This window comes from Rhizobium sp. RAF56, assembly GCF_052113965.1.
Taxonomy (GTDB): Bacteria; Pseudomonadota; Alphaproteobacteria; order Rhizobiales; family Rhizobiaceae; genus Rhizobium.
Map to the genome: position 1 here is coordinate 57,472 of NZ_JBFRDU010000003.1, position 111,339 is coordinate 168,810.

Annotated in this window: 112 protein-coding genes and 5 tRNA genes (1 of these 117 only partly in view); 51 read left to right on the plus strand and 66 right to left on the minus strand. The window is 61.1% G+C overall.

Annotated features, from left to right (window positions below):
* Window positions 1-209: 209 nt before the first annotated feature.
* On the plus strand, window positions 210-1,412 hold the full coding sequence (locus AB4048_RS03490) for a UbiH/UbiF family hydroxylase (RefSeq protein ID WP_442200535.1): 1,203 nt from the start codon (window positions 210-212) through the stop codon (window positions 1,410-1,412).
* Between the two features lie 16 nt (window positions 1,413-1,428).
* Here the strand turns inward: AB4048_RS03490 and AB4048_RS03495 are convergent, their stop codons facing one another.
* Window positions 1,429-2,181 carry a cytochrome c biogenesis CcdA family protein gene (locus AB4048_RS03495; RefSeq protein ID WP_442200536.1) on the minus strand — a complete coding sequence of 251 codons (753 nt, stop codon included), beginning with the start codon at window positions 2,179-2,181 and terminating at the stop codon, window positions 1,429-1,431.
* Between the two features lie 330 nt (window positions 2,182-2,511).
* On the opposite strand from AB4048_RS03495, the gene AB4048_RS03500 reads away from it, so the two are divergent.
* Window positions 2,512-2,587 (plus strand) — tRNA-Lys (locus tag AB4048_RS03500).
* A 180-nt stretch (window positions 2,588-2,767) separates the two neighbouring features.
* Here the strand turns inward: AB4048_RS03500 and AB4048_RS03505 are convergent.
* Both AB4048_RS03505 and AB4048_RS03510 read right to left on the minus strand, forming a co-directional pair.
* Complete coding sequence (locus AB4048_RS03505; protein WP_442200537.1) at window positions 2,768-3,106, minus strand: hypothetical protein; 339 nt, start codon at window positions 3,104-3,106, stop codon at window positions 2,768-2,770.
* Window positions 3,107-3,311: 205 nt separating this feature from the next.
* Complete coding sequence (locus tag AB4048_RS03510; protein ID WP_442200538.1) at window positions 3,312-3,500, minus strand: hypothetical protein; 189 nt, start codon at window positions 3,498-3,500, stop codon at window positions 3,312-3,314.
* A 227-nt stretch (window positions 3,501-3,727) separates the two neighbouring features.
* On the opposite strand from AB4048_RS03510, the gene AB4048_RS03515 reads away from it, so the two are divergent.
* Complete coding sequence (locus tag AB4048_RS03515; RefSeq protein ID WP_442200539.1) at window positions 3,728-4,057, plus strand: hypothetical protein; 330 nt, start codon at window positions 3,728-3,730, stop codon at window positions 4,055-4,057.
* Window positions 4,058-4,151: 94 nt separating this feature from the next.
* Complete coding sequence (locus tag AB4048_RS03520; RefSeq protein ID WP_442200540.1) at window positions 4,152-4,301, plus strand: entericidin; 150 nt, start codon at window positions 4,152-4,154, stop codon at window positions 4,299-4,301.
* A gap of 68 nt (window positions 4,302-4,369) precedes the next feature.
* Here the strand turns inward: AB4048_RS03520 and AB4048_RS03525 are convergent, their stop codons facing one another.
* Window positions 4,370-6,292 (minus strand): DEAD/DEAH box helicase, encoded by a 1,923-nt coding sequence (locus tag AB4048_RS03525; RefSeq protein ID WP_442200541.1) that lies wholly within the window; start codon window positions 6,290-6,292, stop codon window positions 4,370-4,372.
* A gap of 252 nt (window positions 6,293-6,544) precedes the next feature.
* On the opposite strand from AB4048_RS03525, the gene AB4048_RS03530 reads away from it, so the two are divergent.
* From AB4048_RS03530 to AB4048_RS03570, 9 genes are all read left to right on the plus strand, one after another.
* The gene (locus tag AB4048_RS03530; protein WP_442200542.1) at window positions 6,545-6,811 is read left to right on the plus strand and encodes a hypothetical protein; all 267 of its coding nucleotides are present in this window, start codon (window positions 6,545-6,547) and stop codon (window positions 6,809-6,811) included.
* Window positions 6,812-6,925: 114 nt separating this feature from the next.
* Window positions 6,926-7,126, plus strand: a complete 201-nt coding sequence (locus AB4048_RS03535; protein ID WP_442200543.1) for a hypothetical protein — start codon at window positions 6,926-6,928, stop codon at window positions 7,124-7,126.
* A 59-nt stretch (window positions 7,127-7,185) separates the two neighbouring features.
* Complete coding sequence (locus tag AB4048_RS03540) at window positions 7,186-7,440, plus strand: GlsB/YeaQ/YmgE family stress response membrane protein (protein ID WP_442200544.1); 255 nt, start codon at window positions 7,186-7,188, stop codon at window positions 7,438-7,440.
* Window positions 7,441-7,595: 155 nt separating this feature from the next.
* Window positions 7,596-7,802, plus strand: coding sequence for a hypothetical protein (locus AB4048_RS03545; RefSeq protein ID WP_442200545.1), 207 nt, complete (start codon window positions 7,596-7,598; stop codon window positions 7,800-7,802).
* A 7-nt stretch (window positions 7,803-7,809) separates the two neighbouring features.
* Complete coding sequence (locus AB4048_RS03550; protein WP_442200546.1) at window positions 7,810-8,226, plus strand: GFA family protein; 417 nt, start codon at window positions 7,810-7,812, stop codon at window positions 8,224-8,226.
* 149 nt (window positions 8,227-8,375) lie between these two features.
* The gene (locus tag AB4048_RS03555) at window positions 8,376-9,659 is read left to right on the plus strand and encodes an efflux RND transporter periplasmic adaptor subunit (protein ID WP_442200547.1); all 1,284 of its coding nucleotides are present in this window, start codon (window positions 8,376-8,378) and stop codon (window positions 9,657-9,659) included.
* Window positions 9,660-9,671: 12 nt separating this feature from the next.
* Window positions 9,672-10,388 carry an ABC transporter ATP-binding protein gene (locus AB4048_RS03560; RefSeq protein ID WP_442200700.1) on the plus strand — a complete coding sequence of 239 codons (717 nt, stop codon included), beginning with the start codon at window positions 9,672-9,674 and terminating at the stop codon, window positions 10,386-10,388.
* The gene (locus AB4048_RS03565; protein ID WP_442200548.1) at window positions 10,378-11,583 is read left to right on the plus strand and encodes an ABC transporter permease; all 1,206 of its coding nucleotides are present in this window, start codon (window positions 10,378-10,380) and stop codon (window positions 11,581-11,583) included. The genes AB4048_RS03560 and AB4048_RS03565 overlap by 11 nt, the downstream gene beginning before the upstream one ends.
* A gap of 141 nt (window positions 11,584-11,724) precedes the next feature.
* Window positions 11,725-12,336 (plus strand): GntR family transcriptional regulator, encoded by a 612-nt coding sequence (locus AB4048_RS03570; protein WP_442200549.1) that lies wholly within the window; start codon window positions 11,725-11,727, stop codon window positions 12,334-12,336.
* 51 nt (window positions 12,337-12,387) lie between these two features.
* On the opposite strand, the gene AB4048_RS03575 is transcribed toward AB4048_RS03570, so the two are convergent.
* From AB4048_RS03575 to cysG, 5 genes are all read right to left on the minus strand, one after another.
* A complete protein-coding gene (locus AB4048_RS03575) occupies window positions 12,388-13,200 on the minus strand; it encodes a ferredoxin--NADP reductase (protein WP_442200550.1) in 813 nt (270 codons plus the stop codon).
* Between the two features lie 208 nt (window positions 13,201-13,408).
* Window positions 13,409-13,921 carry a DUF934 domain-containing protein gene (locus AB4048_RS03580; RefSeq protein ID WP_442200551.1) on the minus strand — a complete coding sequence of 171 codons (513 nt, stop codon included), beginning with the start codon at window positions 13,919-13,921 and terminating at the stop codon, window positions 13,409-13,411.
* 11 nt (window positions 13,922-13,932) lie between these two features.
* On the minus strand, window positions 13,933-15,609 hold the full coding sequence (locus tag AB4048_RS03585; RefSeq protein ID WP_442200552.1) for a nitrite/sulfite reductase: 1,677 nt from the start codon (window positions 15,607-15,609) through the stop codon (window positions 13,933-13,935).
* A 7-nt stretch (window positions 15,610-15,616) separates the two neighbouring features.
* On the minus strand, window positions 15,617-15,931 hold the full coding sequence (locus AB4048_RS03590) for a DUF2849 domain-containing protein (protein WP_442200553.1): 315 nt from the start codon (window positions 15,929-15,931) through the stop codon (window positions 15,617-15,619).
* A 1-nt stretch (window position 15,932) separates the two neighbouring features.
* The gene (cysG, locus tag AB4048_RS03595) at window positions 15,933-17,369 is read right to left on the minus strand and encodes a siroheme synthase CysG (RefSeq protein ID WP_442200554.1); all 1,437 of its coding nucleotides are present in this window, start codon (window positions 17,367-17,369) and stop codon (window positions 15,933-15,935) included.
* Window positions 17,370-17,634: 265 nt separating this feature from the next.
* Between cysG and AB4048_RS03600 the strand changes: the two genes are divergently transcribed.
* Window positions 17,635-18,222 (plus strand): nucleoside deaminase, encoded by a 588-nt coding sequence (locus tag AB4048_RS03600; RefSeq protein ID WP_442200555.1) that lies wholly within the window; start codon window positions 17,635-17,637, stop codon window positions 18,220-18,222.
* Window positions 18,223-18,234: 12 nt separating this feature from the next.
* Window positions 18,235-19,068 (plus strand): nucleoside triphosphate pyrophosphohydrolase, encoded by an 834-nt coding sequence (mazG, locus tag AB4048_RS03605; protein WP_442200556.1) that lies wholly within the window; start codon window positions 18,235-18,237, stop codon window positions 19,066-19,068.
* A 9-nt stretch (window positions 19,069-19,077) separates the two neighbouring features.
* On the opposite strand, the gene hflX is transcribed toward mazG, so the two are convergent.
* The 8 genes from hflX to dusB all read right to left on the minus strand — a co-directional run bounded on the left by hflX (window position 19,078) and on the right by dusB (window position 29,299).
* Window positions 19,078-20,412, minus strand: a complete 1,335-nt coding sequence (gene hflX / locus AB4048_RS03610) for a GTPase HflX (RefSeq protein WP_442200557.1) — start codon at window positions 20,410-20,412, stop codon at window positions 19,078-19,080.
* 89 nt (window positions 20,413-20,501) lie between these two features.
* Window positions 20,502-20,744, minus strand: coding sequence for an RNA chaperone Hfq (gene hfq / locus AB4048_RS03615; protein WP_003539403.1), 243 nt, complete (start codon window positions 20,742-20,744; stop codon window positions 20,502-20,504).
* Between the two features lie 108 nt (window positions 20,745-20,852).
* Window positions 20,853-21,716 carry a D-amino-acid transaminase gene (locus AB4048_RS03620; protein WP_442200558.1) on the minus strand — a complete coding sequence of 288 codons (864 nt, stop codon included), beginning with the start codon at window positions 21,714-21,716 and terminating at the stop codon, window positions 20,853-20,855.
* 67 nt (window positions 21,717-21,783) lie between these two features.
* Window positions 21,784-23,148 (minus strand): nitrogen assimilation response regulator NtrX, encoded by a 1,365-nt coding sequence (ntrX, locus tag AB4048_RS03625; RefSeq protein ID WP_442200559.1) that lies wholly within the window; start codon window positions 23,146-23,148, stop codon window positions 21,784-21,786.
* Window positions 23,138-25,405, minus strand: coding sequence for an ATP-binding protein (locus tag AB4048_RS03630; RefSeq protein WP_442200560.1), 2,268 nt, complete (start codon window positions 25,403-25,405; stop codon window positions 23,138-23,140). Before AB4048_RS03630 ends, ntrX begins: the two co-directional genes overlap by 11 nt.
* 275 nt (window positions 25,406-25,680) lie before the next feature.
* Window positions 25,681-27,132, minus strand: a complete 1,452-nt coding sequence (gene ntrC / locus AB4048_RS03635; protein WP_442200561.1) for a nitrogen regulation protein NR(I) — start codon at window positions 27,130-27,132, stop codon at window positions 25,681-25,683.
* Window positions 27,129-28,283, minus strand: a complete 1,155-nt coding sequence (locus tag AB4048_RS03640) for a two-component system sensor histidine kinase NtrB (protein WP_442200562.1) — start codon at window positions 28,281-28,283, stop codon at window positions 27,129-27,131. The genes ntrC and AB4048_RS03640 overlap by 4 nt, the downstream gene beginning before the upstream one ends.
* Entirely contained in the window at window positions 28,280-29,299 is a 1,020-nt protein-coding gene (gene dusB, locus AB4048_RS03645; protein ID WP_442200701.1) for a tRNA dihydrouridine synthase DusB, read from the minus strand. Before dusB ends, AB4048_RS03640 begins: the two co-directional genes overlap by 4 nt.
* A gap of 149 nt (window positions 29,300-29,448) precedes the next feature.
* On the opposite strand from dusB, the gene AB4048_RS03650 reads away from it, so the two are divergent.
* On the plus strand, window positions 29,449-30,666 hold the full coding sequence (locus tag AB4048_RS03650) for a bifunctional 2-C-methyl-D-erythritol 4-phosphate cytidylyltransferase/2-C-methyl-D-erythritol 2,4-cyclodiphosphate synthase (protein WP_442200563.1): 1,218 nt from the start codon (window positions 29,449-29,451) through the stop codon (window positions 30,664-30,666).
* The gene (locus AB4048_RS03655) at window positions 30,663-31,163 is read left to right on the plus strand and encodes a CinA family protein (RefSeq protein ID WP_442200564.1); all 501 of its coding nucleotides are present in this window, start codon (window positions 30,663-30,665) and stop codon (window positions 31,161-31,163) included. Before AB4048_RS03650 ends, AB4048_RS03655 begins: the two co-directional genes overlap by 4 nt.
* Here AB4048_RS03655 and AB4048_RS03660 read toward each other — a convergent pair.
* The 15 genes from AB4048_RS03660 to AB4048_RS03730 form a co-directional block, all read right to left on the minus strand.
* Entirely contained in the window at window positions 31,154-31,600 is a 447-nt protein-coding gene (locus AB4048_RS03660; RefSeq protein ID WP_442200565.1) for a type II toxin-antitoxin system RatA family toxin, read from the minus strand. The genes AB4048_RS03655 and AB4048_RS03660 overlap by 10 nt on opposite strands.
* A 97-nt stretch (window positions 31,601-31,697) precedes the next feature.
* Window positions 31,698-31,979, minus strand: coding sequence for a type II toxin-antitoxin system RelE/ParE family toxin (locus AB4048_RS03665; protein WP_442200566.1), 282 nt, complete (start codon window positions 31,977-31,979; stop codon window positions 31,698-31,700).
* Between the two features lie 5 nt (window positions 31,980-31,984).
* On the minus strand, window positions 31,985-32,221 hold the full coding sequence (locus tag AB4048_RS03670) for a type II toxin-antitoxin system ParD family antitoxin (RefSeq protein WP_442200567.1): 237 nt from the start codon (window positions 32,219-32,221) through the stop codon (window positions 31,985-31,987).
* Window positions 32,222-32,291: 70 nt separating this feature from the next.
* A complete protein-coding gene (lipA, locus tag AB4048_RS03675; protein ID WP_442200568.1) occupies window positions 32,292-33,263 on the minus strand; it encodes a lipoyl synthase in 972 nt (323 codons plus the stop codon).
* A gap of 30 nt (window positions 33,264-33,293) precedes the next feature.
* On the minus strand, window positions 33,294-33,542 hold the full coding sequence (locus AB4048_RS03680) for a GlsB/YeaQ/YmgE family stress response membrane protein (RefSeq protein ID WP_442200569.1): 249 nt from the start codon (window positions 33,540-33,542) through the stop codon (window positions 33,294-33,296).
* 70 nt (window positions 33,543-33,612) lie between these two features.
* Complete coding sequence (locus tag AB4048_RS03685; protein WP_442200570.1) at window positions 33,613-33,867, minus strand: GlsB/YeaQ/YmgE family stress response membrane protein; 255 nt, start codon at window positions 33,865-33,867, stop codon at window positions 33,613-33,615.
* 55 nt (window positions 33,868-33,922) lie between these two features.
* Window positions 33,923-35,368: a dihydrolipoyl dehydrogenase gene (lpdA, locus tag AB4048_RS03690; protein WP_442200571.1), complete on the minus strand. Its 1,446-nt coding sequence runs from the start codon at window positions 35,366-35,368 to the stop codon at window positions 33,923-33,925.
* Window positions 35,369-35,427: 59 nt separating this feature from the next.
* Window positions 35,428-36,069: an SGNH/GDSL hydrolase family protein gene (locus tag AB4048_RS03695; RefSeq protein WP_442200572.1), complete on the minus strand. Its 642-nt coding sequence runs from the start codon at window positions 36,067-36,069 to the stop codon at window positions 35,428-35,430.
* A 19-nt stretch (window positions 36,070-36,088) separates the two neighbouring features.
* The gene (locus AB4048_RS03700; protein WP_442200573.1) at window positions 36,089-37,420 is read right to left on the minus strand and encodes a pyruvate dehydrogenase complex dihydrolipoamide acetyltransferase; all 1,332 of its coding nucleotides are present in this window, start codon (window positions 37,418-37,420) and stop codon (window positions 36,089-36,091) included.
* A gap of 14 nt (window positions 37,421-37,434) precedes the next feature.
* The gene (locus AB4048_RS03705; protein ID WP_442200574.1) at window positions 37,435-38,811 is read right to left on the minus strand and encodes a pyruvate dehydrogenase complex E1 component subunit beta; all 1,377 of its coding nucleotides are present in this window, start codon (window positions 38,809-38,811) and stop codon (window positions 37,435-37,437) included.
* 18 nt (window positions 38,812-38,829) lie between these two features.
* Entirely contained in the window at window positions 38,830-39,876 is a 1,047-nt protein-coding gene (pdhA, locus tag AB4048_RS03710; RefSeq protein ID WP_442200575.1) for a pyruvate dehydrogenase (acetyl-transferring) E1 component subunit alpha, read from the minus strand.
* Window positions 39,877-40,056: 180 nt separating this feature from the next.
* On the minus strand, window positions 40,057-40,368 hold the full coding sequence (locus AB4048_RS03715; protein WP_442200702.1) for an FtsB family cell division protein: 312 nt from the start codon (window positions 40,366-40,368) through the stop codon (window positions 40,057-40,059).
* Between the two features lie 146 nt (window positions 40,369-40,514).
* On the minus strand, window positions 40,515-41,789 hold the full coding sequence (gene eno / locus AB4048_RS03720) for a phosphopyruvate hydratase (protein WP_442200576.1): 1,275 nt from the start codon (window positions 41,787-41,789) through the stop codon (window positions 40,515-40,517).
* A gap of 147 nt (window positions 41,790-41,936) precedes the next feature.
* Window positions 41,937-42,782, minus strand: coding sequence for a 3-deoxy-8-phosphooctulonate synthase (gene kdsA / locus AB4048_RS03725; protein WP_442200577.1), 846 nt, complete (start codon window positions 42,780-42,782; stop codon window positions 41,937-41,939).
* Window positions 42,779-43,666 (minus strand): VOC family protein, encoded by an 888-nt coding sequence (locus tag AB4048_RS03730; protein WP_442200578.1) that lies wholly within the window; start codon window positions 43,664-43,666, stop codon window positions 42,779-42,781. Before AB4048_RS03730 ends, kdsA begins: the two co-directional genes overlap by 4 nt.
* Window positions 43,667-43,981: 315 nt before the next feature.
* On the opposite strand from AB4048_RS03730, the gene lexA reads away from it, so the two are divergent.
* The gene (lexA, locus tag AB4048_RS03735; RefSeq protein ID WP_442200579.1) at window positions 43,982-44,698 is read left to right on the plus strand and encodes a transcriptional repressor LexA; all 717 of its coding nucleotides are present in this window, start codon (window positions 43,982-43,984) and stop codon (window positions 44,696-44,698) included.
* Here the strand turns inward: lexA and AB4048_RS03740 are convergent.
* Window positions 44,692-47,118, minus strand: a complete 2,427-nt coding sequence (locus tag AB4048_RS03740) for a ComEC/Rec2 family competence protein (protein ID WP_442200580.1) — start codon at window positions 47,116-47,118, stop codon at window positions 44,692-44,694. The genes lexA and AB4048_RS03740 overlap by 7 nt on opposite strands.
* Window positions 47,119-47,411: 293 nt before the next feature.
* Here AB4048_RS03740 and gltA point away from each other — a divergent pair, with 293 nt between their 5' ends.
* On the plus strand, window positions 47,412-48,701 hold the full coding sequence (gene gltA / locus AB4048_RS03745) for a citrate synthase (protein ID WP_442200581.1): 1,290 nt from the start codon (window positions 47,412-47,414) through the stop codon (window positions 48,699-48,701).
* A 27-nt stretch (window positions 48,702-48,728) separates the two neighbouring features.
* Here the strand turns inward: gltA and lpxB are convergent, their stop codons facing one another.
* The 14 genes from lpxB to AB4048_RS03815 form a co-directional block, all read right to left on the minus strand.
* Complete coding sequence (gene lpxB / locus AB4048_RS03750; protein WP_442200582.1) at window positions 48,729-49,907, minus strand: lipid-A-disaccharide synthase; 1,179 nt, start codon at window positions 49,905-49,907, stop codon at window positions 48,729-48,731.
* Window positions 49,904-50,785 carry an LpxI family protein gene (locus AB4048_RS03755; RefSeq protein WP_442200583.1) on the minus strand — a complete coding sequence of 294 codons (882 nt, stop codon included), beginning with the start codon at window positions 50,783-50,785 and terminating at the stop codon, window positions 49,904-49,906. Before AB4048_RS03755 ends, lpxB begins: the two co-directional genes overlap by 4 nt.
* 2 nt (window positions 50,786-50,787) lie before the next feature.
* Entirely contained in the window at window positions 50,788-51,603 is an 816-nt protein-coding gene (gene lpxA, locus AB4048_RS03760) for an acyl-ACP--UDP-N-acetylglucosamine O-acyltransferase (protein WP_442200584.1), read from the minus strand.
* Window positions 51,604-51,606: 3 nt separating this feature from the next.
* Window positions 51,607-52,068 carry a 3-hydroxyacyl-ACP dehydratase FabZ gene (fabZ, locus tag AB4048_RS03765; RefSeq protein ID WP_442200585.1) on the minus strand — a complete coding sequence of 154 codons (462 nt, stop codon included), beginning with the start codon at window positions 52,066-52,068 and terminating at the stop codon, window positions 51,607-51,609.
* Window positions 52,061-53,128 (minus strand): UDP-3-O-(3-hydroxymyristoyl)glucosamine N-acyltransferase, encoded by a 1,068-nt coding sequence (gene lpxD, locus AB4048_RS03770; protein ID WP_442200586.1) that lies wholly within the window; start codon window positions 53,126-53,128, stop codon window positions 52,061-52,063. The genes fabZ and lpxD overlap by 8 nt, the downstream gene beginning before the upstream one ends.
* Window positions 53,129-53,179: 51 nt before the next feature.
* Window positions 53,180-55,522: an outer membrane protein assembly factor BamA gene (gene bamA / locus AB4048_RS03775; protein ID WP_442200587.1), complete on the minus strand. Its 2,343-nt coding sequence runs from the start codon at window positions 55,520-55,522 to the stop codon at window positions 53,180-53,182.
* A gap of 193 nt (window positions 55,523-55,715) precedes the next feature.
* Entirely contained in the window at window positions 55,716-56,846 is a 1,131-nt protein-coding gene (gene rseP, locus AB4048_RS03780; protein ID WP_442200588.1) for an RIP metalloprotease RseP, read from the minus strand.
* Window positions 56,847-56,868: 22 nt separating this feature from the next.
* Complete coding sequence (locus tag AB4048_RS03785) at window positions 56,869-57,702, minus strand: phosphatidate cytidylyltransferase (RefSeq protein ID WP_442200589.1); 834 nt, start codon at window positions 57,700-57,702, stop codon at window positions 56,869-56,871.
* Window positions 57,702-58,481 carry an isoprenyl transferase gene (locus AB4048_RS03790; RefSeq protein WP_442200703.1) on the minus strand — a complete coding sequence of 260 codons (780 nt, stop codon included), beginning with the start codon at window positions 58,479-58,481 and terminating at the stop codon, window positions 57,702-57,704. Before AB4048_RS03790 ends, AB4048_RS03785 begins: the two co-directional genes overlap by 1 nt.
* Window positions 58,482-58,500: 19 nt before the next feature.
* Window positions 58,501-59,061 (minus strand): ribosome recycling factor, encoded by a 561-nt coding sequence (frr, locus tag AB4048_RS03795; RefSeq protein WP_442200590.1) that lies wholly within the window; start codon window positions 59,059-59,061, stop codon window positions 58,501-58,503.
* Window positions 59,062-59,114: 53 nt separating this feature from the next.
* Entirely contained in the window at window positions 59,115-59,834 is a 720-nt protein-coding gene (pyrH, locus tag AB4048_RS03800) for a UMP kinase (RefSeq protein WP_442200591.1), read from the minus strand.
* 197 nt (window positions 59,835-60,031) lie between these two features.
* Complete coding sequence (gene tsf / locus AB4048_RS03805; protein ID WP_442200592.1) at window positions 60,032-60,958, minus strand: translation elongation factor Ts; 927 nt, start codon at window positions 60,956-60,958, stop codon at window positions 60,032-60,034.
* A gap of 241 nt (window positions 60,959-61,199) precedes the next feature.
* Window positions 61,200-61,964: a 30S ribosomal protein S2 gene (gene rpsB / locus AB4048_RS03810; protein WP_442200593.1), complete on the minus strand. Its 765-nt coding sequence runs from the start codon at window positions 61,962-61,964 to the stop codon at window positions 61,200-61,202.
* A gap of 188 nt (window positions 61,965-62,152) precedes the next feature.
* Window positions 62,153-62,980, minus strand: a complete 828-nt coding sequence (locus tag AB4048_RS03815; RefSeq protein ID WP_442200594.1) for a cell envelope integrity EipB family protein — start codon at window positions 62,978-62,980, stop codon at window positions 62,153-62,155.
* A 135-nt stretch (window positions 62,981-63,115) separates the two neighbouring features.
* On the opposite strand from AB4048_RS03815, the gene AB4048_RS03820 reads away from it, so the two are divergent.
* Genes AB4048_RS03820 through AB4048_RS03835 form a run of 4 tightly spaced genes read left to right on the plus strand, consistent with a single transcriptional unit; the run spans window position 63,116 to window position 65,953 of the window.
* The gene (locus tag AB4048_RS03820; protein WP_442200595.1) at window positions 63,116-63,586 is read left to right on the plus strand and encodes a RidA family protein; all 471 of its coding nucleotides are present in this window, start codon (window positions 63,116-63,118) and stop codon (window positions 63,584-63,586) included.
* Entirely contained in the window at window positions 63,583-64,314 is a 732-nt protein-coding gene (locus tag AB4048_RS03825) for a glycerophosphodiester phosphodiesterase (protein ID WP_442200596.1), read from the plus strand. The genes AB4048_RS03820 and AB4048_RS03825 overlap by 4 nt, the downstream gene beginning before the upstream one ends.
* Window positions 64,311-65,498 carry a GNAT family N-acetyltransferase gene (locus AB4048_RS03830; protein ID WP_442200597.1) on the plus strand — a complete coding sequence of 396 codons (1,188 nt, stop codon included), beginning with the start codon at window positions 64,311-64,313 and terminating at the stop codon, window positions 65,496-65,498. The genes AB4048_RS03825 and AB4048_RS03830 overlap by 4 nt, the downstream gene beginning before the upstream one ends.
* A gap of 29 nt (window positions 65,499-65,527) precedes the next feature.
* Window positions 65,528-65,953, plus strand: coding sequence for an HIT family protein (locus AB4048_RS03835; RefSeq protein WP_442200598.1), 426 nt, complete (start codon window positions 65,528-65,530; stop codon window positions 65,951-65,953).
* A gap of 118 nt (window positions 65,954-66,071) precedes the next feature.
* Here AB4048_RS03835 and clpA read toward each other — a convergent pair whose 3' ends face one another.
* The 5 genes from clpA to cysE all read right to left on the minus strand — a co-directional run bounded on the left by clpA (window position 66,072) and on the right by cysE (window position 70,985).
* Window positions 66,072-68,564 carry an ATP-dependent Clp protease ATP-binding subunit ClpA gene (gene clpA / locus AB4048_RS03840; RefSeq protein ID WP_442200599.1) on the minus strand — a complete coding sequence of 831 codons (2,493 nt, stop codon included), beginning with the start codon at window positions 68,562-68,564 and terminating at the stop codon, window positions 66,072-66,074.
* Window positions 68,565-68,574: 10 nt separating this feature from the next.
* Window positions 68,575-68,928, minus strand: coding sequence for an ATP-dependent Clp protease adapter ClpS (gene clpS, locus AB4048_RS03845; RefSeq protein ID WP_442200600.1), 354 nt, complete (start codon window positions 68,926-68,928; stop codon window positions 68,575-68,577).
* 271 nt (window positions 68,929-69,199) lie between these two features.
* The gene (locus AB4048_RS03850; protein WP_442200601.1) at window positions 69,200-69,559 is read right to left on the minus strand and encodes a phasin family protein; all 360 of its coding nucleotides are present in this window, start codon (window positions 69,557-69,559) and stop codon (window positions 69,200-69,202) included.
* A gap of 279 nt (window positions 69,560-69,838) precedes the next feature.
* Window positions 69,839-70,042, minus strand: a complete 204-nt coding sequence (locus AB4048_RS03855) for a DUF3126 family protein (protein WP_442200602.1) — start codon at window positions 70,040-70,042, stop codon at window positions 69,839-69,841.
* Between the two features lie 109 nt (window positions 70,043-70,151).
* Complete coding sequence (cysE, locus tag AB4048_RS03860) at window positions 70,152-70,985, minus strand: serine O-acetyltransferase (RefSeq protein WP_442200603.1); 834 nt, start codon at window positions 70,983-70,985, stop codon at window positions 70,152-70,154.
* A gap of 75 nt (window positions 70,986-71,060) precedes the next feature.
* Here cysE and AB4048_RS03865 point away from each other — a divergent pair, with 75 nt between their 5' ends.
* On the plus strand, window positions 71,061-71,213 hold the full coding sequence (locus AB4048_RS03865) for a hypothetical protein (protein WP_442200604.1): 153 nt from the start codon (window positions 71,061-71,063) through the stop codon (window positions 71,211-71,213).
* Window positions 71,173-71,868 carry an enoyl-CoA hydratase-related protein gene (locus AB4048_RS03870; RefSeq protein WP_442200605.1) on the plus strand — a complete coding sequence of 232 codons (696 nt, stop codon included), beginning with the start codon at window positions 71,173-71,175 and terminating at the stop codon, window positions 71,866-71,868. The genes AB4048_RS03865 and AB4048_RS03870 overlap by 41 nt, the downstream gene beginning before the upstream one ends.
* Window positions 71,869-71,898: 30 nt before the next feature.
* Here the strand turns inward: AB4048_RS03870 and AB4048_RS03875 are convergent, their stop codons facing one another.
* Window positions 71,899-72,684 (minus strand): alpha/beta fold hydrolase, encoded by a 786-nt coding sequence (locus AB4048_RS03875; protein ID WP_442200606.1) that lies wholly within the window; start codon window positions 72,682-72,684, stop codon window positions 71,899-71,901.
* Window positions 72,685-72,844: 160 nt separating this feature from the next.
* Between AB4048_RS03875 and AB4048_RS03880 the strand changes: the two genes are divergently transcribed.
* Together AB4048_RS03880 and AB4048_RS03885 are read left to right on the plus strand one after the other, a co-directional pair.
* Window positions 72,845-73,090, plus strand: coding sequence for a zinc-finger domain-containing protein (locus AB4048_RS03880; protein WP_442200607.1), 246 nt, complete (start codon window positions 72,845-72,847; stop codon window positions 73,088-73,090).
* Window positions 73,091-73,117: 27 nt separating this feature from the next.
* Entirely contained in the window at window positions 73,118-74,281 is a 1,164-nt protein-coding gene (locus AB4048_RS03885; protein WP_442200608.1) for an FAD-dependent monooxygenase, read from the plus strand.
* 13 nt (window positions 74,282-74,294) lie between these two features.
* Here the strand turns inward: AB4048_RS03885 and AB4048_RS03890 are convergent, their stop codons facing one another.
* Window positions 74,295-75,485 (minus strand): cystathionine beta-lyase, encoded by a 1,191-nt coding sequence (locus AB4048_RS03890; RefSeq protein WP_442200609.1) that lies wholly within the window; start codon window positions 75,483-75,485, stop codon window positions 74,295-74,297.
* Between the two features lie 347 nt (window positions 75,486-75,832).
* Between AB4048_RS03890 and AB4048_RS03895 the strand changes: the two genes are divergently transcribed.
* From AB4048_RS03895 to AB4048_RS03920, 6 genes are all read left to right on the plus strand, one after another.
* Window positions 75,833-76,861: an amino acid ABC transporter substrate-binding protein gene (locus tag AB4048_RS03895; protein WP_442200610.1), complete on the plus strand. Its 1,029-nt coding sequence runs from the start codon at window positions 75,833-75,835 to the stop codon at window positions 76,859-76,861.
* A 97-nt stretch (window positions 76,862-76,958) separates the two neighbouring features.
* Window positions 76,959-78,152: an amino acid ABC transporter permease gene (locus tag AB4048_RS03900; protein ID WP_442200611.1), complete on the plus strand. Its 1,194-nt coding sequence runs from the start codon at window positions 76,959-76,961 to the stop codon at window positions 78,150-78,152.
* Between the two features lies 1 nt (window position 78,153).
* Complete coding sequence (locus AB4048_RS03905) at window positions 78,154-79,308, plus strand: amino acid ABC transporter permease (protein WP_442200612.1); 1,155 nt, start codon at window positions 78,154-78,156, stop codon at window positions 79,306-79,308.
* A 19-nt stretch (window positions 79,309-79,327) separates the two neighbouring features.
* Window positions 79,328-80,101, plus strand: a complete 774-nt coding sequence (locus AB4048_RS03910) for an amino acid ABC transporter ATP-binding protein (RefSeq protein WP_442200613.1) — start codon at window positions 79,328-79,330, stop codon at window positions 80,099-80,101.
* A gap of 153 nt (window positions 80,102-80,254) precedes the next feature.
* Entirely contained in the window at window positions 80,255-80,665 is a 411-nt protein-coding gene (locus tag AB4048_RS03915; RefSeq protein WP_442200614.1) for a YeeE/YedE family protein, read from the plus strand.
* Window positions 80,662-81,096: a DUF6691 family protein gene (locus AB4048_RS03920; protein ID WP_442200615.1), complete on the plus strand. Its 435-nt coding sequence runs from the start codon at window positions 80,662-80,664 to the stop codon at window positions 81,094-81,096. The genes AB4048_RS03915 and AB4048_RS03920 overlap by 4 nt, the downstream gene beginning before the upstream one ends.
* A 25-nt stretch (window positions 81,097-81,121) precedes the next feature.
* Here AB4048_RS03920 and AB4048_RS03925 read toward each other — a convergent pair whose 3' ends face one another.
* Window positions 81,122-81,565, minus strand: a complete 444-nt coding sequence (locus AB4048_RS03925; protein WP_442200616.1) for an NUDIX hydrolase — start codon at window positions 81,563-81,565, stop codon at window positions 81,122-81,124.
* Window positions 81,566-81,727: 162 nt separating this feature from the next.
* Here AB4048_RS03925 and AB4048_RS03930 point away from each other — a divergent pair, with 162 nt between their 5' ends.
* The 4 genes from AB4048_RS03930 to AB4048_RS03945 all read left to right on the plus strand — a co-directional run bounded on the left by AB4048_RS03930 (window position 81,728) and on the right by AB4048_RS03945 (window position 87,524).
* Window positions 81,728-83,176, plus strand: coding sequence for a CYTH and CHAD domain-containing protein (locus AB4048_RS03930; RefSeq protein WP_442200617.1), 1,449 nt, complete (start codon window positions 81,728-81,730; stop codon window positions 83,174-83,176).
* A 227-nt stretch (window positions 83,177-83,403) separates the two neighbouring features.
* Complete coding sequence (locus AB4048_RS03935) at window positions 83,404-84,705, plus strand: epoxide hydrolase family protein (RefSeq protein WP_442200618.1); 1,302 nt, start codon at window positions 83,404-83,406, stop codon at window positions 84,703-84,705.
* A gap of 119 nt (window positions 84,706-84,824) precedes the next feature.
* Entirely contained in the window at window positions 84,825-85,880 is a 1,056-nt protein-coding gene (locus AB4048_RS03940) for an alpha/beta fold hydrolase (RefSeq protein ID WP_442200619.1), read from the plus strand.
* Between the two features lie 285 nt (window positions 85,881-86,165).
* The gene (locus AB4048_RS03945) at window positions 86,166-87,524 is read left to right on the plus strand and encodes an epoxide hydrolase family protein (protein ID WP_442200620.1); all 1,359 of its coding nucleotides are present in this window, start codon (window positions 86,166-86,168) and stop codon (window positions 87,522-87,524) included.
* A 30-nt stretch (window positions 87,525-87,554) separates the two neighbouring features.
* On the opposite strand, the gene AB4048_RS03950 is transcribed toward AB4048_RS03945, so the two are convergent.
* Window positions 87,555-88,532 carry a L,D-transpeptidase family protein gene (locus AB4048_RS03950; protein ID WP_442200621.1) on the minus strand — a complete coding sequence of 326 codons (978 nt, stop codon included), beginning with the start codon at window positions 88,530-88,532 and terminating at the stop codon, window positions 87,555-87,557.
* 162 nt (window positions 88,533-88,694) lie between these two features.
* Here AB4048_RS03950 and AB4048_RS03955 point away from each other — a divergent pair, with 162 nt between their 5' ends.
* A complete protein-coding gene (locus AB4048_RS03955) occupies window positions 88,695-89,864 on the plus strand; it encodes an adenylate/guanylate cyclase domain-containing protein (RefSeq protein WP_442200622.1) in 1,170 nt (389 codons plus the stop codon).
* 29 nt (window positions 89,865-89,893) lie between these two features.
* On the opposite strand, the gene AB4048_RS03960 is transcribed toward AB4048_RS03955, so the two are convergent.
* The 3 genes from AB4048_RS03960 to AB4048_RS03970 form a co-directional block, all read right to left on the minus strand.
* A complete protein-coding gene (locus AB4048_RS03960; protein ID WP_442200623.1) occupies window positions 89,894-91,114 on the minus strand; it encodes an adenylate/guanylate cyclase domain-containing protein in 1,221 nt (406 codons plus the stop codon).
* Window positions 91,115-91,141: 27 nt separating this feature from the next.
* Window positions 91,142-92,752, minus strand: a complete 1,611-nt coding sequence (locus AB4048_RS03965) for an MDR family MFS transporter (protein ID WP_442200624.1) — start codon at window positions 92,750-92,752, stop codon at window positions 91,142-91,144.
* Window positions 92,753-92,827: 75 nt separating this feature from the next.
* Entirely contained in the window at window positions 92,828-94,048 is a 1,221-nt protein-coding gene (locus AB4048_RS03970) for an HlyD family secretion protein (protein WP_442200625.1), read from the minus strand.
* 137 nt (window positions 94,049-94,185) lie between these two features.
* Here AB4048_RS03970 and AB4048_RS03975 point away from each other — a divergent pair, with 137 nt between their 5' ends.
* The 4 genes from AB4048_RS03975 (at window position 94,186) to AB4048_RS03990 (ending at window position 95,980) form a co-directional block, all read left to right on the plus strand.
* Window positions 94,186-95,088, plus strand: coding sequence for a LysR family transcriptional regulator (locus tag AB4048_RS03975; protein ID WP_442200626.1), 903 nt, complete (start codon window positions 94,186-94,188; stop codon window positions 95,086-95,088).
* Between the two features lie 114 nt (window positions 95,089-95,202).
* Window positions 95,203-95,279 (plus strand) — tRNA-Pro (locus AB4048_RS03980).
* A 271-nt stretch (window positions 95,280-95,550) separates the two neighbouring features.
* Window positions 95,551-95,856, plus strand: a complete 306-nt coding sequence (locus tag AB4048_RS03985; RefSeq protein ID WP_442200627.1) for an ETC complex I subunit — start codon at window positions 95,551-95,553, stop codon at window positions 95,854-95,856.
* A gap of 47 nt (window positions 95,857-95,903) precedes the next feature.
* Window positions 95,904-95,980 (plus strand) — tRNA-Arg (locus AB4048_RS03990).
* Between the two features lie 74 nt (window positions 95,981-96,054).
* Here AB4048_RS03990 and AB4048_RS03995 read toward each other — a convergent pair.
* Both AB4048_RS03995 and AB4048_RS04000 read right to left on the minus strand, forming a co-directional pair.
* Window positions 96,055-96,549, minus strand: a complete 495-nt coding sequence (locus AB4048_RS03995; protein WP_442200628.1) for a DUF192 domain-containing protein — start codon at window positions 96,547-96,549, stop codon at window positions 96,055-96,057.
* Entirely contained in the window at window positions 96,549-97,127 is a 579-nt protein-coding gene (locus tag AB4048_RS04000; protein ID WP_442200629.1) for a cold-shock protein, read from the minus strand. Before AB4048_RS04000 ends, AB4048_RS03995 begins: the two co-directional genes overlap by 1 nt.
* 185 nt (window positions 97,128-97,312) lie before the next feature.
* On the opposite strand from AB4048_RS04000, the gene AB4048_RS04005 reads away from it, so the two are divergent.
* From AB4048_RS04005 to AB4048_RS04020, 4 genes are all read left to right on the plus strand, one after another.
* A complete protein-coding gene (locus AB4048_RS04005; protein WP_442200630.1) occupies window positions 97,313-97,753 on the plus strand; it encodes a VOC family protein in 441 nt (146 codons plus the stop codon).
* Between the two features lie 205 nt (window positions 97,754-97,958).
* Window positions 97,959-99,155: a YcbK family protein gene (locus tag AB4048_RS04010; protein WP_442200631.1), complete on the plus strand. Its 1,197-nt coding sequence runs from the start codon at window positions 97,959-97,961 to the stop codon at window positions 99,153-99,155.
* Window positions 99,156-99,387: 232 nt separating this feature from the next.
* A tRNA-Glu gene (locus tag AB4048_RS04015) sits at window positions 99,388-99,462 on the plus strand.
* Between the two features lie 248 nt (window positions 99,463-99,710).
* Window positions 99,711-99,785: transfer RNA gene (locus AB4048_RS04020), tRNA-Glu, on the plus strand.
* A 189-nt stretch (window positions 99,786-99,974) separates the two neighbouring features.
* Here AB4048_RS04020 and recJ read toward each other — a convergent pair.
* From recJ to AB4048_RS04045, 5 genes are all read right to left on the minus strand, one after another.
* Window positions 99,975-101,777: a single-stranded-DNA-specific exonuclease RecJ gene (recJ, locus tag AB4048_RS04025; protein WP_442200704.1), complete on the minus strand. Its 1,803-nt coding sequence runs from the start codon at window positions 101,775-101,777 to the stop codon at window positions 99,975-99,977.
* 59 nt (window positions 101,778-101,836) lie between these two features.
* On the minus strand, window positions 101,837-102,655 hold the full coding sequence (locus AB4048_RS04030; RefSeq protein WP_442200632.1) for an alpha/beta fold hydrolase: 819 nt from the start codon (window positions 102,653-102,655) through the stop codon (window positions 101,837-101,839).
* 48 nt (window positions 102,656-102,703) lie between these two features.
* The gene (locus tag AB4048_RS04035) at window positions 102,704-104,029 is read right to left on the minus strand and encodes a homoserine dehydrogenase (RefSeq protein ID WP_442200633.1); all 1,326 of its coding nucleotides are present in this window, start codon (window positions 104,027-104,029) and stop codon (window positions 102,704-102,706) included.
* 54 nt (window positions 104,030-104,083) lie between these two features.
* Entirely contained in the window at window positions 104,084-105,301 is a 1,218-nt protein-coding gene (locus tag AB4048_RS04040; RefSeq protein ID WP_442200634.1) for an LL-diaminopimelate aminotransferase, read from the minus strand.
* Between the two features lie 222 nt (window positions 105,302-105,523).
* Complete coding sequence (locus AB4048_RS04045; RefSeq protein ID WP_442200635.1) at window positions 105,524-105,928, minus strand: hypothetical protein; 405 nt, start codon at window positions 105,926-105,928, stop codon at window positions 105,524-105,526.
* Window positions 105,929-106,031: 103 nt separating this feature from the next.
* On the opposite strand from AB4048_RS04045, the gene AB4048_RS04050 reads away from it, so the two are divergent.
* The 5 genes from AB4048_RS04050 to sthA form a co-directional block, all read left to right on the plus strand.
* Complete coding sequence (locus tag AB4048_RS04050; protein WP_442200705.1) at window positions 106,032-107,921, plus strand: PHA/PHB synthase family protein; 1,890 nt, start codon at window positions 106,032-106,034, stop codon at window positions 107,919-107,921.
* Between the two features lie 17 nt (window positions 107,922-107,938).
* Window positions 107,939-108,682, plus strand: coding sequence for a DNA/RNA nuclease SfsA (gene sfsA, locus AB4048_RS04055; protein WP_442200636.1), 744 nt, complete (start codon window positions 107,939-107,941; stop codon window positions 108,680-108,682).
* Window positions 108,683-108,692: 10 nt separating this feature from the next.
* Complete coding sequence (gene map, locus AB4048_RS04060) at window positions 108,693-109,523, plus strand: type I methionyl aminopeptidase (RefSeq protein ID WP_442200637.1); 831 nt, start codon at window positions 108,693-108,695, stop codon at window positions 109,521-109,523.
* Between the two features lie 9 nt (window positions 109,524-109,532).
* Window positions 109,533-110,366, plus strand: a complete 834-nt coding sequence (gene radC, locus AB4048_RS04065; protein WP_442200638.1) for a RadC family protein — start codon at window positions 109,533-109,535, stop codon at window positions 110,364-110,366.
* A gap of 183 nt (window positions 110,367-110,549) precedes the next feature.
* A protein-coding gene (gene sthA / locus AB4048_RS04070) for a Si-specific NAD(P)(+) transhydrogenase (protein ID WP_442200639.1) crosses the window boundary here: on the plus strand, window positions 110,550-111,339 show its 5' portion. It continues 617 nt past the right edge of the window; only the first 790 of its 1,407 coding nucleotides appear in the window; its start codon is at window positions 110,550-110,552; the stop codon falls past the right edge of the window.

Sequence of the window (111,339 nt, forward strand, 5' to 3'; positions counted from 1 at the left end):
CCCCGCACCGCCCGCTTCTGTCAGCCCGCCCCGGCAGGCAGCCTTGTTTCAATATGCATCCTTTGGCGGACGCTACCAGAGCAAAAACTGCGCCGGCGACGGCAGGGTAGCGACTCTTTGCGTCATTTTCATCCGTTACCTTTTTTCGTTTATGGATTTCAACAGGGTAAGTCGGTAGTTTCGATGATGACCGCAAGCAGGGTGAAGAGATGACACAGGTAGAAGTGGCCGTTATCGGCGGCGGGCTGGCAGGAATGATCGCGGCCGTGGCGTTTGCGCGCGGCGGGCGCAAGGTCGCGCTCGTGGCACCGCCCCATGCCGCGAGCGACCGCCGCACCACCGCCCTGATGGAGCAGTCCATCCGCTTCCTTGAGCGCCTGGCGCTCTGGGAAAAAATCGCGCCCTCCGCAGCCCCGCTCGCCACCATGCAGATCATCGACGGGACGAAGCGCCTGCTGCGCGCGCCGACTGTCGCCTTCCGCTCGGCGGAAATCGGGCTCAACGCCTTCGGTTACAACATGCCGAACCAGTCGTTGCTCGACGTTCTTGCCGAGGCGGTCGCGTCTGAAGGCAACCTCACGCGGTACGCAGCGAATGCGTCGACCGTCTCGATCGGCAAGACGGGCGTGACGATCGCGCTCGACAATGGCGAGGCCATCGAGGCGGATTTCGTCGTCGGCGCCGATGGCAGGCGCTCCACCGTGCGTGAGGCAGCCGGGATCGGTGTTCGCACCTGGTCCTACCCGCAATCCGCCATGGTGCTCAACTTTTCCCATAGCTTGCCGCATCAGAACGTCTCGACGGAATTCCACACAGAGAGCGGCCCGTTCACCCAGGTTCCGCTGCCGAACAACCGCTCCAGTCTCGTCTGGGTACAACAGCCCGGGGACGCGGAGGCGAATGCCGCAAAGACCCTTGAAGATCTGGGGCGCGCCGTCGAGGAGCGCATGCAATCGATGCTCGGGACAGTCACGGTCGAGGACAGCGTGCAAGTCTGGCCGCTCTCCGGCATGACCGCCAGCCGCTTCGGTAAAGGGCGCGTGTGCCTGATCGGCGAGGCCGCGCACGTTTTTCCGCCAATTGGCGCGCAAGGCCTCAATCTCAGCCTTCGCGACATCATGGCGCTGACCGACATCCTGTGCGGAGGCGGCGACCAGCCGATCGGCGCATCCGCCGGAGACCGCTTCGACCGCCGCCGGCGGACCGACATCTTGAGCCGCACGGCGAGCGTCGATCTTCTCAATCGTTCGCTGCTGTCGGATTTCCTTCCGGTCCAGGTCCTTCGCGCCGCCGGCCTGCACCTGCTCTCATCGATCCCCCCGCTTCGCAACATTGCCATGCGCGAAGGCATAGAGCCGGGCGGCAGTTTGCGCGCCTTGCCGGCGATGCTGCGCGAGAAGCTGCGCCGATAGACGCGAAACGGAAATCTTATCCGATTTGCGTAAGCACCGGAAACGTCTGCTGAAACCAGATGGATGCGGTGCTGACGAAGCCGAACATGAAGGCAAGTCCCGTCAGAACGAGAAAGGCACCCATTGCCTTTTCGACGACGCCGAGATGGCGGCGGAACCGGACGAGGAAATTCATGAAAGCGCCGGAAAAGCCGGCGGCGATCCAGAACGGAACCGCAAGCCCGAGCGAATAGACGGCGAGCAGCCCGGCCCCGGCCCCGACAGTGTCGCGCGCCGCGGCAACCGCGAGAATGGCGCCAAGAACCGGCCCGATGCAGGGCGTCCAACCGAAGGCGAAGGCAAGCCCCATGACATAGGCGCCTGTCAGCGTCGCGGGTTTGCCACCTCCCTGGAATCTTGCCTCGCGAGAGAGAAAACCGATCCGCAGAACACCCAGAAAATTGAGCCCCATGACAATGATGATCAGCCCACCCACCTTCGCGAGGAAGTCGAGATGCTGGCGCAGGAGCAGGCCGATCGAGGAGGCACCGGCGCCCAGTGCGACAAAGACAGTGGCGAAGCCGAGGGTGAAGAAGAGCGCCGAGAGCAGCACGCCGCCGCGCACGTCCGCTCGTGCGGCAGCCGTCGCACCGCCGCCGCGAAACTGCTCGACCGATATTCCGGCCATGTAGCAGAGATACGGGGGCACCAGGGGCAGAACGCAAGGGGAAAGAAACGACAGGGCTCCGGCCAGCAGAGCGCTCAGAAGCGAGATATCGGCAATCGACAACGAAGCACTCCGGCCAGAGCTCATCCTGAAAAGCACAAAGCTTTTTTCAGGTAGACGCGCGTTTATTCAAAGACGAGAGCGGCGAGGCAAGGACCCAGATTGCCGCTCCAAGGCAACTCTGATGCTTGGTAGCCTTGGGAAGGCGAGATTGCCAATCACCTTTTCGCGGGAAGGCCGGAAATTGAAAACTTGGTCATATATCGACGATTTTTTGGTTGACCGCGATAAAGTGTCTGCCTATGTTCCGCGCACTTCCGGCCGGGGTGCCCACACCGCGGACGAGGGAGTGCGTAGCTAAGCCGGTAGATCAACTGGCTATGGAAACGGTGTGAGAGGCTAGCTCAGCTGGTAGAGCAGCGCACTTTTAATGCGCGGGTCGTGGGTTCGAGTCCCACGCCTCTCACCACTTCCACCAAGCTAGGTGCAGGGTTCAAATCCCTGCTGACCAATGACCTCAATAGATTGAAGAATTTTCCTCAGAAACAGCGTTAGCTAAGATTCTGAAATTGACACGCGCGCCCGCGAGTGCAGCCGCATGTCGGAAGCAGGGCGGCCTTGAGACCGCCCCTCTCATAGCGCGAATCGACTAGCTGCAGACGCGAATGCTCTCGACGTGGTAGCCGCCGTCGTAGCTGTTCGGAACAGTACGATCCTCGAACCAGCAGCGCGGCGGCGGTGGAGGCGGCGGATCGATATAGCGGGGACCGCTGTTGTTTGCGAGTGCGCCACCCAGCAAGCCGCCGATCACGCCAGCAGCCAGGCCGCCCGCGATCACCGCGCCGGTGTCATTGTGATGGTGATGATGTCGTTGTGGCGGAGGCGGCCCTCGCCTGTTCCATTCCTGCGCCGTCGCACCGCTTGCAGTCGCCAACACACTGCTCGCTGCCATGGCAGCCGCAATCGTGGTGAGAAAAACTTTTTTCATCAGGTCACCATTTGATTCGGAACCCAGCCCGTTGATGCGAAAGGTCGCATCAAGATGCTTAACGCCCCATGAATGAATTGGGGGCCTTTGAGCAAATAGCTATGACGAGATTGAGGCGGGCCAGGAGGCGGCCGAGTGCGCATTTCGGCGCTGAAAGCGGGATAGGACGTGAAAATCGGGCTAGCAAACCGTTACGATGAGCGCTTCAACGCGTCCTGCAACGCCGCTCCAAATTGGCGACCAATTCCTGTTTCGTCGCGAAAGATCCAAACAGGGCAAGCAGTTGCTTTTCAGTCTTTTCGTCCAGGTCGTTCTCGCGAACGAACTCCCGAACGCTCCAGATCTCGCGGAGCTTCCCCTGCGCGATCTCACCGATCTGAATATGTGAACTCATAACCGGAACCTCCCGACGCTCGAACGCGCGGATAGTGGGAAAGTTCCATTGTGCGCCCATTTGCTTGATGGATCACTCAGAGATTTGATCAAATTACCTCAATCGGGAATTTGCGATTATCGGCATCGCTAAGTTGACCGCTGGGGTTGCGTCACAAAGGTGACAGCTAGCTGGGAAATAATGGACCTTGCCCAATGGCAAATGCCCATGATCGACAAGAGGGACCCATGAGAACCATTCTTGTAGTTGCCGCCGCGTGTGGCTTGTTCGCCACCAGCGCTCTCGCTGTATCCCGCCACTCGTCGCAATCCATGACATGTGCCGCCGTCCACGACATGGTTGCCCGGGAAGGTAGCGTCGTTTTCTACTTCCCATCCTCCAAGAAGCCCGACCTGATGCTCTACAATCGCTTTGTATCAAGTATGACGCCCTGTATGGGGCAGTCGTCGATGACGAGCGGCACGGTGCCAACCCTCGACGACCCAAAATGCAAGCTTAAAACCTGCGCTGCAAGCAGCGGCAAAGGCAGCGTAAAGGGCGGCAGTAAGGACAAGTAACGCTGCGTCCCGCTAGCCTCGCAGCATGCCTTGGCTGCACTATCTTGCCGTGAACGCAGTACGCTGCGTCCACATTCGAAATTGCGGGGTTTCAATGAGCAAGACTGTTGCCACTTTCCTCCTTGCCCTTCTGTCCCTGACCTCCTGCGCCAACACGTTCAAAGGCATGACACAAGACGCCAAGGATACTGGAATGGCGCTGGATCAGAGCGGGCGCAAGGTGTTGAAGGCATCCTCTAACTGATAGAGGGACGCCGCGAGGGCCGTTCGTGCCGCGCGTCCGATGACGCGGAGGCACCATCAGCTATTTCTTCATTCAGGCCGCTTCTTTGTGAACTTGCCTTTTGCCTTCGCGGCACCTGGCTTGGCACCTGCCGGCTTTGCGAACTTTGGCTTGCCGTCCTTCTTCTTCCAAGGGGCGGAATCGGGCTTTTCGGAAAATTCGCTCCGAGCGCCGGCACCATCCGGGGCTCCCTTCCAGAGTTTTTTCTTCGGCTTTTCCGCGCGGCTGTCGTCACCGGCATTTTCGAAGCGGGACGGTGCCGCATGCGGAGGGCGAGGAGCGTTGCCGGCGCGCTCGTAGGCTCTTTCGAGGTTTGGCGCTCCGTCCAGGCGGCGGATCCGGATGCCGCGTTCCAACGCCTTGCTGGGGCCGATCTTGTCGGCAAAGGATTGCGCCGCATCGAGCGCGATCTCCACGAAGGTCTCTTCCGGCTGCATCTTGATGGCGCCGATCTCGTTCTTGGTAATGCCGCCGGCGCGGCACAGCATGGGGATCAGCCAGCGCGGTTCTGCATTCTGCTTGCGTCCGACCGAAAGCGTAAACCATGCGCTGTCGCCAAAGCTTTCGCGTCTGGGCGCGGATGGCTCGCGCGGCCCCGCGGCATTGTCCCTTCTGTTCGCTTTCGAATTGTCCGAGAGCGTGATCTCGACCAGATCCTCTGGTGCGGAGTGTCCGGCGCGATAGAGCCTGACGAAGGCGGCAGCCAATTTCTCGGCGCCGTGCCGCTCGATCAGTTGACGCACGAGGGACTGCTCTTCGTCCCTCAGCGTTTCGTCGAATGCGGGATCGGCAAGCACGCGCTCGTCGTCGCGGCGCATGACGTCCTCCACCGACGGTGGCTTGGCCCAGGTCGCCGTGATGCGCGCGTTTTCGAGGAGCCGCTCGGCGCGGCGGCGGGCGCTGAGAGGAACGACAAGTGCACTGATGCCCTTGTTCCCTGCCCGGCCCGTACGTCCGCTACGATGCAGCAGCGTATCCGGGTTGGTCGGCAAATCGGCATGAATGACGAGTTCGAGGCCAGGAAGGTCGATGCCGCGCGCGGCGACATCCGTGGCGATGCACACGCGGGCACGACCGTCGCGCATGGCCTGCAGCGCGTGCGTGCGCTCGCTCTGGCTCAGTTCGCCCGACAGCGCCACGACGGAAAAGTTTCGATTGCTCAGGCGGGCAGTCAGGTGGTTGACGGCTGCTCGCGTCGAGCAGAAGACGATGGCATTTCTGGCTTCGTAAAAACGCAATACGTTGATGATCGCATTCTCGCGGTCGGCGGGCGCGACGGCCAGCGCGCGATATTCGATGTCCACATGCTGCTTGGCCTCGGAAGCGGTCGCAATCCTTATAGCGTCGCGCTGGTAATCCTTGGCAAGATTGGCGATCGCTTTCGGAACCGTCGCGGAAAACATCAGCGTCCGGCGTTCCGCGGGCGCTGCTTCGAGAATGAACTCAAGATCCTCGCGGAAGCCGAGATCGAGCATTTCGTCGGCCTCGTCGAGTACCACGGCCTTGAGCGCGGTCATATCGAGGGCGCCGCGCCGGATATGGTCGCAGATGCGGCCGGGCGTGCCGACGACGATATGCGTGCCGCGCTCAAGCGCGCGCCGTTCGTTGCGGATATCCATGCCGCCGACGCAGCCGGCGATGATGGCGCCGGTCTTTTCGTAAAGCCATTCGAGTTCGCGCTTGACCTGCAGTGCCAGTTCTCGCGTCGGCGCGATCGCCAACGCAAGCGGCGCGCCGGCACGGACGAAGCGATCCTCGCCACCAAGCAGCGTCGGCGCAAGCGCCAGGCCGAAGGCAACTGTCTTGCCCGAGCCGGTCTGCGCGGAAACGAGCGCGTCAGCCTCCGCAAGGGCGGGGTCCAGCATTGCCTTCTGGACGGGGGTGAGTTCAGTGTAGCCGCGCTCGTTCAACGCCTGCGCGATCGCCGGAACGACGCCGATTAAATTGGTCATCTTTTTAAACTTTCGGATGTGCTCTGGGGCAGCCGTCTTACGCTTGTCGATCCAACGGCTGGCATCGCGGGCCGAAACTTCGCCGGCCATAACAAGTGGGCTGCTCCTACACCGTGCCGGGGGAATTGTACAGCGACAGATTGCGACTGCCGTCCTGAGACCTAATTTCGCGGGCGGCGGTAGCGCCGCGGGCTTGGAAACATCGCGGCAGCGCTAGATCTACCTTGCCACCGCAAGCACCGGAGAAGCGCCATGAAGACCTTTCGCCGTTTTGACGCGACCTTGACTGGCAATCCCTATGTGCTGGTCAGCATCTACCACAGCAGTCACGGCCCGAGGGCAGCTATCTCGAAGAGCGAGGATTTGGCCGACGGAGGCTATTCTTGGCCAGACCCCGGTTGCGACGCTAAAGCGGCTCTCGACTGGGCGGCAAACTATGCCGGAATTAACGCCATCGATGTCTATGTACAGATAAACGGCGTCGAATGGGATCCAAACTGGGGCAATTTGACGGACTGATCTTGTTTTTTCTTCCCATCGATACAATTTCAGAAGTCTACGCGGCAAGATTGCCCCCCGGGTAATCGTCTGTTTTCAGATCATATTCTTGACTGGGCAGATCAAGGAGGATGGATGAAGCAGAACGCCGAGTTCGACAAGTGGTGCAAGGCCCAGGAGCTGTTTCTCCGTCACCACCTGCACTGTTTGGAACAGGGGCGCGTGCGCGTTCATGCCGTCGAAGACAACCGTTTCATCGACACGACAGACGAGATCCTGGATGGTTTCAGGAAACAGCTCGCGTGGTTGCGAACCTGTACCCGCGTGGAAAGATGATGCGCATCGCCGCGCACGGTGAGTAAGTCCAAAGCCAGTCGAGAACAGGGAGGAAGACCATGCAGGACGCGCAGATCGGTTGGTTCGCAGCCATCATTGTCGGTGGATTGGCAGGGTGGCTCGCCGAAAAGGTCATGCACAGCAACATGGGCGTGCTGATGAACATATTGCTCGGGATCGTTGGCGCGATGGTTGCAAACATCCTGTTGTCCGCACTCAACATTAGCCTCGGAACCGGCTGGACAGCCTATCTCATCGCCGGCTTCATCGGCGCCTGCATCCTGATTTTTCTCGGGCGGCTCGTCCGGCGCTAGTATTCCAGTCCTGGGATCACCCCAAACCCGCAGAGATCTCAACAACTGTAACCCAATTGGAACCATCGCCCCTCCCCGCGCGTTAAACTGGTGAGACTGCGCAAGACATGCATTTGCAGACATTGCGCGACTGAAACTCTGACCAGGAGGGTGAGATGACTGGAATTTCCTACCAGACACCGAGCCGCAAAGTGTTGCGTGGCCGTCCGTACAGTATGGCTGAATTTGCAAGGAAATACAGGCTTGACGACGCCGAAGCGCAGCGGCTTTTCGAGAAGTTCGGCCCCTCCGCGACCGAACTGGACCTGCTGATGGCAGCCAAGCGCCGCCCGCCAGTGCTGCCTGCCAGCATAGCCTACTGAAAATCCGATGACCTTTCCGGCAGGTTCTTCACGCCACCGCGTGGGCGGTTGCCTTTGCGGTGGCGTGCGCTACAGGCTTGAAGGCCAACCCTTGCGCGTTGGACTTTGTCATTGCGCCGACTGCCGTAAATCCAGCGGTTCTTCGTTCGTCACTTTCGCCGTCTGGCCGCGTGACAGCTTTGATTTCACGGGCGAGATTACGACCTTTGCCGGGCGAAGTTTCTGCCCGCGCTGCGGATCGCGGCTTTTCTGTCTGCGCGAAGACGAGGCGGAAATCCGAGTGGGAACGCTCGATGACGCGCCGGCGAACCTCATCCCTGCCGACGAACTCTGGATCAAACGTCGCGAGCCTTGGCTCGTGCCAGTAACTGGCACTGCCCAATTTGCCGGCGACCGCTTCACTTCCCCATCGGAAAAGCAATAACTTACCAAGATTTCACTACGCTTGCGGCACATTCTATGTCATCGCAAGGTCGTCTGGATCGGCGTGCTTCGAACGAACTCTGTTCCGCATCCACTGGCGCCGCCCGTGAAGCCACCCACATATGATTATGAGAATGTCCGAGGGAACCGATGAACGTATCGGAAGAAGACAAAGTTACCGCCGCCCGCAGCGATCTCGCCGCCATCCTGGCAGCGTCGGGTAACGAACGGAAAAAGAGCCGGCGCCGCGGCCGCCTTGCCGTGGTTGCCTTAGTTCTGCTTGCCCTCGGCGCTGGAGCCTATTTCTATGCCGGCCGCGAACGCGCCGGTTATGACTACACGACGGCGCCGATCAAGCGTGGCGACATGACGGTGCTCGTCACCGCGACCGGCGCGATCCAGCCGACGGAACAGGTCGATATATCGAGTGAGCTCTCCGGCACGGTGCGCGACGTCAACGTCGACTACAACAGTCCCGTGAAAGCCGGCGACGTGCTCGCCGTTCTCGACACCAACAATCTCGAGGCGAACGTCAAGAGCTCCCAGGCCAAGCTGAATTCCGCCAAGGCCAATGTGGTGAAAGCGATCGCGCAGATGCAACAGGCGCAGGTCGCGCTCGACCGCTTGCGCAACCTCGTGAAGAGCAACGTCTCCACCCAGCAGAGCCTCGACGACGCGCAATACACCTACGACTCGGCAGCCGCCACGAAGCAGATCAACGAGGCGGACGTGCTGGCGGCCGAGGCCGACCTTCGCCTGGCGCAAGTCAACCTTGCAAAGGCAAAGATCGTCTCACCGATCGAGGGCATGGTACTAACGCGTTCGGTCAATCCTGGAGCGACGGTCGCGGCCTCGCTTTCGGCGCCGATCCTATTCACCATCGCTGGTGATCTTCGCAAGATGGAATTGAGGGTCGATGTCGATGAGGCGGACGTCGGCCGCATCACCATCGGTCAGAAGGCGAATTTCACGGTCGAAGCCTATCCCGACCAGAAGTTTCCGGCCGAAATCAAGCAAATCCGCTACGCGTCCGACACCACAAACAACGTGGTGACCTATAAGGCCGTGTTGTCGGTCGACAATCCGGAGATGCTTTTGCGCCCCGGCATGACGGCCACGGCCGATGTCGTCACGCAGTCGCTCAAGGATGCCGTCCTCATTCCGAACGCGGCACTTCGCTACGTTCCGCCCGTGGCCAGCGACCGCAGCCCCAATCTGATGAGCCTCTTCCGGCCGCCGCGCATCCGCAGCGGCGGCAACCAGCAACCGGCGCTTACCGGCAACAATCGTCGTGTCTGGGTGATGCGCGAAGGTCAGCCGAGCGCCGTCACCATCCAGGTCGGTGCGTCGGACGGCCAGTTTACCCAGGTTCTGTCGAACAACATTTCCGACAAGGACGTGGTCGTGACGGACTCCATGGAACGCAAGCGGTGAACCGACATGGAGATGACGAGAACGCCGATTGTCGAATTCCGCAACGTGTCGAAGGTGTATGGCTCCGGCGAGGCCGAGATCCGTGCCCTTGATGGTGTCGATTTCTCGATCCGGGAGCATGAATTCGTCGCTATCATGGGACCGTCCGGTTCGGGTAAATCGACGGCGATGAACATTCTGGGCTGTCTCGATGTTCCGACCGCCGGCGACTACGTTTTTCAGGGTCTGATGACGACCGGCTTCGAGCGCGAGCAGTTGACCCTTCTCAGGCGTCATATGCTGGGCTTCGTGTTCCAGGGCTTCAATCTGCTTGCGCGCACCTCCGCAGTCGAGAATGTTGAACTGCCTTTGATCTATCGCGGCATGGCAGCCGGCGAACGCCGCCGCCGCGCCCGCGAGGCGCTTGCCGTCGTCGGCCTTTCGGGGCGTGAGCATCACAAGCCGCAGGAGTTGTCCGGGGGCCAGCAACAGCGCGTTGCCATCGCGCGCGCGATCGTGACAAACCCTGCCCTTCTGCTCGCCGACGAGCCGACCGGCAACCTCGACACACGCACCAGCGTCGAGATCATGGATCTCGTCACGCGGCTGAACCGCGAACAGGGCATCACGGTCGTCATGGTGACGCATGAGCCCGATATCGCTGCCTATGCCCGGCGCCTGCTGCATTTCACCGACGGCAAGCTTGAGGTGGAAAAGGATCACGGGAGGCGTCAGGCCGATGTTTCTTGAGACACTCAAGCTCGCTCTTCGCGCCATCCGCCGCAATGTGCTGCGCTCTTTCCTGACGGTGCTCGGCATCGTCATCGGCGTCGCCGCCGTCATCGCCATGGTCACCATCGGCAACGGCACCGCAGCGCAGGTTTCCGCCGAAATGTCGCGGCTCGGCACGAACATGCTGTTTGCCAGACCCGGCACGTTCGGGCCCGGCCGGGCAAGTTCCGACGCCAAGCGCTTCACGATCCGCGACGTCGAGGCGATCCGCGAGCAGGTAAACGGCCTGCGCGCCGTCGCACCGCTCAGCCAATCGACCGCCACCGCGATCTTTCAGGGCCAGAACCACCAGACGACGGCAATGGGAACGACCAACGACTATCTGATCGCGCAGGACTGGGCCATTCAGAGCGGCCGCGAATTCCTCCCCGCCGAGGAGGGCGGCAGCCAAGCCAAATGCATGCTCGGCCAGACGGTCAGCCGCGAACTCTTCGGCTCGGCCGATCCTACCGGCCAGCAGATACGCGTCGGAACGCTATCCTGCAGCGTCGTCGCGCTACTGAAGGCGCGCGGCCAATCGGGCATGGGCAATGACCAGGACGACGTGGTCATCCTGCCGCTCAAGGTCTACCAGCGGCGCATCGGCGGCACGACAAACATTTCGCTGATCGCCATTTCGGCCCGCGACGGCGTCTCGACCGCCAAGGTGCAGGCGGACGTTCAAAGACTGATGCGCGAGCGCCGCAACATCATTCCCGGCCGTCCGGACGACTTCTCGGTCAACGATATGACGCAGATCGCCGATGCCATGACCGGCACCGCGACGCTGCTGACCGGCCTCCTCGGCTCCGTTGCCGCGGTGAGCCTGCTCGTCGGCGGCATCGGCATCATGAACATCATGCTCGTGTCGGTGACTGAACGAACGCGCGAGATCGGCATCCGGTTGGCGATCGGGGCGCTGGAAAAGCAGGTGCTGATGCAGTTTCTCGTGGAGGCCGTATCGCTGTCCGTCTTTGGCGGCATCGCAGGCATCCTGCTCGGCTTGCTGCTTGCCTACGGCACGGTCAGCTTCCTCGGCGTGCCTTTCGTCACCAGCCCGACGATGATCGCCGTGGCCTTCTTCTTCTCGGCGGCGATCGGCATGATCTTCGGCTATTTCCCGGCGAGGCGCGCAGCGCAGCTCAATCCCATCGAGGCGCTACGGCACGAATGATGCGGTCGGAGGCGCAGGCCTCTGGGAGATCGCTCGACCCTTTAGGCTCCGCTCCTAGGCGACCTGATATTTCGCAATGCCTTGCCAGCCGTCGGATGGCATGCAAAAATGTGATATATCAGTTTTCTGGACCGACCGGACATGCAGAGCTCGCAGAGTCACCTCGCCTATCTTGCCCTGGAACATCTGATCGTCACGCTGGCCCTCAAGCCCGGCGCACTCGTGACCGAAAAGCAGTTGATCGATCTCGCCGGCCATGGCCGGACGCCGGTTCGCGAGGCAATCCAGAAGCTGGCCTGGCAGGGCTTGATCGTGGTAAGGCCGCGCGTCGGCTTGCGAATCGCGGATATCCGTCCGCAGGATCACGCCAACGTCATGCAGGTCCGCCGCGAGCTGGAGCCTATCGCGGCAGCGCTGGTGGCAAGCCATGCCAACGTAAGCCAACGACAGCAGCTTCTCGGCTGCGCCCAGCAAATGTCGGACTGTGCCGCGAGCGGCGACCTCGCTCTCTTCTTTGCCGCGGACAAGGCCTTCGACGAAATCCTGGAGGAGGCGTGCCCGAACAGTTTCATTACCGCAGCGCTCACCCCCGTACAGACCCATTCCCGTCGGCTATGGTCCTCGGCGGTCAAGCCCAAGAGCATGCAGCGTTCGATCGCGCTGCATGTGGACGTCATGCGGGCTATCCACAGCGGCGATCCCGACAAGGCACGGCAGGCGATGGGCGCGCTGATCGACTATCTCGCCGCATAAAAAAGGCGGCATCATCGCTGAGGCCGCCCTTCACTGTTCAACCAGAAGTAATTAGCCGACGAAGGCCCGTTCGATGACGAATTCGGCAGGCTTGCTGTTGGCACCCTCGTTCAGGCCGGCCTTTTCAAGCAGATCCTTGGTGTCCTTCAGCATTCCCGATGAACCGCAAATCATGCCACGGTCGATCACCGGATCGATCGGCGGAACGCCGAGATCGGCAAACAGCTTGCCGTCGGCGATGAGATCCGTGATGCGGCCCTGGAAGGCGTAGTCTTCGCGCGTTACCGTCGCATAGTGCTTGAGCTTGTCGCCGACGATCTCGCTCAAAAGCTCGTCATTGCGGATTTCCTCGACAAGATCGAAGCCGTATTTCAGCTCCGCGACGTCGCGGCAGGTATGAGTGAGGATGACCTCCTCATACTTCTCATAGGTCTCCGGATCGCGGATGAGGCTGGCGAAAGGCGCGATACCCGTGCCCGTCGAAAACATGTAGAGGCGCTTGCCGGGGATGAGTGCGTCGAGCACCAGCGTGCCCGTCGGCTTCTTGCGCATCAGCACCTGATCGCCCGGCTGGATCGCTTGAAGATGCGATGTCAGCGGACCATCCGGCACCTTGATCGAGAAGAATTCGAGTTCTTCCGCCCAGGCAGGGCTTGCGATCGAATAGGCCCGGAATACCGGCTTGCCTTCGACCATCAGGCCGATCATCGCGAACTCGCCGGAACGGAAACGGAAACCCTGCGGCCGGGTCATCGTAAAGCGGAACAGCCGGTCTGTATAATGCGTCACGCTCAATACCGTTTCGGCAAAGACGCCGGCGGGAATGGCTGATGCAAATTCTTCTGTCTTGGCGGGGGCGTTCATGCGCTATCGGATCCCGTGCTTCGTCTTAATATAGTGCTGCCAGCCAAATATTCTATATTGGATCTTTTTAAAAGGCATTCCATTCCATGCCGCACCTCGCTTGGGAAATATGTCCGCAGCGATCAAGTTTCAAGGCGACGTGGCCCCCCGACGCAAGGCGGTCGGTCCCGCGGCGATCGCCTTTTGCGACCGCCGCGGCTGGGAGGAATCAGGCAGTCTTGAGCGGCAACCGCCGCCAGCTGTAGCCAGGACCGGCTTCCGCGCTTCGGGCAGTCGGCTGGTAGTAGTGAGGGATACCGGGCAGCCGGCCTTCCGCAAGTCGCTTGAGCGCCGTCTCGTTGGTCACGGAGAAACTGTCGATGCCACAGCGCAGCATCAGCGGTATCTGGTCGATCAGCACGTCGCCGACGGCGCGGAGCTCACCCTTGTAGCCCAGGCGCTCGCGAAGCAGCGAAGCGTGGCTGAAGGCGCGCCCATCGCTGAAGGCAGGGAAGGCGACGGCAACGATATCGAGACGGTCGAGGTAAGGCTCGAGCTTGCTGACGTCGTCCGCAGGCTTGATGAGCACACCGAGGCCGATTTCGTTCGTCTCTTCCGCCTTCGCGATCAGCGTCGCGAGATCAAGGAGCGGTTTTTCCCCTTCGCCCGCCGTCACCTCGTCGGTCTCGATGACCCACGCATCGTTTTCGACAAAGCCGGTTTCTTTCCAGATCTTGGTCATGATCGCCTCCCTCACGCCGCTTCCGCTGAAGGCGACGCGCCGTAGAGCGCCTCCTTGAACGGCTGCGGGCCGACACGGCGGTAGGCGACAAGGAAGGTTTCGGAGGCTTCGAGACGCAGCCCGAGATAGGTGTCCACGATCGTCTCGATTGCGTCGGTCACTTTCTCCGGTTCGAAGCCGCGGCCGATGATTTCGCCGATTGACGTGTTCTCGTCGCCGGAACCGCCAAGCGTGATCTGATAGAGCTCCGCACCCTTCTTCTCCACACCGAGCAGGCCGATGTGGCCGACATGGTGATGGCCGCAGGCGTTGATGCAGCCGGAAATCTTGATCTTGAGCTCGCCGATTTCCGCCTGGCGCTCGGCAGAGCCGAAGCGCATGGAAATCTCCTGGGCAAGCGGGATCGAGCGCGCATTGGCAAGCGCGCAATAGTCCAGCCCGGGACAGGCGATGATGTCGGTGATAAGGCCGGCATTGGCGGTTTCGAGCCCGATGGCGACGAGGCCGCGATAGACGGCTTCGAGATCGGCAAGCGCAACATGTGGCAGGATGAGGTTCTGCTCGTGGCTGACGCGGATTTCGTCGAAGGCATATTCTTCGGCGATGTCGGCGACGGCATCCATCTGCACATCGCTCGCATCTCCAGGGATGCCGCCGATCGGTTTCAGCGAGATGGTCACCATGCCATAGTCGGGATGCTTGTGCGGCTGCACGTTCTGCTGCACCCAGCGCGCAAAATCGGGATCGGCCTTCTTCCAGCGCGCCAGGCTTTCCCAGCCCTCGGGCCGGTCGGCAAGCGCCGGCGGCTCGAAATAGGCGGCGATCGCCTTGACGTCGGCTTCCGGTAGCTTCAGCTCGGTATCCTTGAGCTTTTCGAATTCAACCTCGACTTGACGCGCCAATTCCTCCGCGCCGGTTTCGTGCACGAGAATCTTGATTCGCGCCTTGTATTTGTTGTCGCGGCGGCCATGCAGGTTATAAACACGCATGATTGCCGTCGTGTACGACAAAAGGTCCTGCTCCGGCAGAAAGTCGCGGATCAGCTTGGCTACCAGCGGCGTACGCCCCTGCCCGCCGCCGACATAGACCGCAAACCCGATCTCGCCCTTGTCGTTCTTCTTCAGATGCAGCCCGATGTCGTGCACCTGGATCGCGGCGCGATCGCGCTCGGCGCCGGTGACGGCGATCTTGAACTTGCGCGGCAGGAAGGAAAACTCCGGATGGACAGACGACCACTGCCTGAGGATTTCCGCGTAGGGCCGCGGGTCGGCCACCTCATCGGCGGCCGCACCGGCAAAATGGTCGGCCGTGACATTGCGGATGCAGTTGCCCGACGTCTGGATGGCATGCATCTCCACCGAGGCAAGGTCGGCCAGCGCATCGGGCATCTCGGAAAGCTTCGGCCAGTTGAACTGGAGGTTCTGCCGCGTCGTGAAATGGCCATAACCGCGGTCGTAGGTGCGCGCGACATGGGCAAGCATGCGCATCTGGCGCGAGGACAGCGTGCCATAGGGGATGGCGATGCGCAGCATATAGGCATGGAGCTGCAGATAGACGCCGTTCATCAGGCGCAGCGGCTTGAATGCATCCTCGGAGAGCTCGCCCGAAAGGCGCCGCCCGACCTGGTCGCGAAACTGCGCGACGCGTTCGGCGACAAAGGCGTGATCAAATTCGTCGTAGCGATACATGGCTTCCTCAGACTGCGATAAATTCCGGATCGGCCGCGCGGTAGTTCGCGGCATATTCCATGGTCGGGCCTTCGGCACGGATGCGCTCGCGCAAGCGCAGCGGCCAGATGACGCCGTTCGTCTCTTTCACTTCGACGACGTTGACGTCAACAACCTTGTTGTCGGCGTAGGACTGCTTGCCGATCTGTTCGAGCGCATCGACCGCTTCCGCATGGCGCGCGACGATCGCCTCCTGAAGCGATGTCGTCCATTGACCGGCCGCGTTCAGCCAGACGGCGACACCGTCGGTCAGCCTGTTGGCGGTCAGAACCTTGTCTACCATGTCAGCTCCTAGCAAATTCTTGAACCACGGACACATGGCGCATCAGCGGCTCGGAATGTTCGAAATTGGCGCCGGCGACGGCATCGCCGATGATGACCATCACCGGGCCGCTGAGCTCCTCGCGGTGCTCCAGATCCGGCAGATCCTTGAGCGTGCCATGCAGCAGGCGACGGTCGCCGCGGCTGGCGTTCTCGACGACGGCGACCGTCGTCTCGGCGGGAATACCTGCGGCCATCAGGCGCTGCGCGACCGAAGCGGCAACGGTGCGGCCCATGTATACGGCGATCGTCGCACCGGAAACGGCAAGGCTTGCCCAGTCGGGAAGGACGTCGCCCGCAAGATCATGACCTGTGGTGAAGACCAGCGAAGAGGCAACGCCGCGCAGCGTCAGCGGCAACTCGAAATCGGCGGCGGCGGCAAATGCTGATGTGATGCCCGGCACGATCTCGTAGCCGATGCCGGCGGCGCGCAGCGCTGCCATCTCCTCGCCCGCGCGACCATAGACCAGCGGATCGCCGGACTTCAGCCGCACGACGCGCTTTCCCTCGCGCCCGAGATGCACCAGGAGCTCGTTGATCTCTTCCTGGGATTTCGAATGGCATCCCTTGCGCTTGCCGACCGACAGCCGCTCCGCGTCGCGGCGGCCCATGTCGACAATCGCCTGTGGCACCAGCGCGTCATAGACGATGACGTCAGCCTCCATCATCACGCGCTGCGCCCGCAACGTCAGGAGATCCTCAGCGCCTGGCCCAGCGCCGACGAGCCATACGCGGCCTTCAACGCGCTCCGTGGATGCAAGGAGGCCATTGGCGGCACGCCGAGCCTGCGGCAGATTGCCGTTGGCAACGGCGTCGGCAACAGGGCCGGAGAAGAAGCGGCGCCAGAAAACACGCCGCGCGGCACCGCGCTGGACGAGCTCCTCGGCAGCTTTGCGATAGCCGATCGCCAACTCGGCGAGCTTGCCGAGCGACGGCGAAAGCAGCTGGTCGATCTGCGCCCGGATCATCTGTGCAAGCACCGGTCCGGCGCCTTCCGTGCCGATGGCGACCGCCACTGGAGCGCGATTGACGAGCGCGGGCGTGAAGAAATCGCAATATTCGGGTTGATCCACCGCGTTGGCCGGAATTTTCGCCGCGCGTGCGGCCGCGACTATCGAGCGATCAGCCGCCGCATCGCCCGTTGCCGCAAACACCAGTATCGCGCCATCGACCTGTCCCGGAGAGAAGGGTCCACGAACGAGCGATATACGGTTGGCGATCAGAAAGGCGTGGTAGTCCGCTTCTGGAGCTTCGGCCAAAGCGACAATGCGGATCTGCGTATTCAGGAGCAGCCGCACCTTGGCAAAAGCTTCATCGCCGTTCCCGAAGACAGCCGCCATCCTTCCTTCGACGCGAAAGAAGGCGGGAAACACTGAAAGCTGATCAGTCCTTTGAGGCATTGCAAGTCCATTTCACACTGCGCTGAATATCGCCGTTCGTTAGCCTCGATTGAAGAAACAGAAATGCGAAGGCTCTAGCCGACGCGTATTCTTTTGCTCGACATGCCGCGTCTTTGAGCAAAAGTCACCGAACAGGCAGCAAGGCGGCCGGTCTTCGCCGCCGATTCCCGTTGGATGTGATAAACGGTGCCTTTCAGTCATTTGCGCGTTTCGTCCTTGCCGCGTTGCGGTTAAGGTTCGCTGCAAATCCACGGAGAATTCAGAGTTGTCCGCCAAAACCATCGCCAATCGGCTTCTCAATGTCATCGAAGACGATATCCTGCCTATGACGCGACAGGGCGTCGCCGCCGGAAACAAAGTCTTCGGTGCCGCAATCCTGCGCAAGTCCGATCTCTCGCTCGTCGTCGCCGAGACGAACAACGAGCTCGAAAATCCGCTCTGGCATGGAGAAGTCCATACGCTCAAGCGTTTCTATGAGCTTGGCGAAAAGCCCGCGACCAAGGATCTCGTCTTCCTGTCGACGCATGAGCCTTGCACCATGTGCATGTCGGCGATCACCTGGGCAGGCTTCGACAATTTCTACTATTTCTTCAGCCATGAGGATTCCCGCGATAGCTTTGCGATCCCGCACGACCTGAAAATCCTGAAGGAGGTCTTCGGGCTGGAGCCGGGCGGATACCGCAAGAGCAATGCCTTCTGGAACAGCTTTGCCATCGCCGATCTGGTCCTGTCCGAAGACGAGCCGTTGAGAGCCGACCTCAAGGCGCAGACCACACGCATCAAGGCCGCCTACGCCTCGCTTTCCGAGAGCTACCAGGCGTCCAAGAGCGATAACGACATTCCGCTGAACTGAGACGAGATATCGATGCAAGCATCGCAAGAGATTTCCCGCCTGATCGAGATCATGGCGGCGTTGCGCAACCCTAAAACCGGCTGCCCCTGGGATATCGTACAGACCTTCGAGACCATCAAGCCCTATACGATCGAGGAGGCCTACGAGGTTTCCGACGCGATTGAGCGCGGGGACATGGACGATCTCTGCGACGAACTGGGAGACCTGTTGCTGCAGGTCGTCTTTCACGCCCGCATGGCTGAGGAAGCAGGCGAATTCTCTTTCGGGGACGTGGTGCAAGCCATCACCGCCAAGATGATCCGCCGTCATCCTCATGTCTTCGCCCGATCCGGGGCCGACACGCCCGAGGCCGTCAAGGTTCAGTGGGACGAGATCAAGCAGGCCGAAAAGCGCGAGCGCTCAGAGCGTCGCGCCCGCCGGGGGATAGCCGAAGACTTCAAGACCGGCTTCCTCGGATCCGTGCAGCGCAGCTTTCCGGCGCTGACGGAGGCCTTGAAGCTGCAGGAACGCGCCGCCAAAGTCGGCTTCGACTGGTCGGCGCCCGAACCGATCCTGGACAAGATCGAGGAGGAAATCGGCGAATTGCGCGTGGCACTCCGAAACGGCGATCAGGAGAAGGTCAGCGACGAACTCGGCGACCTCATTTTCGCAGTTGCCAATATCGGCCGGCACGTGAAGACGGATCCTGAGCAGGCATTACGTGGAACCAACACGAAATTCCGGCGCCGTTTCCGTCACATAGAGGATGTTCTTGAAACGGAAGGCGAGACGCTGGAAGGTGCTACATTGGAGCGTATGGAGGAAATCTGGCAGGCGGCCAAGGCGATAGAACGGCAGCTCGGCTGAGCTTGCCGCCTATTCCCACTCTTCCTTGGCGGCTTTCGGTCCGTTGCCCATGCGCCGTTCCAATTCGGTCGCTTCCGTTTCGGTCAGCCGAACATCCAGGGTGACGGTACCGTCTTCATTGTCCGCGCGTTTGTCGACAATGGCGTGGTTATAGATCCACGGCAGCAGCGCGAGATTGTCGACGGGGAGCGTGATCGTCGTCTCCGTCATCACGCCGGAAAGCCTGCGGCTGATCTCCTGCATCAGGAGATCGACGCCCTCGCCGCTGACAGCGGAAACAGCCACGACGTTCTCGGCTGGCGCGGCCTTCTGCACCATGGCGTCATGCGCCTCGGGTTCCAGGCGGTCGATCTTGTTCCAGACCTCGATGATGCGCTCCACCCCTTCCGCCTCGCCGATGCCGAGATCGCGCAGAATGCGCATGACGTCGGAGCTTTGCACCTGATTGTCCTCATCCGCCATGTCGCGCACATGCAGGATGAGATCGGCCTCCAGCACCTCTTCGAGCGTGGCGCGGAAGGCGGCGACCAGATGGGTCGGCAGATCGGAGATGAAGCCGACGGTGTCCGAGAGGATCACGGTTCTGCCATGCGGCAGCTTCATACGCCGGAGCGTCGGGTCGAGCGTGGCGAAGAGCATGTCTTCCGCCAGCACACCCGCGCCGGTGATGCGATTGAACAGCGTCGATTTTCCGGCATTGGTGTAGCCGACCAGCGCCACGATCGGATGCGGCACCTTCCGGCGTTTGGCCCGGTGAAGCTGGCGCGTGCGCACCACCTGCTCAAGTTCGCGCTCCAGGCGGATGATACGATCCTGCAGCATGCGACGGTCGGCTTCGATCTGGGTTTCACCCGGACCGCCCATGAAGCCCGCGCCACCGCGCTGGCGTTCAAGGTGGGTCCAGCTGCGAACCAGCCGGCCCTTCTGATAGTTCAGATGTGCCAATTCGACCTGCAGCGTCCCTTCCTTGGTGGAGGCGCGGCGGCCGAAGATTTCGAGAATGAGGCCTGTCCGGTCGATGACCTTGGCGTTCCATTCCTTCTCCAGATTGCGCTGTTGCACCGGCGTCAGGGGATGGTCGACGATAATGAGGCCGGCATTGAATTCATCGAGCAGCGCCCGGATCTCTTCGATTTTGCCGGTGCCGAGAAGCGTCGCCGGCCGCGGATCGTTGATCGGCACGATCGCGCCGTGGACGACGTCAAGGTCGATTGCCTGCGCCAGGCCCTTCGCCTCCTCAAGGCGGCTTTCGGGCAGGCGCGTGGTGGTGATTGCACCGTCCAGTTGTGCGGACTTGGCGGCGCGCGCCTGCTTGAGCACAGGCACGACGACGACCGCGCGCATATCATCCCGGTGCTTGGCAGCTTCCGGAATGGTGGAATCGTTCTTTGTATCGCGTGTCGAGATAACGGTTGACCCTAGCTAGCCGCGTCTCAGGACGCGGCTTCTTCACTTTCGAACATCTGCATCGGCTGTCCCGGCATGATCGTCGAGATCGCGTGCTTGTATACCAGTTGCGAATGGCCGTCGCGACGAAGCAGGACGCAGAAATTGTCGAAGGAAGTTACAACTCCGGTGAGTTTTACACCATTAATAAGAAAAATTGTCAGGGAAATCTTTTGCTTGCGAACAGTATTAAGAAATAAGTCCTGCAAGTTCTGAGAACGTTCCGCCATCGCGCCGCTTCTTTCTTTCTTGCCGGCGCTCGGGCCGGTGGAATATCAACTTAAGACTCTTGTCCCGGAACAGGACATCCCCGTCGTCCGCTCCTGAAAAGCTTGGTATCAAATCGCAGTCTTTTCCGCAATGTCGAAAAAGGCTTCTCGGATTTTCTGCGAGACGCTTCCGGGATGACCGTTCGCAATCGGCTTTCCGTCGACGGAAATCACGGGAAAACAAATACTTGTTGCCGCGGTGATGAAGACCTCGCGTGCAGCCATCATTTCCTCCACGGAGAAAAATCGTTCCGCTATGCGAATATCCAGGCGCGCTGCGACGTCCATCAACGTCGTTCGCGTGATGCCGCGCAGAATGCCGTGTTCGGCGGGCCGCGTCACCAACGTCCCCTGGGCATCGACCATCCAGACGTTGGTCGCGGCGCCCTCCTTCACAATGCCGTTCTCATCGACGAAGATCGCCTCCTGGGCTCCGGCTTCCTTTGCCTGCTGGCGCGCCAACGCGTTGGGAAGCAGGCCGACGGACTTTATGTCCACTCGATCCCAGCGGTTGTCTTTAAGCGTTATCGCCTTGATACCCTGAGCGTTCTTGCGGGCAATGACGGTGCGATCCGTACTCTTTGCCGTCACCACGATCGAGGCCGGCGTATCCGCCGCCGGGAACACATGGTCCCGACGCGCGACGCCACGTGTAACCTGCAGGTAGAACAATCCGTTCTTCACACGATTGCGGCGCAGCGTCTCGCGGAGCACTAAAATCAATGCCGCGCGGCTCATCGGCCAGGTAATCCGCAACTCGGTAAGCGAGCGGTTCAAGCGATCGAGATGCCGCGAAAGATCGACGATCAGCCCATGGCGGACCTCGCAAACCTCGTAGACTCCGTCCGCGAACTGGTAGCCACGGTCCTCGACATGCACCATGGCTTGGGCGTGCGGCACGTATCGGCCATTGACATAGGCAATTCTTGGCATCGAGAACCTGTCTGGAAAAGCTTCAGGAAGGGTTTTCGCGCAGACAGGGCCGCGCGAAAACAATCGTTCAGACGCCGAGGGACTTCAGCTTGCGATGCAGCGCCGAGCGCTCCATGCCGACGAATTCGGCCGTGCGCGATATATTGCCGCCGAAGCGGTTGATCTGAGCGATCAAATAGTCGCGCTCGAACATTTCGCGAGCTTCGCGCAGCGGCAGCGTCATGATGTGGTAGTCATTGTGGGCGGAGACCTTGGGCAGCATGTCGCCGAGATCGTTGGGCAGCATCTCGGCGCTGATCGGCGTTTCGGGCCCGTCCGTGCGGGTCAGGATCATCAGACGCTCGATGTTGTTGCGAAGCTGGCGGATGTTGCCTGGCCAGTCATGCGCCTGCAGCACCGCCATGGCGTCGTCTCCGATCCGGCGTGGACGAATGCCGGCCTGCTCGGAAATTTGACGCATGAGTTGATCGACAAGGAACGGGATGTCCTCACGGCGCTCGGCGAGGGCCGGTACGCGCACCGGCACCACGGCCAGACGATGGTAGAGGTCTTCCCGGAACACACCTTCGGCAATGCGGCTCTCAAGATTGTAGGCGGTCGAGGATATGATGCGGACATCCACCTTCACGCGCTTCGATCCGCCGACGCGTTCGAACTGCTGATCGACCAGCACGCGCAGGATCTTGTTCTGCGTCTCGCGGGGCATCTCTCCCACCTCGTCGAGATAGAGAATGCCGCGATGCGCCTCTTCGAGCGCGCCGATCTTGCGCGCCTGGCCGGGCGTTCCTTCCGTACCGAAAAGAGCCACTTCCATCCGGTCCGGCGTGATGTTCGCCGCATTGAGCGCCACGAACGGTCCACCGGCACGCGACGACTTCTTGTGCATCATCCGCGCCACCAGCTCCTTGCCGGAGCCTGAAGGGCCGAAGATCATCACGCGGCTGTTGGTCGGCGAAACCTTGTCGATGGTCTGGCGCAGCTGGGACACGGCGACAGACGTGCCGATCAGTTCCGAGCTGTCGCCGGCGCGCTTCTTGAGTTCGGAAACCTCGCGCTTGAGCTTCGAATTTTCGAGCGCGCGCTCGGCGATCAGGATAAGGCGGTCCGCCTTGAACGGCTTTTCGATGAAGTCGAAGGCGCCGCGCTTGATGGCCGAGACCGCGGTCTCGACGTTGCCGTGCCCCGAAATCATAACGACCGGCAGGTCGGGATGGCGCGCCTTGATCTCGTCCAGCAATGCCAGGCCGTCGAGCTTGCTTCCTTGCATCCAGATGTCGAGGAACACGAGACGCGGTACACGGTCGGAAATGGCGGCAAGCGCGCTATCGCTATCAAAGGCGATGCGCGTTTCGTGGCCCTCGTCCGACAGGATCCCCGAGACGATCTCGCGAATGTCTTCCTCGTCGTCCACAACGAGAATATCAGATGCCATAAGCTGTTTCCTTGTCCGTCTGGGTCTGGGCTGCCAGTTCGCGCCGCGGCAGGTGCACACGAATCATGGCGCCCCTTCCAAGGTCAAAATCCGCGGGAGCATCATGTAGTTCCAGCTGCCCGCCATGGTCTTCGATGATCTTCTTGACGATCGCCAGGCCAAGGCCGGTGCCCTTCTCGCGCATCGTCGTATAGGGTTCGAGAATGCTGTAGCGGTTCTCGACCGGAAGACCGCGGCCGTTGTCGATCACATCCACCGTGAAGCGATCGCGATCCTCGTCGAGCGCTGCGCGGACCAGGATGCGCGGCTCGGTCGGCGCTTGGCCGCTTGGAACGCCTTCGATGGCCTCGACCGCATTCTTGATGAGATTTCCGAACGCCTGCCCGAGCATGCGTGCGTCGAACATGCCTTCCAGCCTGATATCACCCAGTTCGCGCAGGAACTTGACGTGATTGTTGCCCATCTCGCGCAGAAAGATCGCATCGCGCAGGATGTCGCGGAGGTCGGCGGGCTCCTTGGTCGGCTTCGGCATCCGCGCGAAGGACGAGAACTCGTCCACCATGCGGCCGATGTCGCCGACCTGGCGAATGATGGTATCCGTGCACTGGTCGAAAACAGCGCGGTCGTTCTCATCGATCTGCTTGCCGTAGCGGCGGCGGATGCGCTCGGCGGAGAGCTGAATCGGCGTCAGCGGGTTTTTGATTTCGTGGGCGATGCGGCGGGCGACGTCGGCCCAGGCGGTCGAGCGCTGCGCGATCATGAGGTCCGTGATGTCATCAAGGGTGATGACATAGGAATCCCTCGCCTCGCGCGCCTCCTCGCGGGTAACCTGGACGCTCAACGTCCTTACCGTGCCACCGCGAACGAGTTCGATCTGCTTGCGGAAATCGTGCCGGTGGCGGCTCGCGGCCTCGGTCACCACCTGGTCCACCTCCGGCGCGAGTTCGGCAAGGCTCTTGCCGACGAGCTTGTCGCTGGGCAGCGTGAGCAGCATCTCGGCGGAGGTGTTGACGATTGTGATGCGCCGGTCGTGTTCGACGCCGATAACGGCGGCCGTCACACCCGACAGCACCGCCTCGATGAAACGCCGGCGATCGTCGACCTCGTCCTTGGCTTCAAGGATTTCATCGCGCTGCGTGCGGATTTCCGAAATCATCTTGTTGAAGGTGCGCGACAGGCTGCCAACGTCGCCATCGGCGGCGCGCACCGGCACCAGCACGTTCATATTGCCGGAAGCCACATTATCGGCGGCGCTGATCAGCAGCCGGATCGGCCGCACGATGCGGTCGGCGACGGCGATCGCCGTCCAGATCGCCGCGAGCAGCACAATCAGCGCAAAGCCGATATAGAGCACCGCAAAGGCGATCTGGAGCGACATACGCCCCTCCTCCATCGCCTTGTATTCATTTGTATTTTCCTCGACCATCCGCATGGCGTTCATGACGCGCGGGTCAACGGCGCGAACGGTATAGAGGAAAGAGCCAGGAAGTTCATCCAGCTTGATGATGGCACCGACGAGGTTCGTCACCCCGGGAGGAATGAGCGTCGGCTGGCCGCCCGCCGATGCCTCGAGGGCATCCTTAGGGATCGCCGGCAGCGGCCGTTCGGTCTTGATGTCGGCCTGGACAATGGCCGTACCGTCGCGATGCACCAGGAATGCGCCGAGCAGGCCTCGCCCCTTGGCCTGACGCGTCATGAGATCGGCGAACCCCGTGCGGTCAAGGTTATAGAGCACGCGATTGCGCTCGAGGTCGTTGGCCATGGAGATGGTCTGGCCCTGCAGATAGCTCGCATTCTCCATGAGGTAGGCTTGCGCCACGTTCTTCGAGGAACTGATGATCTGCTGCGTGCGCAGGGCGAACCAGCGGTCGAGACCGACATTCAGCGTCAGACTGGCGAAGATCGCCACGAGGATAGCCGGCGTGATCGCAACGATCGAGAATAGCACGACGATGCGGATATGCAGGCGTGCTGCCGCGCGACCGCGGCTGCGAGCCTTCAAAAGGCGCGCCACCTCCCGCGCGATCAGCGCGATCATCCCGAGAACGAAGAATGAGTTGATCACCACCGAGGCGACGACGACAGGGGAAGTCGGCGCGATCGGCGTCAGGCCGAGCAGAACGAGAAGCGTGAGCACCGCGCAAAGCAACGCCCCACCCGCCAGCACAAGGCCGGGAAGAGCAAAGGAAGCACGCCGGTCCATGACCTGCGCCGCCACCTCAGTGCTTACCGCTGACGACACGTCGTCCTCGTCCATTCCGTTCGTCTCCGGGCTGCGGTTTCCCGGCAGCCTTGACTAAATCAACGCGGGCATCGGCGCCGCAAGGGATGCGAAACCGGCCGCCCGTCGAACGAGGCATGCCAACTTCACCCAAACATTTGCGAAATCATGCGAAAGCCGCCGCGATCGCTGCCAAACTGCTCAGTATTCCCGCCCATGAAAGCACCGCTGAATGCGGCGGATTCGTGAACCGGATGCGTGACCTTTAAGCAACGCATTGTGGCGAAAATGCAACGCCTCTTGCCGCATTGTCAAGCGGTGCGGGTACTGCGATAGACCGATACCCCCAACTCCCGGATCTTCTTGCGCAACGTGTTGCGATTGAGGCCGAGCAGATCGGCGGCCTTGATCTGATTGCCGCGCGTTGCAGTCAGGGCGGCGAGGATCAGGGGGTACTCCATCTCGGTGAGAATCCGGTCGTAAAGCCCGGGCGGCGGCAGGCCGTCGCCGAAGCTTGCGAAATAGACGCGCATATTCTCCTCGACCGCCTGCGCGATCGTCATAGCGCCATTGGAAACCTGACCTTTTTCGATCGGGCTGTCGGGTACATCCGAGCGAAGTTCAGCCTCGATGATCTCACGGGTGATCACGTCCTGCGGATAGAGGGCCAGGAGCCGGCGGATGAGGTTCTCCAATTCACGGACGTTGCCCGGCCAGGGATAGGCCTTCATCAAATCAAGCGCTTCCTGATCGAATCGCTTGGTGCCCAGTCCTTCCTTCTCCGCCTGCTGGATAAAATGCCGCACCAGGTCGGGAATATCCTCGGCGCGGTCGCGCAGCGGCGGCAGCCGCAGCGGCACCACGTTCAAGCGGTAATAGAGGTCTTCGCGGAAAAGACCCTGGTTGATCGCCTGTTTCAGATCCTTGTTCGTCGCAGCGACGATGCGCACATCGGTCCGGATCGGCGTGCGGCCGCCGACGGTTGTGTATTCGCCCTGCTGCAAGACGCGCAGGAGCCGCGTCTGTGCGTCCATCGGCATGTCGCCGATCTCGTCGAGAAAGAGCGTCCCGCCTTCCGCCTGTTCGAAGCGGCCGGTCGAACGCGTCTGCGCGCCGGTGAAGGCGCCCTTTTCGTGGCCGAAGAGTTCAGATTCGATAAGGTCGCGCGGGATTGCCGCCATGTTGATGGCGACGAAGGGGCCATTTCGGCGCTTGCCGTAGTCGTGCAGCGCGCGGGCAACGAGTTCCTTGCCGGTCCCGGACTCACCAGTGATCATCAGCGTCAGATCGGTCTGCATCAGGCGCGCCAGTACGCGGTAGATTTCCTGCATCGCCGATGAGCGACCGACCAGTGGCATGCCGTCCTGCATGTCGTCGTCGAGCCTTACGGGCTTTCGCTTGGGCTCGGCGAGCGCACGGCCGATGATGGCGATCAGTTCGGTCAGATCGAATGGTTTTGGAAGGTAGTCGTAGGCGCCCCGTTCCGACGCCTTGATCGCCGTCATGAAGGTGTTCTGCGCGCTCATCACCAGTACCGGCAAGTCGGGACGCGCCTTCTTGATGCGCGGCAAGAGGTCAAAAGCATTCTCATCCGGCATGACGACGTCAGTCACGACCAGATCCCCCTCGCCGGCGGAAACCCAGCGCCAGAGCGTGGCTGCATTGGATGTGATACGTACATCATAGCCCGCGCGGCTCAGCGCCTGGTTGAGGACGGTGCGAATTGCCGCATCGTCGTCGGCGACAAGAATGGTAGCTGTCATCGGCTGTTTCCTGTGGAAGTCTCGGATGGAGCGGCGTCGAACGAGATGTCCTTGGAAGCGGGCATCAGGACGCGGAAGATGGTGCGGTGACCTTGGCTGTCGCATTCAATGATGCCGCCGTGATCGCCGATGATCTTGGCGACAAGCGCGAGGCCAAGTCCGGACCCGTTGGTCTTGGTCGTGATGAACGGGTCGAATAGATGCGGCAGCAGGTCCGAGGGAACGCCGGGTCCGTTGTCGATGACGCAGAATTCCAGCGGCAGAGATACCTTTTCCCGCGTGCCGGCCACCGAGAGCCGGATGCCTGGACGATAGGCCGTCGTCAGCTGGATCTCGCCGTCCGGATGCTGCGCCAGCGCTTCGGCAGCGTTCTTGACGAGATTGAGAAAGATCTGCACCAGCTGATCGCGGTTGGCGAACACGGCCGGCAGCGACGGATCGTATAGCTCGCTGAACTTGATGTTGCGGGCAAAGCCGGCCTTTGCCACAGCCTTCACGTGGTCAAGGACCGAATGGATGTTGACCGGCATGCGGTCGATGGGGCGCTCGTCCGAAAACACCTCCATGCGATCGACGAGGGAGACGATCCGGTCGGTTTCGTCGCAGATCAGCCGCGTCAACGCCCGGTCCTCGTCGCCGGCGGACTGTTCCAGCAGCTGCGCCGCACCGCGAATGCCGGAGAGCGGGTTCTTGATTTCGTGCGCCAGCATCGAGGCGAGGCCGGTAACGGAGCGCGCCGCGGCCCTGTGCGTCAGCTGCCTGTCGATCTTATCCGCCATGGAACGCTCCTGGAAGACCACGACAACGGCTCCCATCTCGTTCGGAACCGGCGCCACATAGATGTCAACCAGCTTCTCCTGTCCGAGGCGCGGCGAACTCAGATCGACGCGATATTCGTTGACCGGTCCGCGCCGCTCGCGCACCTGCTCGATCAGCGCCAGAAGCGGGCTGCCGAAGGGAATGAAGCTCGAAATGTTGTGTCGGGCGAGATGCGAGGCGCTCGCGCCGAAGAAGGCTTCCGCCTCCCAGTTGGCAAACGCGATCAGTCCGGCCGCATCGACCATGACCACGGGGTTCTGGATGGCGTTGAGCACGGCCATGGCAACCGCGTTGCCGTTGTCAGGGGAAAGCGATCCATTGTCGGCCGTCATGCGGCCTCCCTTTCAGGCGCGACGCCCTCTGCCGCAAAACTGAGGGCGGAATGAAAGCGCGCGGCGACCTCGTGGCTGTCCTTCGAGGTCATGATCGCCGACTTTTCCTCAGCCGGGGTCCGAGGCGCGTGACGATCGAGATACCAGGCGAGGTGCTTGCGCGCGTGGCGGATGGCGACAGCGTTGCCGTAAAACTCCAGCATCATGCGATAATGCTCGAGCGCGATTTCCGGGATCTCGGCCGCACTCGGGGCGCGATGCCCCGCCAGCACGCCGGCGTGCCATGGGCGGCCTTGGCAGCCTCGCCCGATCATCACCGCGTCGGCTCCGGACCGGCGTGCAATCTCCAACGCGTCGGCGGCCGTATCGACATCACCGTTGGCGACGAGCGGAATGGAAAGGACGTCGCGCACGGCGCCGATAGCATCCCAATCCGCCTTTCCTTCATAGAACTGCATCCGCGTGCGGCCATGGATGGTGACGAGCTGGATTCCCGCCTCCTCCGCCCGCCTTGCGATATAAGGCGCGTTGATGGAGTGTTCGTCCCAGCCGAGCCGCATCTTCAACGTCACGGGCACATCGACGGCCCTGACCGTTGCCTCGATCAGCGTCAGCGCATGATCGGGATCGCGCATCAGAGCGGAACCTGAATAGCCGCCGATCACCTTCTTGGCCGGGCAACCCATGTTGATGTCGATGATATCGGCTCCGTTGTCAGCGGCGATCTTGGCCGCTTCCGCCATCCAATGCGCTTCCCGACCCGCAAGTTGCACCATGTGCGGCTTCAGCCCGGCACATTTAAGCCTCGCCCAGGATTCGGACGTGTCCTGAACCAGTTCGCGGCTCGCCACCATCTCGGTCACGACAAGGCCGGCGCCGTAGCGCAAGGCAAGCTGGCGGAACGGCAGGTCCGTGACCCCCGACATGGGCGCGAGCACGACACGGTTCCTGACGGAGACGGGGCCGATCGAAAACGGCGCGGCAAGATTGAGTACGGACAAATGATTATCTTTCAGGCATGAAACGTGTTTGCATGATTTTTAGCCACTCACCATAGACTTGCCAAGAGGTTTCCGGCACGTCCGCGATTTTTTGGGCTGCGTATGGAAAATACTCTTCCAAGGCGCTAGACCGCTGTCATCAATGTGGCTGCTCCCTGGGGTTTATGACGCAAATGCATCCAACGCAACCGATGCGCGCCGGAATCGTGATCGTCGCAGCCGGACGCGGCGAACGTGCCGGGGCGCCCGAAGAGGGCCCGAAGCAATACCGCCCCATCGGCGGCAGGCCGGTTATTGCCCATACACTTGAAAAATTTGTGACATGGCCCGGTTCCGCGCGAATCGTTGTAGTGATCCACCGCGACGACGAGGCGCTGTTCAACGACGCGGTTGCTAACCTGCGAGAGCGATCGCGGATCCAGACGACGCTTGGCGGCGCGACGCGACAGGAATCGGTGCTTGCCGGCCTTCGGCACCTCACCGACAGCGACATCAGCCACGTCTACATCCACGACGCCGTGCGTCCCTTCTTCGACCACGACCTGCTCGATCGCGCCGCGGCAGCTCTTGCCGCTGGAGCACCGGCCGTGCTGCCGGCGATCCCCGTCGCCGATACCTTGAAGCGAGCAAGCGAGACCGGGATTGTCACCGAGACCGTGCCGCGCGCCGGGCTCTATGCCGCGCAGACACCGCAGTGCTTCCGCTTTGCCGATATTCTTCAAGCTCACGAACGGGCCGCGCGCGAGCGTCGAACCGATTTCACCGACGATGCAGCCATAGCCGAATGGACCGGCCTGCCGGTAACCTTGGTGGCGGGCACTCCAGATAACGTCAAACTCACGGTCAAACGGGATATCGCCATGGCAGACGAAAAACTGAGTGCAGCACTTCTGCCGGATGTGCGCACGGGCAATGGCTACGACGTTCACCAACTCGAACCGGGCGATGGGGTGACGCTTTGCGGCGTCTTTATTGCGCACGATCAAAAGCTCAAGGGCCACTCCGACGCGGACGTCGCGCTCCACGCGCTGACCGACGCGCTGCTCGCAACCTGCGGCGCCGGCGATATCGGCGACCACTTCCCGCCCTCCGATCCGCAGTGGAAGGGCGCGCCTTCCCGCATTTTCATCGAGCACGCCGCAAAGATCGTCAGGGAACGGGGCGGCACGATCATGAACGCCGACGTCTCGCTGATCGCCGAAGCCCCAAGGGTCGGGCCACACCGCGATGCGATGCGGGCAAAGCTGTCGGAATATTTGGCGATCAGCATCGACCGCTGTTCGGTGAAGGCGACGACCAACGAAACGATCGGCTTCGTCGGCCGCCGGGAGGGGATCGCGGCGATCGCCACCGCCACGGTCGTCTACAGGAGCGCGCGGTGACGCATTTTCCGGATGATATTCTCGATCTCGCCCGCCGCATCGTCACTGACTTTGCGCAGCGTGGCCTCAGGGTAGCGACGGCGGAATCCTGCACAGGCGGCTTGATCGCCGGCGCGCTGACGGAGATCTCCGGCTCTTCAGCCGTCGTCGACCGTGGCTTCGTGACGTACAGCAACATGGCCAAGATGGAGATGCTTGGCGTTCACGATCGAACGCTTGCCGATTTCGGCGCGGTGTCGAAGGAAACGGCGCTGCAAATGGCTGACGGCGCCCTCTACCGCTCGAACGCCGATCTCTCGGTCGCCGTCACCGGCGTTGCCGGTCCGGGTGGAGGATCGGCGGCAAAGCCCGTGGGGCTCGTGCATCTGGCGGCGAAATCGCTGAGCGGTCGTCTGGTCCATCGGGAGATGCGCTACGGGGACATCGGCCGGGAAGGCGTGCGGCTGGCGACTGTCAGGACCGCGCTCGACATGCTGATCGAGGTCGCTCAGACGTAAATCCGATCGGCGCGTGTCTCGAAAGCTTCGGAAAACATGCGGAAGGCGCGATCGAACATCGAGCCCATCAGCGCCCCGAGGATACGGCTCTTGAACTCGTAGTCGATGAAGAAGTGTATATTCGAGCCGCCGTCCGGTTTCTCCTCGAAACGCCAGCGATTGTCGAGGTACTTGAAGGGACCGTCGATGTATTTCACCTCGATCACATGCTCGGCCTTGTTGAGCAGTACCTGTGTCGTAAAGGTTTCCTTGATCGCCTTGTAGCCAACCGTCATGTCGGCAACCAGCAGGACCTTGCCGTCACGCTCCTTGCGGCTGCGTACGGTCAACGCTTCGCAGAGCGGCAGGAATTGTGGATATTGCTCCACGTCCGCGACAAGGTCGAACATCTGGTCGGCGGAATGCGGAACGGAATGGTGGGTCTCGAACTTCGGCATGATCGGCAGTTAAGCGGGCGCGCCAAGAAGATCAAGAAGGCGACGCACCTGACCACGGGATTTTCGCTGGAAAATCTGCACGCACGGTATCCGGCATTCATTGCCAATTTTCACGATGATGACGAATGCGTATGATCAGAACGCCGCCTTCGTCGTGTTGATTGTAGACGATTAAATGGGAGCCGCAGGGATGCATCCTCACGGGCGGTTCGATTTCTCCGCGTTCTCTCGCAAGCTTCGGATTATCGCTCAGCAACTCGAAAACGCTCTGCAGGTAAGCGTGATATCGATCCGCTTGCTCCTTGCCGAATATCCTGCGCCCTTCCCGATAAATCGATCTGACGTCTTCTGCGGCCTGGCGCGTCAGCCGATAAACCACACGGACTATTCCGCAGCGCTTTGCATGGAGCGCAGGATATCGTCCATCGTTTCCTCGCCGACGCCGCTTCCTAGACCTTCGTCGACGAGCTTTTGCATATGAGCGATTTTGGCTTCCCGCTCCTGATCTCGGCGGATCAAGTCGCGCACATACTCCCCGGCGTCCGGGTAGCGGCCCGACTGCGTCTGGCGCTCGATCCAAGTTCGCATCGGGTCAGGCATTGGAACTGTGAGCGTCGCCATCGTGGCCTCCTTCCGAGGCAATATCACACGGTGTCACCGCTGGTGTCAAAACCCCACAATATGCTCTCGGCTACTCCGCCGCCGCCAGCAGCTTCTTCTCCCTCGCCGCCCTCAGGCGGGCGAAGTCGTCGCCGGCGTGGTGCGAAGAGCGGGTCAGCGGGCTGGAGGCGACCATCAGGAAGCCCTTGGTATAAGCAACCGTTTCGTAGGACTTGAACTCCTCGGGCGTGACGAACTTCTCCACCTTGTGGTGTTTGCGTGTCGGCTGCAGATATTGGCCGATGGTCAGGAAGTCGACGTCGGCGGTTCTCAGGTCGTCCATGAGTTGGAGCACTTCGTTGCGCTCCTCGCCGAGGCCCACCATGATCCCCGACTTGGTGAACATCGTCGGATCCAGTTCCTTGACACGCTGCAGCAGGCGGATCGAGTGGAAATAGCGTGCGCCGGGGCGAACCGTCAGGTAGTTGCCGGGGACGGTTTCCATGTTGTGATTGAAGACGTCGGGCTTGGCGGCGACGACGCGTTCGAGCGCGCCCGGCTTCTTCAGGAAGTCGGGCGTCAGGATTTCGATCGTGGTCGCCGGCGACGACGCGCGGATGGCCCAGATCACCTTTTCGAAATGTTCGGCGCCGCCGTCGGCGAGATCGTCACGATCGACCGACGTGATGACGACGTGCGAGAGGCCCATTTCCTTGACGGCCTTGGCTACATTCTCGGGCTCGGCCATGTCCAGCGCGTTCGGCTTGCCGGTCGCGACGTTGCAGAAAGCGCAGGCGCGCGTGCAGATCTCGCCCATGATCATGAACGTGGCGTGCTTCTTGTCCCAGCACTCGCCGATGTTCGGGCAGCCAGCTTCCTCGCAGACGGTGACGAGCTTGTGCTCCTTCACGATCGAGCGCGTCTCGAGATAGCCCTTCGAGGTTGGCGCCTTGACGCGGATCCACTCCGGCTTGCGCATGACTTCGGTATCCGGGCGATGCGCCTTTTCCGGATGCCGAACTCGCTTGGCTTCGGGATTGATCGTGTCGAGAATCGTGACCATGAACGTCTTACTTTCCGCCGCTCCTGCGGCTCATCGCCGGACAAGGCGCGCGACGAATATCAGAAGGCACGCGCCGAGAAAACCCGTAATGAAATAGCCGAACCGGCCACCGGCCAGCTCGACATGAAACTGTGCGAGGATTGCCGTCGTGACCACCGATCCGACGATACCGAGCACGATATTGAGAAGAACGCCGAAGCGCGCATCCATCAGCTTTCCGGCAAGCCAGCCCGCCAAGCCGCCGATGATGATCGCGGCGATCCAACCTACGCCTTCCATACTTGCCTCGCCCCGTATGTTGCCAATTGAAGCGCATCTTACCCGACAACCGCTTGGCGCCGTTGATGCGCTAAGCTATCGCCCTTGCAATCAGCACGACGACGATCGCTCCAACCGTCGCGTGGATGATCTGCACCACAAGCGCATTCTCGATGCCCAGCGATATTCCGAGCGCGTGAAAGAGAAACCCTCCTACGAATGCGCCGATTACGCCGCTCAGCAGGCAGCTGATCAATCCGCCCCCGCCGACCAGCATACTTGCGAGGAACCCCGCGACCAGACCGATCAGCAGAAAGACGAGCAGCGTCTGCGTATCCATAGACATGATGATTTCCTTTCGTTTTTTCCACCCCCGAGATAGAGGGCGGCGAAGGAAACTATCAAGCGTTCAGCACCCGGCCGTAGGCGTCGAGCACCGCTTCCTTCATCGTTTCGGATACCGTCGGATGCGGGAAGATGGTGTGCATCAGTTCTTCTTCCGTCGTCTCCAGGTTCATCGCGACGACGAAGCCCTGGATGAGTTCGGTGACTTCCGCGCCGACCATGTGCGCGCCGAGCAGCTCGCCAGTCTTCTTGTCGAAAATGACCTTGCAGAGGCCCTGATCCTCGCCAAGCGCGATCGCCTTGCCGTTGGCGGCGAAGGAGAAGCGACCGACGCGGATGTCGCGGCCCAGTTCCTTTGCCTTGGCTTCGGTAAGCCCGACGGACGCGACCTGCGGATTGCAATAGGTGCAGCCCGGAACCTTGCCCTTATCTGTTGCATGGACGTTCGGCAGGCCGGCGATCTTCTCGATGCAGACGACGCCCTCATGCTCGGCCTTGTGGGCGAGCATCGGCGGGCCGGCGACGTCGCCGATCGCGTAGATGCCGGCGACGTTGGTCTTGCCGTAGCCGTCGATCACCACGCACCCGCGGTCCGTCTTCACGCCGACCGCTTCAAGGCCGAGATTTTCGATGTTGCCCTGCACGCCGACGGCCGAAATCATGCGATCAGCCGTGATCTGCTGGACCTTGCCGTCCGCGGTTTCGACATGGGCGGTAACGCTGTCGGCAGCCTTCTCGACCTTCGTCACCTTGGCACTCGTGAATATCTTCAGGCCGCGCTTTTCGAGCTGCTTGCGCGCGATCGCCGTCACCTCGGCGTCCTCGACCGGCATGATCGTGGGCATGACCTCGACGACGGTGACGTCGACGCCCATCGAGCGGTAGAAGCTCGCGAACTCGATCCCGATCGCGCCCGATCCCATGACGATCAGAGACTTCGGAAAAACGTCCGGCTTCAGCGCTTCGAAATAGGTCCAGATCAGCTTGCCGTCCGGCTCGATGCCCGGCAGTGCGCGAGGACGGGCGCCCGTCGCGATGATGATGTGCTTGGCGTTGTAGGTGCCCTCGCCCTTGACGTTCTTCGGCACCGGATGCTGCGGCTCGACCACCGGCTTCGAAGACTTGCCGACGACGATTTCACCCGGCTTGGTGATCTTCGCCTCGCCCCAGATCACGTCGATCTTGTTCTTTTTCATGAGGAAGCCGACGCCGCCGTTGAGGCGGGCCGAGACGCCGCGCGAGCGGGCGACGACCGCTTTCACGTCAGCCGTCATCTTGCCGTCCAGCACGAGACCGTAATCCTTGGCATGGTTGGCATGGTCGAGAATTTCAGCCGAGCGCAGCAGTGCCTTCGTCGGGATGCAGCCCCAGTTCAGGCAGATGCCGCCCAGGTGCTCGCGCTCGACGATCGCCGTCTTCAGCCCCAACTGGCCGGCGCGAACCGCCGCGACATAGCCGCCGGGTCCCGAACCGATGATGATGACGTCGTAATTCTCAGCCATTTTGTTTCCTACCCCTCATTCGGCGGCCCGCCGCAGGCTTGAGGCCGCCTCTTTGGTGTTCAAAGTCCGAGCATCATGCGCACGATCGACTCAACTCCGCGTCCGAGCGCCCGGGTGTTTGCCGCGTCGAGATGAATGCCATCGAGCGGCGTGGTGACAGCGACCGAACCGCCGTCGAAGAAGCCGCAGTTGAGCTCGTCTGCAAGGTCGCGGTAGAGCGTCGCAAGCTTGGCCGATTCCCCAATACCGTCCGGAAAGGATGCCGCAAACGGCGCGTTCGCGGTTTCGGTTATGACCGGCGGCGCAACGATCAGGATATCGGGCGGATCGTAGTCGAACGGCCATGCGTGGTTGCGCACCAGGCGTACCAGCCGGGCGATACCCTGACAGGCCGCGAAAGCGGACCCGGCGACGACCGATTTCATGTCGTTCGTGCCGAGCAGGATGATGATGAGGTCGAGCGGCGCATGCGTCTGCAGGATCGTCGGCAGAACCCGCGCGCCGTTTCGGTCGCAGTCGGCGAGATGGTCGTCGAATGCGGTCGTGCGGCCGTTCAGCCCTTCGGCGATAACCCGAGCCTGACTGCCGAGCGCCTTTTGCAGAACGCTCGACCAGCGGTCCTCATAGGCATGCCGGCCGATGGTTTCGGCATCATAGCCCCAGGTCAAGGAATCGCCGTAGCACAGAACGGTCTTGGTCATATCCATGTCCGTTCAGGGCTCAGACGAGCATGCCCATCGGGTTTTCGATATAGCCCCTGAAGGCGCCCAGGAGTTCCGCGCCGAGCGCGCCGTCCACGCAACGGTGGTCGGTGGAAAGCGTGACGCTCATCATGTTGGCGATGACCATCTGGCCGTTCTTGACGATGACGCGCTGCTCGCCAGCGCCGACCGCAAGGATCGTCGCATGGGGAGGATTGACCACGGCGGCGAAGTTCTTGACGCCCATCATGCCCATGTTGGACACGGCCGTCGTGCCGCCCTGATATTCCTCCGGCTTCAGCTTGCGTTCCTTGGCCCGCTTGCCGAGATCCTTCATCTCGTTGGAGATGGCCGACAGCGTCTTCGTCTCCGCGCTTCGGATGATCGGCGTGATCAGCCCGCCCGGAATGGAGACGGCAACGCCCACATCCGCATGCTTGTGCTTGACCATGTTCACGTCGGTCCAGGAAACGTTGGCATCCGGCACGTCGCGAAGCGCGAGCGCCAGCGCCTTGATCACCATGTCGTTGACCGAAAGCTTGTAGGCCGGAGCGCCGTCCTTCGACTTCGGCGCGGCGTCGTTGAGCTGGGTGCGCAGCGCCAGCAGCGCGTCCAGCTGGCAGTCGAGCGACACATAGAAGTGCGGGATGGTCTGCTTGGATTCCTGCAGGCGCTTGGCAATCGTCTTGCGCATGCCGTCATGCGGCACGAGCTCGTAGGAACCGGGTTCGAAGAGCTTCAGCACGGCCTCCTCGGACATGCCCTTCGGAGCGCTTGGTGCGGCTGCCGCAGCAGGCGCAGCACTCGGCGCGGCAGCCGGAGCAGCCTTTGCTCCGCCGCCGGCAGCAGCCGCCTCGACATCGCTCTTTACGACGCGGCCGTGGGGGCCGGAGCCAGCGATGGCCGAAAGGTCGATGCCGGCATCCTTCGCAAGACGGCGGGCGAGCGGCGACGAGAATACGCGGTTGCCACCCTGCGACGCGGCAGCAGGGGCGACCGCGGGAGCCGGAGCCGCTGCAGGTGCCTCGGCCTTCGGTGCCGGAGCCGGGTCGGCCTTGGCGACGGGTGCGGCGCCATTGCCACCCTTGGCGGCAGCAGACACGTCTTCACCTTCGGCAGCAAGAACGGCGATCAAGGCATTGACCTTGACACCTTCCGTGCCAGCGGGAACGACGATCTTGGCAACCGTGCCCTCATCGACGGCTTCGACTTCCATCGTCGCCTTGTCGGTCTCGATCTCGGCGATCACGTCGCCCGACTTGACCTGATCACCCTCTTTTACCAGCCACTTGGCCAGGTTGCCTTCTTCCATGGTCGGGGAGAGAGCGGGCATTGTGATGTTGATGGGCATCGTGCGGCGCTCCCTTATTTGTAGCAGACGGCTTTGACCGCCTCGACGACTTCACCGACGTTCGGAAGCGCGAGCTTCTCGAGGTTGGCGGCGTAGGGCATCGGAACGTCCTTGCCGGCGATCGTCAGGATCGGCGCGTCGAGATAGTCGAAGGCCTGCTGCATGACGCGGGTGGCGATTTCGGTGCCGACGGATGACTGCGGATAGCCCTCTTCCACGGTGACGAGACGCCCGGTTTTCTTGACGGATTCGATGACGGCCGGAAGGTCCATCGGGCGGATCGTACGAAGGTCGATCAGTTCGACGTCGATGCCCAGCTTTTCGAGCTCAGCCACCGCCTTCACGGCATAGGTCATGCCAATGCCGAAGGAAACAACGGTTACGTCCTTGCCTTGGCGATGGATGCGAGCCTTGCCTATCGGCAGCACGAAGTTATCGAGCTTCGGCACGTCGAAATGCTGGCCGTAGAGGATTTCGTTCTCGAGGAAGATCACCGGGTTCGGATCGCGGATCGCGGCCTTAAGCAGGCCCTTGGCGTCGGCCGCCGTGTAGGGCATGACCACCTTTAGGCCCGGGATCTGGCTGTACCAGGCGGCGTAGTCCTGGCTGTGCTGGGCGGCGACGCGCGCGGCGGCGCCGTTGGGCCCACGGAAAACGATCGGCGCGCCCATCTGGCCACCCGACATGTAGAGCGTCTTGGCAGCGGAGTTGATGATCTGGTCGATCGCCTGCATCGCGAAGTTGAAGGTCATGAACTCGACGATCGGCTTCAGACCCGCCATCGCGGCGCCGACGCCGACGCCGGCAAAGCCATGCTCGGTGATCGGCGTATCGACCACGCGGCGGGGGCCGAATTCCTGCAGCAACCCTTGCGTGACCTTATAGGCGCCCTGGTACTCGGCGACTTCTTCGCCCATGACGAAGACGCTTTCGTCGGCGCGCATTTCTTCGGCCATTGCGTCGCGGAGCGCTTCGCGGACCGTCGTTGACACCATTTCGGTGCCGGCGGGGATCGCCGGATCGGCCGCGACATTGGCCTTCGGTTCGGCCGGAACGGAAGCTGCGGCGGGTGCCGATGGCGCTGGCGCTTCGGCCACCGGAGCAGCGGTCGGTGCCGGTGCGGCAGCGGAAATATCGGAGGCGGATTCGCCGTCCTGCAGGAGAACCGCGATCTTCGCGTTCACCTTGACACCTTCGGTGCCGGCGGGAACCAGGAGTTTACCGATGACGCCTTCGTCGACGGCTTCGACTTCCATCGTCGCCTTGTCGGTTTCGATCTCGGCAATCACGTCGCCGGAGGTGACTTTGTCACCTTCCTTCTTGAGCCATTTGGAAAGCGTGCCTTCTTCCATCGTCGGAGAGAGGGCGGGCATGAGAATATCGATGGGCATGGGTGGTCCCTCCCCGATTTAAAGCAGAATGTCGGTGTAGAGTTCGGATACATCCGGCTCCGGATCGGATTGCGCGAAATCCGCGCTGTCGGCGACGATATCGCGGACGTCCTTGTCCATTGCCTTCAGATCGTCCTCCGTCGCCCAGCCCTTTTCCAGGAGCCGCTGGCGAACCTGCTCGATCGGGTCCGACTCTGAGCGCATCTTCTGCACTTCGTCCTTGGAGCGGTATTTAGCCGGGTCCGACATGGAGTGACCGCGATAGCGATAGGTCAGCATCTCCAGGATGATCGGGCCGTTGCCGCCGCGGCAATGCGCGACCGCCTCGTCAGCGGCCGCCTTCACGGCGCGAACGTCCATGCCGTCCACCTGGATGCCGCGAATGCCGAAGGAGGCGCCGCGCTGCGAGAAGTCGGCCTGCGCGGTGGCGCGGGCGGTCGACGTTCCCATGGCGTAGCGGTTGTTCTCAATGACGTAGATCGCAGGCAGCTTCCAGAGCTGCGCCATATTGAAGCTTTCGGAGACCTGGCCCTGGTTGGCGGCGCCGTCACCGAAATAGGAAACGCTGACGTTGTCGTTGCCGCGATACCTGTTGGCAAAGGCAAGCCCAGTGCCAAGAGACACCTGCGCACCCACGATGCCGTGACCGCCGTAGAAGTTCTTTTCCTTGGAGAACATGTGCATGGAGCCGCCCTTCCCCTTGGAATAGCCACCCCGGCGCCCGGTGAGTTCAGCCATGACGCCGCGCGACGACATGCCGGTCGCCAGCATGTGGCCGTGATCGCGGTAACCGGTGATGACCTGATCGCCATCCTTCAACGCCATCTGCATGCCGACGACGACGGCTTCCTGGCCGATATAGAGATGACAGAACCCGCCAATGAAGCCCATGCCATAAAGCTGGCCGGCCTTCTCTTCAAAGCGTCGGATCAGCAGCATGTCGCGGTATGCCTTCAGTTCGGCATCGCGATCGAACTCGGCGATCGCCCCTTGGACGAACCCCTTGTTGTCGGCTGATTTGGACGTTTTACGGCTGGAAACGGACGCAGTTTTTCGCGGCGCCATTCAACCCTCCCCCTATGATTAGCATCGTTCAGTCTGGACGAGTACCATAGGCAAGAAAATACGCCACAGCAATGCCAGAATTGCATGCCTCGTATTCTACATATCTATTTGATAAATAAACAAAAAATGCGATTAACTAGATTTAAGTTAATCGCACCTGCGGCCCGATTTGCGCCGTTTTCAGTTATTGAAGATAACGATTTCGTCAGCCTTCGAATAGTTCAGCTGATAGCGCGCCTTTTCGTCCAGCATGTCCTTGTCGAGCGAGCCGTCACTTAGTAGTGACACGGCCTTTTCGAGATGTTCGCGCTTGGCGACGAGCACAGCCAATTCGTCGGTGCGCACGAGGCGCTGGCGCTCGAAAATCTCCGTCGCACGCAGACCGTAGTCGCCGTGGATGCAATGATAGCCGAAATAGGAAACAAAGGCGATCGCGATCGCCGGAAGAACGAAACGGCCGAGCCTTCTCTTCTTATGATACTTTGTCCACATGCTCGCCTGCTTGTAACGCCACATCTTCCAGAGGCGACATTAGCCACGAGAGATTAACCGTCCGTTGACTCTAGCGGGCGCGCAAACAAAAACCGCGCCCGGAGGCGCGGTTCAGGGGTCTACAAGATCCGGAAATCTCTTATTTATCAGCCGCGAAGAATGGAGCGGCCGGCATACTGTGCCTGCGGACCAAGCGCTTCCTCGATGCGGATGAGCTGGTTGTACTTGGCAAGACGATCGGAGCGCGACAGCGAACCGGTCTTGATCTGACCGCAGTTGGTGGCGACCGCAAGGTCGGCAATCGTTGCATCTTCCGTTTCGCCCGAGCGGTGCGACATGACGGCGGTGTAGCCTGCCTTGTGGGCGGTTTCGACGGCGTCCAGCGTTTCCGTCAGCGAGCCGATCTGATTGACCTTGACGAGGATCGAGTTGGCGACGCCCATGCGGATGCCGTCGCGCAGACGCGCGGAGTTGGTGACGAACAGATCGTCACCAACCAGCTGCGTCTTCTTGCCGATCAGGTCGGTCAGCGTCTTCCAGCCATCCCAATCGTCTTCCGCCATGCCGTCTTCGATCGAGATGATCGGATACTTCGCGGCGAGCTCCGCGAGATATTCCGCCATGGCACCCGGTTCAAGCGTGCGGCCTTCGCCTTCAAGCACGTACTTGCCGTCCTTGAAGAATTCCGTCGAGGCGCAGTCGAGGCCGAGGAACATGTCTTCGCCGGGCTTGTAGCCGGCCTTTTCGACCGCCTTCATGATGAAGTCGAGTGCTGCCGGGGCGCTTGAAAGGCCGGGCGCAAAACCGCCTTCGTCGCCGACATTCGTGTTGTGGCCCTGCGCCGACAATTCCTTCTTCAGAACGTGGAACACTTCCGAGCCCATGCGCACCGCATCGCGCAGCGTCTCGGCGCCGACCGGCAGGATCATGAATTCCTGGAAGTCGATCGGATTGTCGGCATGGGCGCCGCCATTGATGATGTTCATCATCGGCACCGGAAGCAGGCGGGCATGCGCGCCGCCGACATAACGGTAGAGCGGCAGGTTGGCGCTCTGGGCGGCCGCCTTTGCAACGGCGAGCGATACGCCGAGAATGGCGTTGGCGCCGATCCGCGACTTGTTCGGCGTGCCGTCGAGCTCGATCATGATGTTGTCGATCTGGATCTGGTTTTCAGCATCCATGCCGCCGATGGCATCGAAGATTTCGGTGTCGATGGCCTCGACCGCCTTTTCGACGCCCTTGCCATGGTAACGGCTGCCGCCATCTCGCAGTTCGACTGCTTCATGGGCGCCGGTCGAGGCGCCCGACGGCACGGCCGCGCGGCCCATGCTGCCGTCTTCCAGATAGACGTCGACCTCGACGGTCGGATTGCCACGGCTGTCGAGAATCTCGCGGGCGATGATGTCGGTGATGGCGGTCATGATAGCTTCCTGCTCGCTGGTGGTTAAATCGATTGAAATCTGTCTAGAGCGGCCCAGCGGAATTTTCAATGCCGCGTTGCCGTGACGAAAAGCGTTCCTGCCGCCTAAACGAGTTTCGTGTCAGACGTTTGAACGCAATTCCAGTTTTCAGCCCTTGGCGATGGCATCGAAGGCCAGCAGCTTTTCCAGAAGCCGCGGCATATCCTTCAGATGCACCATGTTCGGCCCGTCGGAGGGCGCGTGATCCGGATCTTCGTGCGTTTCGATGAACACGCCGGCAACGCCGACAGCAACGGCTGCGCGCGCCAGCGTCTCCACGAATTCGCGCTGCCCGCCGGTCGAACCGCCCTGGCCTCCCGGCTGCTGCACGGAATGGGTGGCATCGAAGATTACCGGAGCAACCATTGCCGCCATGATCGGCAGCGATCGCATGTCGGACACCAGGGTATTGTATCCAAACGACGCGCCACGCTCGCAAAGCAGAATGTTCGGATTGCCGCTTGCATTGAGCTTTTCGAGGACATTCTTCATGTCCCACGGGGCGAGAAACTGGCCCTTCTTGACGTTGATCACGCGACCGGTCTTGGCGGCGGCAACCAACAAATCGGTCTGGCGGGACAAAAACGCGGGTATCTGCAGCACGTCCACGGTCTTGGCGACGACGGCGCATTGCTCTTCGGTGTGGATATCGCTCAAGACCGGAAAGCCGAACTCCTTTTTCAGATCGGCGAAGATTTCCATGGCACTATCGAGCCCGATACCGCGCTTGCCCGATAGCGATGTGCGGTTCGCCTTGTCGTAAGACGCCTTGTAGACCAGACCGATCCCCAGCTTGCCGCAGAGTTCGCTAAGCGCACCTGCCATCATGAAGGAGTGATCCCGGCTCTCCATCTGGCAGGGACCTGCAATCAGCGAAAGCTTGCCGCTGTTCGAAAACAGAACGCGAGAAGCGCCCTCGCCTGCGACGACTTCGGAATTTGTCGGATGGCTCATTGTGTCTCCTCGAAAGCAAACAGAGCGCCCTGGCCGAGCGCTGCCTTGATGACGATGCGATTGCCCGCGCGCGTGTGGGTCACGCCGTTAGCAGTCAAATGCGCCGCTGTCACGGAAAGATCGCGGACGCGAAAGAGAATCGCCCTTGCGCGCAAACCCGGGTCCGTCTGGGCGATCCTGAGATCATAGAAGGCTTCGAGCGCTTGCGGCGTCATGACGGCCAGGCGAACGTTTGCCGTCTGAACCGACAGCCCGAATGAATGTTCTTGAACCTTGGCGCCGCCGCAGGCCTGCGAGAGGAAGCCGGCAAAGGCTTTAGGATCCCGAGTGGAAAGCGTTACCTCGGCCATGCCGGTGGTGCCGTTGGCATGCCGCTCCAGCGCACTGCGGTCCGACGGAAGAGGATTGGTCCGCTCGCAGCAAAAAGCAAGGAAATCAGGCGCGCGCAGGTCCGCGGCAAAGGCTAAGCGAAAGCCCGCCACCGATTGCGTCTCGTCGGGCATGCGCACTGGCCGCGAAAACTCGAGCAGCCGGCCGGCCGAAATCGCATTTGCACGAAATCGCTTGTCGTCGGCCGCTGCGTCGGCCGTACCGAACGCAATGGCGGAGAAGCCCTCTTCCCCTTGCCGGAACCGAAAAGCCAGGTCGCGCGCCGTAAAAACGTTACCTTCGGCAGCGCTCGCCACGGTTCGCTCGTGATCGGCAACGCCGAGCGGCTCAAGATAAGTCTGGTCGGCGAGGAATACGCAGGCGTTTTCCGTTCCGAAGGGATGAAGCGCGTCGGCTGCGACCGTAAAGCCAAGCTTACCCAGCCTCTCGCGCGCCGAGGCAATGCTCATTGTCGGCAACACCAGATGGTCAAGCGGATGTGGCGACGAGCTCATGCCCTGCTCCCTCAATCGTCTTCCTCAAGCCTTCACGTGTGGTAGCGTTTGCGCCTTTCCGCGACCCGTTTCAAGCCCAAAGGCTGCGGTGGCAACACCGATACTCCGAATCGGATTGATGACTTGCCCGCCAAGATTTCTGACCGCGTGTGCCAAGAGACCGCGAGAAACGCCCGCAGGCGGCACCAATCGAGCATGCGAAGGTGAAATTCATCATCAGCGCGACCATCTTCACGAAAATTTAAGCACTTGCGGAACACATATGGAACATATAGTGTCCGTTCTGGATTTGTTTCACGATTGGGGCCTCATACAATGTTGACTCGCAAGCAGCAGGAACTGCTACTTTTCATTCACGAGCGAATGAAGGAATCCGGCATACCTCCCTCTTTCGATGAAATGAAAGACGCCCTCGACCTGGCGTCTAAGTCCGGTATCCATCGGCTCATTACCGCGCTCGAGGAGCGCGGTTTCATTAGGCGGCTTCCGAACCGGGCCCGAGCGCTCGAAGTCATCAAGCTGCCTGAGGCCTACAGCCCCAGCATGCAGCCGCGGCGCGGGTTTTCGCCGAGCGTCATCGAGGGAAGCCTCGGAAAGCCGCAGCCGGTAGCGCCCGCCGCGACAAAAACCGCCGACAACGGCAACAATTCGGTTTCCGTTCCGGTGATGGGACGGATCGCAGCCGGCGTGCCGATCTCGGCCATACAGAACAACACCCATGATATCGCCATACCCGCCGACATGTTGGGCTCCGGTGAACATTACGCGCTGGAGGTCAAAGGCGATTCGATGATCGAGGCCGGGATCTTCGATGGCGACACGGTGATCATTCGCAATGGCTCCACCGCCAATCCCGGCGATATCGTCGTGGCTCTCGTGGACGACGAAGAGGCTACGTTGAAGCGCTTCCGACGCAAGGGTGCCTCAATTGCACTCGAGGCCGCCAATCCGGCTTATGAGACCCGCATCTTTGGGCCGGACCGCGTGAAAGTTCAGGGCAAGCTGGTAGGGCTCATTCGCCGTTATCACTGAGCGGTGAAATCGGGGTCCGTCTTGAACGTTCCCGAACGCCAGTCATAGGCTCGGTGGATGTTCCAGGCTCTCGCGATTCCATCGAATGCTGTCGTGGCGATGGGGTTTCCCGAGCCGACATCGATTTCCACCGATCCCGAGCGTCTTAGGCTCGTGGCGCTGAAAATCCGGGCGCCGGTGCGGCAACGGTCCAGTTTCAATCTCGCCGGGGTGACGACGATATCGGCGGTATCACAGGCAGGACCGAGATAGGCGGCTTGGTTGATGGTGATCAATATCTGTGCATTCGACAGCAGTGCGGCGCACCACTCCCGTCCGTTGCAGGCAAACCCGCCATCTGGGACCACATCCAGCGCCCGCTCCATTTCCTGACGGACGATTTGCCGTTGCGCGGCATCCAGCGCGACCCGACCCTGGCGCTTGCTGGCACGCGGAAGAGCAAACATGTCCCCGAGCATGCGTGGTGGCTGCCACGCATCGATTGCCAGCGCACGCTGCCACTGCTCGAAAATGAAATCCGGCGGCCGTTCCCGATTGGGCGCCAGGCGGCCATCTCGCCAGAGCGCAACCAGGTCGCCGTCCTCCGCGATCATCACATCGGGAGGCGGCCGGCCGGGTATTGCAGCGGATAGTGTGACGACGGCAACGATGAGCAGCACTCCAATGTGCCGGAGGCGCGTCCGCAGAAGCCCCATCAGGAGGATGCCGGCAACGACGGCGGGGAACAGCCAGGGCGGCAGCCGGGCGAACGGCACGTTCCCGCCCCAGGCTGCGACGGTCTTCGCGATCGCAATCACCGCATCGAGGCCCAAGCCGGTGATCTTCCAAGGTACGGCATCCAAGCCAAAGGGCATCAATAGCATCGCCAGCATGCCGACCGGCATGACGATGACGGAGACGATCGGCATCGCCGCCAGATTGGCAACAAGGCCGTATGTCGCCAGCCGGTGAAAATGCTCGATGGAGAAGATCGCCGTGGAGGCCCCGCCGATGAGCGAGGTCATCGCAATTCCGGCAAAGAAGCGCCCGGCCGCTTTGATCGGCCAAGGGGTTGGCAACGGAATGATCGTGCGCTCGCGACTGGCCCGCCTTGTCCAAAGCCTGTAGCCGGAGACGAGGGCGAGCGTCGCGGCAAAGGACATTTGAAAGCTCGCCCCGAGCACCTCCGACGGCGATAGCGCCAGGATGACGATTGCTGACAGCGCAACGTTTCGCAGACTGACGGATGGCCGGTCGAGCAGGACCGCCACCAGCATGATCGCCATCATCACAAAGGCGCGCTCGGCCGAAACGCCGAATCCGGAAATGAGATAGTAGGCGGTCACCGTCATAAGTGCGCCAACGGCCGCGAACTTCTTGATCGGACGCGCCTGCGCCACTCCCGCGAAGAGACTGAGCGCGTGGCGCAAGCCGACGTAGAAAATGCCGGCCGAGAGCGCCATGTTCAGCCCCGATATGGCGATGATATGCGCTAGCCCGGAGACCCGCAGCGCATCGATCGTCTCCGGCGAGATGGCGCGCCGCTCGTCGTTGACCAGCGAGGCGGCAAACGCGCCGGTGTCGCCCGGCAGGATGGCGCGGATGCGATCTCCGATCCGTTCGCGCAGGGTCGTCAGTTTCCGTTCGAGGCTTGCGACAAGCGTCGCGTCCTCCATGTCTCCGTCTGGAGACATCCTCTGTGGCAATCCGTAGAAGAAGCCATTTGCGCCGATGCCGTCGAAATAGGCGTCGAAGGCAAAGTCGTGGAGATTGGGCAAAGCAGGGCCGGCAGGTGGAATGAGGCGCGCCCTGCCCCGTACGATATCTCCGGGAACGAAGGGTTCCTGCTTTCCCCGCGCAAGGACCGCGACGCGCGACGGCGAACGTCTCAGCGCCGGCGCCTCCGTCGCCGTGACGGCAACGAGATAGCGCCAACGGCCGCGATCGTCGATCTCGCGGCGCTCGACACGCCCGGTGATCGTGGTCGTGACCGGAACGTCCAGCATGAAAGTTCCCGTTCGCCAGGTTTGCCATTGGGCAAGGAGCATGCCGACAAGCACCAGCATCGCGGCGAACAAAAGGTGGCGCGAAACGGCGCTGGCTTGCCTTTTCACGGCAAGGCTCGCGGCTGAGATCACAACTCCCATGACGATCGCGGCGGTCGGAGGATCGTTGCCGGACTTGAACCAGATGATCGCGCCGCAGCCCATATAGACTGGCGCGAAAAGCAAGGCGCGCCCATGCGCGGCTTCTTCCTGCAATAGCAGGGCAAGTGCTTCGGAAAACGCCGCTCGCGCCAGACGAGCCCTACTTGCCAGCGGCACACGGTCCTGCGTGCGGACCCCGCGTTCCAAGGGAACGGTCAGCGCTGACCCGCCTGTCCTCGGCGGCGGCAGGTTGAAGCTCGTTACCTGCCTGTCTCGCGCTTCGGTGTCGGGCATAGCCGCTGTCAGTCGATGTTCAAGATCCCTAGAAACTTGCAACTATTGATCGAAATTTTCAACAAAAATCGATTGGGTCACCGGTTCGATAAAAGCCTTTCCCAACCGCCGCGACGCTGCTTGTCCATCCTCTCGGAAGAGCAGATATTGCAGTGCCCAAAAGTTGATGACGCGATGCACAAATAGGCGCCACGGTAACTTGGCATTAGCTTCGTGATCATATAGCAATCGGTGGACGCTTAACCATTTGGCGCTTTTTGTGGCGCCAACCCGCCAAATCTTGGAGGATCAGCATGACGGAACAAAGCGCGAAACTACTGTGGGGCGACACGTCGGTGGACTTGCCTGTGAAGGCCGGCACCATCGGCCCCAGTGTCATTGATATTGGCGCCCTTTATAAGCACACCTCTTCTTTCACTTACGATCCTGGCTTTACGTCGACAGCTGCCTGCGAATCCAAGATCACCTACATCGACGGCGACGAGGGCATTCTGCTGCATCGCGGCTATCCCATCGAACAGCTGGCCGAGCATGGCGACTTCCTGGAGGTCTGCTATCTCCTCCTTTATGGAGATCTCCCGACCGCCGCGCAGAAGAAGGACTTCGACCATCGCGTCACGCACCACACTATGGTGCATGAACAAATGTCGCGCTTCTTCACCGGCTTCCGCCGCGATGCGCATCCGATGGCCGTCATGTGCGGCTGCGTCGGCGCGCTTTCGGCCTTCTACCACGACTCCACCGATATCACCGATCCGCATCAGCGCATGGTTGCCAGCCTGAGAATGATCGCGAAGATGCCGACGCTGGCGGCGATGGCCTACAAGTACCATATCGGCCAGCCTTTCGTTTATCCGCGCAACAATCTCGACTACGCGTCCAACTTCTTGCACATGTGTTTCGCGGTGCCTTGCGAGGACTATGTGGTCAATCCGGTTCTGGCGCGCGCGATGGACCGTATCTTCATCCTGCACGCCGATCACGAACAGAACGCCTCTACGTCGACGGTCCGTCTCGCCGGTTCCTCCGGTGCCAACCCGTTTGCCTGCATCGCAGCCGGCATTGCCTGCCTTTGGGGCCCGGCTCATGGCGGCGCCAACGAAGCGGCGCTGAACATGCTCACCGAAATCGGCTCGGTCGACCGAATTCCGGAATACATCGCCCGCGCCAAGGACAAGAACGACCCGTTCCGCCTGATGGGCTTCGGTCATCGCGTCTACAAGAACTACGATCCGCGCGCCAAGATCATGCAGCGCACCACGCATGAGGTGCTCGGCGAGCTTGGCATCAAGGACGATCCGCTGCTCGACGTTGCCATGGAACTTGAGCGTATCGCGTTGACGGACGAGTATTTCATCGAGAAGAAGCTTTATCCGAACATCGACTTCTACTCCGGCATCACGCTGAAGGCGCTCGGCTTCCCCACCACCATGTTCACCGTGCTGTTCGCTCTTGCCCGCACCGTCGGCTGGATCGCGCAGTGGGCGGAAATGATCGAGGACCCGCATCAGCGCATCGGCCGTCCGCGCCAGCTCTACACCGGCGAGCCGAAGCGCGAGTACTTGCCCGTATCGAAGCGCTAAACCGCTCTGAGACAACAAAAAACCCGGTCAGAAACGACCGGGTTTTTTTCTTGCCAGCAGGTCCAGCAGGATGGCCGCCGCGTGTTCGCCCGGCGGCGTTTTCGTCTGCATCCGCTCCCACACCAGGTCGAAGCCATCAAGCATCGCCTTGCGCTGCAGGCTATCCTGCGAGAGGCGTTCGAGCCAGCGGGCAAGCACGCCGGGGCGCACCATCTCGTTGATCTGCTCCGGGACGACGATATAGTCCGCGATCAGGTTGGGAAGCGCGGCCGTCCAAGCTTTAATCCGCTTGTGGATGAGCTTGACAATCCAGTCGGTGCTGTATGTCGAAATGACCGGAACGCCGGCAAGCGCAAGCTCCAGCAGCACGGTGCCCGAGGCGGCAACCGCCGCGTCGCCCTCGGCAAAAGCCGCCCATTTGGCTTCCTGACCCACCACGATTTCCGGCCTGATGGTCCAATGCGCCGTCAGGCTCCGTACCAGTTCTGCCCGGTGCGGAACGGTCGGCAACAAATAGCGGACGCGATTGTCGCGCCGGGTCAGCTCTTCGACCGTTTTCTCGAACGCCGGAAGCAGCCGATTGATCTCCGCCCCCCGAGAACCCGGCAACAGCAAGATGGTACGTTCGCCGCCCGCCGGATCAAAACCGCGGCGCGACCGCTCGAGACGGGTTGCGATTACATTCTTGTCCGTCGCCAAGCGGTGGCCGACATAGGTCGTTGGCGGACCGCCGAGGCGCGCCATGAAATCCGGCTCGAACGGCAGCACGGCAAGCACATGGTCGACATAGCCGAGCATTTGCTGCGCGCGATATTCCTTCCAGGCCCACACACTCGGACAGACGTAGTTCACGATCGGAAGATCGGGCATTGCGGCGCGAACGCGCTTGGCGACGCGATGGGTGAAATCCGGGCTGTCGATGATGACAAGCGCGTCTGGCCGGGCAGCGACGATTGCAGTCGCCGTCTGGCGAATGCGGGAGAGAAGCTTCGGAAGCTTCACGATGACCTGGGTGAACCCCATGATCGAAAGCTCTGAAAAATCGAACAGCGAGCGCAGCCCCTGCGCCTCTAGCGCTTCGCCCCCGACGCCGACGAGTTCGACGTCAGTAGCGGTGCGCTCCCTCAAGGCGGCGACGAGATCAGCGCCCAGCAGGTCACCGGAAACTTCGCCAGCTATGATCGCGAGCTTGAGAGTAGCGCTCACATATACCCTTTCGCGCTGAGACCGCGGTCAATGCCACACAGGAATATGCCCTCCCGGTCCGCAGCCGCGATCAGGGCTTCCCGGTCAAGAAGGAGCGCCCTGCCCGCCTCGACCGCCACGCCGGCCAATCCGGCCTTCTTCGCGTTGAGGATCGTGGAGACCCCAACCGACGGCAGGTCGGCGCGGATATCCTGTTGCGGCTTGCACATTTTCACGAGAACGCCACGGCGGCGCGGTGAAATGCGCCCTTCTGCCCGGAGGCTCGCCACGCGTTCGATCATGCGATCCGTTCCCTCGACGCCTTCGAGCGCCACGATGCGCCCGCCGACGCTGACCGCGCCCTGACCGACATCGAGGAGGCCGAGTGCATCGGCGGCTTTCACGGCCTGGCGGATATCGTTCAAGTCCTCTTCGGACGGCCCATGCTTACCGAGCGCTCCGGTGGTCGCAAGAAGATCCGGAGCGATCTCGTGCGCGCCGATGACGCGGCGGCCTTTGCGTTCCAAAAGGCCGATGACCATCTGCAGCACGGCATTGTCGCCCCCCGACAGAAGAGTGCGGACGATGCCCGGCACTTTCGCGAACGAGCGCCAGGTTGCGCGGATCTCGCGCCACTCCGGCCGCTTGGCCACGCTGCCGGACATTACGATGCGGTGGACGTCATATTTCTCGAAAAGTGCCTCGAAGCCGGCAAAATCGCCGACGCCCAGGACCACATGGTCGAAGTCGCTCCAGTCGCGATCCGCCTCGTTTTTTAGGGCAACGATGACGGGATTTTCTCCGGCGCGGCGCGCGGCGGCCGCCACGTGAGCCGGCAGAAAACCGCTACCGGCGATGATTGCCAATCTTCCCTTGCCGTCTTCGGCGCTCGCGCCCACCGTCACGCCTTGTTGCGGTTCGGCGAGGAGATCGCACGCTCGCTGTCGACGGTGATGAAATCAATGATTTCCATCGCTTGCTTGCAGTCCACGTATTCGTCGCGGATCGCCGCGGCATTGGTGCGGATCGAGCCTTCGCCCTCAAAGATCGACTTAAAGGCGCGACGAACCGTATGGATCACCGCACGTTCGATCCCGGCACGGGTCATGCCGACAACGTTGAGACCACCGAGAATACCCGGATTGCCGTTCAACATGCCATAAGGGATCACGTCGTAGTTGACGGCGGAAAGGCCGCCGATGAACGCGTGCCGACCTACACGAGCGAATTGGTGCACGGCGCAGCCGCCGCCGAGAATGGCGCGATCCTCGATCGTAACATGGCCGGCGAGCATCACGTTGTTCGACATGATGACGTTGTTGCCGACGCGGCAATCATGCGCGACGTGCGAATTGGCCAGAAAGAGATTGTTGTCACCGACGATGGTCTTGCCGCCGAAATCGGCCGTACCGGTGTTCATCGTGACGCCCTCACGGATCGTGCAGTTCTCACCGACACTTAAAGTCGTTTCTTCACCACCGTGATGAATGCTCTGCGGGTCGCCGCCGACTACGGCCATCGGAAATATGCGGGTGCCCTTGCCGATCGTGGTGAGCCCGCTCACCACGACGTTCGACAACAGCTGGACGTTCTCGTGAAGCACGACCTTCGGCCCGACATAACAGAACGGACCGACGACCACGCCCTCCCCGATCACCGCGCCGTCCTCGACGACCGCAAGCGGATGGATACGAGCGCTTTGTGCTATTCCAGTCATTATTCAGTCCTTGTGTACGATCATCGCACCGATATCGGCCTCGGCAACCAGTGTGCCGCTGACTTTCGCATCGCAATGGAACTTCCAGATGTTGCCTCGCTGCTTATGCTTGACGACATGGAACTCGACCACATCGCCTGGCACGACGGGCTTGCGGAAGCGCGCATTGTCGATCGTCATGAAATAAACGAGGTTCCCGACCTCGCCCTGTTTGCGCGCGCAGATGGCGCCTGCGGTCTGGGCCATCGCTTCGATCAAGAGAACGCCGGGCATGATCGGGGCGCCGGGAAAGTGTCCATTGAACTGCGGTTCGTTCACCGTAACATTCTTGACGCCGATTGCCGAGTTGTCGCCGTCGATCTCGATGATCTTGTCGACAAGAAGAAACGGGTAGCGATGCGGCAACAGCTTCATGATCTCGATGATGTCAGCTGATCCGAGCGAGGCCTTCGTTTCCTCAGTCATCCTTGGTTACCTCGCCTTTTTTCTTGCGGCCTTCGGTCTTAGCCATGGTCTCTGCCAGTTCTCTCAAGAAATCCTTGATCGGGCGCGATGGGACGCCGCCATAGCGCTGTCCCGCTGGAATGTCGTTGATCGTGCCGCTGCCCGCCGAGAGCTGGACGCCGTCACCAATGTTAATGTGGCCCGCGACGCCTGCTTGTCCACCGATCTGGACGCCATTTCCAATCTTCGCACTGCCGGCAATGCCGACCTGGCTGACGATGGCGCTATGCCGACCGATGTGAACGTTGTGGCCGATCTGGACCTGGTTATCGATCTTGGTGCCTTCGCCGATCACGGTGTCGTCCATGGTACCGCGATCGATCGTCGTGTTCGCACCAATCTCGACATTGTCCTGGATGATGACGCGGCCGATCTGCACGATCTTCAGCATGCCGCGCTGGCCTGGGGCGTAACCAAAACCGTCCTGCCCGATGCGCGCGCCGTTATGGACGATGACGCCGTTGCCGACGAGGGCGCAGAGCACGCTGGCACCGGCGGAGATCGTGCAGTCGCGTCCGATCTTGACGTTCGCGCCGATCACAGCGCCCGCGCAAATGCGCGTTCCCTCGCCGATCTCGGCATTCGCACCAACCACGGCCATCGGCTCGACGACGACGTCGTGTTCCAATTTGGCACTCGGATCGACGAAGGCAGCCGGCGAGATAGCGCTTGCGCCCGATGTCACGGTGGCCGGCCGCATGGCGTCCGGATGCAGCAGCGCGCCGGCCGTCGCGAAGGCGGCATGCGGCTTGTAGGAGATGATTACAGGGATGTGCGCCGGGATGATCGACTGCATCGACGCATCGCAGATGATGGCGGTCGCATGGCAGGTTGCCAGCTCATCGCGGTTCTTGCGGGAGAGAATGTAGCAAACGTCGCCCTCGCCGGCACGATAGACCGGCGAAACGGATTTCACGATCTTGTCCGCGAACGCATTATCAGCCAACTCCGCCCCAAGATGAGCTGCCAGCCTAGCCAGGCTGACACCCTCATGGGGCGGAAAAAAGCAATTAGGTTCCATCAACAACAGCTCCAGAACGGGATATGAGCCTGCAGCTCTGGACTGGCGATATCAGAACTGGTTTGCGATGCCAAACCGGAAATTCTGAGTCTTGTCGAAGTCTTCCTTCACGACAGGCACCGCATAGTCGACGCGGATGACGCCGAACGGCGAGGACCAGATGATACCGGCACCCAGAGAAGCACGCAGCGAGGCGCCGTCGCCTTCGATCTGATCACCAAACGTATCGGCCTTGTTGCCGTAAAGCGTGCCAGCGTCAGCGAACACGGCGCCGCGCAGACCAATGTCCTGCGGGATGCCCGGAAGCGGCATGCTCGCTTCAGCCGAAGCGGTGAAATAGGTCGTTCCACCCATCGGATCGCCGAAGTTCGTCGTGCGCGGGCCGATGCCGGCATTCTCGAAGCCACGGATTTCGCGGCCACCGATCGTGAACTGGTCGAAGACGTTGAGCTTGTCGCCGCTGGTCGGCAGAACGTAGCCGGCGCCAACCGTCAGCGAGCCGATGATGTCCTGCTCGTCGGAAATCATGTGGAAGTAACGAGCCTTGGCACTGATCTTGTAGAAGTCGGAGTCGCCACCAAGCCCCGCGAATTCGTGCGTCAGCTTGGCGAGCATACCTTCGCGCGGCAGGTTCTGGTCGTCGAGCGTGTTGTAGGTAAAGGTCTGCGAGATCGACGACTGGGTCCACGGACCGTTCTCGATCAAGTTGAGATAAGGCGCAGACAGATTGTTCTGCCAGTCGCCCGTACCGCTATAGTCGAGACGCTTGTAGTTGTAGCGCAGCGTGGTGGCCAGATCTTCGGTGATCGGCGCCGTGACGCGTAGCGAACCGCCCTGTTCGCTATAGTCATAGAAGTCGTCCGAGGCCGTCTGGTTCTTGAAGATGTCGAAGCCAGCCGCCAGCCGGTAACCCAGGAAGTAGGGCTCGGTGAACGAGATGTTGTAGCTGCGGCTGCCTTCCGTACCGGCGCCTGCCGCAACGCGAATATATTGGCCGCGACCCAGGAAGTTCTTCTCCTCGATCGAGGCTTCCAGGATGATGCCGCCGTTGTTGCCGACCGCATAGCCGGCGCCGATGCCGAACGAACCGGTCGGCTGATCTTCGACGTTGACGACAACGACCACGCGGTCCGGAGCGCTGCCCGGCGCGGTGCCAATGTTCACCGACGAGAAGTAGCCGAGCGCGTCGAGGCGGCGCTTGGCGCGGGTGATCATTTCCTGGTTGAAAGCGTCGCCTTCGTTGATGTCGAATTCACGACGGATGACATAGTCGCGGGTGCGGGTGTTGCCGCGGATCTCGATGCGCTCGACATAGGCGCGCTCACCCTGGTCGACCAGATATTCGATACCGATCGTGTGGGTTGCGAAGTCGCGGTTGCCGCGCGGCGTGACGCGAGCGAACGGATAACCAGCAGCAGCGATGCGCTTGGAAATGTCTTCGATCGACTTCTGGATGTCGCGGGCGCTGTAGGTGTCACCCTTCTTGGTAACCACGAGGCCCTTCAGTTCGTCGGCGTTGATGCCGTCGACCGTCGAGACGACGCTGACATCGCCATACGTATAGCGCTGACCTTCTTCGACATTGAAGTTCAGCGTGTATTCGTTGGTCTGCTCGTTGAGCGTGGCATCCGACGAAACGACGCGGAAGTCCGCATAGCCGTGGTTGTAGTAGAACTGACGGAGCGCATCCTCGTCGGCATGCTGCTTGTCGGGGCTGTAAACGTCCTTGCGCGTCAGGAACGACAGGAAGTTGGACTTCTTGGTGCTGATGACCGCAGCAAGGCGGCCGTCGCTATAGGCCTGATTGCCGGTGAAGTTGACCGCCTCGATCTTCGTGCGCTCACCTTCATTGATGACGAAAGCAAGGTTTACGCGGCCCGGGGCGACCGGCGCGGTCTGCGTCGTCACCTGGACGTCGCTGCGGCCAATGGCGGCGTAGGCTTCCTTGATGGAGGTTATGTCCCCCTGGATCTGCGCTTCGTTATAGGGACCCGCGGCATGCGTCTGAACGAGCCCCGCCAGCTTGTCGTCCTTGATCTTGCGGTTGCCGTTGAAGACAACGGCATTGATCAGCTGATTCTCGCTGACCGTGACGACGAGCGTGCTGCCGGAAACGCTGATGTGAACATCGCTGAAATAGCCGGTCGCATAGAGCTGCTTCACCGACTGATCGATGTCTGCGGGAGAGAAGCTCTTGCCTGGCGTAATGGTGATGTTGTCGCGAACGGCTTCGGACCCGGCGCGTCCCGCGCCACGGACATCCACCTTCTGAATGACGGCCGCTTCTGCCGCAGTGGCAGACACCAGCGTGGTAACGCCCGCACCGGAAGCAACAACACTTGCAGACAGCGCCACCGCCGATACCGCGTTCAAAAACCTTGAACCAGCCTTCATTTTCAATTCTTACCTTTTTCAATCGTCCCGATATCGAGCAGAGCCGATTCCGACCGTGTGTCGTTTTACCCGCTTTTGACATACAAGCAAGGGAGCAAGTTAATTTCTGTTTACTTCATTTCCAACCGTGGCCCATTGGCCACTACAGCCTTGAAACATCGTAAATAAAAGGTAATTTTCCCTCTTCTTAAAATCACCCGATCAGAGCGCTGATGTCGTTCCAGGTGGCGAAAACCATGAGCGAAAGTACCATCGCAAGACCTATCCTGAAGGCTATGTCCTGCGCCGCCGCACCCAACGGTTTTCCCCTCACCGCTTCAATGGCATAGAACATCAGATGCCCTCCATCAAGTACAGGAACCGGCATAAGATTGAGCAATCCAATGGAGACGGAAAGAACCGCGGCGAGCTGCAATACGGCGGCTAGACCCAGAGACGCCATCTGGCCAGAGGCTTGCGCGACGCGGATCGGCCCGCCCAGCTGATCCGGCTTCATATAACCGCCGAACAGGTTTCCGATATACTGGAAGGTACCGACGACGATGCTGCCGGTCTGGCGCGTTCCTTCGACAACCGCCTGCAACGGCGTATAGGTCTGCTGACGAAAGTGTCCGACGTCCTGGTTGGTTACGATGCCGATGATGCCCACTTCCATCTTGTTGCCGAACTGGTCGGTCATGTCGGTGCGTTGTGGCACCATCGGGAAATCCAGGCTCTGTCCGTTGCGCTCGACGGTGACGATGATGTGCCGGCCGGGGCGAATACTGACATAGCGGCGAACGTCGTCGAACGTCGTCACCTTGCTGCCGTCGATGGCGAGGAGCAGATCGCCGGGCTTGATGCCGGCATCCGCCGCGGCGCTGTCGGCCTTCACCTCGGCTACGACGGGATCGGCGACCGATCTTCCGTAGATGGAAAAGAGGACGGCAAAGATTGCGATTGCGAGCAGGAAATTGGCGATCGGGCCAGCGGCCACCGTCGCGGCGCGTTTCCATAGCTTGGCGCCTGCGAAGGAGCGCGCGCGATCTTCGGGCGACATCGCCGAGAGCTGCTGGTTGTCCGTCTTGCTGGAAGCATCCTCGTCGCCGAAGAACCGCACATAGCCGCCAAGCGGAATTGCCGACAACTTCCAGCGCGTGCCGTGTCTATCGGTAAAGCCCGCAATCTCCGGCCCGAATCCGACCGAAAACGCCAAGATTCGAATGCCGGAGAGCCGGCCTACCAGGTAGTGGCCCATCTCATGCACGAAGACGAGCAGCGACAACACCAGTACGAAGGGCACGATGTAGTGCGTCAGAAAACCAAAAATGCCCACAATGCCCATGATTCGATCCTGCCCTTTTTACTCAGACACCGAGCAGCACGCCGCCCAGGGAGGCCGTCTCGCCATCCGATGCCAGCGAAAACACGATAGCCAGCAAAAAGGCTGCGAAACAAGCGAAAACTAGGCCATCGACCCGATCCATCACGCCGCCGTGACCGGGAATCAGGTGGCTGGAATCCTTCACGCCGAAGCGACGCTTGATGAATGATTCGAAGAGATCGCCGATCTGGCTGCAGACCGACAGGAAGAGCGCGACGGCGGCAACGCGAAGTCCGGCGCCCGGAAAAAAACTCCAAACGATCGCGGTTCCCGCGATCACGCCCGCCAATCCTCCGCCGATCGCGCCGGACCACGTCTTGCCGGGTGAGATGCGCGGCGCAAGCTTCGGACCACCGATCGCGCGCCCAACGAAGTAAGCCAGGATATCCGTCGCCCAGACCGTCGCAAAGACGAACAGCATCGTGACAAGACCGAGAAGATCGTCGTCGCGGATCTCGGAAAGCGCGATGGCCGTCAGCCCCGCGTATAAAACGCCGCCGGGCAGCCACCAGCTTTTTCCGCGAAACGCAGAAAGCAACAGCGTTGCGAGTACGAAAACTCCCATCGCGCCGACGGCATAGGGCGATTCCTGCGAAAGCGTCGCACCGCTGATCACGAATATGCCGAGCCAGCCAAGCGCGTTGCCGGACGGATCGTTCGCCTGCAGACGGGTCATCGTCGACCACTCGTAGTAGACGAGCAGCGCGATCAGCGTCGCGAGAAGCCGAAACGCGAAGCCGCCATACCAGGTCGCGGCAAGCACGACGACGGCAAGCACGATGCCGGAAATGATGCGCAGCCGAAGTTCCCTGCTCATCAGGAGCCCACGGCGGCGATGGGCTTGGCGGAGAGGCCGCCGAAGCGGCGGTCGCGCTCGGCGTACTTCTTCAACGCGGAGAAGAACAGATCGCGGCTGAAGTCCGGCCAGTAGTCAGGCACAAACATGAATTCCGAATAGGCCGCCTGCCACAGCAGGAAGTTCGATAGCCGCTCCTCGCCGCTGGTGCGGATGATGAGATCGGGATCAGGAATGCCCGCCGTATCAAGCCGCTGACCGATCAGCGAGGCGCTGATCTGATCGGCCTTGAGCCGCCCCTCCTCGACATCCTTGGCAAGGCTGATGGCAGCGCGCGCGATTTCGTCGCGGGAGCCATAGTTGAAGGCGATGACGAGCGTCAGCGCCGTATTGTTTTTCGTGGTTTCTTCCGCCTCAAGGAGAAGCGGAAGTATGTCGCTGCGAAGGTTCTGCCTGTCGCCGATAACCCGGACGCGAACGTTTTGTCGATGCAGGTCCGCCAGATCGCGCCGAATGAAAGCCTTGAGCAGCCCGAGCAGATCGGTGACTTCGGTTTCCGGGCGACGCCAGTTTTCCGAAGAAAAGGCAAACAGGGTCAGATATTTCAACCCCACTTCGCCGGCGGCGCGCACCGTCTCGCGAACCGCCTCGACACCCTTTCGGTGGCCCATGGTGCGTGGAAGTCCGCGCGCATTGGCCCATCGGCCGTTACCATCCATGATGATGGCAACGTGCTCAGGAAGCGTCGAAAGCTCTGGGTGTGGCATATGGCTCGTCTTCTTTCGGCCGGCAGGCGACAGCTAGTCTACAGGCCTCTTATTAGACCTGCATGATTTCCTTTTCTTTATCCGCTAGCAAGCGGTCGACATCGGAAATCACCTCATCCGTCATCTTCTGCACTTTTTCCGACAGCGCACGGCTGTCGTCCTGGCCGATTACACCGTCCTTTTCGGCTTTCTTGAGGCCATCCATGCCGTCGCGGCGCACATGTCGAATCGCGACCTTGGCCTTCTCGGTGTATTCGTGGGCGATCTTGACCAGCGAACGCCGGCGTTCCTCATTGAGTTCAGGCAGCGGAATGCGCAGGTTCTGGCCATCGACGATCGGATTGAGACCGAGGTTGGACTCGCGGATGGCTCGGTCCACCGCACCCACCATCTGCTTGTCCCAGATCGAGACCGACAACATCCGCGACTCCGGCACAGAAACGTTCGCAACCTGATTGAGCGGCACGCGCGAACCGTATGCTTCGACGGTCACCGGATCGAGAATGTTCGCCGACGCGCGGCCCGTGCGCAGCGACGCGATATCGTGCTTGAAGGCAGCGATGGCGCCATCCATGCGTCGCTTAAGTTCCTTGAGATCCGTGTTGTCACTCATTTGTCAGCTCCCGTAGTCAAGCGCGCCGTTCCAATGCGCGGCGTCGAAAATTGTCAGTTGTCGGATACGATGGTCTTGAGACCACCGCCGGTCAAGATTTGTGCAAAGCCACTTTTCTCGTGGATAGAGAAGACGATGATCGGAATGGCGTTCTCGCGGGCGAGCGCGACGGCCGCCACGTCCATGACGGCCAGTCCCTTTTCAAGCACCTGACTATGGGTCAGGTGGTCGTAGCGCTCGGCGTCGGGGAACTTCTTCGGATCCGCGGAATAGATACCGTCGACCTGCGTTCCCTTGAAGATTGCTTCCGCGCCCATTTCCGCCGCACGAAGGGCCGCGGCCGAATCGGTGGTGAAGAAGGGGTTGCCCGTCCCGCCGGCGAAGATCACCACGCGCCCGAGCGACAGGTGATAGAGTGTCGCGCGCTGCGAGAAGCTCTCGCAGATTTCCGGCATCGCGATCGCGGAGAGAACGACCGTGTCGATGTTGAGCTTGCGCAGCGAGGTTGCAAGCGCAAGCGCGTTGATGACGGTCGCGAGCATGCCCATATGGTCGCCGGTGACGCGGTCGCCACCCTTGGACGCCACGGCGACGCCGCGGAAGATGTTGCCGCCGCCGACAACGACACCGACCTCAACGCCCATCTCGCGCGCCTCGGCGATATCAGAAGCGATCCGGTCGGCAACGGCGACGTCGATCCCGAAACCCTGGCTGCCCATGAGAGCCTCACCGGAAGCCTTCAGCAACACGCGCTTGTAGATTGGTTCAGACATCTTTGCTCCTCGGAGTGAAGCGCATAATCCTTTCTCTGGATCGAGACCGACTGGGAGAAAGGATTATGCGCCGTTTCAAAGCGCTGCAGCGTTTGAGCCGTCATGAATGACGCGCGCCGCTGCAATGAATGCCGGATACACGAAGGGCATCGCGTTGTCACGCGATGCCCTTCTGTTTTACCCGATAAGATGCCCGATCAGCCCTTGGCGGCGGCTGCGACTTCAGCAGCGAAATCGGTCTCTTCCTTCTGAACGCCTTCGCCGAGAAGGAGGCGTGCCATGCCGGTGATTTCAATCGATGCGCCGGCTTCCTTTTCAGCTTCCTTGATCGCGGCGCCGACCGTCAGGTCGGGGTTGATCACGAAAGCCTGCGACAGGAGAGCGACTTCTTCGAAGAACTTGCGCATGCGGCCTTCGACCATCTTTTCGATGATCGCTTCCGGCTTGCCGGATTCGCGGGCCTGCTCGATGAAGACGTTGCGTTCGCGTTCGGCGACGGCGGCATCGACTTCTTCGGAGCGGATGGCGAGCGGGTTGGTCGCAGCGATGTGCATTGCAACCTGACGGCCGATCGAGGTCAGAACGGCCTTATCGCCATTCGACTTCAGAGCGACGAGCACACCGAGCTTGCCGATGCCATCGCCGGCAGCGTTGTGGATGTACGTCGCAACGACGCCGTGCTCGACTTCGAGCTTGGCAGCACGGCGGAGCGTCATGTTTTCACCGATGGTGGCGATCGCGTCCTTGATGGTGTCGGCGATCGGCTTGCCGGATGCCGGGTAGGTCGCAGCCGAAATGGCTTCAACCGAACCGTCGGTGGACAGAGCAACGTTGGCGATGCCGCGGACCAGGTCCTGGAAGGCGTCGTTACGGGCAACGAAGTCGGTTTCCGAGTTGAGTTCGATGACAACGGCCTTGTGGCCGGCGCCGGCAATGCCGATCAGGCCTTCAGCGGCGGTGCGACCAGACTTCTTGTCGGCCTTGGAGATGCCCTTGGCGCGCAGCCAGTCGATCGCTGCTTCGATATCGCCGTTGTTTTCTGTCAGCGCCTTCTTGCAGTCCATCATGCCTGCGCCAGACTTTTCGCGCAGTTCCTTCACCAGTGCAGCCGTAATCTCGGTCATAAGCTTCCTCTTGTCGGTTCAAACGGTGGCCCGCGAAACGCCGTGCGGGACCGGATTGAGGCACGAAATGTACCCGTATCTATGACAGCGTGATGAATGACGCGTCATTACGAAACTTGGGCGGCGCGGGCAGTTCGCCCCCGCCTGAAATGGTCAAGGCCGCCGAACTTCTGAGAGTCGCGAGCGGCCTTTCCCGATCCCTGGAAAGCATGACGGGCAGAAAGCCCGCCTGCCACTTTTATCAGGCGCCGGTTTCGTCGAGCGTGGGCTCGACGAGACCTTCGGCGGATGCACCGAGGTCACGGCCGGAAGCGCCCTGCTGGCGTGCGATGCCGTCGATGGCGGCGCGAGCGAGCAGGTCGCAATAGAGAGCGATGGCGCGCGAAGCGTCGTCGTTGCCCGGGATCGGATAGTCGATCAGGTCCGGATCGCAGTTCGAGTCGATGATGGCGACGACCGGGATGCCGAGGCGCTTGGCTTCGTCGATCGCGATCTTTTCCTTGTTGGTGTCGATGATGAACATCAGGTCAGGCGTACCGCCCATGTCCTTGATACCACCGAGAGCCTTGTCGAGCTTTTCGCGCTCGCGCTCGAGGTTCAGGCGCTCCTTCTTGGTGAAGCCCTGGGCATCGCCGGAGAGGATTTCATCGAGCTTGCGCAGGCGCTGGATCGAGTTCGAAATGGTCTTCCAGTTCGTCATCATGCCGCCGAGCCAGCGGGCGTTGACGTAGTACTGGGCCGAACGCTTGGCGCTGTCGGCGATGAGTTCAGACGCCTGGCGCTTGGTGCCGACGAACAGAACGCGGCCGCCGCGGGCAACGGTGTCGCTGACGACCTGCAGGGCGCGGCTCAGCATCGGAACCGTCTGTGCAAGGTCGATGATGTGGATGTTGTTACGGTCGCCGAAGATATACGGCTTCATCTTCGGGTTCCAGCGGTGCGTCTGGTGGCCGAAGTGAACGCCAGCTTCCAGAAGCTGACGCATAGAGAAATCGGGCAATGCCATGCCTTGTTATCCTTTCCGGTTGAACCTCCGCAAGGCGAACAGCATCTTCGTCGAAGATGCCACCGGGCGGAACGGTCCGGATTTCTCCCGGACGATCCCATGCCTTACGTGTGGAATGTGGCTGCCCTTACCCCTCATTCAGCGGAAAAGCAAGGCTCATGCCAGAAAAAGACGAGCGCTGGCGAAAGTTACTTGCAGGCCTTGGGGTCGAGCAACTCCAGCTTCGAAAGCCTGCCGGTCAGCACGAAGTCTCCATAGTCCATGGTGAGGTCGCGTGTAATCCCGTTTTCATAGAGCTTGAAGGACATGCGATAGACCGGCATCGCGTCACCCGCACTCTTCTCGTTGAAATAGGCGACCGTTACCGGCCAGAACGGCGTTTTGGCGAAGGCACCCGCCTTCTCGGCGTCGGCGTCGTCGGTCGCCGGTCCCGTCTGCTTTCCGACCACGGTCGTGGCAACGAGCGACCTGTCTCCGTCGTCGGAACCATCGAACACGCGCGCTTCGAAGAAGCTTTTGCCGAGCTTGGCGTTCTTGATGATGTCGAGCATGTGCTCCGTCGGGAAGCGGCTGACCGCAAGATCGACATGCTTGGCGGCCGGCTGGGTCAAATCGACCTTCAGGCCCTCGTCGTTGTCTTGCGCCGCGCCGCGAACGTCCTTGTCGAGCTGGTCGTCGGTGAACGACTTGGTCTCGAAACGGAATGTACCTTTGGCGATGTCCTCGAAGGTCGTCGTCTGCTGATCGCTGAGACGCGTCGAGTCACCCGTGTCGATCTGGGTGACGAAGCGAAAGTTGGTGGTGAACCCGGCGCAATCGGAGCCATCGAATTCATAGACCATGCGCCCATACATACCGGCGATGCCGGAACGGTCGGTTGCGTCCTTCAGTTCGAGATCGTAGACGGCGCGATGCGCGACAAGGCCACTCGGACCCACCGCATGTGCCGGTGCCGCGAGGAACGTCAGCGCGCTGGCGCCCGAAAGAACAGTTGCGGCCAGACTCGAGCGGAACATGCATTATCTCCTGTTGGACTCGCACGCGATGTTATAAGAACGCTTCCGGCCAAATCGAGGCCGAACATCCGCACCAAGCGGATTCTAGAGTAGATGACTACTTTTTGAAGAATTGACAACAAACGGGAGATGAAAATGTCCGACGTGATCGAGGGCCGCCTCAAGGAACTGGGGATCGTGCTGCCGCAGCCGGCAGCACCCGTGGCCAGCTATGTGGCATGCGTCTGCAGCGGCAATCTCCTTTTCGTGTCGGGTCAGCTCCCCCTGGAAGACGGCAAAGTGGCGGTCAGCGGCCATCTTGGCCGCAATGTGGACGTGGCAGCCGGCCAGCGCGCCGCCGAACTTTGCGCCATCAACATTCTGGCGCAGGCGAAAGCTGCCCTCGGCGGAAACCTCGGCCGCGTCGCACGCGTCGTCAAGCTCAACGGTTTCGTCGCTTCGACGCCCGATTTCAACGAGCATCATCTCGTCATCAATGGCGCCTCGAACCTGATCGCCAACGTGCTCGGCGACGCCGGCAAGCATGCCCGCGCGGCCGTCGGCACGGCAGCCCTTCCCTTCGGCGCTGCGGTCGAGATCGACGCCATATTGGAAATTACCGCATGAGCGAGCTTGCCTGGCTGACCGAAAGGCCGATCGCCCATCGCGGCTATCACGACATGAACAAGGACGTTTGGGAGAACACGCTTTCGGCGTTCTCGCGGGCGATCGACGCCGGCTACTCGATCGAATGCGATCTGCAGTATGCCGCCGACGGCGTTCCGGTGGTGTTCCACGACGACGATCTGCAGCGCCTGTGCAACCTGCCGGGCGCGCTGCGCGACCGCAGTTCGGGCGAGCTCGGGCTTTTGTCGGTCGGAGGCACGAAGGACCGCATCCCGACGCTGAAGCAGCTCTTGAAGCTTTGCGACGGCAAGGTTCCCCTGGTCCTCGAGCTCAAGGGCCGAAAGGGCGACGACGAGGGCTTTGCCGAAACCGTGCTCGAGGAACTTGAGGGGTACAAGGGCAAGGTGGCTCTGATGAGCTTCGATCTTTGGCTGCTGAAGGATCTGAAATCGCTCAATCCCCCCTATCCGATCGGACTGACCGCGGACGGAAAAAATCCCGACACATTCTTTGCCCATGATGAAGCCATGCATCTTGGCCTCGACTTCATTTCGTACTTCTATGGTCACCTGCCCAATCCGTTCGTCACGGCACACCGCCAGCGCGGCATCCCGGTCATCACCTGGACCGTGCGCGACGAGGCGGCGCGGGAACACACGCTTGCCAATGCGGACCAGATGACCTTCGAAGGTTTTGACCCAAGAGAGAGCCCCGCCCTCGTTTCATGACAGACGAACTGTCCATTCGCGTCGAACGTTCCTTCGCATCGATCGCTTCGGAAAGCTGGTCCAGGCTCGCCGGAGCATCGAGGGCGGGCGCTACCCTGCCCTACAATCCCTTCATCTCGCACGCTTTCCTGTCGTCGCTGGAAGAATCCGGCTCGGCGGCGGACAAGACCGGCTGGCTCGGCAATCATCTGCTCCTCGAGACCAAAGATGGCAGGCTGCTCGGCGCGGTCCCCGGCTATCTCAAGAACCACAGCCAGGGCGAATACGTCTTCGACCATGGATGGGCCGATGCCTTCGAGCGGGCGGGCGGGCGCTACTATCCGAAACTGCAATGCTCGGTGCCGTTCACGCCGGCCACCGGGCCGCGGCTGCTCGTTGCGGAGGGCGCGAACCGAGGCATCCTTCAGCCGGCGCTGGCCGAAAGCCTGAAAGAGGTGACACGGCAACTGCACGTCTCTTCGGCGCATGTCACCTTCGTGCCGGAAGACGAAATCGGCATATTTGAAGGCGACGAGTATCTACATCGCACCGACCGGCAATTCCATTTCATCAACGAGGGTTATGCCAACCACGACGAATTCCTGGAGACGCTGGCGTCACGCAAGCGCAAGGCGCTGAAAAAGGAGCGCCGTTCAGCGGTCGAACACGGCATCGACATCGACTGGCTGACGGGACGCGACCTGACGGAAGGCATCTGGGACCAGTTCTTCGACTTCTACATGGACACCGGCGGGCGCAAATGGGGCCGGCCCTACCTCAATCGCAAGTTCTATTCGCTGATCGGCGAGCGGATGGCAGACGACATTCTCCTTGTCATGGCCAAGCGCAACGGGCGCTACATCGCCGGCGCGATCAACTTCATCGGTGGCGATGCGCTTTACGGACGGCACTGGGGCTGCATCGAGGACCACCCCTTCCTGCACTTCGAAGTCTGCTATCATCAGGCTATCGACTTCGCGCTTGCCAAGGGGCTGAAGCGCGTGGAGGCCGGGGCACAGGGGGAACACAAGCTCGCCCGCGGCTATCTGCCGGTAACCACGCACTCGGCGCACTACATCGCCCATCCGGGATTGCGCCGCGCGGTCGCCGACTACCTCGTGCACGAACGTCACGAAGTCGAGGAGATCGGCGAGTACTTGACGGCGCACAGCCCGTTCCGCAAAGGCGAGCGGCAGGACGACTGAGCTTTCGACAATCCTAGAGGAGATCCCGGATGAGCCCGGCCTACGACAGCAACAATATCTTCGCCAAGATCCTCAAGGGCGAAATTCCGTCCTATCGCGTCTACGAGGACGACAAGACCGTCGCTTTCATGGATGTGATGCCGCAGGCGCCGGGCCATACGCTGGTCCTGCCGAAGCAGCCGTCGCGCAACCTTCTCGATGCCGATCCGGCGACGCTCTCGCATGTCATCGGCGTCGTGCAGAAGATCGCCAACGCCGCCAAGGAAGCCTTCGACGCCGACGGCATCTATATTGCCCAGTTCAACGAACCGGCTGCCGGCCAGACTGTCTTTCACCTGCACTTCCACGTCATTCCGCGCCACGAAGGTGCTGCTCTGAAGCCCCATTCCGGCAAGATGGAAGACAGCGCGGTTCTCGCTGCCAACGCCCAAAAGCTCATCGAAGCGCTGAGCTGAACGCCAAGGCACGCTAATGCCTTGCGCGAGCAAGATCATTTAAAATTCTGAACTGTAAAGATTTAATACCGTTTGGCGGGAAGAATAGCGGCGCGCATAGACACGCGCCGCTATAACCTCACTTCTGCCTGGGTACCTTCGGCACAGTGGTGCCCTTGCGCGGTGCCTTGGCGACCACGGTATCGCCGGCTGCGGTCTTCTTTCCCGACTTCTTGGGGCGCGCCCTCAGCGCCACATCGCCATCGTCGCCGTCGTCGATCGATGGGTCGATGACTTCGGCTTCCGGCTTCGGCTTGATCGGTGCGGTTTCCGACACGGATTCGAGCAGGATGCCCGGCTTTCCGTCTTCCTTCGGCCCGACAGTCACCTTGACAACGCCACCCTTCTTCAGCTTGCCGAAGAGGATCTCGTTGGCGAGCGGCTTCTTGATGTTTTCCTGGATGACGCGCGCCAGCGGACGGGCGCCCATCTTCTCGTCGTAGCCGTGTTCGGCAAGCCAGGTGATCGCATCTTCATGCAGGTCGAAGGTGACGTTGCGTTCCGAGAGCTGCGCCTCCAGCTGCATGATAAACTTCTGCACGACCTTGTAGATGACCTTGGTCGGCAGCGCTGCGAACGGGATGATCGCATCCAGACGGTTGCGGAATTCCGGGCTGAACAGCTTGTTCAACGCCTCTTCATCCTCACCGGTACGCTTGGAAGAGCCGAAGCCGATGGCGGCCCTGGCCATTTCCGACGCACCCGCGTTGGTCGTCATGATCAGAATGACGTTGCGGAAATCGATCTTCTTGCCGTTGTGGTCGGTCAGGGCGCCGTGATCCATGACCTGCAGCAGGATATTGAAGATATCCGGATGCGCCTTCTCGATCTCGTCGAGCAGCACGACGCAGTGCGGATGCTGGTCGACGCCGTCGGTCAAAAGACCGCCCTGGTCGAAACCGACATAGCCGGGAGGTGCGCCGAGCAGGCGCGACACGGTATGCCGCTCCATGTATTCCGACATGTCGAAGCGCAAGAGCTCGACGCCGAGCGAGGAGGCAAGCTGGCGGGCAACCTCGGTCTTACCGACACCCGTGGGGCCGGAGAAGACATAGGAGCCGATCGGCTTGTTCGGTTCACGCAGGCCCGCGCGCGCGAGCTTGATCGCCGTCGACAGTGCTTCGATCGCCGTATCCTGGCCATAGACGACAGAGCGCAGCTCTTTCTCGAGGTTGGCGAGTACCATCTCGTCATCCTTCGACACCGTCTTGGGCGGGATCCGCGCCATGGTCGCGACGGTCGCCTCGATCTCACGCTCGGTGATCAACTTGCGCCGCTTGGAAGGCGGCAGCAGCATCTGGGCAGCGCCGGTTTCGTCGATCACGTCGATCGCCTTGTCCGGCAGCTTGCGGTCGGAAATGTAGCGAGCCGACAGTTCGACAGCCGACTTGATCGCCTCGCTCGAATAGCGAAGGTGGTGATATTCCTCGAAATAGGGCTTGAGGCCCTTCATGATTTCGATTGCATCGTCGATGGTCGGCTCGTTGACGTCGATCTTCTGGAAACGGCGCACCAGAGCGCGGTCCTTTTCGAAGAACTGACGATATTCCTTGTAGGTGGTCGAGCCGATGCAGCGGATCGCGCCGGAGGAGAGCGCCGGCTTCAGCAGATTCGATGCATCCATCGCGCCGCCGGAAGTTGCCCCGGCGCCGATGACGGTGTGGATCTCATCGATGAAGAGCACGGCCCCTGGATAGTCCTCCAGTTCCTTGACGACCTGCTTCAGCCGCTCTTCGAAATCGCCGCGATAGCGGGTCCCGGCAAGCAGCGTGCCCATGTCGAGCGAGAAGATGGTGGCGTCAGCCAGTGCTTCCGGCACCTTGCCTTCGACGATCCGCTTGGCAAGACCTTCGGCAATCGCCGTCTTGCCGACGCCGGGATCGCCGACGTAGAGCGGATTATTCTTCGAACGGCGGCAAAGAACCTGAATGGTGCGGCTCACCTCGGCGTTGCGGCCGATCAGCGGATCGATCTTGCCGCTCTTGGCTTTCTCGTTGAGGTTGACGCAATAGGCCTTGAGCGCATCCTGCTGCTTCTTGGCGCCGCCCTCTTCCTGTTCGCCGCGAGAGGTGGGCTTGCTTTCGGATTCGCTTTCCTCGACGCCGCGTGGCGGACGGGCCTGGGAGGAACCCGGACGCTTGCCGATGCCGTGGGAAATGTAGTTGACCGCGTCATAGCGCGTCATTTCCTGCTCCTGCAGGAAATAGGCGGCATGGCTTTCGCGCTCGGCGAAGATGGCGACCAGGACATTGGCGCCGGTCACTTCCTCGCGGCCCGAGGACTGCACATGGATCACCGCGCGCTGAATGACGCGCTGGAAGCCGGAGGTAGGTTTGGAATCCTCGTCATATCCGGTGACAAGGTTGGCAAGTTCGTTATCGACATAATCCATCAGTGTCTTGCGGAGCGTGTCGAGGTCGACGTTGCAGGCGCCCATCACGGCGGCGGCATCGGCGTCATCGATCAGCGCTAGAAGCAGATGTTCGAGAGTCGCGTATTCGTGATGCCGCTCGTTAGCGTAGGTAAGTGCCTGATGCAGCGCCTTCTCGAGGCTCGGCGAAAATGTTGGCACGTTGGGATCCTCACTTCTTTTCCATAACACATTGCAGCGGATGCTGATGTTGCCGGGCGAAGTCCATCACCTGGCTTACCTTCGTCTCCGCCACCTCGTATGTAAATATGCCGCATTCTCCGACGCCGTGATTGTGAACGTGAAGCATGATGCGGGTGGCGCCCTCGCGATCCTTTTGGAAGAAACGCTCCAGGATATGGATCACAAACTCCATGGGCGTGTAGTCGTCATTCAAAAGCAAAACACGATAAAGGTTCGGCTTCTTGGTCTTCGGCTTGGTGCGCGTGATGACCGAGGTTCCACGGCCTGGGCCGTCCCCGTTTTTCTCGCTGTCTTTCTGCATGCGGATCGGCTGGGCGATCATTGTCTTTCATTCCTCAAAGCACTCGGCGAGGTGTCCTTTCCGACGTCGCAACTGCGATTGCCCGGCCGAATATCCGAACCCCTAACTTAGTTCATATTGATGCGATTTTAAGCCCCCCGCTCGCCACTGCAATCATAATTCGTTTCTACGACATGCTGGGCAGAAATACCAATCGCCAACTTGCCCGTGCTCAGCCAGAAACGAAAAAGACCGGCCACGCTCCGCGCGGCCGGTCTCTCGAATGGCTCTATCCGCCTTATGGCGAAAGGAATCAGGCCGCCGTAGCGACAGCCGACGTCACCTTGCCGGTCGCTTTGGCGATAGGGGCTTCGTAAGGCTTGTAGACCGTCTTGGCGAGGTCAGCGTACATTTCGCCGAGCTTCGTGGCTTCAGAGACGAAACGCTCGTAGGACGACTTGACGAAATTGCTCTGCAGCTCGAATGCCGTTTCGAGGGACTTGGCGCCAGCGAGCGTTTCGAAATGGCTTACTCCATCCTGAAACGACTTCTTGGAATATTCAGCCGCTTCGGCCGCGATCGCCTGGAAACCCTTTGAGACATCCGAGTAGCTTTTCAGAGCGGTGTCCATGGCTTCCTTGCCCTTCTTATTGGCTTCATCGAAATTGAACATGTGGCCTCTTCCTGCGTTAAGGGAGCCATCACGGTAGCCGCGATGCACAAATAGTCAAGTAGATTTGTGCATCGCACAACAATCAGGAGTTGTTTACACTGTGGCAAATATGAAGCACTCGTGACAGCTACCGCTCAGGCAACTGATTTCGCACACATATATCAGGGGACCTGCAACTACCGCTTTCGCTAAAAAAATCTGCTAAAAAACTAACGCGGTCATCAAAAGAGAGGCAGAAAACGGGCCATTTCCGCAAAAACGGCCCGCAGATCGGCAAGATCAGAGATCGACGTCGAGGATCGCCATGGAGAAATTATAGGAGCGATCGCCGTCCTCGTCGTCGATGTAGACCACGCCCAGGAACTCATCGCCGATATAGACTTCTGCAGAATCGTTCTTGCGCGGCCGCACCTTGACGGCCATCTGCGGGTTGAACGTGCGCTTGAAGTAAGCGTCGAGCTTCTTGATTTCTTCGGGCTTCACAACTCATCTCCGTGAGGGTTCTCGGGGTGGCGGCTTCTTGCACAGGAAAAGTGCCCATGTAAAGGCCGCGCAGAGCTGTTCACCGTCCACGCCACCCATGCGCATTCGGCTAGATATCGGCCCCGATCAGCTGATCCATCACTCGCGAGGGTTCCGAACAACCCGCTTCTCCGACGACCTTGGCCGGCACGCCCGCGACAGTGGTCTTCGGCGGCACCTCCTTGAGTACCACCGAGCCAGCTGCGATGCGCGAGCAATGACCGATCTGGATATTGCCCAGGATCTTTGCTCCGGCGCCGATGAGAACGCCGTTGGCGATCTTCGGATGACGATCGCTCCCCTCCTTGCCGGTGCCGCCGAGGGTGACGCCGTGTAGGATGGAAACGTTGTCGCCGATCACTGCTGTCTCACCGACCACGAGGCCGGTCGCATGATCGAGGAAGATGCCGCGGCCGATTCGCGCCGCCGGATTGATGTCGGTCTGGAATACACTTGAAGACCGGCTCTGGAGATAGAGGGCAAAGTCGCGGCGGCCACGATTGAGCAGCCAATGCGCCAGCCGATGCGTCTGGATCGCTTGAAACCCCTTGAAATAGAGCACCGGTTCCACGAAGCGCAAGCAGGCGGGATCGCGGTCGTAGACGGCCTGGATATCGACGCGCAGGATCGTGCCCCATTCCGGCCAGTCCTCGAGCATTTCGTCGAAGGTCTGCCTGAGCAGGATCGCCTGCATGTCGGGATGATCGAGGCGCTCGCAGATCCGGTAGATAACGCTCTCTTCAAGCGTCTTGTGGTTGATAATCGTCGAATAAAGGAAGGCGGCAAGCAAAGGATCCCTCTCGGCAGCTGTGCGGGCTTCCTCGCGCATGCTGCTCCAGATCGGATCGACCACCTTCACCGTGCTTACCTGGTCTAGATGACGAGCGTCGGGGTTTGCGACCATTGACGGTCTCCTGATTTCACGTTGGAAGAGAATTATATAGAATAAAACTCCGGTAACATAAATGGTGCGCCGCGCATGAATTCCGAGCAAGATTTTGCTGATGGCCAGATCCAAATCCGTTGTGCCGAAAAGGTCGGCACGCTGGTGTTCAACAACCCTGTTCGAAAGAATGCGATCAACGCCGAAAATGTGGCGCGCGATCCCGCAGGCGCTGCGCCAACTGACTGACAAAGCGCACGCCCATGTGATCGTCATCAGTGGCGCCGCGACCACGGTGGATTTTTCGGCCGGCGCCGACATCAGCGAGTTTGACGAGGTGCGGAAGGACGCCGAAACCGCCCGCAACTACGAAGCGCTGAACAGCGCGACCTTCAGCGCCGTGCGCCACTGCCCGGTTCCGACCATCGCCGCCATCCGCGGTGTGTGCTTCGGAGCGGGTTTCGGCATCGCCGCGGCCTGCGATATGCGCATTGCCGATGACAGCGCGCGCTTCTCGGTCCCCGTCGCGCGGCTGGGTCTCGCCTATCCGGCGGATGCGGTTAAGGACATCGTCGCAGTCCTTGGGCCGCAGATGGCGAAGGTCGCCCTCTTTACCGGCGCGCCGATGTCGGCGGCCAAGATGGCTGCGGCGGGCTTTTTGTTGGAGGCTGTCCCCGCCGAAGCGCTCGACGGCGAGATATCCGCTCTCGCTCACGCCATCGCGGCGAACGCGCCGCTGGCGGTCTACGCATCGAAGACCGCCGTCCGCTCGGTCATGGAGCAGGACGGCGACCTCCTGCGAGAGGCCCAAGTGCTCGGCAACATCACCTTCGAAAGCGCCGACTATGCCGAGGGTCGCGCCGCATTCCTCGAACGGCGCAAGCCGGTGTTCACCGGCAAGTGACATCAATCGGAAACCGGAAGGTTCCGCCTGTCACTGCGCGGCGACACGCGCATAAAATTCCAGTACGGCCTTCTTGAAAACACGATCACCGACGGCAAGCATATGGTCGCGGTTTGGAATATCGAGCGCTTCGGCATTCTGCATCAGGCCTGCGAGCCCCTGCGGCGAGCCTGCTATGTCGTCTTTGGTGCCGACACCGATCAGCGTCGGCGCGGTGATCTTTGCTATGTCGCTGCGGCTGACAAGGTCACGCGAGCCGTGAATGCAGGCAGCAAGCGCGGTGCGGTCGCTTTTGGTCTGATCGGCGAAGGCACGGAACATACGGCCGCGCTCGTCGCTGACGGCTTCGAGCGAAGGCGCGAGCAGGGCGTCGGCAATGGGATCCCAGTCCCCTACCCCGTCGGTCATGCCAATCCCCAGCCCGCCGAAGACCAGCGAGCGCACGCGGTCGGGATGCGCCAGCGCAAGGAAAGCCGAGATCCGCGCGCCCATCGAATAGCCCATGACGTTCGCTTCGGGGATGCCGAGATGGTTGATGAGCGCCACGGCATCCTCTGCCATGACGGCTGGGCGGTAGGCTTGGGCGTCATGCGGTTTGTCGCTCGCGCCATGACCGCGATTGTCGAGTGCGATGACGCGATATCCGGCGTCTCCCAGCGTTTTCAGCCAGCCCGGATGCACCCAGTTGACGTTGGCCGTCGACGCAAAGCCATGAATCAGCAAGACCGGCGCGCCGTTCGGATCGCCCTCGTCGAAGAAAGCAAGGTTCAGGCCGTCATGCTTGAAACTTGAAAAGGCAGGCGTATTCAAATTCATCTGGTTCGTCCTGTTGCGACCGCGCGACCATATTTTATCGTCGCTTTCGGGTGAACCCGTTCGGGCCGAAATTCTGAAGTTCCGACTGGCATTTCGTACTACACAATCGGTGCGAAGGCCTATAAAGTCCGCGCAAATTCAGAGGCATCAGGAGATCACAATGGCCGGTCACAACATTCCCCATTTCCAGAACGATGGCGGTCATCCCCTTATCGAAATCGGCGTGAAGGAATTCATGTGCACGGGTGCTTCAGCGCCCTTCGACCATCCGCATATCTTCATCGACATGGGCGACGAAAACGAGAAGGTGTGCTCCTATTGCTCGACGCTCTTCCGTTACAATCCATCTCTGAAGCGCGAGCAGACCAACCCTGCCGGCTGCGTCTTCCACGTCAAGGCCGCCTAACTCCTCTTTCGACGGATCGGATACGTGATGCCGATCGGCAATACGGCAATCGTCGGGGCTGGGATTGCCGGCCTTACGGCCGCGCTTGCGCTGGCGCGCCACGGCATTCGCTCAGAGATCTTTGAACAGGCCGAGGCGCTTAACGAAGTCGGCGCCGGTCTCCAGGTCTCCCCAAACGCCTCGCGCATCCTTGGCGAACTCGGTGTGCTCGACACTCTATCCAGCGTGTGGCTCGAGCCTGAGGACGTGCGTCTCGTCTCGGGACGCTCGCTGCGGCAGATCGCGTCCGTTCCGTGCGGGAGTTTTGCGCGCGAGCGCTGGGGAGCGCCCTATGGCACGTTGCATCGAGCAACCCTTCAGAAGGCGTTGCTGACGGCCGTCGAGCGCAATCCTCGTTGCCGAATTCACCTTGGCAAACGGGTGAAGGCTGACGCGGCGACGGCGCTCGGCAAGGTGATGGGCAGCCTTCCGGAACTGATCATTGCCGCCGACGGCGTCTGGTCGGACCTCAGGTCCGCGGTCCCAGCGAGCGGGGCCGTTCGCTTCTCCGGCAATGTCGCATGGCGCTTCACCGTCCCGGAAGCGCAGGCGCCGGGTATCCTGAGCCGGTCGAGTGTCACCGCCTTCCTTGGCCCATCCGCGCACATGGTCTGCTATCCGCTGAAGGAAGCATCCGTCTTCAACATCGTCGCCATCACAGCCGGCGGCAGCGCCTCGCATAGCTGGAGCTCCGCCGGCAGCGAAGCCCAGCGCGCGATCCTGCGCCGCCACTTCTCAGGCTGGAACGACACTCTCACCTCTCTTCTCGATCGCGCCGAGCAGGCAACTTTCTGGCCGCTTTACGAGGTGGCGCCAGGCAACTGGCATAACGGCCGCGACCTCGTGCTGATTGGGGATGCCGCCCACGCGATGCCGCCGTTTGCGGCCCAGGGCGCCGCCATGGCCATCGAGGATGCATTCGAACTTGCGGGCGCGCTTGCCTCGGGGCCCGTGCCGCAAGCACTCGATATCTTTGCAGAAAGGCGCAAACCGCGCATCGCGCGGTTGCAGCAGCGCGCGACGTTCAACCGTTTCGCCTACCATGCGCGGGGGCCGATCCGGCTCGGTCGCGATATGGTTCTGTCGCTGCGCCCGCCGCAAAGCCTCGCGGCGGACATGGATTGGATCTACGGCTACCGCGCGATCGGCTGAAGCCTCCGGGCGATCAGACTGCTTTCGCTGCCGCAAAGCCGCGCTCGACGTCGACCTTGATGTCGGCGACGTCCTCAAGACCGATCTGCAAGCGGATCAACGGACCTTCGCTCGACGCCTTGCAAATCCGCCGGTCGTTCAGATTGACGTGCACTGCGAGGCTCTCGTATCCGCCCCATGACCAGCCGAGACCGAAGATCTTGAGCGCATCGAGGAAGGCATGTGCCTTGGGCTTGAACTTCGCCTGGTCGTCAACGGCAAGGACGAATGAGAAGATACCGCTCGACCCCTTGAAATCCCGCTTCCACAATTCGTGGCCGGGAAAGCTCGGCAGCGCCGGATGCAGGACCTTTGCAACTTCCTCGCGCCCTTCAAGCCATTGAGCGACAGCAAGGGCGCTCTCCTGATGCCGCGCCAGGCGCACGCCCATGGTGCGCAACCCGCGCAGCAATTGATACGCGTCGTCCGGGGCACCGCAGATGCCGAGCGTGACGGTCGCGTCTTTCAGTCGCTCCCAATGGGCGGCATTGGCCGAGACCGTCCCCATCAGAATGTCGGAATGGCCGGCCGGATATTTCGTCGCGGCATGGATCGAAATGTCGACCCCGTGGTCGAGCGGCTTAAAATAGAGCGGTGTCGCCCAGGTGTTGTCCATCGAGACCACGCAGCCATGCCGGTGTGCCGCCGCGGAAATCGCCCCGATGTCCTGCATTTCGAAGGTGTTCGAACCGGGTGCTTCCGTGTGAACGAGCTTCGTGTTCGGCCGGATGAGCTGTTCGATGCCTGCCCCAATCAAGGGATGGTAATATTCGACCTCGACGCCGAGCCGTGTCAGCATCGTGTCGCAGAAATGGCGCGTGGGCGTATAGACCGAATCGACGATCAGCGCGTGATCGCCGGCGGAAAGGAAGCCCAGGAAAGGAACGGTTACGGCCGCCAATCCGGAAGGAACAAGGATAGTGCCGGCCGAGCCTTCGAGTTCATCGATCGCCTCACAGAGCGCGTCGGTGGTCGGCGTACCCCGTGTTCCGTAGGTGTATTTCTGGTCGCGCATCTCCATCGCGCGGGCATTCGGAAACAGCACGGTGGAAGCATGGACAACCGGCGGATTGACGAAGCCGTGATAGTCGGAGGGAGAATAGCCGATATGGGCAAGGCGCGTGTTGACGCCAGCGTTCTCGAGCGGGCTTACTTTATCGTTCATGTCGGAATGGGCCTTTGGCACTTTCTAAAGAGAGTTCGAGTTGTGGCTTCCCTATTCATGGCGGTCAACCCCGTTTCATGCATAGCGCTCCCGCATTGCACCCGGTGTGTCGCCGCCAGTCGGGGGAGCACGTTCCACCACCCGAGCGATACCCGGCAAATATTTGTTTCTCAAACGAAATCTATATTAGTCTCCAGGTTCAAGATTATTTGAACTTACACTTGACCCTAGCTCAATTTCCGACTGTGATAGCGGTCATCGCACCCAGAGAGCGTGGGCGCTTGTAGTGCTCTGGACGCTGGGGCGGGGAATCTAGCGATAGAACAAGAGAACAAAGGTTGGGAAAGATGAAAAAAACGCTTCTGTCCGCCGCAGTTGGCACTGCCGTTCTGGTACTTGGCGCGTCTGCCGCTTCGGCCGGCACACTCGACGATGTCAAGGCCAAGGGATTTGTGCAGTGCGGAGTGAACGGCGCCAATCTGGCAGGCTTCGGCGCTCAGGATTCAGCCGGTAAATGGTCCGGTCTCGATGTCGATCTCTGCAAAGCCGTTGCCGCCGCCGTCTTCGGCGACGCGACCAAGGTCAAGTACACGCCGCTTTCGGCCAAGGACCGCTTCCCGGCTCTGCAGTCGGGTGAAATCGACGTACTCGCCCGAAACACGACCTGGAGCGCGAGCCGCGACAGCCAGCTCGGCTTCGATTTCCGTGCCATCAACTACTATGACGGCCAAGGCTTCATGGTACGCAAGGAACTGAACGTAAAGTCGGCTCTCGAGCTGTCCGGCGCCGCGGTCTGCGTGCAGAGCGGCACGACCACCGAACTGAACCTCGCCGACTACTTCAAGGGCAACAAGCTCGACTACAAGCCGGTCGTCTTCGAAAAGCAGGAAGAAGTCGATGCCGCCTACCAGGCGGGCCGTTGCGACGTCTACACCACCGACCAGTCGGGCCTCTATTCGATCCGGCTGGGGCTTTCCAACCCGGACGACCACATCATCCTTCCGGAAATCATCTCGAAGGAGCCCCTGGGGCCGGCCGTTCGTCAGAACGACTCCAAGTGGTTCGACGTCGTCTCCTTTGCGCATTACGCCATGGTGACGGCTGAAGAGTTCGGCATCACCCAGGCCAACGTCGATGAAATGGCGAAGTCCGAAAACCCGGACATCAAGCGTTTCCTCGGAGAAGAAAAGGATCAGACGATCGGCAAGGACTTCGGCCTCGACGAGAAGTGGGCCTACAACATCGTCAAGCAGGTCGGCAATTATGGCGAATCCTTCGAGCGCAATGTCGGCGAAGGCAGCACGCTGAAGATCAAGCGCGGCCTCAATGCCCTTTGGAACAAGGGTGGCCTGCAGTACGCACCGCCGATCCGTTGATCGCGGGCTAGCCAACACCGGGAAGGCGCTTTGCGCCCTCCCGGCACATTCCGACAAATAACACCCGGAAAACGGGCTGCGGAAACGGGGAAACCATATGGCAATTGAAGCCGTCGATCGGGGTACCGGACTCCATCGCGCACGTTCATTAATTTACAATCCAGAACTGCGCCAATTTGTATACCAGGCGCTCACCGTTATCCTTCTTGTATGGCTCGTATGGTATGCGAGCACCAATGTGGTGCAGAACCTGGCAAAGGCCAACATGACGGCCGGCTTCGGCTTCCTCAAAAGCCGCGCTGGTTTCGATATCGCGCAGACCCCGATCGCATATTCGAGCGACGCCACCTATATGCGTGCGCTGATGCTCGGGCTGGTCAATACGTTGATCGTGGCAGTCTGCGGCATTGTCACGGCCTCTATCGTCGGCTTGGCCGTCGGCATAGGGCGCCTCTCCAACAATTGGCTGATCTCCCGGCTTTCGACCGTCTACGTCGAAGTCTTTCGCAACATTCCCCCGCTGCTTGTCATCTTCTTCTGGTACAAGGGCGTGCTTTCGCTCCTGCCAGACGTGAAGCAGTCGATTTCGCTGCCGCTGCATGTCTATATCAGCAACCGCGGCATCTTTACTCCGGCGGCGGTCTTCGGCGACGGCTTCTGGATCGTGGCAGTAGCCTTCGTCATCGGCATCGTCGCAGCGATCGCCTATGCCCGTTTCGCGACCAAGCGGCAGATGGAAACCGGCAAGCGCTCGCCGGTGCTGTGGATCAATCTCGCCCTGATCATCGGCCTGCCCCTGCTTGCGTTGATCGTCACGGGCTTCCCGGTCACCTTCGACGTGCCTGAACTCGGCAAGTTCAACATGAAAGGCGGCACCGTCGTCGGGCCGGAATTTCTGTCGCTCTACATGGCGTTGTCCTTCTACACGGCGGCCTTCATCGCGGAAATCGTCCGCGCCGGCATTCGCGGCGTCTCCAAGGGGCAGACTGAAGCGGCCCACGCGCTCGGCATCCGACCGGGTCCGACAACACGCCTCGTCGTGCTGCCGCAGGCGTTGCGCATCATCATCCCACCACTGACGTCGCAATATTTGAACCTGACTAAAAACTCTTCGCTGGCGGTTGCCATCGGTTATGCCGATCTAGTCGCCGTGGGCGGCACGATCCTCAACCAGTCCGGCCACTCCATCGAGATTATCGCGATCTGGATGATGATCTATGTATCGATCAGCCTGATCACCTCGCTCTTCATGAACTGGTTCAACGCAAAAATGTCACTGGTGGAGCGCTGAGATGGAAGAGAACATCGCATTCGTTCGAACGCAATTCCTTCCCGCCGACGAAGCGCCGACCAACGACAAATCGGCTTGGGGCTGGGCGCGGCGCAATCTTTTTGCCTCGGTTGGCGACACCATCCTAAGTGTCGTCTCCCTCGTCGTCGTCGTCTGGTTTCTATACTCGGTCATCAACTTCCTGTTCATCCATGCGGTATGGACCGGCGATAACCGAACTGCTTGCACGACGGCCGCCCAAGGAGGCTCGCTGCCCGATGGCTGGCACGGGGCCTGCTGGGCCTACGTTCGCGACTGGTCGACGCAATTCATGGTCGGTTCCTACCCACGCGACCAATTGTGGCGACCGATCCTGATCGCCGCACTGTTCGTAGTGTTGTTGGTCCCCTTCCTAATACCGTCGACACCGCGCAAGGGGCTGAACGCGATACTGTTGCTGATCGCTTTGCCGATCTTGGCCTACGTCCTGCTGCTGGGCGGTTGGTTCGGACTGACCTATGTAGAGACAACCCTCTGGGGTGGGCTCATGGTGACGCTGATCCTGTCTTTCATCGGCATCGTCGTTTCGCTGCCGGTCGGTATCCTGCTGGCGCTGGGCCGGCGTTCGAAGATGCCGATCGTCAAGGCAGCCTGTGTCGGCTTCATCGAACTGATCCGAGGCGTGCCGCTGATCACCGTCCTCTTTATGGCGAGCGTCGTGCTGCCGCTATTCCTGTCTCCAGGCAGCAATATCGACAAGTTCCTGCGCGCGCTGGTGGGCGTGTCCATCTTCGCCTCCGCCTATATGGCCGAGGTCATACGCGGCGGGCTGCAGGCGATCCCGAAGGGTCAGTACGAAGGAGCCGATTCTCTCGGCCTCGGTTATTGGCAAAAGACGTGCCTGATCATTCTTCCGCAGGCGATCAAGCTCGTGATCCCCGGCATCGTCAACACCTTCATCGGCATGTTCAAGGATACGTCGCTGGTGTCGATCATCAACATGTACGACCTTCTCGGCATCGTCAAAGCGAGCTTCGGCGATGCAAAATGGATCTCGCCGGTGACGCCCCTGACGGGACTGATTTTTGCGGGGTTCGTTTTCTGGCTTTTCTGCTTCGGCATGTCGCGCTATTCAAGCTTTATGGAACGCCATCTCGATACTGGCCACAAACGATAAGACCAAAGGGAACAAAACTATGGCTGAGCCCAAGCTCAAGAAAATGACCGTCTCGGAAACCGACGTTGCGGTCGATATTTCGAACATGAACAAGTGGTACGGCGATTTCCACGTGCTGCGCGATATCAATCTGCGCGTCATGCGCGGTGAGCGTATCGTCATCGCCGGCCCGTCTGGCTCCGGCAAGTCGACGATGATCCGCTGCATCAACCGCCTGGAAGAACACCAGAAGGGCCGCATCGTCGTCGATGGCGTCGAGCTCACCAACGATCTGAAGAAGATCGACGAAGTGCGCCGCGAAGTCGGAATGGTGTTCCAGCACTTCAACCTCTTCCCGCATCTGACGATCCTGGAAAACTGCACGCTGGCGCCGATCTGGGTGCGCAAGATGCCGAAGAAGCAGGCGGAAGAGGTCGCGATGCACTTCCTCAAGCGCGTCAAGATCCCGGAACAGGCCAACAAGTATCCCGGGCAGCTCTCCGGCGGCCAGCAGCAGCGCGTGGCGATCGCCCGCTCGCTCTGCATGAACCCGAAGATCATGCTTTTCGACGAGCCGACCTCCGCGCTCGACCCGGAAATGATCAAGGAAGTGCTCGACACGATGGTGGGCCTTGCCGAGGAAGGCATGACCATGCTCTGCGTCACCCACGAAATGGGCTTCGCCCGCCAGGTCGCCAACCGCGTGATTTTCATGGACCAGGGCCAGATCGTCGAACAGAATTCGCCGGCCGAATTCTTCGACAACCCGCAGCACGAGCGCACCAAGCTGTTCCTGAGCCAGATCCTGCACTAAGCTTTTTCAGGCAAATGCGGCTAGGCCAACGGGCCCCGCTTCAACAGACATGAACCCGCCGTATCCTCGATCGGCGGGTTCTCTCGTTCAGCGATCCCTCGGGAGTTGTTTGGCCGTCTCCGCAAGGGGACAAATATCAAGGACCGGCTTCGAATGACCTCTTATCTGCTCTCCCTTGTGGGTGGAATGCTGATCGGGCTGTCGGCGGTGATGCTCATGATCCTCAACGGCCGCGTCGCAGGCGTCAGCGGCATCGTCGGCCGGCTGGCGCAAGGCCTGAACTGGCAGACAAACGCCGCCTTCGTCGTCGGTCTCATGCTTGGCCCGATCGTCTACCTGCTCCTGCTCGGCCGTTGGCCGCAGATAACCATCACCGAGCCGCTGGCCGTCATCATCGCAGCCGGCCTGCTGGTCGGGTTTGGCACGCGGATGGGTTCTGGCTGCACGAGCGGCCACGGCGTCGTTGGGCTCGCCCGGCTCTCGCCACGCTCGTTCGTGGCAGTCTTGAGCTTCCTGGCGACCGGCATGGTCACGGTCGCCGTTCTGCGGAGCGTCGGCCTATGACACAGAACGCCGCCAGAACACTTGCGGCCCTGGCTGCCGGCATCGTTTTCGGCTTCGGCCTTTCGCTTTCCGGCATGCTGAACCCTGCCCGCGTCCAGGGCTTTCTCGACGTTGCAGGTGCCTGGGACCCTAGCCTCGTCTTCGTGCTCGGCGGCGCCGTTACGGTCACTTTTATCGGCATGCTGTGGGTGAAGAAGATGCCCCGACCGCTTCTCGATGAGGCATTCCACCTGCCGTCGAACAAGCGGATCGATGCGCCATTGATCTTCGGCTCAGCCCTGTTCGGGATCGGCTGGGGTCTCGGCGGCTTCTGCCCCGGCCCGGCGATAGCAGCCCTTCCCGTCGGCCTTTTCCAAAGCCTCGTCTTCGTGGCCTTCATGCTGGCTGGAATGTCGTTGCACGATCGCTTGTCGAAGAGGACGCGCTCATGACCCGGCCAAGTTCGCGCCAGTTCCGCTAGGTCAGCGTCTGAAGGAGCGCCCTAAGACCGGGTTGGCTGGCGACGTTGATCGCGTCCTCCAACGAGAACCATCGCGTCTTTCGTACCGCCTTTTCCGGAAACGATCTCGCGACCGACGTCGTCGTCAGGAGGTGGACCGTTACGTGATAGCGCCTTGTGCTCGTATCCTTGAAGTAGGTGAAGGTGCCGAATACTGCCTCCTCCACCGAACCGAGTACGCCTGCCTCCTCGAAAGCCTCTCGGGCCGCCGCCGAATTCGAGCCTTCGCTCTGCTCGACATGTCCTTTCGGCAAGCCCCAGCGGCCATTGCGGCGGCTTCCTACGAGAAGGACGCGAAGCTTCCCTTTCCGGCTCCGCCGCAGGCAGATCGCACCGGCTTGCTCCACATCCTGTTCGGCGTCGGCAAAGTTCGACTGGGATACCTGTACTTCCTGGAACATGGCTTTCTTCCAAGGTTGCACGCTGGTAGGTTGAGGTAACCTAAACCGCCGCAGTTCTTCCGTCTACCAAAGCATGCGAAAACCGACAGGTGGAGATCGCGATAGGGACAAACGGTCTCATAGAGGAAACCGTTTTTCGGCGCAACGGAGTGGAGAACTTTGTTGGAAATCGAACTGAAGCTCGAATTGTTCCCTGACGACGTGCGCCGGCTCGTGAAATCGAAGCTCTTCGGGGAGCCAGCTGAAATTCGTCACCAACATTCGACCTACTTCGATACCCCCACCCGCGAGCTTTTCGAAGCCGGCTACACGCTGCGCCTGAGGCGATCAGGCGACGTCACGACCCAGACCGTAAAGGCGACCGGCCCAGGCGCCTCGCTTTTCGTGCGCTCGGAATGGGAGACACCTGTTCCCGGCGACGTGCCGATCCTCGATCATTCGAACCCGCTTTTGAACGAGCTTGGTTCGGCAGCGACGAGGGTGAAGCCGCTGTTTGAGGTTTCCATTGAAAGGCATGTCTGGAACCTGGAGGAAAAGGGTTCGCGCATCGAGGCCGTGGTCGATCAAGGACTGGCATTTTCACGCGAACGGCAGACGCCGATCTGCGAGATAGAACTCGAGCTCAAGGACGGCGACCCGAAGGACTTGTTCGCGGTTGCCCGAAGGATCGGCGATCGCGTGCCGGTAAAGTTCGGCGTGCAGTCGAAAGCCGAGCGAGGCTACCGCCTGCTGGCGGCGCAACAATCTGCCATCAAGGCCGAGCCATTGAAGCTCCCTCGGAGCATGAGTGCGGTTGACGCTTTCGAGGTGATAGCTCACTCGTGCTTTCGCCAATTCCGCTTGAATGAGGGTATCCTGCTTCGACGGGAGAATGCCGAAGCGCTGCATCAGGCGCGGGTCGCGCTGAGGCGGCTTCGCTCAGCGTTTTCCTTGTTCAGGCCGCTACTGCAAGACAGTCAAGCTCCTTGGCTGGCGGAGGAGTTGCGTTGGCTCGCAGGCGTGCTGGGCGACGCACGAAACCTTGACGTCCTTCTGCCCAAGGCAGGTAACGGCGAACTCCTCGACAGGCTGGCTGACGCGCGCAACGCGACCTATCAGGATGTCTTCAAGGCGCTCGCCACGCCCAGAGCGGCGGCGCTGATGCTGGCGTTCAACGCCTGGCTCCATTGCGGCGAATATCTCGCCATTCCTGCCTCGCGGGACATCCGCGAGGCCCCGGCGACGCAGTTTGCGGTAGAGACGCTGGACAAGATCAGGAAGAAGCTGAAGAAGCATGGCCAACGTCTCGCCGCCGTCGACGACGCCGGCCGCCATCAGGCTCGCAAGGACGCGAAGAAACTGCGCTACGCTGCGGAGTTCTTCGGATCGCTGTTTTCCGGCAAGCGCGAGACACGCCGCTACAAACGCTTCATCTCCGCAATGGAGAGCCTGCAGGACCAGCTTGGGACGCTGAACGACAGCGTTTCAGTGCCTGACATCCTCCACCAACACGGCTTGCTCGAACATCCCGAGGCTAAATCAGTCCTTTCGCAGACGGATAAATCCTCGTTGATCGAAGCTGCGCAATCCGCACTTGACGACGTCCTCGATGCAAAGCGGTTCTGGCGGTAGCGGCGGCGTCGCTGAATGGTTTTCGAGCGCACCGGCAGGCATCCGCGTTGAGCAAACATCCGTTGTGCCTTAGTGTCGTCGCGTAAGATCGGTCTCTGGCCGCACGGCGCGTCATACACAATTGATACAAACGTATCGGCGATACCATGGTGCAATGGCATCGCCCTCATTTTCAGCCGATCTCTTTGGAAACATCGCTAGCAATCGGGTCGATAGAGGAGAATTCCATGACACGGATTTCGGCAACCCCCACTCGCCGCGAAGTGCTGGCCGTCACGGCCGCTGTCGGGGCTCTCGCCCTGATGCCTGGCGCTGTGGCGGCCGCCACCGCCGCAAGCGAAGCCATCACGCCCTTCCACGTTCACTTCAGCGACCACGACCTTGCCGATCTGCGTCGCCGCGTCGCGGCGACCCGGTGGCCGGACAAGGAAACGGTTTCGGGCCACACGCAAGGCGTCCAGCTCGCGACCATCAAGAAGCTCGCCGACCACTGGGCCAAGCATTACGACTGGCGCAAGATCGAAGCGAAGCTCAACTCCTACCCGCAGTTCGTTACAAACATCGACGGGCTGGACATTCATTTCATCCATGTTCGCTCGAAGGAAAAAAATGCGCTGCCGATCATCATCACCCACGGCTGGCCGGGCTCCATCATAGAGCAGCTGAAGATCATCGAGCCGCTGACCAATCCGACCGCCCATGGTGGCACCGCAGAGGACGCGTTCGACGTCGTGATCCCGTCGCTGCCCGGATATGGCTTCTCGGGCAAGCCGACCGAGGCGGGCTGGAATCCACCGCGCATCGCCAAGGCCTGGGAGACGCTGATGCAGCGTCTCGGCTACACGAAATACGTCGCCCAGGGCGGCGACTGGGGCAATGCCGTTACCGAGCTGATGGCGGTGCAGGAGCCTCCCGGTCTCATAGGCATCCACACCAACATGGCGGCCACAGTCCCCGCCGATATTGCCAAGGCGCTCTCGGGCGGCGGACCGGCGCCAGCCAGTCTCTCGGCGGACGAAAAGCGTGCCTACGATCAGCTCGACGATTTCTACAAGAACGGGCTCGGCTACGCCATCGAGATGAACAACCGCCCACAGACGCTCTACGGCATCGTCGATTCGCCTGTCGGCCTCGCAGCCTGGATGCTCGACCACGACATCCGCAGCTACGACATGATCGCCCGCATCTTCGACGGCAAGCCTGAGGGCCTAACCAAGGACGACATCCTCGACAACATCACGCTCTACTGGCTGACGAACACCGCGATTTCGTCGGCGCGGCTCTATTGGGACAACGCCCATTTCCCGTCCGGCGGCTTCTTCGACCCGCGCGGCATCAAGATCCCGGTTGCCGTCAGCGCCTTCCCCGACGAGATCTACCAGGCGCCGCAGAGCTGGACCGAGAAGGCCTATCCGAAGCTGATCTTCTACAACCGGCCTCCGAAGGGCGGTCACTTTGCGGCCTGGGAGCAGCCGATGCTTCTGACGGACGATCTGCGGGCCGCCTTCAAGCCGTTGCGGACGGGCTGAAGGAATGCATGCCTGTTCCAAGGCGATATGAGCGATGTCGATGTCGGGACCAAGCTGGTCTAGTCTCCCCGAATATTCCGATTCGCTAACAATCGCAGTCTTCAGCAAAGGATGTCACCATGGGCAAAATCAAAGCTGGCGAAACAATCGATCGTGACCGCCGGCGTATACTCGCTGCCGCGACAATGACATTTGCGGCCGTCGAGTTCGGCGTGACGGCACAGTCGCAAGCGGCAAGCAAGGAGAAGCAACCTGCCATGACCACGAGTGGGGCATCATTCGACACGCTGCGCCAGATCGACGCCGGCGTCCTGAATGTCGGCTACGCGGAGGTCGGCCCCGCTGACGGCCGGCCCGTCTTTCTCCTGCACGGCTGGCCATACGATATCCACACCTATGCCGAAGTAGCGCCGCTCCTCGCAGCGAAGGGATTTCGGGTGATCGTGCCCTATCTGCGCGGCTACGGCACAACGAAGTTTCTATCGGACAAGACCGTCCGCAACGGCCAGCAGTCGGCGATCGCCGCCGACATCGTCGCGTTGATGGATGCGCTCAAGATCGACAAGGCGATCATGGCGGGTTGCGATTGGGGCGCCCGCACCGCCGACATCATCGCGGCGCTCTGGCCCGACCGCTGCAAGGCCCTGGTTTCGGTGAGCGGCTACCTGATCGGCAACCAGCAGGCTGGCAAAATGCCCCTGCCGCCGAAGGCCGAGCTGCAATGGTGGTATCAGTACTATTTTGCCACCGAACGCGGACGCGCCGGCTACCAAGCCAATACGCACGACTTCGCAAGGCTCATCTGGCAACTCGCCTCGCCGCAGTGGAAATTCGACGACGCCACCTTCGAGCGCAGCGCTCAGGCCTTCAGCAATCCCGACCACGTCGATATCGTCATCCACAATTACCGCTGGCGGCTGGCGCTTGCCGAAGGCGAGCCGCAATATGACGAATTCGAGAAGCGCCTGGCGCAAGCGCCGGTCATCTCGGTGCCGACTATAACCTTGGAAGGCGATGCAAACGGTGCCCCTCACCTGGATGCATCCGCCTATGCCGCGAAGTTCTCGGGCAAATACGAGCACCGGGTCATTACCGGCGGCATCGGCCACAACCTGCCGCAAGAGGCACCGCAGGCCTTTGCTGATGCCGTCATCGCAGTCGATGCCGTCAGCTGATGGGGTCGAAGATCGTTCATGGACCCGCTTTGAACATCTTCCAGCGCGCCTCGCGCTAACCTGATAGGCTGAACCGAGGTCGCGCTAAGATCGTTGCGCCGCGCGCATTGCCACGCCGCTAGTATGAACCACGTCCATCCAAAGCCACCTGGATGGACGTGACCTGCCGTTTCGACCCCGCGCGCAACGTCCGCCCAGATTGATCGCTTTCTCGCTTCAGGCAGCGAGCGCGCTGGCTCCCGAACTTCCACGTTCCAAGGAGGCCAACGGATATGGGAGACTGACATGTCACAGCCGAATGATCGCAACGAAGGCTTGGAAAACATCGACGCCGGCCGGCGCAACCTGCTGGCCGCCGCCGGGGTGGGAATTGCTGCTGCGGCGGGCACTTTCGGGCTGTTCCCCTCCTATGCGGCGGCGGCCGCGAGCGGTGCGAGTGTCGGGAGCGACGCGATCCGCCCATTTCGTGTCGATATTTCCGAAGACGAACTCGTCGATCTTCGCCGCCGCATCGTGGCGACACGCTGGCCCGACCGGGAGACCGTCGACGACCAGTCCCAGGGAATACCGCTCGCCAAGATCAAACCGCTCGTTGCATATTGGGGCACCGGCTATGACTGGCGGAAAGCGGAAGCGAAGCTCAACGCCTTTCCGCAATTCATGACCGAGATCGACGGCATCGACATTCACTTCATTCACGTTCGCTCCAAGCATCCCAACGCGATGCCGGTCATCATCACCCATGGCTGGCCGGGCTCGATCTTCGAGAACCTGAAGATCATCGCGCCTCTTACCGACCCGACGGCCCATCGCGGACGCGCCGAAGACGCTTTCGACGTGGTTATTCCCTCGATGCCCGGCTATGGCTTTTCCGGAAAACCGACGAGCACCGGTTGGGGCCCCGACCGCATAGCGGCGACCTGGGCGGAACTGATGAAGCGCCTTGGCTACCAGCACTATGTCGCCCAGGGCGGCGACTGGGGCTCGCCGGTATCCCAGGCGATGGCGCGGCTTGCGCCTGCAGGCCTGATGGGCATCCATATCAATCTGCCGGCAATCGTCCCGCCGGAAATTGCAGCCATCCTTGCGGTCGGCGGTCCGCCCCCAGCGGGATTGACCGAGAAGGAGCGCGCGGCCTTCGACGCGTTCATTTCAGCCGCGAAAATGGGGAACAGGTCTTATGCGACCCTCATGGGTACGCGACCGCAGACCATCGGCTACGCGCTTGCGGATTCTCCGACGGGCCTGGCGGCATGGATGCTCGGTCATCCCGGGTTCTCGCGTTGGACATACGACAACAGCGACCCGGAAAAATCGCCGGATGAGGTGCTCGACGACGTCACGCTGTACTGGCTGACAAACAGCGCCACCTCGTCGGCAAGGCTCTATTGGGAGTATGGCGGCGGGCATAGTCCTGCGCTATCCGCTGCGGAAAAAACCGATCAGATCGCGCTGCCGGTCGCCATCACCGTCTTTCCTGGAGAGAACTACCAGGCGCCGGAGACATGGGCGCGGCGCGCCTACCGCAATCTCGCCTACTTCCACGAGGTCGACAAAGGCGGCCACTTCGCCGCCTGGGAGCAGCCCGCGCTCTTCTCGGTCGAACTCCGGGAAGCCTTCCGGCCACTCCGCCAGCAACTCTAAGGGGTTCGTCGGCGCGCGACCGTCATACGGTCAATTGACGAACTTCACGACGACGCCCGGCTTGACCATGCCCGCGAGTTCTTCCGCATCCCAGTTCGTCAGGCGGACGCAGCCGTGCGATCCAACCTTGTCGATGAGTTCGGGATCCGGGGTTCCGTGGATTCCGTAGGTCGGCTCGGTCAAATCGATCCAGACGCTGCCGACCGGACCGTTCGGCCCCTTGGGAATGATAAGAACCTTGTTGTTCCTGCCCTGCTTGAAGTTCACTTTGGGGTCGTATCGATAGACGGGCATTCTCGCGACGCCCTTGACCTTGTGTGTGCCCTTTGGGGAAGGATTGTCTTTGCTGCCGACGGTCGCCGGGTAAACCGCGAGCAATTTTCCCGCCTCGTCGTAGGCCAGGACCTGCCCCTCTTTCTTGCTGACCGCGATGCGCTTGACCTTCCCCTCTCTCGGCGGTCCCGGCGTGACGACCTCTACCGTTTTGCCGGGCGCAAAGTCGGAGCCGGGATTGAGCGCTTTTATCAGATCGATATCCATATGAAATCGCTCCGAAAGCTTCTCCGCCACGCTTGTGTAACCCATGCTCGCCATCTTGGCCTTTTCCCCGTAGTCCTCGGGTATATGGTCGACAAGGCCGGTAGCATCCTCGTTGGTGACGACATAACTCTCGACGATCGGAGCACCAGTGTCCAAGCGGCTGATCACGTCGGGATCGAGTTTTCCGTCGGCTGGAAGGCCGTTCATCGTCTCGAACCCGGCCACCGCCTTGCTGACATTCTCGCCGTAAAGACCATCGACGACGCCCGGAGAGGAACCCGCGCGGTCCAGCAGCACCTGCAGGCGTACGATCGCGGGATCCGGATCCTGAGAAGGCTTGAGCGGACGCTCCAGGGCGATGGAGGCAAGCGATGCGGCGTCGATAGCTTCTGGCCGAAGCTCCTGCGCGGCAGCGACGCTGAAGGAGAGAAATAATGACAGCGTTGCGGTCGAAGCGATTGATTTCATGAACAACCAAATGACTTTTGGCAGAAGTTGTTCCACGAGCCCGCTCGTCATAAAAATGATCAAAGGGTGGAAGACGTTGAAAACGTGCGGCTCGAAATGTGCGTGGATTTACGGCGACATCAGACTTTTTTACGGGAAATGACGGTCCTTAAGGATTTCCGAATGCAAGAACTGGTCGAGTGGATCATCGACAAAGGCCTGTCCACGGACAGCGTCGAAGAAATCCTGGAGGGCGTCGCAGAGCGGCTGGTGACACTTGGATACCCGCTCCTTCGCGCTTCGATCGCCATGCCATCCATCGACCCCCTGCAACGAGGCTTCGCAGTCGCATGGTCGCGATCTCAGGGCATTTCGATGGAGGTTCAGGGACATGACGATGCGGGCCAGGAGATGTTCCGCAGGTCGCCCGTTTCCTATCTTCTTGCGAACGACCTTAGCTATGGCCGCTGGAAGCTGCCGGCGCCCGATGAGGACACAGCACATTACGCGCTGCTGAAGGACTTGGCCGATCTTGGCGCGACCGACTACCTTCTGAAGCTTACCCCTTACCCGAGCGGAACCGCTCTCGCCGGTGTGGGATTTTCCCTGGCCGGGGATGGTCCTTCAGGCTTCTCGGACAAGCAAATTGCCGACCTCGATATTTTCCTGCCTGCGCTTGCGCTCGCCTGCTACCGCATCGCCGCAACCCGCGTCGCGGCGGATATGCTGGCGGTCTATACCGGTACACGCACCAGCGGTCGAATTCTCAGCGGACAGACGCAGCGCGGCGAAGGCGCGGCGATCTATGCGGCGATCCTGCTCGCCGACCTCAAGAACTTTACCTCGCTCAACGAAGACCATCCGCCGAACCATATTGTCGCGTGGCTGAACGAGCATTTCGAAGCGCTAGGGCGGCCGGTCGAAGAGCATGGCGGCGAAATCCTGAAATTCATGGGCGATAGCCTGCTCGCCATTTTTCCGGCCGAACGGGAGAACCCTGCCGAGGCATGCCGGCGGACGCTGTCGGCGGCGAAGGGGGCGATGGAAGCGAATGCCGCGCTCAATCGAAGGCGGTCGGACGCCGCGCAGCCGGAAATTCCCGTGGACATCGTCCTGCACGTCGGCGAGGTCTTTTATGGAAACGTCGGCGCTCTCCGACGCCTCGACTTCACCGCGATCGGAAAAGCGGTCAACGAAGCGGCTCGCATGGAAAAGCTGTGCGACACCGTTGACCGCAGCTTGCTGGCGTCCGCAGACTTCGTGTCCCACTTTCAGGCAGGTTTCGAAAAGGTGGGCACCTTCTCTCTCAAGGGTGTCACGCGGCCGGCGGAAGTCTATGCGCTGGCCGAGTGAACGACACTCTGCTCCTTGGCCGGATTGGGTTACAAGATTCCGTCATCGGTCGCTTCCAGCCCGAACAACTCGATATTCCTTTCGAAGCCGCGAAGGCGATGGAAGCCGGCGGACTGGACGTCTTCGTCGGCCACCTTCTGCCGGAAAGCATCGGACATGAGGATCGTCTTGCCGAGTACACCGCAAGCGCTCTGAATTCGGCTGAGCAGGTTCACATCTGACCCTATCACCGTGAAGTCGAGCCGGTGCCCGGAACCGATGTTGCCGTAGCTCACCTTTCCGTAGTGCAGCGCTATCCCCGCCCGCAACTTCAGTCCGTTGTCACGGAAGTCCGCGAGCTCGTCCACGATCGATCTCGCCGCGGAGAGCGCGGCCGTGCTGGCCTCCTCTGCGTCGGCGGTCGGGAAGAAGGCGAGGACGGCATCGCCCATGAACTTCAGGACCTCGCCGCCTTCGCGGGTGATCGCGGGCACGACGATGTCGAAGTAGGCGTTGAGCAGTTCGAGCATTTCGCCGGGCGGAAATCGGTTGGACAGTTCGGTGAAGCCTCGCAGGTCGCAGAGTATCAAGGCGGCCTCCAGGGATTCGATCTCGCCCTGGCGGATGCGTCCCGCGAGAATGCGCTGCGCGGTCATCGGCCCGACATAGGTATCGAGGAGGCTGAGTTCGATCTGGCGCATGATCCGGAGCTCGCAGGTGTTGCGAAGGGCCGGAAGGAGCCGCTCCAGCATCTGGATGTCCGATGGCATGAACCCCCTCGCCTCTTTCGTGGCGAAGACGACGGCGCTGACCGGACCGTCGACGTTGCAGAGCGGCGCTATCATCAGCTGGCTCAGGCTGCGGCCCGCGAAAACGTCGATGTCCTGCCAGGAATCCTGATCGCCGTCGGTCACGCTGACGATCATCGGCTGCCGCGTATCCATGACCTTGCGCAGAGGACTGCGTGCGAAGGTCACGTGGGCGCCGTGTTCCCGGTCGTGGATTTCGATCGGCTCGCCCGGTGCCCATGCAAGGGTGCGACCCAGGAACTCGGGATGAAGTGTCATCAGATGCAGCGTCAGACGGTCGACGGGAAGTCCTATTGCCCGCAGGCGGCGGCCAAATGCGGCAAGAAGACCCGGCTCGTCGAGCGCGTGGCACTCGTCGCCGGACAGCCATTCGACGATCGAAAGAGCCGGATTGATATCGACGCCTCTGGTGCCGCCTGCCCTGGGCGAGTTGGATTTGGTGGCGTGGATGGAGGTGTTCATCTGATCAGCCTTTGGTTGGGCGGGCGCTCAGTGAGCGCCACCGCCGGAGAGTTTGCCGGGCTTTTTGAGCAGCAGGCTGGCGACCAGAGCGACGACCAGGGCGACGCCGAGCAGGAAAAACGTGTCGCTGAAGGCCATGATGTTTGCCTGCTTGCGAAGCTTCAGGGCGATGGCGATGACAGCCTTGTGGGTGGCGGTTGCCTGATCCGAAACGCCGTGGCTCATGAAGTATGCGGTCAGTTGGGCAACGCGGGCGCGGGTTGCTTCCTCGAATACCGAGACGGAGTTGGTCAGGATGTTCGAATGGAACTGCTCGCGCTTCGAGAGAAACGTCTGCAGCGAGGCGATGCCGACCGCACCTCCAAGATTGCGCATCATGTTAAAAAGAGCCGACGCGGAACCCGCGTTCTCCTGCTCGATGCCTGCAGTGGCGATGGCGGACAGCGGCGTGAACACCAGCGCCTGGCCGATCGCGCGAACGATGTTCGGCCAGAAGAGCTGATCGCTCCCATAGTCAGCGGTCATGTAGATGTTCATGAAGTTCGAGGTCGCGAACAGCGCGAAACCGACGACGATCAGCAGGCGGACATCGAAGCGCTTCATCAACCGCGGAACCAGCGGGATCAGAAGAAGCTGCGGGATGCCGGTCCAGGCCAGCACCATGCCGATCTGCTCGGAATTGTAACCCTGGATGCGGGTCAGGTAGATCGGCAGAACGAAGACCGAGCCATAGAGCGCGATGCCGAGCAGGAAGTTTGCGAGGATACCGAAGCCGAAGTTGCGGCGCACCAGCAGTCTCAGGTTCAGGAGCGGGTGGGCGGTCCTCAGCTCGATGATCAGGAATAGCGTCAGCGAGACGGCGGCAATAATCGACAGGCGAACAATGAACGGCGAGCCGAACCAGTCTTCCTTGTTCCCCTCCTCGAGCACGGTCTGAAGCGCTGCCAAGCCGATCGCCATGGTGACGATACCGGGCCAATCGCCCTTGGCCAGCAGCCCAAGGTTCATCGGAGCGTGGTCCAGCGAAGCCCATAGCATACCCACCATCAGAGCGCCCGGCACGAGGTTGACGTAGAAAATGTACTGCCAGCCCCAGTTCTCGGTGAGATAGCCGCCGATAGTTGGGCCGATGGCAGGCGCGAACGTGGCCGAGAGGGCGAAAAGGGCAAGCCCGATCGGTTGCTTGGCCTTGGGCAGCAAAGTGATGATGATGGTGAATGCCATCGGGATCAGCACGCCGCCGGAAAAGCCCTGGATGGCGCGCAGGATGATCATCTGCTGCAGGTTTGCCGCGAAGGCGCAGGCAACCGAGAAGATGAGGAAGAGGACGGCATTGACCAGCAGGTAGTTGCGTACCGAGAAGACGCGGGCAAGCCAGGCGCTCAGCGGAATGACGACGATCTCGGCGATCAGGTAGGAGGTCGAGATCCAACCGCCGTCATCGGTGCCAGCGCCGATCGCACCCTGGATGTCGGCCAAGGAGGCATTGACGATCTGGATGTTGAGCACGGCCATGAAGGCACCCAGCGTGGAGCCGACGACAGCACTCCACATCCTCAAAGGGCTCATTGCGGCGGGAGCGGCGGCGGCGGGCCGAATCGGCTGGTTGCTGTTTGCTGCAAGCTGAAGAGTGGCCATGACTTTCTCCTTCCGGCGATGCGGAAACATTCTCATGACGGAGTTGCGATGATAATCGAGGAAGCGTCGGAAGGATTATCCAGCGTGGCTGGACAATCCTTCTCCCTGCGTCGTTGCAGCCTTGGTATCTATCTCGGGCTCGACCGACATGCCTGAGCGCAACAGACCACGCAAAGCCTGATCGTCGATGACGATCTTGACCGGGATGCGCTGGACGATCTTGGTGAAGTTGCCGGTGGCGTTGTCCGGAGGCAGCAGCGAGAACTCGAGGCCGCTCGCCGGCGAGACGCTGTCGACATGACCCTTGATGGCCGCATCCGGAAAACTGTCGACCTTGATCTCCACAGGCTGGCCCGGACGCACGTTGGTGAGCTGGGTTTCCTTGAAATTGGCGACGACATAGACCGCGTGTAGCGGAACCACGGCCATCAACTGGGTGCCCGAAGTGACAAATTGGCCAACGCGGATCGAGCGTGCGCCGACTGTACCGTCCACGGCTGCGACGATCTGCGTGTAGGAGACGTTGAGCGCGGCCTGCCGGGCGGCGGCGGCGCTGCGGTCACGCTGGGCGGTGGCTTGCTCATGCTGGCTCTGGAGCACACCGACCCTTTTCTGTTCGGCAACGAGCGCTGCCTGGTCGCGCTGGACCAGGGCGGCGGCCTGATCGCGGGCGGATGTGGACTGCTGGGCGCGCTGGGTGGTGGAGGCGCCGGATTGGATCAGGTTCTGGAAGCGGTCGTTGTCCGCTTCGGCGAATTTCAGTGAAGCCTGCGCGGCGACGATCGTTGCCTTCGCCTGCTCGATAACGGACTGCTGCAGGGCAAGCTGCGCATCGATATTGCCGATCGTTGCCTCGGCCGCCTTCAGGTCGGCTTTTGCCTGGTCCAATGCGGCCTGGTAGTCGCGGTCGTCTATGCGGGCGACGACCTGGCCAGCCTTGACCATATCGTTGTCGTTGACGAGCACATCCTTGATATACCCGGAAACCTTCGGTGCGATCGTGGTGTAGTCGGCCTTCACGTAGGCATCGTCGGTTGATTCGATGAAGCGGCCGACCACCCAGTAGTGGTAGCCATACTCCGCGGCGAACGTTGCCCCTGCAAGAAGTGCGGCGATGAGGACGCCGCGCTTGATCACGCCGCGGCCGCTCTTCGGGGGCGTTTCGGCGGCGGCGATTGTCTCCTCGGCTGGAACGGCGGGAACCTCCACTGCCTTTGCGGTACGAGCATGGGGCGTCTTCGAAGTAACTTCCTTGGTTTCAGTCTCGAAGGCTTCCTTGCGGGGGATCTCAACCATTGTCGTTTTCCTTTGGTCCGCCCCGTCTTCCGTGGGGCCTTGTTTGATGAGATGAAATTGCCCCGTTATGCGCGGATTGATAATCTGCTTAGATTGGGAAGGATCATAAACTCAGAGCGGATAATCGGGAGGGACGGATGGATCGTCTGACGAGCCTTGCAGTCTTCGGTCGCGTGGTCGAAAGCGGTGGTTTTTCCGCGGCGGCCCGTCGTCTCAACATGTCGGTGACGATGGTCGGGAACCACGTCCAGTCGCTCGAGGAACGGCTCGGCGTACGGCTGCTCAACCGCACGACCCGAAAGGTAAGCCTGACCGAGACGGGCAAGTTCTATTACGAAAGGTCAGCGCAGATACTTGCTGACCTCGAGGATGCCGACCGGGCCGTCGGCGCGCTGACCTCGATGCCGCGCGGCACGCTGAAGATCTACACGAGCACGCATATCGTGCGCTTCCTTTCGCCCGTCATCGACGAGTTTCTGGAACTCTACCCCTCGGTGTCGCTGGACCTGAACATCGGAGAGCGAATGATCGACATGATCGAGGACGGCTATGATCTCGCGATCCGTACCGTGCCGCCTCCGGATTCCACGCTTGTCGTCCGCAAGCTCACGCCATGGCGCCACGTGCTGGCCTGTTCCCCGTCCTATCTCGAAAGCCACGAGGCACCGACCGCGCCCGGCGATCTCAAAGGCCACGACTGCCTGCAGTACAGCTACTATCCTTTTGGCGATGAATGGCATTTCGTGTCCGCTGCCGGAAATCAGGAGAATGTGCGGGTCCATGGCACGGTCCTGTCGAACAGCGCTGAAGCGCTCCGCTATCTGGCGGTGAACGGGAGGGCGGTGTGGCTCGCGCCGAGCTTCGTCATCTACGACGACTTGGCGGCTGGCCGACTGGTCCGGATCATGCCTGAATACGAGGGCGTCGAATTCGCCATCAACGCCATCTATCCGAACCGGAGCCACCTTCCGACCAAGGTCCGGCTGTTCATAGACCTGCTGGCCGAGCGCTTCGCCGACCACCGCAAGTGGATGACGTGAGCAGATCTGTCGGTCGGACACGCGAACGTATTTTATCGGATCGCTTTCAACAGCCGGCAGCGGATTAGCTGTTGCAGCCGCGATATGAACCGTGTATCTCCCACCACGTCGGTTCGGAGTGTAGCGCAGTCTGGTAGCGCATCTGGTTTGGGACCAGAGGGTCGGGAGTTCGAATCTCTCCACTCCGACCACTTTCCCCAAGAATAAACGGTTTGGCATAGGCTTTGCGGTTGCGAGCGAACGCCTTGGTGGCGGCATCGCTTCAAAGGGCCGGCGAAGCTCATTTTCGCTTGAAAGCCAGAGGATTCGCCGGTAAGCAAAATTGCATGCTTCGGCGTTGGGGCGCGGGACGGCTTTGCTGTTTGGCCTCAGGGCGTGAACATGTCGCTTGAGCCCCTTGCGGGCGGGAGCGAAGTAGAGGATCAAGGCGGGGAAGCCGCTTCTTTCGGAGACGTCGCAGCCATGCCTGCAAAGATTTACCGGCCCGCAAAGACCGCCATGCAGTCCGGCAAGGCGAAGACGAATCTCTGGCTTCTGGAGTTCGACCAGGAAAGCCCGCGCAAAATCGATCCAATCATGGGCTATACATCGTCCGGCGATACCCGCCAGCAGGTCAGGCTGAGCTTCGATACGCAGGAGCAGGCGGTTGCCTACGCGGAACGCAACGGCATCGACTACCGCGTCATTCAACCGAATGAGGCGAACCGTCAGGTCGTTTCCTATACGGACAATTTCCGATACACCCGCACGCAGCCCTGGACCCACTGAGGTCGCGCTGGAGAGCGCCCTTTTTCGGCGCCGCGGCATATGATTTCGGCCCCTTAGCTCAGCTGGATAGAGCAAGTGCCTTCTAAGCACTAGGTCGCAGGTTCGAGCCCTGCAGGGGTCGCCATAAGACCGATGAGTCGGTCTCTGCATCGACGGCAGATTTCCGGGCGATAGGCGTAAGGATTGGTCAGATAGACGTTACAGTGTCCTGTCGATCGTCGCGCTCGAAACCTTGTCTCCGACCTTGAGGCCGAGCTTGGCCGCGGTCCCACCATTCAATTCGATGACGTATTTCACCGGCGCGCGCGAATCGATGATCGCTTCGGAATAGGGTACGGCGTTCTCCTGAATGGAAAAGACGGCGCCCTTTGCGTCGAGGAACAGCATGTCGAGCGGCAGCGGCGTGTTCTTCATCCACATCAGCACCGGTCGCGTCGTGCCGAAGTCGAACAGCATGCCGTGATCGGCCGGCATGGATTTCCGAAACATCAGGCCATGCTCGCGCTGCAGGGCGGAGATCGCCAGTTCCACGGTGAGTTTCCGCTCCCCACTGGCCGAGTGGATGACCATTTGCTCCGAGGCGAATTTTATCGCTTCCGCGGCATAGGAAGTCTGCACGCCGCTCGAAGCAAACACATGCAAGAAAAAAAGCGCCAAAACGGCGCTTCTAAAAAAATTTCGGATCGCCGTCATCAATGCGGCCTGCTGACGGGGGTCGGCGAGTCGGGATGGATTTCCGCCGCCATCAAACCCTTTTCGCCCGGCCCGAAGCGGACCAGGACCACCTGTCCCGGACGAAGCTCGGTGAGGCCGAAACGGCGCAAGGTTTCCATGTGGATGAAAATGTCCTCGGTCCCCTCGCCGCGCGTCAGGAAGCCGAAACCCTTCGTGCGATTGAACCATTTGACCAGCGCCCGCTCAAGCCCGCTCGTCGCCGTTACCTGCACATGCGTGCGAACCGGCGGAAGCTGCGAAGGATGCACTGCGGTCGATTGATCCATGGAGAGGATCTTGAAGGCCTGGTAGCCGCGCTCGCGGCGCTGGATCAACGCGACGATGCGCGTGCCTTCGAGGATGGTCTGATATCCGTCGCGGCGCAGGCAGGTGACATGAAGAAGAACGTCCTGCATACCGTTGTCGGGAACGATGAAGCCGAACCCCTTGGCGACGTCGAACCATTTGACGACCCCACTTACCTCAATAAGCTCGACCGGCTCCCCCGACATTTCCTCAAAGTCGGCGATTCCCTTCGGTGCAATTCTGTCACCCATATTGGCCAGCCCCTCGATTACGCGTCACACTGTTACAGTTAACTGATTCTTGCGGTCAAGATTAACATCTTGGTAACGGAAAAGCGCAAGTCCTAGTTTTCGATTATTCCCAGCTGCATATCTTAACGCTTAGTCTTGCCCGAAGCTGGTGTCTCCGCACCCAAGGCCAACACAGAGGATACAAAATGCGCTATCTCCACACCATGGTACGCGTCAAAAATCTCGACGCGTCGCTGAACTTTTATACGACGCTTTTCGGGCTAAGCGAAATCCGCCGTTACGAAAACGAAAAGGGCCGCTTTACCCTGGTATTCCTCGCCGCAAGCGCGGATCTGGACGCCGCGCGAGCCAATCTCGCTCCCTGTCTGGAACTGACCTACAACTGGGACACGGAGGATTATACAGGTGGTAGGAACTTTGGTCACCTTGCCTATGAGGTCGACGACATCTACGCCATTTGCCAGAAGCTGATGGACAACGGCATTACCATCAACCGCCCGCCCCGCGACGGTCATATGGCCTTCGTGCGCTCGCCGGACGGCATTTCGATCGAGATCTTGCAGAAGGGCGCGGACCTCGCCCCGGCCGAACCCTGGGCCTCGATGGCCAATACCGGCGTCTGGTAAGTCCGAGGCTGTTGCGAGGCTTGCGGCGCCGGCGAACGTGGGCCTCGCAAGCCGCATTGGCACTTGCTTCGGCCTCCGCCGCTGATGCATGTTTCTGCGACTCGAAGCGTCAAGTGCTAGATTCCGTGCGACTTTTTGTTCCTTGTACGCGCGGCGTCGCTAATTTGCTGTCTGCTTCGACGAGACCAGGAACAGGATTCGTCAGTTGCACAATCGGCCGGACATCGCAGTCAGACTGAGGTTGATGGGTGGCGCCGCCGCCCTGGCGCTTCTAGCGCTTGCCGGCTGCGCAACGACCGACGGAAAGACTAAACCGGGTGCTGACGCAGCTTCCGCCGCTCCGGCTCCGACGGCCGGCGAGACCCTTGCCGCCTCCCTGAACGCCAAGGCCGCCGCCGCTCGCGACGGCGGCTACCGCGATCCGTTGCTGCGCAACGTCAGCGGTGCGCAGGCGTTGAACCAACAGCCCGGCTCCGGTCTCAATTCCTCCGCGCTGCCCGGTTCGGCCACTGCCGGACAGGCTAGCATCGGCGGCCTGGTCCTGCAGCCGACCGCGGTCAATGCGAACCGGTCGAGCATCTTTTCCAGCGGTGGCGGGCCGAGCTATCCGCAGCTGCCTGCCTCTGGAACATCAATAGAGGCGCCAATGCCGCCCGCCGCGGCTGGAATACGCAATATCTATAGCAGCCCTCCGGCAGCCCCGAGCGCAACGGCTCCCGAGCCGGTCGTGCTTCCGAACGGCCAGTCGTCCGAAAATAGCTCGAAGCTCGACCCGCCGCAGCAAGTCGCGAACGCCACTCAGGGCGCGGTGGATGCCGCGGGCCATGAAAAGGCACGGGCGATTTCGCGAATGCTTGCGTCCAAGGGGCAAGACGGCGCCACGGCCCTCAAGAATTCCGATTTCCAGCTGACGCCCGGCATGGCCGCATCACTCGTTCAACCGAACGGCGCAAGGCCCAAAGTCAGAAACGCGCTCTACGGCTTGCCGAGCAATGAGCCGAACCCCGGATCGCTACTCCAATACGCATCGCTACCCTCGGCGACCAACAGCGCCCTTGTCGGCATCGAATTGCAGAACGCTGAGGTTCAGGTGGCCTGCTTCAAGCCGGCGCTCAAAGACAAGCTGAAGAGCCTCGAAACGCATTTCGGCCGGCCCGTGATGGTCACCTCCGGCTATCGCGACCCGGTTCACAACCAGCTCGTCGGCGGCAGCGAGGAATCGCTGCACACGCATTGCGACGCAGCCGACATCCAGGTGCCCGGCATTTCGAAATGGGAGATTGCGACCTATCTCCGCTCCCTGCCCGACCGCGGCGGCGTCGGCACATACTGCCATACGGATTCGGTGCACATCGACATCGGCACGGCGCGCGACTGGAACTGGGGCTGCGACCGCAGCTGATCTGCCGGCTTTCGGCGCAATGCACGCTCTTTCGCATTCTCGCCGCCGGTCGCGCCGCACCAGATCCGCCGCGGTGCCTCCATGTTCAATGTCAGCCTAACAGCCTGTATTTGCGTCATTATCGGCGCGATTCCGCAATGCGGCGGTTTTCCTCATTTTTTGTGAAAAAAATCGAACTGGACGCTTGCGGGAATGAAATCACCCCACTATAAGACGCCCACACGAAGCGCAGGCGCCCTTCGTCTATCGGTTAGGACACCAGATTTTCATTCTGGGAAGAGGGGTTCGACTCCCCTAGGGCGTGCCACTTCTTCCAATAAAATCAATCATTTAAACTTTTCGGCTGCGACGACAAAGCAGAGCATGGATACGTGACCTGTCGCGGCGGCCATGTCGTTGCGCCGACGAAGGATACGGTCGCCGGCGCCGGGATCTCGCCGAGGCCACCGGGCGAATTAGCGAGGCGGAAAATTTGCTGGCCCGTAGTGGATTTTTTCAATTTCCGGCTTGCGGGATCAAGAACCCCTGACTATAAGACGCCCACGCGAAGCGCAGGCGCCCTTCGTCTATCGGTTAGGACACCAGATTTTCATTCTGGGAAGAGGGGTTCGACTCCCCTAGGGCGTGCCACTTTTCAGTAATTCCAATCACTTAGTTTTTGGCGATCATAGATCCGTTCACTTATCGATGAGTGATCGGTCAGCGACTTCTCAAATTCACTGTCGAGGCGACGATCCGGGCCATGCATGGCTCGTTGCGGCTGCAAAAGACCTGTGAAGGCGTGCGGCCCGCCTGAACCGTCAAACAGCGAGTGTCTCGCTACGGCGCCTTGGCCGCGTCGGTAACGCGCAGCTGCACGCGGCGGGCGCCCTGCCAGTGGTCCGCCCCAAGCGTCCCGGCCACATGCAGCTGAAGACCGCGGCCATTGAGCAAGAGATCGCCGAGCGGCGTTTCAGCGGCGCGGAAGGCGATGCCTTCAAGACGCCCGCCATCCTGAGCCTCCAGCGTCACCTTGACGTGAGATTGGCCGACGAGACGGGAGTCGCGCAAGCGGTGGCCGGGGATGGCGAAGATCGGCTGCGGATGTCCCGACCCGTATGGGCCTGCCGTTTCAAGCTGATCGATCAGGCCGACCGTGGCACCCGTGGCGCCGAGCGCGCCATCGATCTTCAGCGTTTCGTTGGCCACCAGCGCGGCAACCGGCTTTTGCGCCTTTTCCATGAAGAAGGTCCGAAGGCTGCCAAGGTTAGCGCGCTCGACCGTCAGGCCGGCCGCCATGGCATGTCCGCCACCCTTGACGAGCAGGCCAGCGTCGACGGCAGCACGAACCATGCGGCCCATGTCGAAACCGTTGATCGAGCGGCCGGAGCCGGTGCCCTTGCCGGAAGGATCGAAGGCGATCGCGAAGGCCGGACGGCGGAACTTGTCCTTCAGCCGCGATGCAATCAGGCCGACGATGCCGGGATGCCAGTTTTCCCGCGCAGTGACGATGATCGTGGCGCCGCTGCCGTCGCCATACTCCGCCAGCGCCTCGGCCTCGGCTTCCTGCAGCATCAGCGCTTCCATCGCCTGACGCTCGCGATTGAGCTCGTCGAGCCGCTCGGCAATCGCTTCTGCCTCGGCGCCGTCGTCGATGGTGAGCAATCGCGATCCAAGCGCCGCATCGCCGATGCGGCCGCCGGCGTTGATGCGCGGGCCGATCATGAAGCCGAAATGGTAGGGCGTTACCGGGCCACCGAGACCGGCCTTGCGAAACAGCGCCGAGAGGCCGGCATTGCCTTGATGGCGCGCAGCAATCAGGCCCTTGACGACGTAGGCACGGTTCAGCCCTTTCAGGGGCACGACGTCACAGACCGTCGCCAGCGCCACGATATCCAGCCAGGCAAGCAGATCCAGCGTGCGGGCACGCGGATCGCCCGCCTCGCGCAGGAGCCGCAAGGCCGCCACGAGCACGAGAAAGACGACGCCGGCCGCGCAGAGATGCCCCTGCCCCGAAAGATCATCCTCCCGGTTCGGGTTTACCAGCGCGTGACAGGGCGGCAGCTCGTGGGCGACCTGGTGATGATCGATGACGACGACGTCGGTGTTGCGCTCCCGTGCGGCGGCGAGCGCCTCGAAACTCGTCGATCCGCAATCGACCGTGACGATCAGGCCGGCGCCCTCCTCGATCAGTTGCTGGATTGCCGCTGGATTAGGCCCGTAGCCCTCGAAAATCCGGTCAGGAATATAGATGCGGGCGCGAACCCCGAAATGGCTGAGGAAGCGATACATAAGCGCGGAGGACGCCGCGCCATCCACGTCGTAGTCGCCGAAGATGGCAACGCTTTCGCCCTTGCGGATAGCCTTGAGCAGGCGCTCGGCCGCCTTTTCGCAATCGGTCAGCAGATAGGGATCAGGCATCAGGCTGCGGATCGTGGGATCGAGGAATGCGGTGGCCTCATCGAGCGCAACGCCGCGACCGGCAAGCACGCGCGAGATCAGATCGGGCAGTCCGTGGGTCTGGGCGATCGCAAGCGCGCGGTTTTGCCCTGCCTGGTCGAGCCGCGATACCCAGCGATTGCCCGATGCCGACTGCTCGACGCCCAAAAATGCCCGCTGTACAGGATCCGCCGCTTCCACCATTCCCCTCATGTTCTTCCGCCTCTTCCTATTACAGCAGCGAGGCGAAAGAAATGGCGGATTTAGGACGCGACCTGCTCGTTCTCCAAGCTATCCACGCTATCCACCGCAGCATTGCCGTTGAGAAACTGGCAAACCAGAGAGACGAGAAGCTCTTCTCGTTCGCGATGCGGCACATGCCCGCATCCCGGTATGATTTCCGCCTTGGACGGGCCGGCCACGAGCGAGGCGATGCGCCGGGGGTGACGGGGAGAGCCGTATTCGTCGTCCTCACCGTGAACGGCAAGCACGGGGCATTTCACACGGGCGAGATCGGCGTCGAGGTTCCAGTCCGCGAATTCAGGTGCGAGCCAGGTTTTGGTCCATGCGTTCAGGACCCACTCCGCCTTTTCGCCATGGTATTTCTTCAGTCTATCCATCTCGCCCGGCTCTGCGAAGGCGCGCTCTGCTTCGCGGATGCCCGCAAGCGTGCATTCCTCGATAAAGGCTTGAGCGGAGACCGTGACCAGCGCTTCGCATTCGGCCGGATAGGCAGCGGCAGTCGTTACCGCCATTTCGCCGCCGACGCTGTGGCCGAGCGCCACGAAGCAGTCGAAACCGAAATGCGCGCGTAGAGCGGGGAAAGCCTCCCGCGCCTCCAGCTCGATAAAGTCGAAGCCAAGCCGGCCGGGATACGGATCGGACCGCCCGAAACCGAGGCGGTCATAGGCGATCACAGGCCGCCCGGAAGCCTTTGACAGACGTTCTGGAAAGCTGCGCCACAACGCCTCGCAGCCGAGCGAATCGTGAAAGAGGACGATCGGCGGCTTTCGGTTGCCACTCCCGCCCCAACGTTTCGCGAAGAGCCGGCCCCTCTCGGTATGCACCCATGTTTCAGTCATGACCTAACCCAGACCGCAGTCCATCGCCTTCAAAGGGCCGGACGAGCGTCAGTTGTCTTCCTTCGGACGCTCGATGCGGATGACCTGTGGTTCGCCAATGAGATATTCCTCGGTCTTGATCGAGGCCACGGCCTTGCGCACGGAATCTTCCATCGTCGCATGGGTGACGAGGATGATCGTCTGTTGGGCGGGATGTGACAGATACTCCTTGGAGTGCTGCACGATCGATTCCAGCGAAATGTGGTTTTCCGCCATGTGCGCGGCAACGCTCGCGAATACGCCGATGCGATCCTCGACCGTCAGGCGGATGAAGTAACCGCCCTCATGGCTTTGGATCTGCGCCTTGCGATAGGGCTGCAGCGTCGCCGCCGGATGGCCGAGTACCGGAACGCGCTGGGCGCCCGGCTGGCTCTTGGCGATGTCGGCGATATCGCCAAGCACCGCCGAGGCGGTCGCATTGCCGCCGGCGCCGGGGCCAACCATCAGCAATTCGCCGAGGATGTCGGACTCGATCGCAACGGCGTTGGTTACGCCGTCCACCTGCGCGATAACCGACTGCACCGGCACCATCGTCGGGTGCACGCGCTGTTCTATGCCGCTTTCGGTGCGCTGGGCGACGCCGAGCAGCTTGATGCGGTACCCGAGATCGGCCGCTGCGCGGATGTCGTCGATCGAGATATTGGTGATGCCCTCGATATAGATATCGTCGGCGGCAATCTTGTTGCCGAAGGCAAGCGTCGTGAGGATCGCCAGCTTGTGGGCGGTATCGTTGCCCTCGATATCGAAAGCCGGATCGGCTTCCGCGTAACCGAGCCGCTGCGCCTCCTTCAAGCACTCGGCAAACGACAGCCCCTCCTTCTCCATCCGTGTCAGGATGTAGTTGCAGGTGCCGTTCATGATGCCGTAGACGCGCGACACCGTGTTGCCGGTCAGCGATTCACGCAACGCCTTGATGACCGGGATGCCGCCGGCGACGGCCGCCTCGAAGTTGAGCAGCGCGCCCTTTTCCTCGGCCATCGCCGCGAATTCGACGCCATGATAGGCAAGCAACGCCTTGTTGGCTGTCACCACGTGGAGACCACGCGCCAGTGCGGCGCGAACCGAGGCGTTGGCAGCGCCCTCAGCACCGCCCATCAGCTCGACGAAGACGTCGATGTCGGCCTTCTGGGCCATGTCGACCGGCCCTGCGAACCACTCGATGCCGGTAAGGTCGATCCCTCTGTCCTTCGTGCGGTCGCGCGCCGAAACGGCGACGACCCGAACGGGACGGCCGCAGGTAACGGCAAGCTCGTGACTGCGCTGGTTGATGATGCGGACGAGCGAAGCACCAACGGTGCCTAGCCCCGCAATGCCGATTTTGAGGGCATCTGCCATGGATCGATCCTGATGTGTCATGAAGAGGCAGCCGCTCAGCGGCTGCCCTTGAGATTAGCGGTGGGCGTTCAGCGAAATCACGTTATGCATGGTTTCGTCGGCCGTCGACAGGAAGCGCTTCAAGTTGCGCGCCGCCTGGCGGATGCGGTGTTCGTTTTCGACCAGCGCGATACGGACGTAGTCGTCGCCCTGCTCGCCGAAACCAATACCCGGCGCAACCGCGATATCGGCCTTTTCCACCAACAGCTTGGAGAACTCCAGCGAACCGAGTTGCCGGAACTTTTCCGGGATCTTCGCCCACGCGAACATGGTCGCCGCCGGCGGCGGAATCTCGAAGCCGGCCTTGCCGAAGGTCTCGACCAGCACGTCGCGGCGACGCTTGTAGATGCTGCGCACCTCGGCGATGTCGGCCCCGTCGCCGTTGAGCGCATGGGTCGCGGCAACCTGGATCGGCGTGAACGCGCCGTAGTCGAGGTAGGACTTGACGCGGGTGAGCGCCGCGATCAGCCGCTCGTTGCCGACCGCAAAGCCCATGCGCCAGCCGGGCATCGAGAAGGTCTTCGACATCGAGGTGAACTCGACCGTTACGTCCATGGCGCCCGGCACTTCGAGCACGGAAGGCGGGGGAGCGTCATTGAAGTAGATTTCGGAATAGGCAAGATCCGAGAGCACGATGATGTCGTGCTTCTTCGCGAAAGCGACAACTTCCTTATAAAAGTCGAGCGTCGCGACATAGGCGGTCGGATTGGACGGATAGTTGAGGATCAGCGCCAGCGGCTTCGGGATCGAGTGGCGAACTGCGCGCTCGAGCGGCGGGAAGAAGCTCTCGTCCGGCTCGACGGACATGGAGCGGATTACGCCGCCCGCCATCAGGAAGCCGAAGGCATGGATCGGGTAGGTCGGGTTCGGACAAAGGATGACGTCGCCAGGCGCGGTGATCGCCTGTGCCATGTTGGCGAAGCCTTCCTTGGAGCCGAGCGTCGCGACGACCTGCGTATCCGGATTGAGCTTCACGCCGAAGCGGCGCGCATAGTAGGCAGCCTGCGCGCGGCGCAGGCCGGGAATACCCTTGGACGAGGAATAACGATGCGTGCGCGGGTCCTGGACCACTTCGCACAGCTTATCGACGATCGCCTTCGGGGTCGGCAGATCCGGATTTCCCATTCCGAGGTCGATGATATCGGCTCCACCCGCTCGCGCGCTTGCCTTCAAACGGTTGACCTGTTCGAAAACATATGGCGGCAAACGCCTGACCTTGTGAAACTCTTCCATCTTCTTCCCCATGGGACGGCGGCATCAAGCCGCTACGAAGTTCGTCGCTCTTGCGGACTGCCCCGATACGAACTTCGGAATCGCGGCGCCGTCGCTGTATCCTGGCATCGGCGATGCGGTGAAACTTGGGCGACCGAGGGCACGACCCGCTTCCAGCCAGGAAGAAAATTTAAAAATCGAAGTGTTTTTACGCTTTGCTTTGGAATCGCTTGGAACGCAAGATCAATTCTGTATCTGCGACAGTGTATCAGGCCCGTGCTCGGCAGCGAGCTTGCGCATCTCGGCCACGCGCCGTTCATATTCCGCCTGAGTAATCGCTCCCGAGTCACGGCTAGCGGCCAGCGCCGACATCTGCTTTTGCGTCGTCGCGGCCTGCTGATCGTTGATCTGAACATTGGCTGCCGTCAGCGGCCCATTGAACGACGGATAGCCATCCTTGTAGCGCTGCAGACCGCTGTCCTGGGACGCTGTTCCGCTCGCCGACTTCATGACGACCGCCGTCGGCGGTACCCGGCGGGCGGCTGCCGCCGCCTTCTCCTCCGGCGTGCTGCAACCACCAAGTGCAAGCACCAGGACGCCGCAGATCGCTGAATATGCGTTTAACTTCGCCGTCAAAGAGCCGCTCATACCGTCGTCCTGTCCCATGCCCAAGCCCTGCCGAGCATGTGTTAGATGCGTCTTTTAAGCAAAGCAAGGGCGTCATTCGACCTTGTATTCCTTTTCCCTGCGGATGTACAAATGGAAAACAACGATAACGAGCGCGGGGAGGCATGGCGTGACGGATAAGAAGCAGAAGGCCGACGAGCCCAAAGGCGGCTATGCCAACTTCGATCCAAAAGCCATTGATGCCTATGTCGTCAAGGATCCCGAGGCGATGGCCGTCAACCTCGCCCGCGCACTGGAAAATCTAGGCCAGGCCGCTTCCGCCTGGCTCGCCCCGCGCGAACGCGGCGAGCGCTCGAACGTTCTTGCCGATCCCATGACCGACCTGATCAAGACGATGTCGAAGGTCGGCGAGTACTGGCTTTCCGATCCGCGCCGCGCCTTTGACGCCCAGACTCAGCTGCTTTCGGGCTACTTCGGCATGTGGAACCGGACGATGCAGCGCTTCGCGGGCGACGACGATCCGGCGGCCGCGGCGCAACCCAGGGATAAGCGTTTCACCGACGCCGACTGGGAAAACAACCCCTTCTTCGACTTCGTGCGCCAGACCTATCTGCTCACCTCCGACTGGATCGAGAAGCTCGTCAACGACACCGAAGGGCTCGACGAACACACCCGCCACAAGGCTTCCTTCTACGTCAAGCAAATCACGGCAGCGCTGTCGCCGGCCAATTTCGCGGCGACCAACCCACAAGTCTATCGCGAGACGGTCGCCTCCAACGGCGAGAACCTCGTGCGCGGCATGAGGATGCTTGCCGAGGACATCAGCGCCGGCGGCGGAGACCTTCGGCTGCGGCATACCGACATGACCAAGTTCGCCCTTGGCAAGAACATGGCGCTCACCCCCGGCAAGGTCATCGCCCAGAGCGACGTGTGCCAGATCATCCAGTACGACGCGGCGACGGACAAGGTGCAGAAACGCCCGCTGCTGATCTGCCCCCCATGGATCAATAAATTTTACATTCTAGACCTCAACCCACAAAAATCCTTCATCAAATGGTGTGTCGAGCGTGGCCAGACCGTGTTCGTCATCTCCTGGGTCAACCCCGACGAACGCCATGCCGACAAGGACTGGACGGCTTACGCCCGTGAGGGGATCGATTTCGCGCTGGATACGATCGAAAAGGCGACGGGCGAGAAGGAAGTCAACGCCGTCGGCTACTGCGTCGGCGGCACGCTGCTTGCGGCGACGCTTGCCTTGCATGCCAAGGAAAAGAACAAGCGCATCCGCTCGGCGACGTTCTTGACCACGCAGGTCGATTTCGCCCACGCCGGCGATCTCAAGGTCTTTGTCGACGAGGAACAGCTTGCGACGCTGGAGGACCAGATGAAGGTCACCGGCTACCTTGAAGGCTCGAAGATGGCGACGGCCTTCAACATGCTGCGTGCCTCGGAGCTGATCTGGCCCTATTTCGTCAACAACTACCTGAAGGGCCAGGAGCCGATGCCGTTCGACCTGCTCTTCTGGAACGCCGATTCTACCCGCATGGCGGCGGCCAACCACTCCTTCTACCTCCGCAACTGCTATCTCGAGAACAATCTGAGCCAGGGAAAGATGGTGCTTGCCGGCAAGAAGCTGTCGCTGAAGGACGTCAAGATCCCCGTCTACAATCTGGCGACCAAGGAGGACCATATCGCACCGGCGAAATCGGTCTTCGTCGGCAGCGGATATTTCGGCGGCCCGGTCGAATACGTGGTCACTGGATCGGGCCATATTGCCGGCGTCGTCAATCCGCCGGACAAGCACAAGTATCAATTCTGGACCGGCGGTCCGGCCGAAGGCGATTACGATCGCTGGATGGAGCAAGCCTCGGAGACACCGGGTTCCTGGTGGCCGCATTGGATGACATGGATCGAAGAGCAGGATAGCCGTCAGGTTCCCGCCCGTAAGCCCGGCGGCGACGCCTTGAACGCGATCGAGGAAGCTCCGGGGTCCTACGCCATGGAAAAGGCCTGACGAAACGCCCCGTTCGCATGATCTTCGACCCTCCCCTCGTCCCCGCGCGTCTCATCTCGCGCTACAAGCGGTTTCTCTTCGACGCTGAACTCGAGGATGGCACGTTCGTCACCGGTTCCTGCCCGAACACCGGTTCGATGCGAGGTTTGACGACACCGGGATCGCTGATCTGGCTCTCCGCCCATGACAGCCCGAAGCGCAAATACACCCTGGTCTTCGAGATGGTCGAGGCCGACGGGACAATGGTCGGCGTCAACACCGCGATGCCCAATCGGCTTGCGATGGAGGCAATCGCTGCCGGCCTTGTCGGCGACCTCGGCAACTACGAGACGATACAGCGCGAACAGCGATACGGACGCAACTCGCGCATCGACCTTCTGTTGACGGATCCGGCGCGAACGACTGCCTATGTGGAGGTGAAGAACGTTCACTTCTCGAGGCAGCCGGGACTTGCGGAATTTCCCGACACGGTCACCGCGCGCGGCGCCAAGCATCTGGAAGAACTCGGCGACATGGTGGAGGGTGGGCATCGCGCCATTATGCTCTATGTCATTCAGCGCGACGACTGCGACAGGTTCCGGATCTGCGCCGACATGGACGCTTTTTATGCCACCGCCTTCGAGCGCGCGGTTCGGCGCGGCGTCGAGGTTTATGCCCTCAATTGCCGCGTATCGCCGGGCGAAATAACGCCGCTGGGATTGATCCCGATGGACGAACCCGGCATAGCTGCACTATGTACTGAGACGACAATTACTGCGTAAAGGCTGATCCATGGTGAACTATATCGAAGCGTCGACGGCGCCGGCCAAGAATACGGGGGCCATCCGCCTCTACGGCCCCGACGCCTTCGCCGGGATGCGCAAAGCCTGCCAGCTGACGGCGCGCTGCCTGGACGAATTGGCTGCGATCGTGAAGCCCGGCGTTTCGACGGACGCGATCGATCGTTTCGTCTTCGAATTCGGCCTGGACAACGGCGCCTACCCCGCAACGCTCAACTATCGCGGCTACACCAAATCCTCCTGCACGTCGATCAATCACGTCGTCTGCCACGGCATACCGGATGCCAAGCCGCTCCGCGAAGGCGATATCGTCAACATCGACGTTACCTATGTACTCGACGGCTGGCACGGCGATTCGAGCCGCATGTATCCCGTCGGTGCGGTCAAGCGCTCGGCGGAACGACTGCTGGAGGTCACCTACGAGGCACTGATGCGCGGCGTCGGCGGGGTGCGTCCGGGCACACGTACCGGCGCGATCGGCGAAGCGATCCAGACTTATGCCGAAGCCGAGCGCTGCTCGGTCGTCAGGGATTTCTGCGGCCACGGCGTCGGCGCCCTTTTTCACGATTCTCCGAACATCCTTCACTACGGCCGCGCCAGCGAAGGTCCCGAAATGCGCGAAGGCATGATCTTCACGATCGAGCCGATGATCAATCTCGGCCGTCCGCACGTAAAGGTGCTCTCGGACGGCTGGACCGCCGTCACCCGCGATCGGTCGCTTTCGGCGCAGTATGAGCACACGGTCGGCGTCACGGCGACGGGCTGCGAGATCTTCACGCTTTCGCCGGGCGGCCTCGACCGTCCGGGCCTGCCGCCTCTATAGGGATAGCCGATGCCCAACCGCCCCGCCCCGCCCGGACAAGATGACGGCGACGCAAACGAGGGGAAGGACGAAGCATCCCTGTTCGACGAGCGGATGTTCTTCGCCGAGCAGGCGCCGAAGCGGGGAAGTCTTGGCCGGCAGGCTCGGCTGGAGCCGACGGATCCGCCCGAATCCAATCACTACCATGGTCATCGCGAGCGGTTGCGCAATCGCTTTCGCGACGGTGGAGAGGTCGCGCTTGCGGACTACGAAGTGCTGGAGCTCCTGCTTTTCCGGCTTATTCCGCGCCGCGATACCAAACCGATCGCCAAGGCGCTGATCGAACGGTTCAAAACGCTAGGCGGCGTGATCGGCGCACCGATTGCACTCCTCCAGGAAGTCAAGGGCGTGGGAGAGGCCGTCGCGCTCGACTTGAAGCTGGTATCGACGGTCGCTCAGCGGATGCTGAAGAGCGAAATCAAGGGCAAACAAGTGCTCTCCTCGTGGTCCTCGCTCATCGACTACTGCCACGCGGCCATGGCCCACGAAGCGCGCGAGCAGTTTCGCGTCCTCTTCCTGGACAAGAGAAATGTCCTCATCGCCGACGAGGTTCAGGGACGCGGCACCGTCGACCATACGCCGGTTTACCCCCGCGAGGTCGTCAAACGGGCACTGGAGTTGTCGGCAACCGCCATCATTCTCGTCCACAACCATCCTTCCGGCGACCCGACCCCGTCACGCGCCGACATCGACATGACGAAGCTGATCGTCGAGACCGCCAGGCCGCTCGGCATCACGGTTCACGACCACATCATCATCGGCAAGGATGGACACGCCAGCCTCAAGGGTCTGCGCCTCCTGTGAAATCGCTCACGCGACGATCACAAGCATCACCTCCAGCCCTCGCCCGTACTTTCAGGTAGCTGTCGGAATATCGGCTTCCACATTAGACAATCTGTAACATTGACCGGTTACCGAATAGACCGCGATATCCAAATGTCGTATTTGCGGCATGTAATTCTCCCCTCGGTCATTCGGAACGATGCGATGCACCCATACGATCTTGTTGTAGTTGGCAGCGGCCCAGCCGGTCGCCGTGGCGCAATTCAGGCGGCCAAGCTTGGCAAGAGGGTCCTGGTGATCGAGCAGGGCAAGCGCGTCGGCGGCGTATCGGTACACACCGGCACCATTCCTTCGAAAACGTTACGCGAAACGGCGCTCAATCTTTCTGGATGGCGTGAGCGCGGTTTTTACGGCCGCGCCTACCGCGTCAAGCAGGAGATCAGCGCCGACGATCTCAGGCAACGCCTGCTGATCACCCTCAATCACGAGGTCGAGGTGCTGGAGCACCAGTTTGCGCGCAACCGCGTGCAGCATATCCGCGGCAAGGCGAGTTTCGTCGACGCGCATACGCTTGAGGTCGCCAAGGACGACGGCGAGACGCTTCTCGTCAGCGGCAACAGCATCCTGCTTGCGGTCGGCACCAAACCTTTCCGGCCGAATTATATTCCCTTCGACGGCAAGACGGTTGTCGACAGCGACGAACTTCTCGATATGGACGGATTGCCGCGCTCGATGGTCGTCATCGGCGCCGGCGTCATCGGCATCGAGTATGCGACGATATTCAGCGCGCTCGACACGCAAGTGACACTCGTCGACCCCAAGTCGACCATTCTCGACTTTATCGACAAGGAGATCGTCGAAGACTTCATCCACCAGCTTCGCGACCGCAATATGAAGCTGCATCTCGGCCAGACGGCGGACAAGGTGGTAAAGCAGCCGGATGGAAAGGTCGCGCTCACACTCGACAACGGTCGCCATATAGTGACGGATATGG

Excerpts from the sequence above, each read along its gene's own strand:
- AB4048_RS03490 (WP_442200535.1), top strand. The coding sequence starts at position 210 with ATGACACAGGTAGAAGTGGCCGTTATCGGCGGCGGGCTGGCAGGAATG.
- AB4048_RS03505 (WP_442200537.1), bottom strand. The coding sequence starts at position 3,106 with ATGAAAAAAGTTTTTCTCACCACGATTGCGGCTGCCATGGCAGCGAGC.
- AB4048_RS03510 (WP_442200538.1), bottom strand. The coding sequence starts at position 3,500 with ATGAGTTCACATATTCAGATCGGTGAGATCGCGCAGGGGAAGCTCCGC.
- AB4048_RS03515 (WP_442200539.1), top strand. The coding sequence starts at position 3,728 with ATGAGAACCATTCTTGTAGTTGCCGCCGCGTGTGGCTTGTTCGCCACC.
- AB4048_RS03520 (WP_442200540.1), top strand. The coding sequence starts at position 4,152 with ATGAGCAAGACTGTTGCCACTTTCCTCCTTGCCCTTCTGTCCCTGACC.
- AB4048_RS03525 (WP_442200541.1), bottom strand. The coding sequence starts at position 6,292 with ATGACCAATTTAATCGGCGTCGTTCCGGCGATCGCGCAGGCGTTGAAC.
- AB4048_RS03530 (WP_442200542.1), top strand. The coding sequence starts at position 6,545 with ATGAAGACCTTTCGCCGTTTTGACGCGACCTTGACTGGCAATCCCTAT.
- AB4048_RS03535 (WP_442200543.1), top strand. The coding sequence starts at position 6,926 with ATGAAGCAGAACGCCGAGTTCGACAAGTGGTGCAAGGCCCAGGAGCTG.
- AB4048_RS03540 (WP_442200544.1), top strand. The coding sequence starts at position 7,186 with ATGCAGGACGCGCAGATCGGTTGGTTCGCAGCCATCATTGTCGGTGGA.
- AB4048_RS03545 (WP_442200545.1), top strand. The coding sequence starts at position 7,596 with ATGACTGGAATTTCCTACCAGACACCGAGCCGCAAAGTGTTGCGTGGC.
- AB4048_RS03550 (WP_442200546.1), top strand. The coding sequence starts at position 7,810 with ATGACCTTTCCGGCAGGTTCTTCACGCCACCGCGTGGGCGGTTGCCTT.
- AB4048_RS03555 (WP_442200547.1), top strand. The coding sequence starts at position 8,376 with ATGAACGTATCGGAAGAAGACAAAGTTACCGCCGCCCGCAGCGATCTC.
- AB4048_RS03560 (WP_442200700.1), top strand. The coding sequence starts at position 9,672 with ATGACGAGAACGCCGATTGTCGAATTCCGCAACGTGTCGAAGGTGTAT.
- AB4048_RS03565 (WP_442200548.1), top strand. The coding sequence starts at position 10,378 with ATGTTTCTTGAGACACTCAAGCTCGCTCTTCGCGCCATCCGCCGCAAT.
- AB4048_RS03570 (WP_442200549.1), top strand. The coding sequence starts at position 11,725 with ATGCAGAGCTCGCAGAGTCACCTCGCCTATCTTGCCCTGGAACATCTG.
- AB4048_RS03575 (WP_442200550.1), bottom strand. The coding sequence starts at position 13,200 with ATGAACGCCCCCGCCAAGACAGAAGAATTTGCATCAGCCATTCCCGCC.
- AB4048_RS03580 (WP_442200551.1), bottom strand. The coding sequence starts at position 13,921 with ATGACCAAGATCTGGAAAGAAACCGGCTTTGTCGAAAACGATGCGTGG.
- AB4048_RS03585 (WP_442200552.1), bottom strand. The coding sequence starts at position 15,609 with ATGTATCGCTACGACGAATTTGATCACGCCTTTGTCGCCGAACGCGTC.
- AB4048_RS03590 (WP_442200553.1), bottom strand. The coding sequence starts at position 15,931 with ATGGTAGACAAGGTTCTGACCGCCAACAGGCTGACCGACGGTGTCGCC.
- cysG (WP_442200554.1), bottom strand. The coding sequence starts at position 17,369 with ATGCCTCAAAGGACTGATCAGCTTTCAGTGTTTCCCGCCTTCTTTCGC.
- mazG (WP_442200556.1), top strand. The coding sequence starts at position 18,235 with ATGCAAGCATCGCAAGAGATTTCCCGCCTGATCGAGATCATGGCGGCG.
- hflX (WP_442200557.1), bottom strand. The coding sequence starts at position 20,412 with ATGCGCGCGGTCGTCGTCGTGCCTGTGCTCAAGCAGGCGCGCGCCGCC.
- hfq (WP_003539403.1), bottom strand. The coding sequence starts at position 20,744 with ATGGCGGAACGTTCTCAGAACTTGCAGGACTTATTTCTTAATACTGTT.
- AB4048_RS03620 (WP_442200558.1), bottom strand. The coding sequence starts at position 21,716 with ATGCCAAGAATTGCCTATGTCAATGGCCGATACGTGCCGCACGCCCAA.
- ntrX (WP_442200559.1), bottom strand. The coding sequence starts at position 23,148 with ATGGCATCTGATATTCTCGTTGTGGACGACGAGGAAGACATTCGCGAG.
- AB4048_RS03630 (WP_442200560.1), bottom strand. The coding sequence starts at position 25,405 with ATGGACGAGGACGACGTGTCGTCAGCGGTAAGCACTGAGGTGGCGGCG.
- ntrC (WP_442200561.1), bottom strand. The coding sequence starts at position 27,132 with ATGACAGCTACCATTCTTGTCGCCGACGACGATGCGGCAATTCGCACC.
- AB4048_RS03640 (WP_442200562.1), bottom strand. The coding sequence starts at position 28,283 with ATGACGGCCGACAATGGATCGCTTTCCCCTGACAACGGCAACGCGGTT.
- AB4048_RS03650 (WP_442200563.1), top strand. The coding sequence starts at position 29,449 with ATGACGCAAATGCATCCAACGCAACCGATGCGCGCCGGAATCGTGATC.
- AB4048_RS03660 (WP_442200565.1), bottom strand. The coding sequence starts at position 31,600 with ATGCCGAAGTTCGAGACCCACCATTCCGTTCCGCATTCCGCCGACCAG.
- AB4048_RS03670 (WP_442200567.1), bottom strand. The coding sequence starts at position 32,221 with ATGGCGACGCTCACAGTTCCAATGCCTGACCCGATGCGAACTTGGATC.
- lipA (WP_442200568.1), bottom strand. The coding sequence starts at position 33,263 with ATGGTCACGATTCTCGACACGATCAATCCCGAAGCCAAGCGAGTTCGG.
- AB4048_RS03680 (WP_442200569.1), bottom strand. The coding sequence starts at position 33,542 with ATGGAAGGCGTAGGTTGGATCGCCGCGATCATCATCGGCGGCTTGGCG.
- AB4048_RS03685 (WP_442200570.1), bottom strand. The coding sequence starts at position 33,867 with ATGTCTATGGATACGCAGACGCTGCTCGTCTTTCTGCTGATCGGTCTG.
- lpdA (WP_442200571.1), bottom strand. The coding sequence starts at position 35,368 with ATGGCTGAGAATTACGACGTCATCATCATCGGTTCGGGACCCGGCGGC.
- AB4048_RS03695 (WP_442200572.1), bottom strand. The coding sequence starts at position 36,069 with ATGACCAAGACCGTTCTGTGCTACGGCGATTCCTTGACCTGGGGCTAT.
- AB4048_RS03700 (WP_442200573.1), bottom strand. The coding sequence starts at position 37,420 with ATGCCCATCAACATCACAATGCCCGCTCTCTCCCCGACCATGGAAGAA.
- AB4048_RS03705 (WP_442200574.1), bottom strand. The coding sequence starts at position 38,811 with ATGCCCATCGATATTCTCATGCCCGCCCTCTCTCCGACGATGGAAGAA.
- pdhA (WP_442200575.1), bottom strand. The coding sequence starts at position 39,876 with ATGGCGCCGCGAAAAACTGCGTCCGTTTCCAGCCGTAAAACGTCCAAA.
- AB4048_RS03715 (WP_442200702.1), bottom strand. The coding sequence starts at position 40,368 with ATGTGGACAAAGTATCATAAGAAGAGAAGGCTCGGCCGTTTCGTTCTT.
- eno (WP_442200576.1), bottom strand. The coding sequence starts at position 41,789 with ATGACCGCCATCACCGACATCATCGCCCGCGAGATTCTCGACAGCCGT.
- kdsA (WP_442200577.1), bottom strand. The coding sequence starts at position 42,782 with ATGAGCCATCCGACAAATTCCGAAGTCGTCGCAGGCGAGGGCGCTTCT.
- AB4048_RS03730 (WP_442200578.1), bottom strand. The coding sequence starts at position 43,666 with ATGAGCTCGTCGCCACATCCGCTTGACCATCTGGTGTTGCCGACAATG.
- lexA (WP_442200579.1), top strand. The coding sequence starts at position 43,982 with ATGTTGACTCGCAAGCAGCAGGAACTGCTACTTTTCATTCACGAGCGA.
- AB4048_RS03740 (WP_442200580.1), bottom strand. The coding sequence starts at position 47,118 with ATGCCCGACACCGAAGCGCGAGACAGGCAGGTAACGAGCTTCAACCTG.
- gltA (WP_442200581.1), top strand. The coding sequence starts at position 47,412 with ATGACGGAACAAAGCGCGAAACTACTGTGGGGCGACACGTCGGTGGAC.
- lpxA (WP_442200584.1), bottom strand. The coding sequence starts at position 51,603 with ATGACTGGAATAGCACAAAGCGCTCGTATCCATCCGCTTGCGGTCGTC.
- fabZ (WP_442200585.1), bottom strand. The coding sequence starts at position 52,068 with ATGACTGAGGAAACGAAGGCCTCGCTCGGATCAGCTGACATCATCGAG.
- lpxD (WP_442200586.1), bottom strand. The coding sequence starts at position 53,128 with ATGGAACCTAATTGCTTTTTTCCGCCCCATGAGGGTGTCAGCCTGGCT.
- bamA (WP_442200587.1), bottom strand. The coding sequence starts at position 55,522 with ATGAAGGCTGGTTCAAGGTTTTTGAACGCGGTATCGGCGGTGGCGCTG.
- rseP (WP_442200588.1), bottom strand. The coding sequence starts at position 56,846 with ATGGGCATTGTGGGCATTTTTGGTTTTCTGACGCACTACATCGTGCCC.
- AB4048_RS03785 (WP_442200589.1), bottom strand. The coding sequence starts at position 57,702 with ATGAGCAGGGAACTTCGGCTGCGCATCATTTCCGGCATCGTGCTTGCC.
- frr (WP_442200590.1), bottom strand. The coding sequence starts at position 59,061 with ATGAGTGACAACACGGATCTCAAGGAACTTAAGCGACGCATGGATGGC.
- pyrH (WP_442200591.1), bottom strand. The coding sequence starts at position 59,834 with ATGTCTGAACCAATCTACAAGCGCGTGTTGCTGAAGGCTTCCGGTGAG.
- tsf (WP_442200592.1), bottom strand. The coding sequence starts at position 60,958 with ATGACCGAGATTACGGCTGCACTGGTGAAGGAACTGCGCGAAAAGTCT.
- rpsB (WP_442200593.1), bottom strand. The coding sequence starts at position 61,964 with ATGGCATTGCCCGATTTCTCTATGCGTCAGCTTCTGGAAGCTGGCGTT.
- AB4048_RS03815 (WP_442200594.1), bottom strand. The coding sequence starts at position 62,980 with ATGTTCCGCTCGAGTCTGGCCGCAACTGTTCTTTCGGGCGCCAGCGCG.
- AB4048_RS03820 (WP_442200595.1), top strand. The coding sequence starts at position 63,116 with ATGTCCGACGTGATCGAGGGCCGCCTCAAGGAACTGGGGATCGTGCTG.
- AB4048_RS03825 (WP_442200596.1), top strand. The coding sequence starts at position 63,583 with ATGAGCGAGCTTGCCTGGCTGACCGAAAGGCCGATCGCCCATCGCGGC.
- AB4048_RS03830 (WP_442200597.1), top strand. The coding sequence starts at position 64,311 with ATGACAGACGAACTGTCCATTCGCGTCGAACGTTCCTTCGCATCGATC.
- AB4048_RS03835 (WP_442200598.1), top strand. The coding sequence starts at position 65,528 with ATGAGCCCGGCCTACGACAGCAACAATATCTTCGCCAAGATCCTCAAG.
- clpS (WP_442200600.1), bottom strand. The coding sequence starts at position 68,928 with ATGATCGCCCAGCCGATCCGCATGCAGAAAGACAGCGAGAAAAACGGG.
- AB4048_RS03850 (WP_442200601.1), bottom strand. The coding sequence starts at position 69,559 with ATGTTCAATTTCGATGAAGCCAATAAGAAGGGCAAGGAAGCCATGGAC.
- cysE (WP_442200603.1), bottom strand. The coding sequence starts at position 70,985 with ATGGTCGCAAACCCCGACGCTCGTCATCTAGACCAGGTAAGCACGGTG.
- AB4048_RS03865 (WP_442200604.1), top strand. The coding sequence starts at position 71,061 with ATGAATTCCGAGCAAGATTTTGCTGATGGCCAGATCCAAATCCGTTGT.
- AB4048_RS03870 (WP_442200605.1), top strand. The coding sequence starts at position 71,173 with ATGTGGCGCGCGATCCCGCAGGCGCTGCGCCAACTGACTGACAAAGCG.
- AB4048_RS03875 (WP_442200606.1), bottom strand. The coding sequence starts at position 72,684 with ATGAATTTGAATACGCCTGCCTTTTCAAGTTTCAAGCATGACGGCCTG.
- AB4048_RS03880 (WP_442200607.1), top strand. The coding sequence starts at position 72,845 with ATGGCCGGTCACAACATTCCCCATTTCCAGAACGATGGCGGTCATCCC.
- AB4048_RS03885 (WP_442200608.1), top strand. The coding sequence starts at position 73,118 with ATGCCGATCGGCAATACGGCAATCGTCGGGGCTGGGATTGCCGGCCTT.
- AB4048_RS03890 (WP_442200609.1), bottom strand. The coding sequence starts at position 75,485 with ATGAACGATAAAGTAAGCCCGCTCGAGAACGCTGGCGTCAACACGCGC.
- AB4048_RS03895 (WP_442200610.1), top strand. The coding sequence starts at position 75,833 with ATGAAAAAAACGCTTCTGTCCGCCGCAGTTGGCACTGCCGTTCTGGTA.
- AB4048_RS03900 (WP_442200611.1), top strand. The coding sequence starts at position 76,959 with ATGGCAATTGAAGCCGTCGATCGGGGTACCGGACTCCATCGCGCACGT.
- AB4048_RS03905 (WP_442200612.1), top strand. The coding sequence starts at position 78,154 with ATGGAAGAGAACATCGCATTCGTTCGAACGCAATTCCTTCCCGCCGAC.
- AB4048_RS03910 (WP_442200613.1), top strand. The coding sequence starts at position 79,328 with ATGGCTGAGCCCAAGCTCAAGAAAATGACCGTCTCGGAAACCGACGTT.
- AB4048_RS03915 (WP_442200614.1), top strand. The coding sequence starts at position 80,255 with ATGACCTCTTATCTGCTCTCCCTTGTGGGTGGAATGCTGATCGGGCTG.
- AB4048_RS03920 (WP_442200615.1), top strand. The coding sequence starts at position 80,662 with ATGACACAGAACGCCGCCAGAACACTTGCGGCCCTGGCTGCCGGCATC.
- AB4048_RS03925 (WP_442200616.1), bottom strand. The coding sequence starts at position 81,565 with ATGTTCCAGGAAGTACAGGTATCCCAGTCGAACTTTGCCGACGCCGAA.
- AB4048_RS03935 (WP_442200618.1), top strand. The coding sequence starts at position 83,404 with ATGACACGGATTTCGGCAACCCCCACTCGCCGCGAAGTGCTGGCCGTC.
- AB4048_RS03940 (WP_442200619.1), top strand. The coding sequence starts at position 84,825 with ATGGGCAAAATCAAAGCTGGCGAAACAATCGATCGTGACCGCCGGCGT.
- AB4048_RS03945 (WP_442200620.1), top strand. The coding sequence starts at position 86,166 with ATGTCACAGCCGAATGATCGCAACGAAGGCTTGGAAAACATCGACGCC.
- AB4048_RS03950 (WP_442200621.1), bottom strand. The coding sequence starts at position 88,532 with ATGAAATCAATCGCTTCGACCGCAACGCTGTCATTATTTCTCTCCTTC.
- AB4048_RS03955 (WP_442200622.1), top strand. The coding sequence starts at position 88,695 with ATGCAAGAACTGGTCGAGTGGATCATCGACAAAGGCCTGTCCACGGAC.
- AB4048_RS03960 (WP_442200623.1), bottom strand. The coding sequence starts at position 91,114 with ATGAACACCTCCATCCACGCCACCAAATCCAACTCGCCCAGGGCAGGC.
- AB4048_RS03965 (WP_442200624.1), bottom strand. The coding sequence starts at position 92,752 with ATGGCCACTCTTCAGCTTGCAGCAAACAGCAACCAGCCGATTCGGCCC.
- AB4048_RS03970 (WP_442200625.1), bottom strand. The coding sequence starts at position 94,048 with ATGGTTGAGATCCCCCGCAAGGAAGCCTTCGAGACTGAAACCAAGGAA.
- AB4048_RS03975 (WP_442200626.1), top strand. The coding sequence starts at position 94,186 with ATGGATCGTCTGACGAGCCTTGCAGTCTTCGGTCGCGTGGTCGAAAGC.
- AB4048_RS03985 (WP_442200627.1), top strand. The coding sequence starts at position 95,551 with ATGCCTGCAAAGATTTACCGGCCCGCAAAGACCGCCATGCAGTCCGGC.
- AB4048_RS03995 (WP_442200628.1), bottom strand. The coding sequence starts at position 96,549 with ATGACGGCGATCCGAAATTTTTTTAGAAGCGCCGTTTTGGCGCTTTTT.
- AB4048_RS04000 (WP_442200629.1), bottom strand. The coding sequence starts at position 97,127 with ATGGGTGACAGAATTGCACCGAAGGGAATCGCCGACTTTGAGGAAATG.
- AB4048_RS04005 (WP_442200630.1), top strand. The coding sequence starts at position 97,313 with ATGCGCTATCTCCACACCATGGTACGCGTCAAAAATCTCGACGCGTCG.
- recJ (WP_442200704.1), bottom strand. The coding sequence starts at position 101,777 with ATGGTGGAAGCGGCGGATCCTGTACAGCGGGCATTTTTGGGCGTCGAG.
- AB4048_RS04030 (WP_442200632.1), bottom strand. The coding sequence starts at position 102,655 with ATGACTGAAACATGGGTGCATACCGAGAGGGGCCGGCTCTTCGCGAAA.
- AB4048_RS04035 (WP_442200633.1), bottom strand. The coding sequence starts at position 104,029 with ATGGCAGATGCCCTCAAAATCGGCATTGCGGGGCTAGGCACCGTTGGT.
- AB4048_RS04040 (WP_442200634.1), bottom strand. The coding sequence starts at position 105,301 with ATGGAAGAGTTTCACAAGGTCAGGCGTTTGCCGCCATATGTTTTCGAA.
- AB4048_RS04045 (WP_442200635.1), bottom strand. The coding sequence starts at position 105,928 with ATGAGCGGCTCTTTGACGGCGAAGTTAAACGCATATTCAGCGATCTGC.
- AB4048_RS04050 (WP_442200705.1), top strand. The coding sequence starts at position 106,032 with ATGTACAAATGGAAAACAACGATAACGAGCGCGGGGAGGCATGGCGTG.
- sfsA (WP_442200636.1), top strand. The coding sequence starts at position 107,939 with ATGATCTTCGACCCTCCCCTCGTCCCCGCGCGTCTCATCTCGCGCTAC.
- map (WP_442200637.1), top strand. The coding sequence starts at position 108,693 with ATGGTGAACTATATCGAAGCGTCGACGGCGCCGGCCAAGAATACGGGG.
- radC (WP_442200638.1), top strand. The coding sequence starts at position 109,533 with ATGCCCAACCGCCCCGCCCCGCCCGGACAAGATGACGGCGACGCAAAC.